The following is a 95118-nucleotide window of genomic DNA, read 5'->3' on the forward strand; positions in this document are numbered from 1 at the left end:
AGGGATTGCGGAGGCTGCGGGGGGTATCGGCAGAGCCGACCAGGAAGATCAGCTTGCGGGCCCGGCTCAGGGCCAGGCGGGCAACGGCGGCGTGGCCGTTGTGGAAGGGCTCGAATCGCCCGATGAAGACGAGATAGTCGAATTCCATGAGAATCCCTCATGTCGTTGTGGCAGCCGCGGGTCTGTCCCTTGGCTTGCTGCAGATGCTACGCCGATGGTGGAGCCGGTCAAGCCTGCAGGCCTGCCATCTGCTGAACGCCGCAGATTCCTGCCCGGACTGCGGTGGTGTTCTCAGGCCCTGAGAAGCCGCTGCGCCATACTGGCATCCACGCGGCGGACGGTAGGCTCGGGGGCAAGACGGTGGCGGACAAGTACTGCGATCTGGTCATGAAAGGCGGCATCACCAGCGGCATCGTGTACCCCAACGCGGTACTGGCGCTGGCACGCGAGTATCGGTTCAAGAGCATCGGCGGCACCTCTGCCGGCGCCATCGCTGCGGCGGTGGCGGCTGCGGCGGCATACGGTGATCGGCGCCAGCAGGCCGGCGAGCACCTGCCCGGTGATGCCGGTTATGGCGGGCTGTCGGCGGTGTCGGCGCAGTTGTCGCGGCGGGGGTTCATCTACAGCCTGTTCCAACCGGCGCGGGGCGCGCGTGCGGCCTATCGGCTGCTGGTGGTGCTGACCGGCAATGCCAGCTTGCCGCACAAACTGCTGTGCCTGGCGGTGGCGGTATTCGAGATCGCGCCGCTGGAAGTGCTGGTGTCGCTGGCGCTGCTGCTCGGTCTGGGCGGGTGGGGCGGCGGTTGGAGCGGCGTGGCCGCGACGCTGCTGCCGTCGCTGCTCTGCGCCTACGGTGCAGGCGTGGCCGGAGCCGCGCTGCGCGTGGCGCGCGTGGCCCGGCGCAACCTGCTGGGCCTGTGCAGTGGCCTCGGTCGCGATGCACGTAAACCGGCATTGACCGAGTGGCTGCATGAATGCCTGCAGCAGTTGTCCGGCAAGCCGCTGGATGCACCGCTGACCTTTGCCGACCTGCATGACGCGCCGCGCTATGCCGGCGAGCCGGACAGCCCGCATGCGATCAGCCTGCAGATGATCACCACCTGCGTATCGCACAACGAACCACGCACACTGCCGCTGGGCGGCGCGCAGTTCTGGTTCCTGCGCGAGGAGTTCGAGCAGTTGTTCCCCGCCAGCGTGGTGCAGTGGCTGGTGACGCAGGCCGGCCCGCCGCTGGAGGTGGAAGGGCGCCGGTACTACCACCTGCCGCAGGGTCCGAAGCTGCCGGTGCTGGTGGCCACGCGCATGAGCCTGAGCTTCCCGTTGCTGATCAGCGCGGTGCCGCTGCATGAGCCCTCGCGCCGCGAACGCCGCTGCGAACCCACTGCACCTGCCGCCGATCAGGAACACAACGTGGCCGACAGCATGGAAGGGCTGACCAGCGCCGGGCAGACCTGCGGCCCGGTGATTACCGCGTTCCGCATCTGCTGGTTCTCCGATGGTGGCATCAGCAGCAACTTCCCGATCCATCTGTTTGATGCCGCGCTACCGCGCTGGCCGACCTTCGCCATCAACCTGGTCTACCCGCAGCATGCCGAGGACGTGGGCCGTGGCAGTGATGGCCGACAGGCGCTGGAACGTGCCGTGTTCCTGCCCACCGAAAACCGCCACGGTTGGCAACGGCATTACCAGTCCATTGCCACGCCGCTCGCCGCAGCCGAGCTGGGGCGCTTCCTGTTCGCAGTCGTGGCGACCATGCAGAACTGGCGTGACCTGCTGCAGGCACGCGCGCCGGGTTACCGCGACCGTATCGTGCACGTCAGCCTGCAGGGCGACGAAGGCGGCATGAACCTGGACATGCCGCAGGAGGTGCTGACCCGCATCGCCGACAAGGGCAGCCTGGCGGGCGCGCGCTTCTGTTCGTTCTCGTTCGGGAACCACTACTGGATCCGCTGGCGCAACCTGGCCTCGGCCTATCAGCGCTACACGCTGGAAGTGGCGCGTACCGACGACCCGGCGCAGCAGGTGCTGGCCTATCGCGCGGCGTACTCGATGGTTGCCCGTGGCGAGCCGGCACCGCCGTCGTACAAGCTCGGCTCGGAAGACAAACGTCGCGGCTCGCAGCAGCTGTGGGCGCAGATGGTCGAGCAGGGCCGCACGTGGGAAGACCTTGGCCCGGACCTGACCGACGGCGCACCGCGCCCGCTGCCGCAGATGAAGGTCACGCCGATCTACTGACCCGGTAGTAGATCCACGCCATGCGTGGATGAACGTCCATCGAAATCGAATATTTCGAACATTCATCGAAGAGCATCCACGCATGGCGTGGATCTACCGCGTCGACCAAGGTCGACACCTACCAGAGCAATACGTCGTTCCGACAGATGGAAGGAAACTGTCGAAGGCGGGGTGGTGTCGGATTGCGGGGTGTCCGCGGCATGGATGCCGCGGCCAAGCCCCCAGGGTGAAGTGACCCCCGGGAGTTGGACATCAGATCCAACCCCGAGGGATACATGAACAGATACGACGCGCGTTTCAAACTGCAGGTCGCCAAAGAGGCCTGCAAGACCTCCACATCGGTCAAAGCCGTTGCTCGTCGCTACGGCCTGGAGTTCTCCACGGTCAGGCGCTGGGTGGCGACCTATCGGCTGCATGGTTGGCGCGGGTTTCGCCGCCAGGCCCAGTCCTATGACCTCGCATTCAAGCTGGCTGTCCTGAAGAAGATGGGCCAGGACGGCATGTCCGGGCGGGAGGCCACCACTTACTTTCAAATTGGCGATGCCGGCGCGGTGGGTCGGTGGCGTCGCCTGTATGCTCAAGGCGGTGCCCAAGCGCTGGCACCACCTCCGCCGCCGCCCCGAAAGCCGATGAAAAAGACCCGTTCGTCCAAGCCACCTGAGGAAATGAGCCGCGATGAGCTGCTCAAGGAAGTTGCCTATCTGCGTGCGGAGACCGACTACCTAAAAAAACTCGATGCCTTGATCCGGGAAGAGCAGGCGGCGCAGGACGCAAAGCGCAAGCCATCCAAGGATTGAGGCAGGTTCATACGCTGTCGCTTCTGCTCGAAGCGGCAGAGCTGTCACGCAGTACGTTCTATTACCAGAACCATGTCCTGGCCCATCCGGATCAGGATGAGGCAGCCCTGTGCGAGCGCATCCGGGCAATCTACGATCAAAGCCAAGGGCGCTATGGGTATCGCACGGTGACGCTGGAACTGGCCAATCAGGGCCATCGGTCCAATCACAAGCGGGTACAGCGCCTGATGGGGGAGATGGGCCTGAAATCACGGGTACGCGTGAAGCGCTACCGGTCCTTCAAAGGGGCCGCCAATGTTGTGGTTGGCAATGACCTCAATCGCCAGTTCCATGCCGAGCGGCCCAACCAGAAGTGGGTGACTGACGTCACCGAGTTCAAGGTGCAAGGCATGAAGCTGTACCTGTCGCCGATCATGGACCTCTACAACGGTGAAATCGTGGCTTATCAGATCAAGCGCCAGCCTGTGTTCGATCTGGTAGGTCAGATGCTGGAGGAGGCCATCAAGAAGCTTTCGCCGGATGAGCGGCCAATGATCCACTCCGACCAGGGCTGGCAGTACCAGCATGAGAACTACCGGCACATGCTGGAAAAGCACTCGTTGAAGCAAAGCATGTCCCGACGTGGCAACTGCTTGGACAATGCGGCAATGGAAAGCTTCTTCGGGACGCTGAAGTCGGAGTTCTTCTACCTGAACAGCTTTGACAGCATCGAAAGCCTGGAGGCCGGGCTGGTGGAGTACATCAAGTACTACAACCAAGAGCGAATCAGATTGAAATTGAAGGGGCTAAGCCCGGTAAAGTACCGGGAACAGGCCCAAGCAGCCGCCTGACCCCACCGTCCAAGTCTCGGGGGTCACTTCATGGACGGGTTCACGGCGTCCCCGCAATCCGACACCGCCCCGCAATCCCACGGAATGCCAGCTTTTGCTGTTGCTTCGGCTTCGGCTTCGGCTTCGGCAGGTGCAGGGCGCAGCCCTGCCGAACCAACCCTACCTCCCCGGCAACTGCGCGAACGCGCGCTGCATGCAGTCCTCGCGCGGGCACACCCGGCAACCCGGCCCGATCGATACCGAATTGCCCGGGCTCTGCACATCCAGCCCCAGTGAATACACCAGCCGCTCGGCATGCTGCAGATCGCAGCCCAGCGCCACCGCGAAGGTCTTGCGGGGCTGGCCATGGCCCACCGGGCCACTGCTGACCTGCCGCGCCAGCCAGAAATGACGGCGGCCATCGGGCATGCGCGCGGTCTGGGTAAGGATGCGGCCTGGCTGGTTGAACGCCTCGTAGACGATCCATAGCGGGCACGAGCCGCCCACCTGCGAGAAGTGGAAGTCGGTGGCCGAATGGCGCTTGGATACGTTGCCCGCGCGGTCCACGCGGATGAAGAAGAACGGCAGGCCGGGCGCACTGCGCCGTGCCAGCGTGCTCAGCCGGTGGCAGACCGCCTCGAAGCCGACGCCGAACTGGTGCGCCAGCAGTTCGATGTCGTAGCTGCTGGCCTCGGCCGCACGCAGGAAGCGCATGTAGGGCATGACCAGCGCGCCGGCGAAGTAGTTCGAAAGACCCACCCGCGCCTGCGCGATGCGCGCGTCATCGGTGAAGCCCGCACGCGCCACCACCGCGTCGATCTGCGGCAGGTAGCCGTGCAGGGCCAGTTCGGCGGCCATCTGGAACGCCTGCTGGCCTGGCTCCAGGTAGTCCGGCAGCCACAACCGGCGCGTGCCGGCATCGTAATGGCGCTTCTCGCGCCCGGCCTGCAGTGCGGCCACTTCCACCAGCACGCCGTGGCGGTCGGCCAGCAGCTGGCGCAAGCGCGGCGCCACATGCCCGGGCGATAGCCCCCACTCGGCGAACAGGCGCTCGGCCAGTTCGTCCAGCTCGGGAATATGGTTGTGCATGCGGTTGAAGAACTCGCGCACCTGGTCGCCGGCCGGCAGGGTGCTGCCGGCGCCGGGCTCGCCCAGCTGGAATTCCAGCGCGGCGGCATGCTCGCGCAGTGCCAGGTGGCGGCGGTGCAGGTCCAGCAGCGCACGGCTGACCTGCGGCAGGTTGCCCGCCAGGGTGCGCAGTTCGGTGGCGCTGACTTCGGCCAGGCCCAGGTCGCGCAGGGTCTCGCCCAGCGCTTCCTGCAGCGCGGCGGGCTCATCTTCGTCGAACAGCGCCGAAACATCCCCGAGCACCTGGCCCAGCTTCTTCTGCACGGCCGGGGTCAGTGGACGCTTGTTGCGCTCGATCTGGTTCAGGTAGCTGGCCGACAACCCCAGTGCCCGCGCCAGGTCAACCTGGCTGTAGCCGCGCTGTTCGCGCAGCCGCAGCAGGCGCAGGCCGAGTTGCCGCTGGGGAGCTGAGGGATTCACAGAATTAACAGGAATCGTGGGGCGTGTTGGCCAGATTAAGCGGATTCAGCCCGGAAATCGAGGTGGATGCTGTGAATAATGCCAAGCATCTTTCGCACCCTGTGGGATTGTCGTCATGACTGTTGCAGCGCCCCGTATCCGCATGCTGATCGATGGCCAGTTCGTTGAATCGGCCACCTCCCACTGGCAGGACGTGATCAATCCGGCCACCCAGGACGTGCTGGCCAAGGTGCCCTTCGCCACCACCGGCGAAGTGGACGCCGCCGTCGCCGCCGCCAAGGAAGCTTTCAAGACCTGGCGCAAGACCCCGATCGGCACCCGCGCGCGCATCTTCCTGAAGTACCAGCAGCTGATCCGCGAGAACATGAGCGAGCTGGCCCACATCCTCACCGCCGAACAGGGCAAGACTCTGCCCGACGCCGAAGGCGATGTGTTCCGCGGCCTGGAAGTGGTCGAGCACGCCGCCGCCATCGGCAACCTGCAGCTGGGCGAGCTGGCCAACAACGTGGCCAATGGCGTGGACACCTACACGATCATGCAGCCGCTGGGCGTGTGCGCTGGCATCACCCCGTTCAACTTCCCGGCGATGATCCCGCTGTGGATGTTCCCGATGGCGATTGCGACGGGCAACACCTTCATCCTCAAGCCGTCCGAGCAGGACCCGATGGTCACCATGCGCCTGGTCGAGCTTGCCCTGGAAGCCGGCATTCCGAAGGGCGTGCTGAACGTCGTCCACGGCGGCGAGGAAGTGGTCAACGCGATCTGCGACCACCCGGACATCAAGGCCGTGTCGTTCGTCGGTTCTACCCGCGTCGGCACCCACGTCTACAACCGCGCCTCGCTGGCCGGCAAGCGCGTGCAGTGCATGATGGGTGCCAAGAACCACGCCGTGGTGCTGCCGGACGCCAACAAGGAACAGACCCTCAACGCGATGGTCGGTGCCGCCTTTGGTGCCGCGGGCCAGCGCTGCATGGCCGCCTCCACCCTGGTGCTCGTCGGTGAGGCGCGCAACTGGGTGCAGGACCTGGTCGAAAAGGCCAAGACGTTGAAGGTCAGCGCCGGCACCGTGTCCGGCACCGACGTCGGCCCGGTCATTTCCTGCAGCGCCCGCGAGCGCGTGGAAGGCCTGATCGCCTCGGGCGTGGAGCAGGGCGCCAAGCTGGTACTCGACGGCCGCAACCCGCAGGTCGATGGCTTCGAGAAGGGCAACTTCGTCGGCCCGACCATCTTTGCCGGTGTCACCACCGACATGCGCATCTACCAGGAAGAAATCTTCGGGCCGGTGCTGGTCATCCTCGAAGCAGAAACGCTGGAAGACGCCATCGCGATGGTCAACAGCAACCCGAACGGCAACGGCACCGCACTGTTCACCCAGTCCGGCGCGGCCGCGCGCAAGTTCCAGGAAGACATCGACGTCGGCCAGGTCGGCATCAACGTGCCGATCCCGGTGCCGGTGCCGCTGTTCTCGTTCACCGGTTCGCGCGCCTCCAAGCTGGGTGACCTGGGCCCGTATGGCAAGCAGGTGGTGCTGTTCTACACCCAGACCAAGACGGTCACCGCGCGCTGGTTCGATGACGAGACGCTGAGCCACGGCGTCAACACCACGATCAGCCTGAAGTAACGGCAGGAGCAGCCATGAGCCACTCGATGACGACGGAACTGGAAGAAGCGCAGCAGGCGTACCGCGAGGCGGCGCGCGACTTCGCACAGGCCGAACTGGCGCCGCACGCCGCGCGATGGGATGCGGAGGGCATCTTTCCGCGCGAGGCGATCGCCAAGGCCGGTGAACTGGGCTTCTGCGGTCTGTACATGGACCCGGACGTGGGCGGCAGCGGCCTGAGCCGGCTGGACGCCGCCGTCGTCATCGAGGAGCTCGCCAACATCGATCCGTCGACTGCGGCCTACATCAGCATCCACAACATGGCCTCGTGGATGGTGTCCACGTGGGGCCAGCCAGCACTGCGCGATGCGTGGTGCACTGACCTGTCCTCGGGCAACAGGCTGGCCTCGTACTGCCTGACCGAACCGGGTGCCGGTTCCGATGCGGCCTCGCTGAAAACCACCGCCGTGCGCGACGGCGATCATTACGTGCTGAACGGCTCGAAGGCCTTCATCTCCGGCGCCGGTGCCACCGAACTGCTGGTGGTGATGGCACGTACCGGCGGTGCCGGTGCCGGCGGCGTCAGCGCCATTGCAGTGCCGTCGGACCTGCCGGGCATCAGCTTCGGCCGCAAGGAAGAGAAGATGGGCTGGAACAGCCAGCCCACCCGTGGCATCACCTTCGAAAACGTCCGCGTGCCGGTCAGCCACCTTCTGGGAGAGGAAGGCGGCGGCTTCAAGTTGGCGATGAAGGGGCTGGATGGTGGTCGCATCAACATTGCTGCCTGCTCGCTGGGTGCCGCGCAGGGCGCGCTGGATGCCGCGCGCCGCTACATGGGCGAGCGCCGCCAGTTCGGCAAGGCGCTGGCCGAGTTCCAGGCGCTGCAGTTCAAGCTGGCCGACATGGTCACCCAGCTGGTGGCCGCGCGGCAGATGGTGCACACCGCCGCACGCAAGCTCGATGCCGGTGCCAGCGATGCCAATGTGTGGTGCGCGATGGCAAAGCGTTTCGCCACCGATGCCGGTTTCAGCGTCTGCAACGAGGCGCTGCAGATCCACGGTGGCTACGGCTACATCCGCGAGTACCCGATCGAGCGCCTGCTGCGTGACTGCCGCGTGCACCAGATCCTGGAAGGCACCAACGAGATCATGCGGGTGATCGTTGCCCGTCACCTGCTCAACACCGAAGAGGAACTGCGATGAAGGATTGGCGTACCCAGGAGCACGTGGGCCTGAAGGTCGAGGCCGACGGCCATACCGCCGTGGTCACCCTGAACAACCCGCCGGCGCACACCTGGACCGTGCACAGCCTGTCGGCGCTGCGCGACCTGGTCGGCGCGCTCAACGCAGACCGCGACATCTACGCGCTGGTGATCACCGGTGACGGCGAGAAGTTCTTCTCCGCCGGTGCCGACCTCAACCAGTTTGCTTCCGGCGACAAGGCCGCAGCGCGCGAAGCCGCGCGCCGTTTCGGCGAAGCGTTCGAGGCGCTGTCCGGTTTCCGTGGCGTGTCGATCGCCGCGATCAACGGCTACGCGATGGGCGGAGGCCTGGAATGCGCACTGGCCTGCGACCTGCGCATCATCGAAGAGCACGCCCAGGTGGCGCTGCCGGAGGCCACCGTCGGCCTGCTGCCGTGCGCTGGTGGCACCCAGAACCTGCCGCGCCTGGTCGGCGAGGGCTGGGCCAAGCGCATGATCCTGCTGGGTGAGCGCATCAACGCCGAGACCGCGCTGCGCATCGGCCTGGCCGAAGAAAAGGTCGGCAAGGGCGAAGCCAAGGCACTGGCGCTGGAATGGGCGAAAAAGGCCGGCAAGCAGAGCCCGACCAGCATCGCCGCCTGCAAGACGCTGGTACAGGCCACCCGCACCGGCACCCACGCCTCGGCGCTGGTGGCCGAGCGCGAAGCCTTCGTCGACCTGTTCGACACCGCCGACCAGGTCGAGGGCGTGACTGCCTTCCTGGAAAAGCGCGCCGCGCAGTGGAAGAACGCATGAGCACCGACACCGCTGCCGACGACGCACCGGTGCTGTTCGAGGAGCGCGTGGCCGGTAACGGCATGCGCATCGGCATCGCCACGCTCAACGCGCCGCGCACGCTCAATGGCTTCTCGCTGCCGATGGCACACCTGCTGCTGGAGCAGTTGAACGCCTGGGCCGACGACGACGGCATCGCCATGGTGGTGCTGCAGGGTGCTGGCGAAAAGGCATTCTGCGCTGGCGGCGACCTGCACAGCCTGTACAAGGCCATGGTCGCCTTCCGTGAGGCCGGCCGCAGCGACATCCGCGAGAACGACTACGCCGCCGAGTTCTTCGACGTCGAGTACCGCGTCGATTACCTCATCCACACCTATACCAAGCCGATCCTGTGCTGGGGCCACGGCATCGTGATGGGCGGCGGTATCGGCCTGATGTCCGGCGCCAGCCACCGCGTGGTCAGCGAGCGCTCCAAGCTGGCCTTCCCGGAAATCACCGTTGGCCTGTTCCCGGATGTCGGTGGCAGCTGGCTGCTGCCGCGCGTGCCGGGCAAGGGCGGCCTGTTCCTGGCCCTGACCGGCGCGTTGCTCAATCCGGGCGATGCCATCTATGCCGGCCTGGCCGATGTGCACGTGGCTGAAGAACGCCGCAGCGCTGTGTTCGATGCGCTGCTGCAGGTGGCCTGGTCCAGTGATTCCGCACACAACCACGAACGCCTGACCCATCTGCTGCAGTCGCATGCCAGTGATGCTGCGACCGGTCCGCTGCTGGCCAACGCGGCGCAGGTCGATGCGTTGTGCGAAGGCGATGACCTGCCCGCGATCATCAAACGCATCAGCGCGCTGCAGACCGACGATGCCTGGCTGCAGGCGGCACAGAAGACGCTTGCCGCCGGCGCGCCCGGCTCGGCACGTCTGGCGTTCGAGCTGCAGCGCCGCAGCGCCGGCCAGGACCTGGCCAGCGTCTACCGGCTGGAGTACATCACCGCGCTGCACTGCGCCGCCCACGGCGATTTCGCCGAAGGCATCCGCGCACTGCTGATCGACAAGGACCGCAATCCGCAGTGGAACCCGGCCACCCTGGCCGAGGCCACCGGCGCGTGGGCCGACACCTTCTTTGCTTCCCCCTGGGCCGCTGCCGCGCATCCGCTGGCCGACCTGGGCACTCCCCTTGTTGAAAGGAGCCTTGCATGAGCCGCATTGCATTCATCGGGTTGGGCAACATGGGTGGCCCGATGGCCGCCAATCTGGTCAAGAACGGCCACACCGTGCGCGTGTTCGATCTGGTCCCGGCTGCGGTGCAGGCCGCCGTCGATGCCGGTGCCAGCGCGGCGTCGTCGGCACGCGACACCCTGGCCGATGCGGAAGTCGTGATCTCGATGCTGCCGGCCAGCCGCCACGTCGAAGGCGTGTACCTGGGCGATGACGGCATCCTCGCCGCCATCCCAGCGGGTGCACTGGTCATCGACTGCAGCACGATCGCACCGGCCAGTGCCCGCAAGGTTTCCGAAGCGGCCGCCGCGCGTGGCCTGCAGATGATCGACGCGCCGGTCTCCGGCGGTACCGCGGGCGCCCAGGCCGGTACCCTGACCTTCATCGTCGGTGGCGAAGAGGACGCGCTGGAACGCGCTCGCCCGGTGCTGCAGGCGATGGGCAAGAACATCTTCCATGTCGGCGCCAGCGGTGCCGGCCAGGTCGCCAAGCTGTGCAACAACATGGCGCTGGGCGTGATCATGGCGGTGACCGGTGAAGCCATCGCGCTGGGTGTTGCGCACGGGCTGGACCCGAAGGTGCTGTCGCAGATGATGGCGGTCAGCACCGGCCGCAGCTGGGCCACCGAAGTGTGCAACCCGTGGCCGGGCGTGCTGGAAAATGCGCCGGCCTCGCGCGGCTACAGCGGCGGTTTCGGCAGCGATCTGATGCTGAAGGACATGGGCCTGGCGGTGGAAGCGGCGATGAGTGTCGGCGCCTCGATCCCGCTGGGCGAAGTGGCCCGCAACCTGTACTCGATGAACCACCAGGCCGGCCGCGGCAAGCTGGATTTCTCCAGCGTCGTGCAGCTCATCACCAGCGACCGGTAACCGGTCGCTGGTCCGCGCATTCCACCTTATCCCCGCGCCGTTGGCGCACCCCCTTGAACAACAAGGGGGCTCTCCTCCAGAAGGATGGATGCGCGCCGTAGCGAATGCGTCCCCGGCCACGTGCCGGGGCCCACCCGAGGTGGGATGGGCGGATGCTCGGTTTCGACCGGCATCCGCCCATTTTTTTTCACCGCGCGCGGGTAGTGCCGGCCGTTGGCCGGCAGCACCGCATCAGGCAACGATCAGCGTCACGTCGATGTTGCCGCGGGTGGCATTCGAGTACGGGCACACGATGTGCGCCTTCTGCACAAGCTCTTCGACCTGCTCGCGCGGCACGCCCGGCACGTTGATGGTCAGCTCGGCCTCGATGCCGAAACCGGTCGGGATCTGACCGATGCCGACCTTGCCGGTGACGGTGGTGTCGGCCGGCAACGCGACCTTGGCCTGGCCGGCCACGAACTTCAACGCGCCCAGGAAGCAGGCCGAGTAGCCGGCGGCGAACAGTTGTTCCGGGTTGGTGCCCGGGCCGCCGGCGCCGCCCAGCTCGCGCGGGGTCGACAGCTGGATGTCCAGCACGTTGTCGGAGGAGACGGAACGGCCTTCGCGGCCGCCGGTAGAGGTGGCCTGGGCGGTGTACAGAACCTTTTCGATGGACATCGGGATGCTCCTGGTCAGTGGGTGGGTGTTGCGTTGGAGCCTACTTTGCCCGCTTTCCGCGTACGTTGGGTTGCAACGCGTACGAAAAACTTGATCGATCGTCCTGCCGGCCTAGATCGTCCACTCGCGGTCGGTGGTGAACATGATGGTCAGCCAGCGGTCCGGCGAGGCCTCGCCCAGCGCTTCGCCGATCTCGTCGCGCAGCCGGTCCCATTCGACCAGGGGCCGCGGCGGGTCGTCTTCCGGCACCACAAAGAACAGCTCGATCTGCTCGCCACGCCCCACCTGCGCGACGTAGCTGCGGTGCTCGACGAAGCCGTGCCTGGCCACGATCGCGCGTGCCACCGCATCCACATGCGCCTGCAGTTCCGGCGGGGTGACCAGCAGGATGCCGGCCAGCGCCCGGCGCACGGTGCCGAGCGGGGCGATCATCACCAGCACGCAGACGAAGGCGAGGATGGCCGGGTCGATGTACGGCCCGACCCACGCCAGCGAGGTGCCCTGCACCAGCACGCCGCCAAGGAAGGCCAGCAGATAGCAGGCCGACATGCTGGCGGCGATCACCCAGTTCTTCGCGTCCAGTGCGATGAACTCCGAACCGATGCGGCGGTTGGCGCGCAGCACGAACCAGGCCAGCGCACCTTCGCCGACGATCGACAACCCGGCGAAGGCGATGGCCGGACCGAGCGCGATGTGGCGACCGCCGGACATCAGCGCGTCGACCGCATTGACCAGCGCATACAGCGCCGCGCCGATCATCAGCGTGCCGCTCACCCCCAGCACGATCGGCTCCAGGTGCCAGAAACCCATGGTGAAGCGCTGGTTGAGCCGCGACTGCAGCGCGTCGGTGCTGGTGGACAGTGCGATCAGCCGCGCGACCAGCAGTGACAGCCAGGTCATCACCACATCGATCAGGCCGTAGATGCCGTCGAAGATGATCAGCGAGGAATTGGCCAGCAGGCCGAACACCACCGCTGCCGCGGCCAGCAGCAGTGAGGCGGCGATGGACAGGCGCAGCACGCCTTGTTCGGTGGCGGGATCGAAGAACTGTGCGTGGTCGGTGGCCATGGCGCGATTGTAGAGCGGAGCCATGCTCCGCTGCCGTTGCGGGCTGTCGACGCTGTCCCTTGGCAGCCCTGTGCCGTAGACTGCGTCCCCCCCACGTACCGATTCCCGCCTGCAGTGATCACGCCACCCTGACCCTTGCCGCACCTCGGCAGCCGGCCCGCCCGGCTCAGGAACCCGCGTCTTTCCACTGCAGCGCCATGCGGCCACGCCCGCGTGCGCGCGGAGTTTTTCCATGCAAACGTCCTACCCCCTGCGCCAGCAATGGCTCGGCAACATCCGTGGTGATCTGCTGTCCGGCATGGTCGTCGCCCTGGCCCTGATTCCCGAGGCCATCGCCTTCTCGCTCATCGCCGGCGTCGACCCCAAGGTCGGCCTGTACGCCGCGTTTTCCATCGCGGTGGTCACCGCCATCGCTGGCGGCCGCCCCGGCATGATCTCTGCCGCCACCGGCGCGATGGCCCTGGTGATGGTCGACCTGGTCAAGGACCACGGCCTGCAGTACCTGTTTGCCGCCAGCATCCTGGCCGGCCTGCTGCAGGTGCTGGCCGGTGTGTTCAAGCTTGGGTCGCTGATGCGATTCGTCTCGCGCTCGGTCATCACCGGCTTCGTCAACGCGCTGGCGATCCTGATCTTCCTGGCGCAGATGCCGGAACTGATCGGCCACGGCCCCACCGTCTACGTGCTGTGTGCCGCCGCACTGGCGATCATCTACCTGCTGCCGCGCCTCACCCGCTCTGTGCCTTCGCCGCTGGTGGCAATCGTCGTGCTCACCGCCGTAGTGATCGGCTTTGGCGTGGACGTGCGCAGTGTTGGTGACATGGGCCAGCTGCCGGACAGCCTGCCGCAGTTCCTCATCCCCGATGTACCGCTCAGCTGGGAAACGCTGCGCATCCTGCTGCCGGTGTCGGCCACGCTGGCCGTGGTCGGCTTGCTCGAATCGATGATGACCCTGCAGATCGTCGAGGACATCACCGAGACGCCCAGCGAGCGCAACCGCGAATGCGTCGGCCAGGGCGTGGCCAACACGGTCACCGGGTTCCTCGGTGGCATGGCCGGCTGCGCGATGATCGGCCAGTCGGTCATCAACGTGACGTCTGGTGGCCGCGGCCGCCTGTCCTGCCTGGTGGCCGGCGTGCTGCTGCTGGTGCTGGTGGTGTACGGCAGCGACCTGGTGCGGCAGATCCCGATGGCTGCGCTGGTGGCGGTGATGATCATGGTCAGCATCGGCACTTTCAGCTGGCGCTCGCTGCGCGACCTGCGCACGCATCCGCGCAGCTCGTCGGCAGTGATGCTGCTGACCGTGGTGGTCACCGTGGCCACCCACGACCTGGCCAAGGGTGTGCTCAGCGGCGTGCTGTTGTCTGCCCTGTTCTTCGCCCGCAAGGTGGGCCGCATGCTGGAGGTGCAGCGCGAGGATGCCGGAGACACGCAGGTCTACCGCGTACGCGGGCAGGTGTTCTTTGCGTCCGCCGGCCAGCTGGGCGCGGCGTTTGACTACCAGCACGTCGCGCCGAAGGTGCAGATCGACCTGCGTGACGCCCACCTGTGGGACCTGACCGCAGTGGCCGCGCTGGAACGTGCGTGGGAAAAGCTGGCCGCACATGGGGCGGAGGTGGTGGTGGTGGGCCTCAATGTGGCTAGCCAGACGCTGATCGAACAGGTGGGCGGGCGCGCGGGCGGGCATTGAGGCTTACGCTTCCTGCTTCTGCGACGAGGTGCACGCATTCTGAATCCGGTCAGGCACCTGAAACCGGCGCTGTCGTAGCATTGCCCGCGTGATGGGGGTCGATGGACGGCCCCTCCCTGCCGGCACCCGCTGGCGACACGCAAGGGAGAAACAGGCAATGCAGGCAATGGACGCGCTTGGGCGCAACGAACGGGTCGGCGTCGGCCGTGGGTGTTGGAAGGTGTTGGCCCTGTGCCTGGCGCTCACCGCATGCCAGGCGCCTTCTTCCCAGGCATCGACCGAAACGGCGGCCCCCGCGTCGATTGCTGCGGCATCGCCGACAGCCCCTTCCGGCCCGGCATCGGCAGAATCCCCCCACTACCCGGATGCGTCCTATACCGAGGGTCGCCTGCGCCCAGCCTATGGCTGGTGTGTGGATGGGGTGGAAGATGCAGGCAAGCTCCAGGCCTGCGGCAAGGACGAACTTGCCTACCAGGAAGCGCGTCTCGAAGCGGCGGCCAGCAAGGCGCTGGCCGGGCTCGACGCTGCTGCCCAGATGGCGTTCCAGGCCAGCCAGGCGAGCTGGCGCAGCGATACAGACCGTTATTGCCGCGATGTTCCCAACGGCAGCGTGCAGCAGCTGCAGGGCGCGCAGGAATGCCGCCTGTACCGTGTTGCCAACCGTGCCGACCAGTTGCTGGCGCAGAGCGCGCCGCCGGATACCTCGTTTACCCAGGCAACGCTGCGTCCGGAATACACCCGTTGCGTGCAGGACGCCCGCGGCATGGACGACCAGCTGGAAGCCTGCGATACGGCCGAGCTCGCCCACCACAAGGCGCTGCTGGAAGCACAGGTCGCGCGACTGATGGACGGCCCCGACGGCCCGGCCAAGGACCGCTGGATGGACGAGCAGGCCAACTGGGCTGCAGATACCGAAAAGCGCTGTGCACCTTCCAGCGACCATGTGGGGCCGATGCTGGATGCTCAGTCGTGCCGCATCAACCGGTATGCCAACCGCGCTGTCGAGCTGCACACGCGGGTGCTGACGCCCTGATCCACGGTCGCCAGCAGGCAACTGCAACCGGTCAATCCTCCACGGACAAGGAAGTAAGACATGCCAAACAATATTGACACCCGCAACCTGGACGCCACTGCCGGCGCGGTGTTCTTTGCTGTCGGACGCGGCACCGAAGGTGGTGGATCGTCGTACCACCTCAGCATTGCTGGCATCACCAAGCACCTGAACGAGCCGCAATGGGGCACGGTCAGTGCGGTAAGGGACAACAGCGGCTATTCACTGGGCACCATTCAGGTGGATTTCGGCCAACGTGGCGAGTGGCCGCTGGGCGCGACGCAGGCGCGCAAACTGAAGCCGGGCGAGACAACGTATGTCGATGGGGTCATTGACCAGGCCAGCGCCTACGCCAAGGCACACAACCTGCCCTTCACGCATGATCGCACTGACCTGCGTGCGGATCTGCTCAGCCACGGCAATGGCGAGGGAAAGCGCTCATCCATCCGCTTCATCGATGCACCAACGCGTGACAGCATCAATGCTTGGGCCGGCTCGGCGGAAGGCAAGCAGTGGATTCACACCCACATCGATTACCCGCAGGTGCGCAATGCCACGAATATCGCCATGACCATGCTGGACAAGCATGGCAGCGGCATTGCCGAAGACAAGCGCTTCGAGGCCATCGCATTGATTGCCAAGACCGCCAACCAGCTGCCGGGTCGGCTGGATGACCTGGAAGCGGTGCTTAAGCGCGGTGGTGACTACCAGGAACTGCGCGACCAGGCCGCTGCCATCCGCCAGCGCACCCCTTCCTATGCCGGGTTGGCTGCTGCCGATGTCGCTGCCAGGTATGAAGATGCCTATGCGCAGCATTCCGCCGAAATGGATCGCGCGCACCTGAAGGTGGGGCGCCGGGATTTCGCGCCCGCCACCGAAGGCAGCGACCCGGATATCCAGGTGGCGCTGCAACAGGCGCGAGCGCACGGGCACGGTGGCGGTGGTCCGCAGGTATTGAAGGAGGGCTCAAGCGGCCGCGCGGTGGAAAAGCTGGAACACAACCTGCACACACTGGGCTATGGCGGCGCAGGCGCGCAGGCCATCCATCCCGACCGACAGTTCGATGCCACTACCCGGAAGGCCGTCGAAGCGTTCCAGCGCGATCATGGCCTGACCCCGGTGGATGGCAAGGCCGGTCCGGCAACGCTGGGTGCGATCGATCGCGAGGCACGCGCGCTGCAGGCTGACATGGTGGCGTTGGGGCTGACCGATGCACAGGGCAAAGCGATTACCGCCGATGGTTACCTGGGGACAGGGAGCCAGCACGCCATCAACACGTTCCAGCAACAGCACCATCTGCCGGTCACTGGCATGGCCGACGCAGGCACACGCAGTGCGATCCAGGCCGAAGCGGCACAGCACCGCCCTGCAACGCCGACACCGTCCGCACCCGCTGCGCCTGCTGCACCGGCCGCGGCACCTGCACCCGGCGGCGAGCGCATCTCGGTGGTAGAGCCGTTCGGCAATGGCGGCAGTAACCGCATCCTGCGCCACGGCATCAGTGGCGAAGAAGCGTTCCGCGAACTGAAGATCCACCACCCAAACACCAACGCGGCTGCCGTTCGCGCGGGCGATGCCAGCCGGGTCGACCGTAGCGCGGAGATGGTCGAGGGCGAGCTGGAGGCCGTGCGCCGGCGTGGTGACGTCAACAACATTCCGCTGGTGCAGAAGGACCTGATCCTGACCGACCGGTCAGGCGGGCGCAATCTGATGGTTCCCAGTCCGGTCGCCGGCTACGTCCAGCTCAACAACGACGGTACCAACTCCATCAGCATCTACAGCCATCCGGTCGGCGACGCGCGCCGCGAACTGGTGGGCCAGGTGCTGCACGGCGCGCGCGGGTCCATTCCATACAAGACCGGGGATTTCGTCGAATACGGTGCGCCGCTGGTGCGGCAGTCGGACGTGGGCTCGCCGGGTGCAGTGCACGCGCACATCGAAGTCGAGCCGGACCAGTACCGTCGCTATCTGGGCGACATCCTCAACGACCGCATCACCCTGGGCGGCAAGGTCCACGCGCAGGGCCCCGAGGCCGCGCAGGCGGCACGCAGTGCACAGCAGGCGCCGATGGCCGATGGCGTGCTGAAGCAGGGCGAGCGCGGCGATGAGGTCAAGGCCTTGCAGAGCAAGCTGGCGGCGCTGGGCTATGCCGGGGCCGATGGCAAGCCGCTGCACGCCGATGGTGTGTATGGCAAGGACACCTTTGCGGCGGTCAAGCAGTTCCAGGCCAACAACGGCCTGGACGACGATGGCAAGGCAGGCCGCAAGACCCTGGCGCAGGTCGATGCCCCCAACGCGGTCAAGGCCGGTACCGCGCCGGCGGCACCGGCCCGGGCCGAGCCCGCAGAGCCGGCCAGCATGCGCGACGCCGGGCACGCCGACAACGCGCGCTTCGGCCAGGCGCTGGGCAAGCTGCAGGCGCTGGAGCAGCAGCGTGCCCAGGCCGGCCTGAAGCCACTGTTCGCCAACCCGCAGGAGGTTGAGCGGGCGGCCGGCCAGCTGGCGTACGAAAGCAAGGTGTCCGGGATGCGCCAGATCGACCATGTCGTGGCCCGCCCCGACGGCACCGGTCTGTTTGCGGTGCAGGGCGAGCTGGGCGACCCGGCGGCGCAGCGGACCTTCGTCGACCGCCAGCAGGCGGTATCGCACTCGGTCGAGGCCAGCAGCCGGCAAAGCGAAGCGCTGGACAGCCAGTTCAACCAGCGTGCGCAGGAGCAGCAGCAGGAACAGGTGCGCAACCGCGGGTTGTAGGCCACGCGGCGACCCCGGGGCCGGTCGAGCGGCCAGTCCCGGCGCCACCCGCCGCCGTTCAGCCGTCCGGTGTAAACTATTGATCTCACTGGCAATGCCGGTCTCCCCGATCAACACCCCGATGACGTCCGCCACCGCCCGTTACGCTGATTCCCTGCGCCTGTCCGTCGCGCCCATGATGGACTGGACCGACCGCCATTGCCGGGTGTTCCACCGCCTGCTGGCGCCGGGTGCGCGGCTGTACACCGAAATGGTGCACGCCAATGCGGTCATCCATGGCGATCGCCAGCGCCTGCTCGGTTTCGATGTCAGCGAACAGCCGCTGGCGCTGCAGCTGGGCGGCAGCGATCCGGCCCTGCTGGCGCAGGCTGCGCGCATTGCCGCCGAGTGGGGCTACGACGAGGTCAACCTCAACTGCGGTTGCCCGTCCGACCGCGTGCAGGCCGGGCGTTTTGGCGCTTGCCTGATGCGCGAGCCGGCGCTGGTGGCCGACTGCGTGGCGGCGATGGTCGACGCGGTTGATATCCCGGTGACGGTGAAGTGCCGCCTGGGCGTGGACGAGGACAACGACTACGACGTGTTCGCCGCCTTCGTCGACCGCCAGGTCGCCGCCGGTGCCGCAATGGTGGTTGTGCATGCGCGCAACGCGTGGCTGAAGGGCCTGTCGCCGAAGGAGAACCGCGAGGTTCCGCCGCTGAAGTACGATTGGGCCTACCGCCTGAAGCAGGAGCGCCCGGGGCTGCCGGTGGTGCTCAATGGCGGCCTGGCCACCATCGAGGCGGTGCAGGCGCAGGCCGCGCACGTCGATGGCGTGATGCTGGGCCGCGCGGCCTACCACGACCCCTACCTGCTGCATCAGCTGGAGGCGCTGCAGACCGGCGCCCCGCTTCAGGCCCGTGGCGACCTGCTGCGCACGCTGCGTCCCTACGTGGAAGCGCGCCTGGGCGAAGGCCTGGCGCTGAAGCACATCACCCGCCACCTGCTCGGCCTGTTCCACGGCCAGCCCGGTGGCCGCGCGTTCCGCCAGGTGCTGAGCGAGGGCGCGCACCGCCCGGGCGCCGACTGGAGCCTGGTCGAGCAGGCGCTGTCGGTCACCGAGCGCGAAGCCGATCGTGCCGCAGCGTGACCGCAGTCACATTCCTGACTTGACAAGGGACGGCGATTCGTCCCGAATGTTCACCTAGCTGAACATCGCAGGGCTGCGGCCGGAAAAGTTCAGACCGGATTCACTGCCCCAAACCAAGAATTTGCAAAGGAATTGTAAAGGCCGGGTCCCGCACCCGGCTCCCGGATTTACGACTTTTGAACGAATCGCCGTGCTCGGCTAGGATCGCATCGATGTCTTCCGCTCCCTTCCATTGCCGCATTGCCCTGGCCACCTGCGTGGTGCTGTCGGCTGCGCCGCTGTCGTCGGCGCTGGCGCAACAGCCGCCGCGCGGCGAGCAGGCACGGGCGGAAATGATGGATCGGGGAGAGCGCGGCAACCGTGGCGACGAGCGTTCGCTGTCCGATGCCGTGCGCCGCGTGCAGCGCAGCACCGGCGGCCACATCCTCGGCGCCGAGCGCGTGCCGTTCGATGGTCGTGATATCAACCGGGTGAAGTACATGGACGACCGGGGCCGGGTCCGCTACATGGACGACCCCGCCCCGTCGCGTTCACAGCCGCGCACGCCGCGGTCGGATATGTCATCACTACGCGGCGATAACCCCTGAACAGGGATAGTCGTCGCTATCAACCCGTACCCCACAGGCCTCCGGGCCACACCCAGGACACTAGGGAGAGTTCATGCGTATCCTTCTGGTCGAAGACGAAGCCCCGCTGCGTGAGACCCTGGCAGCCCGGCTCAAGCGCGAAGGCTTTGCCGTCGATGCTGCGCAGGACGGCGAGGAAGGCCTCTACATGGGGCGCGAAGTTCCGTTCGATGTCGGCATCATCGACCTCGGCCTGCCCAAGATGTCGGGCATGGAGCTGATCAAGGCCCTGCGTGACGAAGGCAAGAAGTTCCCGGTGCTGATCCTGACCGCGCGTTCGAGCTGGCAGGACAAGGTCGAGGGCCTGAAGCAGGGCGCCGACGATTACCTGGTCAAGCCGTTCCACGTCGAAGAGTTGCTGGCCCGCGTCAACGCGCTGCTGCGCCGCGCCGCCGGCTGGAGCAAGCCGACCCTGGAATGCGGCCCGGTCGCCCTGGACCTTGCTGCCCAGACGGTCAGCGTGGCCGGCAGCAATGTCGACCTGACCAGCTACGAGTACAAGGTGCTGGAGTACCTGATGATGCATGCCGGTGAACTGGTCTCCAAGGCCGACCTCACCGAACACATCTACCAGCAGGACTTCGACCGCGACTCCAACGTGCTGGAGGTCTTCATCGGCCGCCTGCGCAAGAAGCTGGACCCGGATGGCGAACTGAAGCCGATCGAGACCGTGCGCGGTCGCGGCTACCGTTTCGCGATCCCGCGCAACGAGGGCTGAGCCGGCTCACCCTGGCGATAACACGATGTCCGGCCGTCTGTGGTTCTTCCGACGCTGGCGGCCGCGCTCACTGCAGGCGCGCCAGATGCTCGCCGCGTCCGTGGGCCTGGTCGCGTTCCTGGCGCTGGCCGGTTACGCGCTCGACGCCGCCTTCGCCGATACGGCGAAGGCGAACCTGCGTGAGCGCCTGAAGAACTACGCCACCTCCTACGCGGCCGGCATCGACTTCACCCGCGACCGCTCGCTGTACATCCGCGAGCAGCCGCCGGATTCGCGCTTCGACGTACCGGGCAGTGGCCTGTACCTGCAGGTGGTGATGCCGCACGGCAAGGGCAATTCGATGTCCGCCGAAGGCCCGATGCTGCCCACCGTCGGTGGCGGCCTGCTGGCGCCGCGCCAGGAAGTGTTCGAAGGCCCGCTGCCGATGATCCAGATCGATGGCAGCCAGGGCTCGGTGTACCGCTATGGCCTGGGCCTGGTGTGGGGCGCCGACGCCGACCCCGCCACCGAATTCCCGTACACCATCTATGTGATGGAAGACTCGCGCGCGCTGGGTGCGCAGCTGCGCGTGTTCCGTGGCCGCGTCTGGTTCTACCTGGGCGGCATCGGCCTGATCCTGCTGCTGCTGCAGACCGTCATCCTGCAGTGGAGCCTGCGCCCGCTGCGCCGGGTGATCACCGAGCTGACCAAGGTGCAGCGCGGCGAGACCGAGCGCATGAGCGAGCGCCACCCGCGCGAGCTGGAACCGCTGACCGACAGCATCAACGCCTTCATCGAAAGCGAGCGCGAGAACCTCGAGCGCCAGCGCAACACCCTGGCCGATCTGGCGCACAGCCTGAAAACGCCAATCGCGGTACTGCGCACGCAGATGGACAGCGGCGCCGGCGACGGTGCGCTGCGCGAAGAACTGGACGTGCAGCTGCAGCGCATGAACAACCTGGTTTCGTACCAGCTGGCACGCGCGGCCTCGTCGGGCCACAAGCTGTTCTCCGCGCCGCTGCCGATCGAGTCCAACGCCGAGGAAATCGTGCGTGGCCTGGAAAAGGTCTACGCCGCCAAGGGCGTGCTGTGCGAATTCGATATCGACCCGGCCGCGCGTTTCCACGGCGAGCCGGGTGACCTGCAGGAACTGCTCGGCAACCTGCTGGAGAACGCCTTCAAGTGGGCCAACCGCCGCGTGCTGCTGACCGCGCAGCCGCTGCCGGCGCCGAACGCGCGCCGTGCCGGCCTGCTGCTGGCGGTGGACGACGATGGCCCGGGCATCGCCCCGGATGACATCGGCAAGGTGCTGCAGCGTGGCGTGCGTGGCGACGAGCGCGTGCAGGGCCACGGCATCGGCCTGTCGATCGTGCAGGACCTGATCAAGGACTACCGCGGCGAACTGAGCGTGGGCCGTTCGGCCGAACTGGGTGGCGCCCGCTTCGAAGTGCGCTTGCCGCCGGGGCCGTAAACCTCGTTGATCGGTAGTGCCGGCCGCTGGCCGGCAACCAAGCAATGCCATCGAAGATCATGAGGTTGCCGGCCAGCGGCCGGCACTACGGCATTTCGATCTTCGGCGGCTCGCCGTAGAACCGCCGCAGCTGCGCGGCGACCTCGGGCAACGCCTGCTGCAGCAGATCCGGTGCCGAGAAGTGGTACTCGCTGGCCACCGCGAAGAACTCCTCCGGCGCCTCGGCCGCATACGGATCGATCAGGGTCTCTTCGCCTGCGTCCACCTGCGCACAGAAGGCATCGTAGGCGCGCTGGAACGTGGCCGCCCACTCGCGCTGCCATTGCCGCGGCAGCGGCGGTGTGCCGTCCATCGCACCATCCAGCGCATCGAGCTTGTGCACCATCTCATGCACCGCCACGCAGTAGCCGTCGTGCGGCGCGGCCAGGTCGGCCTGCATGTCGGCCCAGGACAGGATCAACGGACCACTGTCCCACGACTCGCCGATCAGCTCGTCATCCCACTCGTGCAACACGCCGGCCGCATCCATGTGGCTGCGGTGCACGCGGAACGCATCCGGGTAGACGATCAGCTGCGACCAGCCTTCCAGCCCCACTTCGCCGAATTCCAGCAGCGGCAGGCAGCACAGTGCGGCCAGCAGCACGCCATCGCCAGCCTGCAGTTGCAGTTCACCGACAGGGGTAATGGTCTTCTCATGCAGGAAGCGCGTGGCCAGCACGCGCAGTCGCGCGCGGCGTTCATCGTGCAGGCCGCGCAGCCAGGCCGCACGGCGGCAGGCGTCTTCCCAAAGCGCATCGTCGATCGGCCGCGGCGAGGGCCGCAGCCACTGCAGCAACGACTTGATCAGCGGAACATTCCCGGCAGGTAGCTGTGCCACTTCGGCGCACGGATGCGCTGCAGCACGTCGTCGTCGCTGCCGCCGCCCCCGGTGCTGGTGGCACTGCTGGCCGCAGGGCGTACCGGTGCCGGCTTGGTGGTCGCAGCCGAGGCGGTCGCGGTCGGCGCGCGCTGCGAGGCGGCATCACCGTTGGAGGACACGCAGGCGCCCCGGCTGTCGTCCAGCGCTGCCGTTGCAGACGCCGCGAAGGGCATCATCAGCAGGATCAGGCAATGGGCATAACGGCGCATTGACGACATCCACGTTAAGGGAGGGTGAGTTCCCGATTCTAGCCCGAACCCGGCGCCTCGTTGGAAGCCCCTGCGGAACCCAGCGTGGCAGGCGTCGCTGGCGGCTTTCCCGCATAATTCCTGCCTGACTTCGTGGAAGCTGCCGTGGACGATCGCCAATTGCTGGCCAAACTCGCTGCCGGTCGCCTGTCCGGCGACGCCCTGGCCCGAGAGCTGGGCCAGACCCGGGCGGCTATTTGGAAGCGTATTCAAGGGCTTAGGGCCGCAGGTGTGGACATCGAGGGCCGTGCTGGCGAGGGCTATGGCCTGACCCGCCCGGTTGACCTGCTGGACCCGGCGGCGATCCGCGCCGGCCTGCCCGCCGATGCCCAGGCCCTGCTGCACGACCTGCAGGTGGCCTGGACGGTGGACTCCACCAACGCTGAATTGCTGCGGTGCAGCGCGCCCCAGCGCGGGGTCAGCGTGCTGCTGGCCGAACGCCAGACCGGTGGCCGCGGCCGTCGTGGCCGCACCTGGGCCTCGCCGCTGGCCGCGCATATCTACCTGTCGGTGATGCGCCTGTACTCCGGCGGCCTGGGCCGCCTGGCCGGGTTGAGCCTGGTGGCCGGCATCGCCGTGGCCGAAGCGCTGCACGACCTGGGCTACACCCAAGCGCAGTTGAAGTGGCCGAACGACCTGATCGTCGATGGCAAGCGCAAGCTGGTCGGCCTGCTTGCCGAGGGCGGTGGCGAATACGCCGGCCCGGCGCGCGCGGTGATCGGCATCGGCATCAACACCCACATGCCGCCGTCGTTCGGCGAGCAGATCACCCAGCCGTGGGTGGACCTGGACACGTTGGCCGGCAAGCCGGTGGACCGCAATGGGGTGGTTGCTGCCGTGCTGGCGCGCCTGCTGCCGGCGCTGGAAGAATTCGATCGCGAAGGCCTCGCTCCGTTCCTGCCGCGCTACGCTGCCTTCGACATGCTGGCCGGCCGCGAAGTGCGCGTGGAACTGGATGGGCAGTGGCAGCACGGTACTGCGCTTGGCCTGGCCGATGACGGCGCATTGCGCGTGCGCATCGATGGCCAGGAACGCCTGCTGCACGCCGGCGAAGTCAGCGTGAGGGCGGCATGAGCGATTGGTTGTTCGACCTCGGCAACTCGCGCTTCAAGTTCGCGCCGTTGCAGGGTGACCGTGCTGGTGACGTACAGGCCTGGGCGCATGGCGCCGAAGGCATGGCCGGGCAGCCGCCGCACAGCCTGCCCAGCGGCCGCACCGCGTTCGTGGCCAGCGTGGCCGCACCATCGCTGACCAGCGCCATGCTGGACCAGCTGCAGCGTCGCTTCGAGCATGTGCATGTAGTGCGCACCAGCGCCGAATGCGCCGGCGTGCGCATTGCCTATGCCAGGCCGGAAAAGTTCGGCGTCGACCGCTTCCTCGCCCTGCTGGCTGCGGCCAAGGCGCAGCGCCCGGTGCTGGTGGTCGGCGTGGGCACCGCACTGACGATTGATCTGCTCGACGCCGACGGCCAGCACCACGGTGGCCGCATCTCCGCATCGCCCACCACCATGCGCGAAGCACTGCATGCCCGTGCCGTGCAGCTGCCCGCGACCGGTGGCGGCTACAGTGAGTTCGCCAACGACACCGCCGACGCGCTGGCCTCCGGCTGCGATGGCGCTGCGGTGGCGCTGATTGAACGCAGCGCACAGCACGCGCACACGCTGCTGGGCGTGGCACCGTCGCTGCTCGTGCACGGTGGCGGCGCACCGGCGCTGATGCCGTTGCTGCCCGCTGCCGATTACCACCCCTCGCTGGTGCTGGATGGCCTCGCCCGCTGGGCGGTGCACCAGCCCGCGCGCTAGTATCCGCGCATGCTGACCCGTGCCCTGATCGTCGTACTGGCCATTCTCAATCTCGGCGTCGCCTGCTGGTGGCTGCTGCGCGATGCGCCGCAGAAGCCTGCGCCTGCGCCGCAACCGGCTGGCGTCGCCGAGCTGCGGTGGGTGCCGGGTGGCGCGGATGCCAATGCCGCAGCCGAGGCCACTGCGGCCGCCCCGACCGCACCGCTGATGGAGCGCGAACCGGCGGCGAAGACCGCGGTGGCTGCGACGCCCGCGCCCGTTGCGCCGGCAAAGCCGGAGATCGCCAGGCCGCAGGTGGCTGACGCTACGCCGGTTGCTGACGCTGCCAAGCCGGGAACACCGCCTGCACCCGTTCCGGCAGCGGAAAAGCCCGTAACCCCGCCCGCGGCCGCCGAGCCGCCGCGCTGCGTCGCGCTGGGCCCGTTCGCCGACCGCGCTGCCGCCAGCAGCGCGCAGGACAAGGCCGGCACGCTGCTCAGCCAAGCGCGCCTGCGCGAACAGCCCGCTGCCAGCGGCAGTGCCCGCTACCGGGTGATGCTGCCGGCCGCCGCCAACCGTGACGAAGCCCAGGCCACCGTGAAGCGCATCGTCGCCGCCGGCCTGAGCGACTACTACATCATCAGCCAGGGCGAGGAGGCCAACGCCGTGGCGCTGGGCCAGTACCGCAACCGCGAAGGCGCCGAACGGCGCATGGCGGCGGTGCAGGCCGCCGGCTTCCAGCCGCGCCTGGTCGCCAGCGGCGACGCCGGCCAATGGTGGCTGGAAGGGCAGCTGGCGGCGGGCACGCAGCCGGCCCAGGCCCAGCAGCGCAGCGGCGCGGCGCAGAGCCGGTCGCTGGAATGCACGCGGTTGCGCTAGAATCCCCTGACCGCGGCGCTGCCGCCGGTGCACCACCCATGCCGCTTTAGCTCAGTTGGTAGAGCAACTGTCTTGTAAACAGTAGGTCATCCGTTCGATTCGGATAAGCGGCACCATCTTCGATCCCTTGGCATCCGCACATGTCCACGGAGAACAATCAACCTGCTGCAATGGCGGGTTTTTTTGTGCGTTGCCGTTCTGGGGAAGAATGGGGGCCTGCAGACAAGCTCACCGTGGCACCGCAATGCCCCTTTTGAGTTGACTGCAACGTTGGAGCATACGTTCGCCGGATTGCTCCTTGAGTTGAATGCCGCCATTAGCGAGAAGGGGATAGGTCTCGAGACGGACGCGATAGGCCGCTTGCGAAGACAGCTGCACTGCATCGTCGTCCGTGCCGATGGCGGCTCCAGGCAGCGAATCTTCTCGAACAACGCCGTTCACCTGAAGCTGTGCGCAGATGCCGGCGTAGTAGGCGATGCGTTCATCAAGCGCCTGAGGGTGTCTTGTGGCATGACCTAGCGCATGGAATGTCTCGTGTGCGACCAGATCGACAAGGTTCGCAACAGTCCGTTCGCGGTCGTCATGTATCGAAGCCGCAAGTGCCAACGTCTTCCCACCCGAGAACGATCCAAAAGTACGCGACTGTATAGTCGCGGCGGTATCCGTTGGCGCGAGAAGGATCCTGTATCTGTTCGCCTTTGCTTCTATCCATGATTCGGAGAACCTTGCTGCTGCATCAATGCGCTTGCAGGTATCTGCAGCATCAACCTGTGATCCTGCAGCCATCATGAGCACGATTTTGTGCTGGGTATGCGTGCACTGAAACGATTCCAGAGGCGGCAAGCTTCTGTGCCCCGGAACAATGGACAGGGACCGGAAGTAGCGGAATGGCCCGAGAGGCGTGGACACCAGCTCGGTGTAGCCATCCGGCGGGATGCCTTGTGGCAATCCGATCGGTGTGGCACAGCCTGCCAGGAGGGAGGTTGCGAATGCGGCGAGTACGACTCCTTTCATCCTTTCTCCCAAAGGCGCGGGCGCTTAAGGCGCACCCGCATCTTCTGTTGTTTACTACATCTCCATGCACAAGTGCGGCGACGGGTGGTTGACGCAATCCCGTCCTTCGAACTCCAGGTAGTAGCTCGCCTTGATAATGCCCTCCTGTTTGGCCTGCCCAGCGATAACCTGCGGGCCACTACCGTATGCCGAATGGAAGGGGAGCAGGTCGTAGCTCAAGGCATCACCATTACCCACATTGGCGTAAATCCAAGCATTCACGGCGTTTGGGTCTGCAACTCGGATCACTGTGCCTGTCCTGACCCATGAAAACGTCTGGGACGCGCTGATTGCGCCCGTAGCGACGTTCTTTACCCGAAGTACCGCATTGCCCGTGGCAGGATACGGTATGGTTGATCCGGATGTATCCAGCTCAAACATCGCGGCATCTGGAAGCACGCTAAGAGACGACAGCAGGGAGTTGTAAATGCTCTTCTTCCCACCACCGTCCCCTTCCCAGATAACTTCCATACCCGCCTTGCATTCCCCTCCACCTGTTTGTTTTCCGCTGCACTCGCCATAAGCTCGAACACTCTTCAGATTGCAACCTGTGAACAGGAGTGCGCTTCCCAATGCGATAGTGGAGGCGGCCAATATGCTCTTGGAATTCATTCTCATGCTAGATCTCTCCTTGGTCTAGAAGGATGCGTGGTGCACCGTGGTTTCGAAACCACGCGGAGCAGTTGACATGAGATCGACAGGGGTGGATGTGACTTCGGTCTTGGTATTGAGTATCTGTCGGTGTCGTCGAGTATCACCCTCGGTAACGAGTCGCGCGTGTGCGAGTGCAAGGAAACATTCCACAACGAAGTAGAATCCAAGTGGTTGTGCAGATGCTCTCGCCAGCTACCTCCCACCCACCTGCAACGCCACATACTCCGCCAGCCCCCGGCAGGCCAGCATCAGCCCTTCGCGGGTGCCGTCGCCGATGTCGTCCTTCTCTTCCCCGTCCACGCGCACGCGCTCGGTGGCGTGATACAGCTCCAACAACGACACCAGGCCAACCGCGGCGCGATCCCGGCGCGCGGCGGCCACCGCTTGGCCGGGTGTGCTGGCGGGCCCCGTCCACGGCTGTCCATCGGCGGCATCACCGGCGCGGATGCGCTGCAGGCAGCTGGGCAGGTTGATGGACGCAGGCGCTTCGTTCGCAGCGGCGAAAGCGGCTTCCAATGGCTGCGCCAGTTCAGGTGGCAGGCGCAGAGCCGCCTCGCCGAGGGTGGCGGTCAGGTACGGGTGGTAGGTTCTGGACATGCGGGCATCCTCGGCAGGAACAGAGGTGCCGCCACGGCAGGGTGGCGGGCGATGCGTGGCTTCCAAGACCGGGAATCGATGAGCCGGCGGGCACGGGGCCCCCACGCACCGCCCGCCGTCGATCGGCGAACGGATTGCCAGCCGGCGCCGCTTGGGAAGACGGCGCCGGCTGGCAAGCGTATACAGCATCGATTACGCGGGCTTGGAAGACCCGGCCACCTTTGCAGGTGGCGATTCATCATGCGCACGTGAAATCACCGCCTGCCAGTCGTTTGTTTCGATGGCATCGGGAGATCTGAAAGGAAAAATGAATTATCGCGTTTGGCCCGTTTCGGGCATCGCAATGCCAGAAGCGACAGATTGCGCAGTGGCGCCATCAGCGAGAAATCTGCCCGAACCATCGCTGCCGTATGCCCTGAGCTGGCCCACGAAGTAAAGGTGACTTAACAGCCCGGGCAAGGCTCCACAGCTACCATAGCAAACACAAACGCCCGAATGCGCTGCCGGCTTTTTTGATTCTCCTCACAGACCATTTGCAGACCCCCGACACATACTGGGGATACATGCCCTTCGGAAGCCGCACATGCGTCGCCATGCCCTGTCGCTCACCTCCGCATTGTTGTCCGCCGCTTTCGTGGCCCCGGCCATGGCCGCCGTGCCGTTCTTCAACGCCAGCTGCCCGGGCGACATCGATGTTCACGCAGACGATGGCGGGTCGGTCTATGTGCAGGGCCGCGAGGCCACGCTGAAACGTTTCAACGACCGCTATTTCGAAGCCCGCGACGCCAACAGCGGCATCACCCTGTCGATCAGCCGCAGCGATGACGGTACGCCGCAGATCAGCTATACCGGCCGTGGCGGCGCCAACGGCATCTGCCAGGTCAGCGCCAGTGGAACATCTGCGCCCGCCGCAAATGGCGCACACCCGCGCGAGGTTGCTACCGGCGACGCCGCGCTACCGCGCGAAGTCACCTGCGAATCCACTGACGAGCAGCAGGTGTCGTGCGATCTGAATACCCGCGGCAATGTGGAAATCGTGCGCCAGCTCAGCCACACCCGATGCGAGGAAGGTAAGAACTGGGGCCTGTCGCGGCACTCGGTGTGGGTCAATGGCGGCTGCCGCGCGGTGTTCCGCAATGTGTCTTCGGTGACCACCCCGGCGCCGGCAGGCGATACCGCGTTGGGCGCCTGCAACATGCGCAAGGGCGCTCAGGGCGCGCTGGTCACCCAGATGCCGGTGGGCAGCGATTACCAGGAACTCATCATCGATTATCCGGATGGCCGCTTCCTGTGCATGATGCGCAACAGCGGCCAGGTGCAGAGCCTGACGCCGGTTCGCCGCCGCGGCGGTTGAGGCGCGGCGGCGGCGTGTCTAAGGGGGCAGCGCGGTGCGCGTTGCCCCCCGTCCCGCTACTGCTGGTTCACCGGGTCGTTTCCCTTCTTGTAGGTGTAGCCGGTTACGTCCCAGCCGCCGCCATGGCCGGATGAGGGTTCCACCCAGGTGAATTCCCACGTCTGGATGGAGCCGTCGGGAAGCAGGTTTTCCACCCGGTAGATCTCACCGGGAATGCCCTGGTCCGGCAGCTTGCCGGGAATCGATTCGTCCGAGCGTGCAGACGCACGGCCTACGGAGACTGCCTGTCGTTCCACCTGTACGTTGCCGTAGCCCTGCGGGGCGAACGACGGCTTCACCCGCTGCGCCACCCAGTCGAGTACCTGGCGTGCGCCTGCCGTCTGCATGGGATACGCATCGGAGGTCACCGTATGCGTGATGCGTTGCGAGGGTGCACTGGCAGCGGCGGGAAACAGTCCGCCCAGGGCAATTGCCAGTACCGCAAGTCCATTGAGTGCATGTTTCATGCGCGTGGAGCTCCATGATTGAGGAAGTGAGGCGGCACCTTCAGGGTGCCTGCGCAGCGTGGACACAACAACAGCCTTGCGTAAGAGGCGAAACCGACCGGGATGTGAGGTGGATCGCGGAAGGTCCAATTCCTGACGACCCAGCGCTGGAATGCCTGACCGGATACGGCTGGCAGGCCGCGGCGATCTGACCCATGCCCTGCTGCACCGCCGCGAGTGGTGTCACACAGCTCTGGCTAGACTGTGCTTCTTTTTCCGCACCGCAGGAGGCACCCATGGCCCATCCCATTTCCGTATCCCTGATTGGCGTTCCCACCGATGTCGGTGCGGGCCATCGCGGCGCACGGCTGGGGCCGGAGGCGCTGCGCGTGGCGGGCCTGCCGGAGGCGCTGGAAGCGCGCGGCGTGGACGTGCGCGACGTGGGCAACCTGCATGGCCCGCGCAACCCGTGGACCGCGCCGGTGGAGGGCTACCGCCACCTGGATGAGGTGGTGGCCTGGAACCGCGCACTGATGGAAGCCAGCTACGCCGAGCTGCAGGCCGGGCGCATGCCGATCATGCTCGGTGGCGACCATTGCCTGGGCATCGGTTCGATCACCGCTGTCGCGCGCTGGTGCCGCGAGCAGGGGAAGAATCTGCGCGTGCTGTGGCTGGACGCGCATTCGGACTTCAACACCAGCGATGTCACGCCGTCGGGCAACATCCACGGCATGCCGGTGGCCTGCCTGTGCGGCCTCGGCCCGGACGCGCTGACCCGTCTGGGCGGCAGCGCACCGGCGATCACCCCGGCGCAGATGCACCAGATCGGCATCCGTTCGGTGGACCCGGAAGAGAAGCGCCTGATCAAGACCCACAAGGTGGATGTCTATGACATGCGCTACATCGACGAGAACGGCATGAAACGCGCGGTGGAAGCGGCGCTGGCCGGCATCGATGAGAACACCCACCTGCATGTCAGCTTCGATGTCGACTTCCTCGACCCCAGCATCGCGCCGGGCGTCGGCACCACGGTGCCGGGTGGGGTGAACTATCGGGAGGCGCAGCTGGTGATGGAAATGATCGCCGACACCGGGCGCATGGGTTCGCTGGACATCGTCGAGCTCAACCCCTTGCTGGACAAGCAGAATGCCACCGCCGAACTGGCCGTGGACCTGGTGGAAAGCCTGTTCGGCAAGTCCACCCTGATGCGCGACTGACCGTCCCCTGCTGAACGGATCGCCGAACCGTTCACGCCCGCTCCACGCCCCTGCCGCCAGATTGCACTTCACGCGGCGGCAGTGGGCATTGGTGCCCTCCCGCCGAGCGAAAGAATCCCATCCGCGAATGAAGCGGTATAGCGGCGAACCCAAGGAGAAGCCCATGAAGCGCGTAGTTGCCCTGATGCTGTTGTCGATGTTCTCGGTGGCCCTGCTGGCCGGTTGCAACACCGTGGCCGGTGCCGGCAAGGACGTGCAGAAGGCCGGTGAAAAGGTTGAGGATGCCGCCAAGGGCCGTTGAGCCTGAAGTGGAACGGAAAGCAAAAAGGCCGGGGGGATCTCCCCGGCCTTTTTGCTTGCGCGTTTCTCTGCAGCCTACGTGTCGAAGCGTAGTGAACCATTCAAGCAGGTGAGCGTGTATTTCATTGGCGGTTGACCGGCATTCAACAGCGGCTGCGCGAAGCTGGAGCCACGGTAAGAACGCCGTTGCAATCAAGGACTCCCAGCAATGAACAAAGACATCATTTCCGGCAAGTGGTCGCAGCTGAAGGGCAAGGCGCAGGCCAAGTGGGGCGATCTGACCAACGACGATTTCGATGTGGCCGAAGGCAACGCCGAGTATCTGGCCGGCCGCCTGCAGGAACGTTATGGCTGGGCCAAGGACCGCGCGGAGAAGGAAGTGCGTGAGTTCCAGGACGCGGTGAGCAAGGACTACCCGGACTACAAGTAAGCGCTTTGGTTTCCCCCACAACACGACGCCCGCACCGTGAGGTAGCGGGCGTCGTGTTGTCTGCGCGGGACGATCAGCGGGCCGGCGGGTCCGGCACGTAGCGGTTGGGGAACGCCTGCGGTTCGCGCGGCAGGCGCGAGGGCGCATCGACCAGGATGCCGCGCGCACGCAGGTTGCGGGCGCTGTCGTAGCGCAGCTGCAGAACCTGGGCCGGGCTGCGGCTGGCCCGTTCGAAGTCGGTATCGCGCACCGAAGAGTGTTCACGTGCGCCGTGGCCGGTGCCCAGCGCTGGCGCCTGCGACTTGCTGGCATAGCCCTCGATGCGGCTGGCACTGGCGTCGGCGGCAGCCTCGGCTTGCGCGGTCGGTGCCGGCAGCGGCACGCCACGTCGCAGGATCGGCTGCGGGTACCAGCGACGCGCCTCCTCGAACACCGCCACCCCGACCACGCCGATGTTGTCCGGGCGGCCGGTGCGACTGGCATAGCTGCCGCTGGGGCTGCTGAACACGAACTGCGCCACTTCGTCCTGGCTCTTGCGCCAGCCGGTGATGTCGGCGCGCTGGCCGGGATTGAGCACGTAGCCGGTCTGCGAGGGATCGGCATCTTCGCCGGAGATGGCGTTGACGCCGTCCACCGACAGCACCACCAGCACCCGACGCGGGCTGTCGTTGTACAGGCGCACGGCGTAGCGGTGGCCGCGCTCGCCGGCCACCCAGCGCTGGCCCTCGGCGGAGTAGCTGCGCAGTTCGGTACCGCGGTCGCGGTCGACCAGGGCCATGCGTACGGGGCCGCCGTCGTACACCGGTGGCGGCATGGGCGCCGGGCGGAAGCCGGCCAGGGGCAGGATCAGCAGCAGGGGCAGCAGGCGTTTCATCGGGCGTCTCCAGCGGGGTTGGGTGAATGAACGCGCCGCGGGCCCTGACGGGGTTGGTGGCGTGCAAGGTAAACTGGCCCCGTTCATCGAAGGTTACCCCACGCAGTCATGACGACCCGAGTCCTTACCGGCATCACCCCCTCCGGCACGCCCCACCTGGGCAACTACGTTGGCGCCATCCGTCCGGCCATCGCGGCCAGCCGCGCGCCGGGCATCGAGAGCTTCTTCTTCCTGGCCGACCTGCACAGCCTGATCAAGTCGCAGGACCCGCAGCGCACCCAGCGCGCGACCCTGGAGATCGCGGCCAGCTGGCTGGCCTGTGGCCTGGACCCGGAACACGTGTGGTTCTACCGCCAGAGCGACATCCGCGAGACCACCGAGCTGATGTGGTTCCTGACCGCCATCGCCAGCAAGGGCATCCTCAACCGCGCGCACGCCTACAAGGCGGCGGTGGACAAGAACCGCGAGGAAGGCGTGGACGAGGACGCAGGCGTCAGCGCCGGCCTGTTCATGTACCCGGTGCTGATGGCGGCCGACATCCTGATCTTCAAGGCCAACCAGGTACCGGTGGGCCGTGACCAGATCCAGCACATCGAGATGGCGCGCGATTTCGCCCAGCGCTTCAACCACGTGTACGGCAAGGAGTATTTCCCGCTGCCGGACGTGGTGATCGACGAGCAGGTGGCGACGCTGGCGGGCCTGGATGGCCGCAAGATGAGCAAGAGCTACCACAACACCATTCCGCTGTTCGTGCCGCGCGAGGAGCTGAAGAAGCTGGTGTTCTCGATCCTGACCGACTCGCGCGCACCGGGCGAGCCGAAGGACACCGAGGGCTCGGCGCTGTTCCAGATGTACCAGGCGTTCGCCACGCCGGAACAGACCGCGGAATTCGCCAGGGCCTTCGCCGCCGGCATCAGTTGGGGCGACGCCAAGCAGCAGCTGTTCGAGCGTATCGACAGCGAGCTGTCGCCGCTGCGCGAGCGCTACAACGCGCTGATGGCCGAGCCGGAGAAGATCGAAGCGTTGCTCAAGCGCCGTGGCCAGCAGCTGCGCGAGCAGTTGGCGGCACCGCTGCTGGAAGAACTGCGCCACGCCGTGGGCCTGCGCGACCTGTCCACGGCGGGCGACATCGCCAGCGAAGATGCCGGCGTGGCCCGCGTGGCGCCGCCGCAGTTCAAGCAGTACCGCGAGAAGGATGGGCGTTTCTACTTCAAGCTGACCGCTGGTGACGGCACGCTGCTGATCCAGAGCGAAGGCTTCGATTCGCCACGTGATGCGGGCCAGCTGATCGCGGTGATCAAGCAGGCAGAGCAGGGCGACCAGCTGCAGAGCGAGCTGTTCAAGCTGGGCGCCGAGGTGGACGCGGTACTGGCCGCCCTGGCCGCGCTGCGCGAAGCGGCCTGATCGCCGGGCGTAGAGTCGAGCCATGCTCGACTCGGCTCCGCCTCTGTAGAGCCGAGCCCACGCTCGGCTGCTTTGCTACCCAGCCGAGCATGGGCTCGGCTCTACAGGGAAGCCCCCCGCCGGCACGACCGTGGCACAGCACCCATGGCATGATGTCCGCGCGCCTCTGGCGCGATGACATGGAGTCTGCGATGGCCTGGTTGTCGCTGCTGCTGTTCCTGCCCTGGTTCCTGCTGCTGGGCAGCCTGTACTGGCTGTTTCCGCGCCAGCCGCGCAGCGCGCGGCGGCGCCTGTTCGATGGCACCACCCTGGTCGTGGCGTTCGCGCTGAGCATCGTGTCGATGCTGTGGGGCTACCGCATTGGCGTGGTGCAGCCCGGCGCCGGCCCGATCTGGCCGCAGGTGCTGGCGGTGCTGTATGCCTATGGCGCGTTCCTGGCGGTGCTGGTGCTGGCGTTGCTGCTGCGGCCGCGGTTCGGATTGCGTTCTGGCTGATCGGTAGTGCCGGCCGCTGGCCGGCACATGCATTCTCCCGGCCATCCCGAGGTTGCCGGCCAGCGGCCGGCACTACCCGACCAAAGCCGCATCGAACCCGGGCCGCCTGCGCGCCTACCATGGGCGTCTGTTCACGAGACTGCCAGGTGCGTGCCGATGACCGCCGACCCCAGCATCCACACGATCGATACGGGCTTCCAGCGCCCGGACTTCGACGCGGCCTACCTGATCGTTGAAAACGGCCGCGCGGCCTTCGTCGACTGCGGCACCGGCCTGTCTGTGCGGGCGATGCTGCAGGCGCTGGCGGATGCCGACCTGGGTGTGGAAGCGGTGGATTGGTTGCTGCTCACGCACGTGCACCTGGACCACGCCGGTGGTGCAGGCCTGCTGATGCAGCAGTTGCCGAATGCGAAGGCGGTGCTGCATCCGCGCGGTGCGCCGCACATGATCGACCCGACCCGGCTGATTGCGGGTGCGACGGCGGTGTACGGCGCCGAAGAGATCGCGCGCAGCTACGGCCGCATCGAGCCGATTCCCGAACACCGCGTGGTGGTTGCCGAAGACGGCCACCGCATCGATCTCGCTGGCCGCGAGCTGGTGCTGTTGCACACGCCGGGCCACGCACTGCACCATTATTGCGTGTGGGATGCTCGCAGCCGCAGCTGGTTCACTGGCGATACGTTCGGCATCTCCTACCGCGAGCTGGACAGCGCGCAGGGCGCTTTCATCTTCCCGACTTCCTCGCCGGTGCAGTTCGACCCGGAGGCGATGAAGGCCTCGATCCGACGCATGCTGGGCTACGGCCCGCAGGCGATGTACCTGACCCACTATGGGCGCGTGGAGCAGGTGCAGAAACTGGCCAACGACCTGTTCGAACAGATCGATGCGATGGCCGCGATCGGCCGCCAGTGCGATGGCCGGCCGGACCGCCACCGCTGCCTGCTGGCCGCACTGCAGGCGCTGTACCTGGAACGCGCACAGCTGCATGGCTGTGCGCTGGACGATGCGGCGGTGATCACTGTTCTGGCGATGGACATCGAACTCAACGCGCAGGGCCTGGCCTGCTGGCTGGACCGCATCAGCAGGTAGAGTCACGCCCTGCGTGGATGACGTGGGCCCAGGCTGCGCCGTGATGTCACGACCACGTTACACTCTGGTGACTTCCAAGCTAGCCGTGGTACTGCCGTGAATCCGATGCGCGTGTTGCTGCTGTCGTCCTGCCTGTTCGTCGGGGGCCTGGCCCATGCGGCCAACGACCTGCCGGGTGGCGGCATCGATCCGCAGGCACTGTCGCGGCATGTGCGCGTGCTGGCGTCGGATGAGTTCGAGGGCCGCGCACCGGCCACCGAAGGCGAAGAGCGCACGGTGCAGTACCTGATCGAGCAGTTCCGCAGCTACGGCCTGCAGCCGGGGGGCGTGGACGGCAGCTGGGTGCAGCCGGTGCCGCTGGTGCGCGCGCAGCTGGAGGGTGCGGCCAAGGCCAGCCTGTCGCTGAAGCAGGGCAAGCGTGCGCTGGCCAATGGCGTGGATGTGACCCTGCAGAGCCTGCAGCCGCGCAAGCGCGTGCAGATCAAGGATGCACCGTTGGTGTTCGTCGGCTACGGCATCGACGCACCGGAACGCCACTGGAACGACTACAAGGACGTGGACCTGCACGGCAAGATCGCCGTGGTGCTGATCAACGACGCCGACTTCGAGGCCGATGCGCCGGGCGCGTTCGATGGAAAGGCGGTGACCTACTACGGCCGCTGGACGTACAAGTTCGAGGAAGCCGCACGCCGGGGTGCCGAAGGCGTGCTGATCGTGCACGAGACCGCGCCGGCCGCGTATGGCTGGGCCACGGTGAAGAGCTCGGGCACTTCGCCGCTGTTCGACATCGAGCGCGGCCAGGCCGAAGCGATGGCGCAGCACACGCCGCTGCGTGGCTGGATGCAGCGCGAGCTGGCCGAAGCGATCTTCGCCGACGCCGGCCTCGACTTCGATGCGGAGAAGCGCAAGGCGATGCGTGCCGACTTCCGCCCGGTTGCACTGGACAACGCCAAGCTGAGCGTGGATTTCGCGCTGAAGCGCGAGCAGGTGGTGACCCGCAACGTGGTCGCCAAGCTGCCCGGTGGTGAACATGCTGACGAGGCCGTGATCTTCTCCGCGCACTGGGATGCGTTCGGTATCGGCCAGCCCGACGCCAAGGGCGACCGCATCCGCCGTGGTGCGATCGACAACGCCACCGGCGTGGCCACGGTGCTGGAACTGGGCCGTGTGTTCGCCGCTGGCCCGCAGCCACAGCGCACGCTGTACTTCGTGGCACTGACCGCCGAAGAGAAAGGGTTGCTGGGCGCCAGCTACTACGCCGCCCATCCGCTGGCGCCGCTGGACAAGACCGCTGCGGTGCTGAACATCGAGATGTTCAGCCCGGATGGCCCGACCCGCGACATTGCCTCGTGGGGCAAGGGCCGGGTGTCGCTGGAAGGCGATCTGGAGCGCGTGGCCAAGGCCCGTGGCCGCAGCTACAGCCCGGACCCGAACCTGGAAGCCGGCTTCTTCTACCGCGCCGACCACTTCGCCTTTGCCCGCCTGGGCGTGCCGGCGATCACCATCGGCCCGGGCCTGGACAAGCTGGACGGTGGCGTTGAAGCCGGCCGCGCGCTGCGCGAGAAGTACTTCGCCGACTGCTATCACCAGACCTGCGATGCCTGGACGCCGAGCTGGGACCCGAGCGGCCACGCTGCCGACACCCTGCTGGTCTACGACCTGGGCGCCGAGCTGGCCAACAGCCGCCGCTGGCCGACGTGGGAAAAGGAATCGGAGTTCCGCGGCGCGCGCGACAAGAGCGAAGCGGCCCGCCGTTGAGTAATGCCGGCCGCTGGCCGGCAACTCCCTGCTCTTTCCGGAGGTTCATGAGGTTGCCGGCCAGCGGCCGGCACTACCGAAAGACGGCGGCTTTGCCGGCCAGCGGCCGGCACTACCCGCGCCGTCGCAGCAGCTTCCACGCGCCCCAGCCGCCGGCGGCGAGCGCGGCCAGATAGCACGCCGCCATCGTGCGCAGGCCGACCAGCGGCCCCGCGTTGACGCCGCGATGCAGCCGCAGGTGCAGCGAGCTGTGGCCGCTGCCCAGGTCCATCGCCAGCTGCAGCGCCAGCGCGGCGCAGAACACCAGCAGGGCGACCCCGAACCCCGTGCGCGGCCACGTGGCCTGCGCGTTGGGGCGGCGCAGCACCCAGGCCAATGCCGTGGCTGCGGCCAGCGTCACCGCGATCCACATCAGCGCGGTGGCGGGAGACGTAGCGGCCACCGGCATTGCACCAGTGGCCGCGATCAGGGCAACGCGCTTACTTGCGGGTGCCGTCGAGCCAGTTCGGGCCCTTGTTGGTAAGGAAGAACACATAGACCACCAACGATACCGCGATCGTGGCGGTCACGTAGATGGCGAACCAATCGACGTGGCCGGTCTTCAGCGCGCCCTGGTACAGCAGCGGGGCGGTGCCGCCGAACAGCGAGTTGGCCAGCGCATAGCCCAGGCCCACGCCCAGTGCACGCACGTGGGTGGGGAACAGCTCGGCCTTCACCACCGCGTTGATCGAGGTGTAGCCGGTGAGGATGACGAATGCCAGCGCCAGGGTCAGGAAGGCCAGGGTGGCGTCATGCTGGTGCGGCAGCTGGGTGATCAGGTACCAGCTGTACAGCACGCCGCCGACGCCGAAGAACACCAGCAGGGTCTTGCGGCCGATGATGTCCGACAGCCAGCCGCCGACCGGTTGCAGCACCATCAGGAAGGCCAGCACGCCCAGGTTGATCAGGGTGCCGGTCATCGGGTCGTTGCCGGCGAAGGCGCTCTGGATCATCTTCGGGCCGTTCACCGAGTAGGTGTAGAAGGCCACGGTGCCGCCAGCGGTGATCAGGAAGCACAGCAGCAGCGGCCGCCACTGGTGCACGAACAACTCGTACATCGAACCGGACTTCTTTGCCTTGCCCTCGCGCGCGGCCTCGATCGACGACTCCGACAGCGACTCGTCCATGCCCCGGCGCAGCCAGAACACCACCACCGCGGCGATGCCACCGATGCCGAAGGCGATGCGCCAGCCCCACTCGGAGATCTCCGGCTTGCCCCAGAAGGTCAGCATCAGCAGCAGGGTCAGCTGGGCCAGCACGTGGCCGCCGACCAGGGTGACGTAGTGGAACGAGGACAGGAAGCCGCGACGGCCCGGAATGGCGGCCTCGGACATGTAAGTGGCGCTGGCACCATACTCGCCGCCAGTGGCGAAGCCCTGCAGCAGGCGCGCGAACAACAGGATCACGGCGGCCCAGATGCCGATGCTGGCGGCGGTGGGGGTGATGGCGATGAGGAACGAGCACAGCGCCATCAACGTGACCGAGACGGTCAGCGCCAGGCGGCGGCCGTGGCGGTCGGCGAAGCGGCCGAAGAACCAGGCGCCGATCGGGCGCATCAGGAAGGTCGCCGCGAAGATCGCCCACACGTACAGGGTGGAGTTCTTGTCGTCCGGCGAGAAGAACTGCGATTCGAAGTACACGGCGAACACCGAGTACACGTAGACGTCATACCACTCCACCAGGTTGCCGGCGGAGCCTTTGAGGGTGTTGGAGATCGACCGCCGCAAGGCGGCGCGGTCGTTCGCGGGGACAACAGGTTGGGACGTGGTGCTCATCTGGGTGGAAATCCTCGATGCGGTGCGTCCGTGCGCAGGGAAAACGGCGTCCGGCCGTGGGGCGGCGCGGCCGGGCAGCCTTCTTGGTACTGCATCGGCCGTCAACACGGGGTAGCAGACCAGAGCAGGGTGCATGGATGGATGACAGCGTGCCACCGTATGGGGTCCCGGACCATACTCAAAACGTCCTAGAATCCGCCTTCCCCCGGCTCCCTGGTGTGTCATGTCGGCTCCCCCCTCTTCGTCTGCGGCTGCCCCCCGGGGTGGCCTTGTCGCGCTGGCACTGCTGCTGGTCTACGTGGTCTGGGGCTCGACCTATCTGGGCATCGCCAAGGCCCTGCACGGCGGCGCACTGCCGCTGACGATGGTCTCCGGCAGCCGCTTCATCATTGCCGGCGGCCTGATGTTCCTGGCCTTGCGCCTGTTCTGGAAGCTGCCGAACCCGACGCTGCGGCAGTGGCGCAACCTGGTCATCATGGGCGTGACCATGCTGGTGCTGGGCAACGGCATGGTGGTGCTGGCCGAGCGCGAGGTGTCCTCGGGCCTGGCCGCCACGGCGGTGGCCTCGGTGCCGCTGTGGATGGCGCTGTTCTCGGCGCTGCGCGGGCAACATGCCAGCCGTGGTGAGTGGCTGGGCATCGCCATCGGCTTCCTCGGCGTGGTCTGGCTCAACGCCGGCAGCAGCCTGACCGGCTCGCCGACCGGGCTGGTGCTGCTGCTGATCGCGCCGATCGGCTGGGCGTTCGGTTCTGTGTGGGCACGCGGCCTGGACCTGCCGGGCCCGTTCATGACCGCGGCCGGGCAGATGATCTGCGGCGGCGTGCTGCTGGTGCTGATCGGCCTGGCGGTGGGCGAGCGCCCGACCACGCTGCCCGATACCGGTGGCCTGCTGGCAATGGCTTATCTGTGCGTGTTCGGCTCCATCGTCGCGTTCACTGCCTACGTGTGGCTGCTGCAGAACGTGCGCCCGGCGCTCGCGGGCAGCTACGCGTATGTCAATCCGGTGATCGCGGTGCTGCTGGGCGCGCTGCTCAACGGTGAGCGCTTCGGTTGGCGCGACCTGCTGGCGATGGCGGTGATTCTTCTGGGTGTGGTGGTGCTGACAATGGCAAGGACGAGAAAGAAGTGAGCATGGACGAGAAAGAACAACGCCGGGGCCTGCTGGTCACCGCATCCACCTTCGTGATCTGGGGCCTGGTGCCGGTCTATTGGCACCTGCTCAACGAGGTGCCCTCGTTCCAGATCATCGCCCACCGCATCATCTGGAGCACGGTGCTGGTGCTGGGTTGGCTGTTGATCAGTGCGCGCCTGGGCTGGTGGCGGAAGATCGCCGCGCAGCCGCGCGCGCTGCCGATCCTGCTGGTGTCGAGCCTGACCATCGCCTTCAACTGGGGCCTGTACATCTGGGCGGTCAACGCCGGTCATGTCATCGAGACCAGCCTGGGCTACTTCATCAACCCGCTGGTGAACGTGCTGCTGGGCGTGCTGGTGCTGAAGGAACGGCTGCGCCGGCTGCAGTGGGTAGCGGTGGCAATGGCGGCGGTGGGCGTGGCCTGGCTGACCATCGATGCAGGTACGCCACCGTGGATCGCGCTGGGCCTGGCCTGTTCGTTCGGCCTGTATGGCCTGCTGCGCAAGCTGGTCTCGGTCGACCCGGTGGCCGGCCTCGGCGTGGAGAGCATGTACCTGTTCCTGCCGGCGCTGGCGTTTGCGATCTGGGCCGAGAACGGCCACGGCGGTGCGTTCTTCCATGGTTGGGGCTGGCGCAACGACCTGCTGCTGATCTTCGGCGGCGCGGTCACCGCCGTACCGCTGATCGGCTTTGCCTACGGCGTGAAGCGCATTCCGCTGTCGCTGGTCGGCATCCTGCAGTACATCGCGCCGAGCCTGCAGCTGCTGCTGGGTGTGTTCTTCTTCCATGAGGCATTCGACACTGCCAAGGCGATCGGGTTTGCAGCGATCTGGGCTGGCCTGGTGCTGTTCGTCGGCGACAACATCCGCACGATGCGCGCCAAGCGCTAGCGCCGGCGGGGATCCGGCCCCGCTTCCACGAAAAAAAGAACGGCGCCCCGAGGGGCGCCGTTCTGCTTCCATCCACGGCCAGGAGAGAGGGATGGCCGTGGCGGGAACGCGGTTGCAGGCTTAGAAGCGCTGCTGGTACTTCATGTACATGAAGCGGCCGATGTCGAAGCCACCGTAGTAGGTGAAGCTGCTGTTCGGCTGGCTGTACATGATCGGGCCCTGGTGGTTGAACACGTTGTTCACGCCCAGCGACACGGTGCCATCCCACGGCAGGCTGTAGCGCACCTGCAGGTCGTGGAAGGTGTTGGAGCCCACCTTGTTGGTCGGCGAGGCGCTGGTGTACGACGAGTTGAAGCCCGGCATGTTGCACTCGTCCATGTACGAGCACTTCTCCTTCATGCTGGAGTAGTAGCGCGCGGTCCAGCCGATGCCGAGGTCGCCATACTGCCAATCCAGGTTGAAGGTGGAGCGCACGCGGAAGTCGCCCGCCCAACCGGTACGCTGTTCCACCGGGGTGGTGGCGGCGCTGTCGTTGCGCTGCTCCAGGTAATCGGTGTAGGTGGTGTTCCAGTTGACGGCGAACTTGCCGAACGCGGTTTCCGGCAGGCGGTAACGCACGTTGATGTCATAGCCGGCAGTTTCGCGGTAGCCCGCGTTGACCAGCGAGCGGTCCAGCGAGTTGACCTGGCCGTTGCTGCCACGGGTGAAGCGGCCACAGGCAGCATCCGAACCCTGCACGTAGCACTGTTCCAGGATGTTGGTGGCCGACTCACCGACGATGGCGTTGTCGATGCGGATCTTCCACCAGTCCAGGCTGACGTCCAGGCCCTGCACGAAGTCCGGGCTGTAGACCAGGCCCACGGTCCAGGTCTTGGCGGTTTCCGGCTTCAGGTCCGGGTTGGAACCCGAGCTGAAATCGGTGGTGGCCTGCTGGCCGGGCTTGGTGGCCACGCTGCCATCGCTGTTGAGCTGGCGGAAGTTGGCCGGCACCTTCAGCGCCTGGCAACGGGCAGCGACGGCCGGGCTGCTGGCGGCGGTGCCGAAGGAGGTATCGCACGGGTCGGTGAACGAGTCGCGACTGCTGACGGTGCCGCCATACAGGTCATCCACGGTCGGCGCACGGAAGCCGGTGCCGTAGGTGGCGCGCACCAGCAGGCTGTCGATCGGCTTCCACTTCAGGCCGAACTTGCTGTTGGTGGTGGAACCGAAGTTGTTGTAGTCCGAGTAGCGACCGGCCACGTCCAGCGACAGTTCGCGGGCGAACGGCAGGTCGGCCAGCAACGGCACCTGCAGTTCCAGGTAGGCCTCGTTGAGCGAGTAGTTGCCGCGGGTCGGCTGGCCGCTGGTGCCGGCGATCTCGCCCTTCTGCACCTTCATGTCCGGCGTGTAGCTGGCCTCCTCGCTGCGGTGCTCGAAGCCCATCGCGGCCAGGATGTCGCCGGCCGGCAGGGTGAACAGCGAACCGGAGATGTTGCCGCTGGCGACCTTGGTGGTGCTCTGCATCTTGTCGACGAAGCGGGTGAACAGGTAGTCCTGCACGTCCTGGTTGCTCAGCGAGCCCGGGCCGGTGTAACCCATCGGGGCAGCCGGGTTCCACGGCACGCAGCCGGCGATCACCGCGCCCGGCGCACCGCAACGGGCCACGTTGCCGTCCATGAAGGACGGGCCGACGGCCAGGTTGACGTGCGGCTGGTACATGCTGCCGGTACCGATGCGCTCGCCTTCGTTGCGGTTGTACATGTAGTTGATGTTCCAGTCCCAGTACCGCGAACCGGTTTCGAAGCTGCCTTCCAGGCCGATGCTGGCGCGCTTGGTTTCCAGGTTGTTCTCGGTGCCGCGCGGCAGTTCCTCGGTGCGGTGCGCGAACAGCGCATCCTGGCCCCACAGGTTGAACGCGCTGTCCTTGGACAGGGCGGCACGGCTGCCATTGCGGGCCTGCGCGGCGCTGACCGAGTACGGGTAGCCGGCCAGGTGCTTGGTCGACTCGCGCTTGCTGTACAGCGCGTCGGCGACGATGCGCAGGTTGTCGGTGATCGAGAAGCCACCGTTGGCGAACACCGAGGTGCGCTCCAGGCCGGTCAGCAGGCTCATGTTCGACTTGGTGTTGGCACCATCGGCCGGGTCCGGCGCATGGAAGTTGCCGGCCTTGCTCGGGTCGCCGCCCGGACCCACGGTCAGGTTCTTGCCACCGACGGTGACGTAGCCCCACGGCGTGTTGCCGTTGAGGCCATCGTTCGGGTGGCGCGGGCCGTTGGTGTAACGGCTGAACTCGCGGTCCTTGCCCAGCACCTCGTCTTCCTTGGTGCGCTCGGCGCCCACGCTGAACCAGCCGCGCTCGAAGGTCTTGCCGAAAGTTGCACTGTATGCGCGCTTCTGGCCGTCACCCTGGCCGTACTGGCCGACATAGACGCTGGCTTCGCCACCATCGAAATTCTTGCGGGTGATGATGTTGACCACACCGGCGATGGCATCGGAGCCGTACAGCGCGGAGGCGCCGTCGGTCAGCACTTCCACGCGCTCGACGATGGACGACGGGATCGAGGCCAGGTCGGAGTAGCCGCCGGCGCTGACGCCCATGCGGCGGCCGTCGATCAGCACCAGGCTGCGTTCCGGGCCAAGGTTGCGCAGGCTGACGTACATGCCGCCGAAATCGCGCGAAGAAGTCAGCGACGAGGCGCGGCTCATGCTCGGCGCCCCGGCGGCAGGAATGTCCTGCAGGATGTCGGCGACGTTGACGTAACCCTTCTTCTCGATCTCGGCGCGGTTGAGCGCGACCACCGGCTGTGCGGTTTCGACACTGGCCTGGCGGATGCGCGAGCCGGTGATTTCGATGCGGTCGAGGTTGGTCGGGGTATCGCCGGCGCTCTGTGCGAAGGCGGGGGTGGTGCAGCTGGCGGCCAGCGCGATGACGATCGCGTTGCGCAGCGGATTGGTTTTCAGGGACATCCGTGAAATCTCGTGTTTCAGTAAAAACATGCGCCCGTTCTATGGGCGCGTGGGGTGCTGCAAACCAACGTGGGGGGCGCGATTCTAGAATGTTTCCATTCGTACCTGTTTGTCTCGACGCCGCTGGAAGTGCGCGAAGATGAATCGCAACCAACAATCCACAGATGCACTGTGCGCAGCGTCACGCGCACTGCGTTTGCGATGAGTAGAGGCATCGATAGCGGCACAGAACCGCCACGCTTGAGCGGTTGCGGCAACACGCCGCAGTGCGCACTTGTACGCAGGTGCCTATCCGTTGCGATGCATCCACCCGCATGAAATGCTCTTCGCGCTGTCATCGAAAACAAGAGGCGAAGGAATGATCCAGCTCGACGAAGCACGCCGTCGCGTGCAGGCTGCACTTGCCAGCGACGATGAGCCGGTTGCCATCACGCACGAGCATGAGATGGTCGAAGGCTGGCTGTTCTGCTTCCAGTCGCTGCGCTACCTGCAATCTGGTGAGATCTCGGACGCGCTGGCCGGCAATGGCCCGATCTTCGTCGACAGGCATACGGGTGAGCAGCACGCGCTGGGCACGGCGTACGCGCCGGAGGAGGCTGTTCGCCGGCATTTGGCCCTGCGGCACCCACCATCCGATGTTGCGGCGATGGATGCCTGAGTTCAGCAACGGAAAAGGGACGGAGCCTTCGCTCCGTCCCCCTGCGTGATGCGCAGTCCACCGCTGCATGATGCTCAGGTTTCGCGCAGCGCCGTAGTGATCGGCAAACGCGCCGCGCGCAGCGCCGGGAACAGGCCGCCGACCAGGCCGATGCCCAGTGCCCATTTCAGGCCGGTCCACAGCAGTTCCGGTGATACGTGGAACTTGAACACCACCGCGCTGAAGTTGCTGCCGATGGTGGACACGCTGTAGCCATTGAACAGCAGCCATGCAACCGCACAGCCGAGCAGGCCACCGAGCAGCGCCAACAGCATCGTTTCCAGCATCACCGCCGTCACCACCGGCAGGCCGCGGAAGCCGATCGCACGCATGGTGGCGATTTCGCGGGCGCGCGTGGCCACGGCCGCATACATGGTGTTGAGCGCGCCGAACACCGCACCGACCGCCATGATCGTGCCGATCACCTTGCCCAGGATGTCGATCAGCTTGGTCAGCCCGCCGCCCTGCTTGCTGTAGTAGACGCGGGTGGTTTCCACGTCCAGCTTCAGGCGTGGGTCGGCAGCGACGGCCGCCTTGAACTGATCGAAGCCGGCCTTGCCATCGGTACGCACGCTGATCGACTGCCAGGCACTGCGCTGGTAGGTGGTGGCCAGCGTATCGGCGTCGGTCCACAGTTCCGAATCATGCGCATCGCCAGTGGCGAACACGCCGACCACGGTCCAGGTCTGGTTGCCCAGCGACAGCGTCCTGCCGACCTCCATGTCGCGGAACTGGCCCTTGGCGCCCTGGCCGACCACGATCTCGCGCAGCCCGGTGGCGAACTTGCGGCCCTCGACGATCCTGACCTTGTCATGCACCGCCCACGCCTGCGGGCCGACGCCGCGGAACTGCGCGTTGACGTCGGTGCCGTCGGACTTCGATACCAGGTTGACCACCTGCGACAGTTCCGGTGACAGCAACGGCCGGCCCTGCGCATCGCGGCTGATGCCGGGCAGGGTGGACAGCATCGGTACCTGCTCGCGGGTGATCACCGAGTTGGTCTCGGCCTGCGAGCCACCGCGCAGCACGATGGCAGTGGTGTCATCACCGGTGTTGTTGAGCGTGGCCTGGAAGCCTTCGCCCATCGCCAGCATCGCCACCAGCACGCCGACCACGCCGGCAATGCCGACCACGATCACCGAGGACGCGCCCCAGCGTTGCGGCAGGCTGGCCACGCCGATGCGGGTGGCGGCCAACGCCAGCCGTCCACCGCGGGTCAGCAGCAGCCACAGCGTTACCAGCACGGCCACGGCCAGCACGCCAAACCACGGCAGCCCGATCCACAACACCAGGCCGATCGCAAGCAGCAGCACGGTTACGCCGTTGCCCAGCCACTTCTTGAGCTTGTTCATCTGCAATCCTCCTCAGCGGCCGGCCAGTGCATCGACGATCTTCAGGCGCTTGGCACGCAGCGCGGGCAGCAGCCCGACGATGATGCCGATCACTACGATCAGGCCCAACCCCATCAGCCAGGTTGGCGTCGGCACGTGCGGCGGCAGCATGCCCATGCTCTTCGGGCCGATCGCCGGCAGGATCAGGGCGGCCAGGCCCATGCCGATCAGGCCGCCCAGGCCGATCAGCAGCACCGACTCCACCATCACCAGGGTCAGCACGGTGCTGTCCTTGAAGCCCAGCGTTTTCAGCGTGGCCAGCTCCGGCACGCGCTCTCGCACGGCCTGCGCCATGGTGTTGCCGGTCAACAGCAGCAGGGTGAAGAACACCGCGCCCATGATCGAGGTGACGATCATGCCGATATCCGCGAACTGCTTGACGAAGGCCTGCTGGAACGCCGATTCGGTCTGGGTCTTGGTCTCGTGGTCGGAGTTCGCCGAGATCGCATCGATCGCCTGTGCGACCCGCGAAGAGTGGTCCGGGTTGTCCAGCGTCACCGTGTACCAGCTCACCTGGTTCTTGATGTAGTCGTTGGATTCGTCGAAGTACTTCCAGTTCATCATCAACTGGCGTTCTTCGTTGGCGGCCAGCGCGCGGTCCTTGGAGCGGTAGATGCCCTTGAGCACCAGTGGCCAGTCATTGCTGCCGCCACGCGGGAAGATCGTCGCCTGCAGCGGGATGGTATCGCCGATCTTCCAGCCGAACTGCTTGGCCAGGGTTTCGCCGACGATGGCGCCAGTGCGGGTCTGCTTCCAGTCCTCCAGTTGTGCCGGATCGATCTGCAGCTCGCGGTAGACATCGAAGTAGTTGGGTGACACCGAGAAGTTCGGGAAGAAGTTCTTCGGGTCCTGGTAGATGCCACCAAACCACATGCCATAAGCCACGTCACGGACACCGGCTACCTGGCGCACCTGTGCTTCCAGCCGGATCGGCAGCGACTGGGTGATCGACAGCCGCGAGGCCACGATCAGCCGGTTGGCACCTTCCACGCTGCCACCCGACGAGAACGCCACCCGCACCGAATCGAGCATGCCGAACAGCAGGAACGCGGCCACCACCGACAGCAGGGTCAGCAGGGTGCGGGTACGGCTGCGGAACAGCTGTGCCCACACCAACGAGAAGTATTTCATCGCTGTGGCCTCCGTCAGTGGGCCAGCGGCGCGTCGGCCAGCTCGCCCTTGTCCAGGTGCACCGTGTGCGTGGCGTACTCGGCGGCCTTCGGGTCATGGGTGACCATGATGATGGTCTTGCCGTGCTCGCGGTTGAGCTGCTGCAGCAGGCCGAGGATCTCCTCGGCCGATTGGCGGTCGAGGTCGCCGGTCGGTTCGTCGCAGATCAGGAAGGTCGGGTCGGAGACGATCGCGCGGGCGATCGCCACGCGCTGCTGCTGGCCGCCTGACAGTTCATTCGGGCGGTGGCTGCGGCGGTCGGCCAGGCCGACCAGGGTGAGCGCGATCTCGGCATTGCGGCGGCGCTGCGCCGCGCTGAGGTGGGTCAGCAGCAGCGGCAGTTCCACGTTCTTCTGCGCGGTCAGCATCGGCATCAGGTTGTAGAACTGGAACACGAAGCCGACATGGTGGCTGCGCCAGGTCGACAGCTGGCCGCCACTCATCTGGTCGATGCGCTCGCCCTCGATGCTGATCTCGCCGCCAGTGGGGCTGTCCAGGCCGCCGATCAGGTTGAGCAGGGTGGTCTTGCCCGAACCGGACGGGCCCATCAGCGCAACGAAGTCGCCGCTGGCGATGTCCAGGTCGATGCCGTGCAGCACCTGCACTTGCTCGGGGCCACGCTGGTAGGTCTTGGTGATGTTGCGCAGTGAAACCAGGGTCGACATGGGTGGTTCTCCACGGGAAGCGGGAAACGGGGAAGCGCACCTGCGGTGGCCGCAGGCGTGCGTCGAGCGATGCTGCCGGCCGCGCCCACGGGCGCCAGGCCGTTACTGCGCTTGTTTCTGTTGCACCTTGGCGCCATCGCGCAGGGTGTCGGGTGGGTTCACCACCACCGGCTCACCTGCGCTCACGCCCTTGAGGATCTGGCGGTCCTTGCCCATCGCCTGGCCGGCCTCGACCGTGCGCTGCTGAACGCGGTTCCCGTCACCCAGCACGAAGGCCACCGAGGCACCGTCGCGCTGGACCACGGCGCCGCCCGGCACGCGCACGCCCTGCGGCTTGGCGGCCGCCTGCGGCTGCGCCTGTTCCAGGAAGCTGACCCGCACGCCCATCTCCGGCACGATGCGCGGGTCTTTCACCTTCAGCGCCACGCGCACCTTCACCGTGGCCTTGCCGCGGTCGGCGGTGGGGATGATGGCGATCACCTCGCCGGGAATCTTCCATTCCGGGTAGGCGTTGAGCGTGGCTTCCACCGGCATCTTCGGCTGCACGCGGCCGATGAAGGCCTCGCCGACCTCCACTTCGATCTCCAGCGAGTCCATATCCACGATGGTGCCGATGCCGGTACGGGTGAACCCACCACCCGCCGACAGCGGCGAAACGATCTCGCCGGGCTGCGCCGCCTTGGCGGTGACCACGCCGGAGAACGGCGCGCGCACGATGTTGTTGTCCACGCCCAGATCGGCGATGGCCAGCTGGTCGTTGGCAACCTTGACGTTGCGCTGCGCGGTATCCAGCTGCGCACGCAGGCTGTCGCGCTGGGCCACGGCCTGGTCGTACTGCGAGCGCGAGACCAGCTGCTGGCCAACCAGCGCCTGCAGGCGGCTGGCTTCAGCGGCGGCCTGCCTCTGCTGCGCCTCCAGCCCGGCGACCTGGCTGCGTGCGGCCTGCAGCTGCGAGGTGTACAGGCTGCGCTGCGCGTCGGCATCGATCGGGTCGAGCGTGGCCATCACCTGGCCAGCCTCGACCCGCATGCCTTCTTCGATCATCACCTCGCGCACCTTGCCGGTGATCTTGGCCGATACCGTGGCCATGCGCCGGGCGACCACGTAGCCACTGGCGTCGAGCACCGAGCTGCTGGCGCTGCCCTGCTGGATGGCCACGGCGGGAGCGGTTTCCACCTCTACGGCCGGTGCGCGACCGAACAGGTAGGCCACGGCCGCGGCGACCAGCAGCACGACCACGATGATCGCGATCCACAACCCGCGGCGGCCACCGCCATTGCCTCCGGAGGCCGGCGGGGGAGATTTGCGGTCGATACGGAGTTCCTTCAACAGCTCGGCAGAAGCGTTCATTCGTTCCATCACATGCGTTCGGGCGGGTGTGGCCGGAAGCGCGGACGACGGCGGTTCCGGCGGTGGAGCGTGCGGCACAGCATGAAGGCAGGCACAGCGAAGACGGCAGTGACAGCTGTCATCCGATGACACTGACGGCGGCAACTGCGAAATGTGACCACGGCGGCACAGGATGGCAACGTCCCCGCTACCGGTACTGCCCATGGATCCGATCGCCCCATTGCCGGCCCGCCGCAGCGGCGCCGCCAAGCGTACCGTGATCTGCGCCCGGTTGCGCCGGTGCCGCCCAGCCGACGGTGGCGCCTGCGCGCAGGCGGCTGAACTGGCATGATCGGCGGCGATCGTCCCCGCCTGGAACCGCCCGTGCCGTCCATCTGGCTTGCCTCGCTGCTGCGCCCCGCGCCGGACTCGGCGGTGGCCGAGACGCTGCGCCGGGGAAAGTCCCCCTGGGGCGAGGCAATCCACCTGCTGTGGTCAGTGTGGATCTTCCTGACGCCCTTGCTTGGCCATGGCTTCACCCTGCGCTGGCTGCTGCTGACGCTGGCCAGCTATCCGGTGTTCCTGCTGCTGTACGCCAAGGTGATGGTGGCGCCGCGCCATCACGCCCCGCGCTATGCCCTGGGCCTGATCGCGATGTCGCTGGTGCTGCTGCCCTGGTACCCGTCCGGGCTGACCTACTTCGTGTTCGGCTGCGTGCTGCTGCGGGTGAGCGGTCGCGGCGGCTGGTGGCAGTATCTGCTGCAGCTCACTGGTCTGAACCTCCTGTTCTGCAGCCTCGCCCTGCTGTTCCAGTACCCGTGGCAGAGCCTGGTCTGGATCCCCGCCGTGTCCTATATCGTCGGCCTGGTCGTGAACGTGGAGGCACTCAACCAGCAGAAGGATGCGGCACTGCAGCTTTCACAGGACGAGGTGCGGCGGCTAGCAGCCACCGCTGAGCGCGAACGCATCGGCCGCGACCTGCACGACCTGCTCGGCCACACCCTGTCGCTGATCACGTTGAAGCTGGAACTGGCGCGCAAGCTGCAGGACCGCGGTGATGCACGCGCGCGGCAGGAGATCGGCGAGGCCGAGGCCATCGCCCGCGAGGCGCTGGCGCAGGTCCGAAGTGCGGTCACCGGTATCCGCGCCAGCGACCTGGCCGGCGAGCTGGCATCGGCGCGGCTGCTGCTGGAGTGCCAGCAGGTCCACCTTCAGTACGCACCACCACCGGCGATGCCGGTGGATGTCGAACGCGGGCTGGCGCTGGTGCTGCGCGAGGCCGCGACCAATATCGTGCGCCATGCACAGGCGACGCAGGCACGGGTGGAGTTCATGCTGGAGGGACGCATGCTGGCGATGCAGATCCGCGACGATGGTCGTGGCGACGTGCAGGCCGAGGGCAATGGGTTGTGCGGCATGCGCGAACGCGTGGCCGCCCTGGGTGGAAGCCTGCAGGTGCAGTCCGCAAAGGGCGAGGGCACGGTGTTGATCGTGCGCGTGCCACTGGCCGCTGCGACCACACCGCTGCCGCCAGGCGTGCCGCCGTCGCTGGTGCAGGACGGTGCCGCATGATCCGCATCCTGCTGGCCGAAGACCAGGCGATGGTACGCGGCGCACTGTCGGCGCTGCTGGGCCTGGAAGCGGATATCGAAGTGCTGGGCAGCGCCGCCGACGGCGAAACCGCGTGGCGCATGCTGCAGCAGCTGCAGCCGGACATCCTGGTGACCGACATCGAGATGCCGGGCCTGTCCGGGTTGGAGCTTGCACAGCGCATCGCGCGTCACGAGCTGCCGATCAAGGTGGTGATCGTGACCACCTTCGCCCGCGCAGGTTTCCTGCGCCGCGCGCTGGAAGCCGGCGTGCTGGGCTACCTGCTGAAGGACGCACCGGCTGAGAACCTGGCCGAGGCACTGCGCAAGGTCAAGCAGGGCATCCGTGCGATCGACCCGCAGCTGGCACTGGATGCGTGGTCGCAGGCCGACCCGCTGACCGACCGCGAGCGCCGCGTGCTGCGGCTGGCGGGCGAGGGCCGTACCGCCAGCGAGATCGCCGAGCAGTTGGGGCTGTCGCACGGCACGGTGCGCAACTATCTGTCCGAGTGCATCGGCAAGCTGGGCGTAGCCAATCGCATTGAGGCGTACCGGCTGGCGCGGCAGAAAGGGTGGCTGTAGGGGCGGCCTGCCTTTCCTGGTGATGTCGTTTCCGCGACCGCGGGTGGGTGTCACTTTCTTTGCTCGTGCACCACGCTGCAGGAGCAGCGTGGAACGGCGTAGCCGGCCCGTAGGGTGGCGCACATGGATGTGGGCCATCAAGAAAGTAACCAAAGAAACGCTCCGCCGGCCGCGAGCCGGCGTGCGTCGCACGCCGGTGCCCTGCGCTCCTCGGTCCGTCGAGGGACGACGCGGGAACTCGCTGCGCTCAGACACCCGCACCTCTTCGCCCTCGCCGGACCTGCGGTGCTCGGCTCGCTCAAGGCGGACTGGAAGGTCAAGATCAACGGCAACAGCAACCACGCATGGCGTGGATCTACTGGGTGCAGCTGTCGCTCTTGATGTTGGGTCCGCCTTGAGCGAGCCGAGCATCGCGGGGGAATCAGGGGCGAAGAGGCGCCGGTGTTTGAGCGTAGCGAGTTCGGCGCCGTCCCCTGATTCACCGAGAAGCACAGGGCACCGGTGCGCAGCACCGGCTCGCGCTCTGGCGGCGCGTTTCTTTTGGTTACTTTTCTTTTCGCGCGAAAAGAAAAGTGACACCCCCCCCGCGGTCGCGGAAACAATCCGCCGGGAACGCCCGGCGAATCCTTTCAATCCTTCCCGCGCGCCATCGCCTGGAACACCCCGTCCCGCCGCACCCACAGGTGGAACAACGCCGCACCCACATGCATCAGCACCGTGGCGAACAACACATAGGCCAGCAGGCTGTGCGCATTGCGCAGCGCGGCATACAGCGCCGGGGTGTGCGGAACGATCGATGGCAGGTGGAATCCACCCCACAGCACGATCGGGTATCCGCCGGCCGACAGCATCGCCCAGCCGATCAACGGCATCGCCAGCATCAGCGCGTACAGCACCCAGTGCGAGGCCTTGGCCGCTACCCCCTGCCAGACCGGCAGGTCGGCAGGCAGCGCCGGTGGGCGATGGCGCAGCCGGTTGTACAGGCGCAGCAGCGCCAGCAACAGGATCGCGATGCCCAGCGGGCGGTGCAGGTCGATCAGCGCGGGACGCAGGTGCAGCGAGGCGACCATGGTCACGCCGATGAACAGCATGGCGACGATCATCAGCGCCATGGACCAGTGCAGCACCCGCGCCAGCAGGTTGAAGTGGCCGTTGCCGGTGCTCATCGTGCGGCCTCCTTCGGTTGTTCGACATTGCCGGCGGCGCGCTCGCGTTCACGGCGGTTGAAGGACTGCGAGTACACCGCCGAGCGGGCCGCCAGGATCGGATCATTACTGCCGCGCACCCCACTGGGCAGGATCAGCGGATCGAAGTTGATCTGGCCGCAGGCGCCTTCTTCCTGCGACTGCATGCGGTCCAGGCTGAGTACGCCCGCCACTACCTGGTCACGCGACTCGGGCCACGGTACCGACGGATCATCGATGGCATCGCCGGGCTCGGCGGTGGTCACGACCAGGTTCCAGCGTACCGGGCCGCGGGCCAGGCGCTGCTGCAGTTCCTGGCTGAGGAAATCGACGCTGGCCTGCTTGCGCGCTTCCGCATCCATCTCCACCACCGGCGCCAGCGGCTGCCAGCGCCAGCGCACCGCACGCTTCTGGCCCTGCGCATTGGTGAACCAGAAACTGTTGACGCTGTTGAAAGTGGTGTCGGCCCAGCTGCTGGTCCATGGCGCTGTCTTCGCCCACTGCTGGAACGCCTGCGCACTGGGGTATTTCGCCAGCACTGCCGCCATCTTCTGCGGGTCCGGCTTGCCGGTGGCCGGGTCGGGAATCGAGGCGCGCGTCTGCTCGTAGAACGCCTCGGCCGTGGGTACCGCGAAGAACGGGAAGCTGTTCATCGCCATGCGCCATTCCTGGCCATCATCGCTGACCATCTGCACCGCCAGGCTGCGCACGCGTGCGGTGTTGTCGGCGCCGTAGGGGTCGCCGCCACCGATTGACAGGCGGCCCATCACCGGCACACGTGTCTGCGAGAACACCCGGGCACTGGACAGGGTAGGGGCCTGCGCGCTGGGTTCGAACCAGCCGCTTACGCAGATGCCCTTGCTGTGTGCACGGCGGAAGCCCGGATGGGCCGGGCCGGTGGCCTCGATGGTGTCGGTGAAGCGCTGCGCGGTGAGGCGGTCGCCCATCCAGCCGGCCAGCCAGGCGAAGGCCAGCGCCACGGTACCCAGGATGAGCGCGATCAGCGCGATCCAGAGCAGGGGGGAATGCTTGCGCGGTGCGCCCGGCGTCTGGCCGGCACGGGTGTAGCCGAAGAGCGACATGGTCGGAGTCCTGCCTTCACGGAGCGTGTGGGTGGTCGACCCACACATCCTCGCAGAACCCGGCCGAGGCCGAAATTCAATTTTTCGTCAGATTTGCCGGGGACAGCGTGCCGACCAAGGTCGGCACCCACCCGATCAGCTGTAACGCGCCTTCAGCATCGCCCAGGCCGAGCGCAGCGCCAGCGCTTCGCCACCGGCCGGACGGCCCGGGCGTTCGCCGTCGTTCCAGGCGTACACGTCCAGGTGCGCCCAGCGCTGGCCGTCTTCCAGGAAGCGCTCCAGGTACAGCGCGGCGGTCACCGAGCCGGCCATGCGCGAACCGGCATTGGCCAGGTCGGCAATGCCGCTGCTCAGATAGCGCAGGTAGGGGCGCCACAGCGGCATGCGCCAGACCGGGTCACGGGTTGCGTCGCCGGCCTGCAGCCACTGCTGCGCCACCGTGTCGTCGTTGCTGAAGAGCGCCGGCAGATCCGGACCCAGCGCGATGCGTGCGGCACCGGTAAGAGTGGCGAAATCCAGCACAAGGTCCGGCTTCTGCTCACCGGCGAAGGTCAGCGCGTCGCACAGGATCACGCGGCCTTCGGCATCGGTGTTGTCGATCTCCACGCTCAACCCCTTGCGGGTGGCGATCACTTCGCCGGGGCGGAACGCATCCGGACCGATCGCATTTTCCACCGCCGGCACCAGCAGCGTCAGCCGCACCGGCAGTCCGCGCGCCATCACCAGGCCGGCCAGGGCCAGCGCGTGCGCGGCGCCGCCCATGTCCTTCTTCATGTTGCGCATGCCGTCGGCCGGCTTGATGTCCAGGCCGCCGGTATCGAAGCACACGCCCTTGCCGACCAGCACCAGTGCCGGGTCGGTTTCCTTGCCCCAGCGCAGCACCACCAGGCGCGGCGCGCGGTGCGACGCGCGGCCCACGGCGTGGATGGCCGGGAAGTTCTGCTTCAGCAGTTCATCGCCGGTGATCGCCTCGACCTGCGCACCATGTGCATCGGCCAGTGCACGCGCGGCGTCTTCCAGCTGCTGCGGCCCCATGTCTTCGGTCGGGGTGTTGACCCAGTCGCGCACGCGCAGGCTGGCGGCGATCAGGTCGGCCACTTCGCCGGACGGTGCGGCCACCAGCTGCGCCGGGGCGCGGTTGCGCTTGCGGTAACGGTCGAAGCGGTAGCTGCCCAAGCCCCAGCCCAGCTGCAGCAGCGCCTGTTCGGCGGCAGGCAGTTCATTGGCCAGCTGCCAGACACTGCCTTCCGGCAGGGCGTGCGGCGCATGCGCATAGCTGTAGGCATCGGCGCGATCACCGACACCGATCACCGCGCCGGCCAGGCCCTCACTGCCGGGCAGCAGGGCCACGCTGTGCGCACCGGCAGTGAAACCCTGCGAGGCCAGCCAGGCCTGGGTCGCGGCCGGTTGGCCGTCCTTCCAAGCGGCGAACTGCTCGCGGTCCAGCACGTACAGCGGCAGCGCCGCGGTGGTGTCGGCGGTGAAACCAGTGATCTCGCTCATGCGTCAGGTACTCCGGGATGCGGCGGCGTCGAGGTTGGCGTCCAACCAGTCGGCCAGGCCGGTGAGGGTGTCAAACTGCAGGTCCGGCTGCAGTTTCGGATGGGTCCAGGTGGCTGCTTCGCGGTTGATCCAGCACCCGCGCAGGCCGGCGGCGATCGCCCCGGCCACGTCCATTTCGGCGTGGTCGCCGACATGTAGCACCTGTGCCGGCGCCACACCCAGGCGGGTGCAGGCGGCGTGGAAGATGCTTGCCTCCGGCTTGGCCGCGCCGTGTTCGCGCGCGCCCAGCTGGAAGGCGAAATGATGGGCCAGGCCGATCCGCTCCAGATCGGCGTTGCCGTTGCTCAGTGCTGCCACCGGCACCCGCGCGGCAATCCTCGCCAGCGCATCGATCGCATCGGGATAGCACTCGACCTGATTGCGCGCGGCGTAGAACGCTTCGTACGCCGGCTCCAGCAGATCGAGGCTGGCGCCACTGGCGTGCAGCGCTTCGTGCAGGGTCAACCGACGCAGCGCGCTCAGGTCGTGGTGGAGGTGCGGATGGGCGTGGTACAGGCGCTCGCGCAGTTCGCGCATCGCCGCCACCGGATACATCGCGGCGGTGGCGGGGCTGTGTTCACGCATCCACTCGTGCAGGACCAGGTCGATGCGGGCGCCAATCGGAGCGAACGGCCACAGCGTGTCGTCAAGGTCGAGAGTGATGGCTTGGACGGGGAAATTCACCCCTCCATTCTACGCCTGCCCGCGCGGGCTTTCATTCCAGCAGCCGTGCCCAGCCCTGCATGCCTTCCAGCCGTGCCAGCACCAGCTTGATGCAGACCAGCAGCGGCACCGCCAGCAGCAGGCCGATCATGCCCCAGGCCCAGCCGAACACCATCAGCGCCAGGATCAGCACCAGCGGCGACAGCTTCATGCGCCGGCCCAGCACGATCGGGGTCACCATCTGCCCTTCCAGAGTGTGCAGGGCCAGGTACGCGGCCGCCGGCAGCAGCGCCTGCAGCGGGTCGCGGAGTTCCACGAAGCCCATCAGCAGCATCAGTGCCACGCCGATCAGCGGACCGACGTACGGGGCAAAGTTCAGCAGCGCGGCCACCGTGCCCCACAGCAGCGCCTCCTGCAGGCCGATGCCGAGCAGCATCAGCACGCCGGCGAACACCAGCCCGACCAGGGTGTTGATCACGCTGATGGTCAGCACATAGCGCGAGACTTCGCGCTCGATCGACCGCAGGATGTCGGCGGTGAAGCGCTGCTGCTGGCGGCTCGGGAACAGCGCGATTGCCGCGCGCTGCAGGCTCTGCCCATAGATCATGAAGAACAGGGTCAGCAGCACCACGGCCAGCACCGAGGCGGCAAGCCGTGGCGCGCGGGTCAGCATGCGGTACGGGTCGTCGAGCTGGGTGCGGATCACCTGCACCTTGTGGTTGCTGTCACCACCGGCCACGCGGGCGAAGTTCTCCGCCGCCTGGTTGGCCTGCTGCACCGGCTTGGTCAGGTCCTGCACCTGGCGGGCGACCTTGCGCAGCTGCTGCGGGGCTTCCTGCGCCCATTCCATCGCCGGGCCGATCAATTGCACCGCCAGTGAACCGGTCACGCCCAGGCCGGCGCCGAGAATCAGCAGCGCGCCCAGCGCGCGCGGAATCCACAGTTTCTGCAGCAGGCGCAGGATCGGGTTGCCGACCAGTGCGAAGAACATCGCCAGCAGCACCGGCAGGATGATGTCCTGCGCCGCCCACAGCGTGTAGCCCACCGCCAGGGTCGCCAGCACCACCAGCGACATCGGCCCGCGTGGGCGAGACGGAGGCGGCAGCGGTGCCTCCGGGTCCTGTGGATCGGCTGGTGACGGGGACAGGGAGGACTCGCTCATCGACGCATCAGCCGGAAAGGGGAGCGCATTATCCGCCGGCCGCCATCGGCGCGGCGGATTCCATGGATCAACGTTCGGACAGTTCGGTGGCCGCCTCGGCCGGGCGCGGTTCGCGCAGGTCCGGTTCCGCCTCCGGCACAGCTCGCGCCGCCGCTGCGGGCCGCGCTTCAGCGGCGGAGGCCGCTGCGTGTGCCTGTTCGCTGGCATCGCCGGCTTCTTCGGCCGCATCGTCGGCGGTGGCCGCCGCCTGCGCCGCCATCGCCGTGGCGAACGCTGCCTGCGCACTGGCGAACAGGTTCGAGACCGAACCCACCATCTGCAGCCAGCGCGCACCGTTGACCTTGCCCGGCATTTCCAGCTTGCCGGCAATGAAGCCACCGGCCAGGCCCACTACCACGATGCGTAGTGGCGACCAGCCCTGGCGCCAGACCTGGCTGAGCGTGGACCAGTGGTCCTGGGTCTCGACCAGGCGTACGGTCACCACCTGTTCGCAGCGCTTCACCCGCCGCTGCAGCGCACCGAACTTCATGGCTTGCCCTCTGGCAGCTGCACATCGGCATCGGGGTCGTCTTCGCTGGGCTCGTCGAACAGGCCCAGGCGGGACAGCTGGCGCCGGGTGGCGTGCATGCCGGTGTGGTGGAAGAAGTAGGACACCCGCCAGATCGCATAACCGGTGACGGCCAGGCTCAGCAGCGAGGTGATCAGCAGGGCCTGCAGCCAGCTCAGGCCCCAGCTCTGCAGCAGGGCGATGAGGGTGGCGGCCATCAGCAGCCAGGCCGACGCTCCGAATACGATCGCTACGCCGGCCCAGGCCAGCGCGCGGCCGAAGGCACTGCGTGCCAGCGCGAAGTCGGCCGAGGCCAACCGGCGCAGCGAACGCAGCGAGTGCTTGGCCGAGTCGGCAGCGGCACGACCGGCCGCGCCGACCTGGCGGATGCTCTCATCCAGCGGCGGGGTAGCCGCCGGATCAGGGGCTTGCGCGTTGTCTTCGCTCACGCCGCGGCTTACTTGTCGCTGCTGCCGCGGGCCAGCTTGGCGATGATCCAGCCGGCAGCGAAGGCCACGCCGAACGAGGCCAGCGGACGTTCGCGGATCAGCTCGGCGGCGCTGTCGATCAGGTCCTTGCCCTTGTCCATCAGCGCATCGACCTGCTCCTTGGCGGCGGCACCACCAAACTCGGCAGCGGCCAGGCCGGACAGCGCGCTGTCGGACAGTTCAGCCTTGACGTTGGCCTTGCCGATCCGCAGTTCGTCGGTGGCCGCACCGGTGGCGCCCTTGATCGCACCGCCGGCGGCGCTGGCGGCCTGCTTCAGGTGGGAACCGGCTTCACCCAGGTGTTCCTTCAGGTTCTCGGTATTGGTGGGGCTCATCGAATCACTCCTGTTGCGATGGGGGAACGGGCGTCGGCGGTGCCGACCTGGACTGACAGCAATAGCATTGCCGGGGTATAGGGGGTGTTACGGCAGGGCGATCAGCGCATCACGAGCTGGCCCTGCTGCTGGCCATTGTTGCGCAGCACGCGCACCACCAGGGTCGGCGGGCGCTGCTGGAAATTGGCACGCCAGCTGGCCAGGTCGGCGAATTCGCCCACGGTGGCGTCGGTGATGATGTCGCCCTGCTGCAGGCCGTTGCTGGCGGCGCGGCTGCCGCGCTTGACCTCGCTGACCAGCACGCCGCCGACGCCAGACTGCCGCAGTGACTCGGGCAGGTCGACGAAGGTCGCACCGGTCAGGCGCGGGTCCAGGCTCTCACCGGTGACCGCGCGCGCCTGTTCCTTCAGCGTCGCCTTGATCTGCAGTGGCTTGCCTTCACGGCGTACGTCCAGCGTCATCGCGCTGCCGACGGCCGCCAGGCCTTCCACGTTGTGCAGGGCCTCGGCGCTGTCCACGCGCTGGCCGTTGGCCGACACCACCACGTCGCCCGGCTTCAGCCCGGCTGCGGCAGCGGCCGAACCGGCCAGCACGCGGGTGATCAGCGCACCGCGGGTTTCGCCCAGGCCCAGGCCCTGCGCGATCTGCGCGGTCAGGTTCTGGCTTTCCACGCCCAGCGTGCCGCGCACCACAACGCCGTGCTTGACCAGCTGGTCGACCACGCTGCGCGCCAGGTTGGAAGGAATCGCCAGGCCCAGGCCGATGTTGCCGGCCATGCTGCCCTGCGGGTTGAAGCTGGCGGTATTGATGCCGACCAGCTGGCCCTGCAGGTCGACCAGCGCGCCACCGGAGTTGCCCGGATTGATCGACGCATCGGTCTGGATGAAGTTCTGGTAGCCCAGCCCGCGGATGCCGCTGCGGCCCACCGCCGAGACGATGCCGGACGTGACCGTCTGGCTGAAGCCGAACGGGTTGCCGATGGCCACCACGAAGTCGCCTACGCGCAGCTGGTCGCTGTTGCCGAGCTTGATGTCGGTCAGGTTCTGCGCCGGAATGCGGATCAGCGCGATGTCGGTATCGCGGTCCGAACCGAGGAACTCGGCCTTGACCGTGCGCCCGTCCGCCAGTGTCACCTGGACGTCATCGGCGTTGTCGATGACATGGTGGTTGGTCAGCACCAGCCCCTCCTTGGCGTCGATGATCACGCCCGAGCCCAGCGATTCGTTGATGCGTTCCTGTGGGATATCCGGGAACAGGCGGCGGAAGAACGGGTCGTTGAAGAAGGGATTGCGTACGCGAATCACCTGCTTGGTGTTGACGCTGACCACCGCCGGCATCGCCTTCTCCAGCATCGGTGCCAGCGACGGTACCGCCTGTCCGGCCACCGAGGCCGGCAACGCTGCAGTGGTCGGCAGGACCGCCGGCAGCGGCGCGGCGTCGGCACGGTTGTCCATGTGGGCGTTGATGCCGGTGGCAACGAAGCCACCGAAGGCGGCGGCGATTGCGAGCGTGAGCAGGGTAGGAAGCGGTCGCATGGGAGTCGGTTCGCTGGCGTGGGTGGGGGCGGTACGGCCCTACGGTAGAACAAGCTGAATGAGTGTGTCGCGATCTGGATAAATGCGCCATGAAAACGGGTGCCTCGAAGGGGCGAGCGCGGGGGCCAGAACGCGCTTGTGGCGACACCCGGGCAGGTGATGGGTGCGCCATTCAAGGCCAACGCGCGCCGCACTGGCGCAGGCGGATACGTGCGCAGTTCCGCGCAGGCGGGTGCCGCAATGCGCCACGACGGATGCCGGACGCTGCCTCCGTGCACGTGCGCGCGGCGACGGCCAGACAATGCTGGGTTTGCGTAGCGCAGCACTGAAAAAAAGGGGTTTGCTGCGAACCGCAGGTGGCAACAGGGGCTGCTGCGTACACCATCGGCGTCGCAACAGATGCGATTGCCGGCACATGCCCCGTTCCACGATCGTCAATGTCGGTATAGCATCGCCCCGTTTTGATACTTAAGGCCCGCAGGAGGGCAACATGAGCAACGGTAATGGTGTGTCGGTCGTGACCGACGCTGTCGAGAACGTGAAAGAAGCCGCCACCAACGTCGGCGAGACCATCGCCCACGCCGCCGAAGACGCAGTGAAGTCGGTCAAGAAGACCGTCAAGCGCGCCAGCAAGGCTGCCGGTACCCGCGTTGCCAAGGCCAAGAAGGCCGTGGCCAAGGTCGAGAAGACCGTTGCCAAGAAGGCCGAGAAGGCTGCCAAGTCGGTCGGCAAGACGGTTGCCAACGCCAGGAAGAAGCTGGAAGCGGCCAAGAAGAACGCCAAGGCCGAAGCTGCTGCCCTGAAGAAGGAAGTGGCAAAGAAGAAGGCGGCTGCGGGCAAGGCCGTGACCAAGAAGGCCGCCGCTGCCAAGAAGACCACCAAGGCCACCACCAAGGCTGCCGGCAAGAAGGTCGCCACCGTGAAGAAGGCCGCCACCAAGAAGGCTGCTGTCGCGAAGAAGACCGTTGCCAAGAAGACTGCGGCCGCCAAGAAGGTGGTTGGCAAGAAGGTCGCCACCGCCAAGAAGGCTGTGGCCAAGAAGACCGTCGCCGCCAAGAAGGCCGTGGCTGCGAAGAAGGTTGTCGGCAAGAAGGTTGCCGCCACCAGGAAGGTCGCCACCAAGAAGACTGCCGCCGCCAAGAAGGTTGTCGGCAAGAAGGCTGCTGTCGCCAAGAAGGCCGTTGCCAGGAAGACCACTGCTGCCAAGAAGACTGTCGGCAAGAAGGTCGCTGCGACCAAGAAGGTCGTCGCCAAGAAGGCTGCACCGCTGAAGAAGGTCGCCGCCAAGAAGGCTCCGGCCAAGAAGGCTGTTGCCAGGAAGGCCCCGGCCAAGGCCGTGCGCAAGGTCGCCAAGCGCAAGTAATCGCGCCGTGACCGAAGGCCCTGCCGCCCACCGGGTGGTGGGGCCTTTCGCGTTTTCGGGGCGCGGTCTGGGGCAAGATGCAGATTCTTCCCGCCGGAGCCCCAGCATGCGCGGTATCGATTTCAGTTCCTGGCAGGGTGTGCTGTCCACGTTGGCCGGCCTGGTCCTGATCACCCTGCTGGGCGTAGGCATCCGCCTGCTTGTGATGCAGACCCTGCAGCAGCGTCGCGAGCGCGAGAACCGGCAGATCAACGAGCGGCTGCGCACACTGATGGCGGCCTACAAGACCCTGGGCGGTTCATTCACTGGTGAACTGGGCGTGGATCCCAGCCATCGCCGCGATCTGCGCCAGCGCGAAGCGGCCGAAGGCATCGCCGAACCGCGTTCGGATCGAACGCGCCGCATCCGCGATGCGGTCGAGGCCGCGCTCTCGGACATCCTGTTGCTGGGCACCGACGAACAGGTGCGGCTGGCCGCCCGCGCTGCCAACGATCTTGCACAGGGGCGACCGGTGCATACCCACGAACTGGTGGTCTCGCTGCGCGACTTCGTGCGCGAAGCGCTGGATCTGGCGCCGATTCCTCCCGACCTGCGGATTCCGCCGCAGGGGCCGACCCGCCCCGCTGCCAGCGGTGGCGGCAAGGGGCGCAACGATGGCGATGCCAAGGGCGGCCGTGCGGGTGGTGGCGGAGGTGGGGGCGGCGGAATGGGCGCTGGCATGGGCGGCATGGGCCTCGGTGCCGGCGCCGCACTGGGCGCCGGCCATGCCACTGCCAGCGATGAAACGGACGCGCGCTGAGCACGTCCGCCGGGTTCAGCGGGTCAGATCGTAGATCGGCACGAAGCCGCCGTAGATCATCCGCGCACCGTCAAACGGCATCGGATTCTTCGTTGGATCAAACCGCGGGTCTTCCATCATCTTCTTCATGCCGGCGTCGCGGGTCGGTTTGTCGGGCCATTCGATCCAGGAAAACACCACCGTCTCGTCCGGCGTGGCTTTCACCGCGCCGAAGAAATCGGTGGTCTTGCCGTGCGGCACGTCATCGCCCCAGCACTCGACCACGCGCAGTGCCCCGTACTCGATGAAGACCGGATCTCCTGTGCGTGCATGGGCGAGGAACTTCTCCTTGTTGGCGGTGGGCACCGCCAGGACGAAACCATCGATGTAGCTCATTGCCAGCCTCCGGATGGACCGTGCCACATGCACGGCCTTCAAGTACACGACGAACCAGGGGATCGGGGATCGACAGCGCTGGATCGTGAAGAAACCTGAAAATGCACGCGCGCCGCGCGCGTATGCCAGATACAGCCTGAATCAAGCCAGAAAATTCAGCAATGCGAAGACTGCTGTTTTCAGGGAGCGTTGTGGCGAATAACGGAGAATTTACATTCCCGATGCGATGGCGCCCTGGCGCTGCTGCACACCATAAGAAAGTAAAGGTGTACCCCCATGAAGAATTCGCTGATTGCTCTGGCCCTGGCCGCTGCCCTGCCGTTCACCGCCTCGGCTGCTGAAAACCTGTCCTACAACTACGCCGAAGCCAACTACGCCAAGACCGACAACGACGCGTTCAAGTCCGACGGTTGGGGCGTGAAGGGTTCGTACGGCTTCCTGCCGAACTTCCACGCTTTCGGTGAGTACAGCCGTCAGGAATTCGACCACACCAACGTCAAGCTGGACCAGTGGAAGATCGGTGCAGGCTACAACGTTGAAATCGCTCCGAGCACCGACTTCGTTGCCCGCGTTGCCTACCAGAAGCTCGACCCGAAGCACGGCCTGGACTTCAACGGCTACAGCGCTGAAGCCGGTATCCGCACCGCCTTCGGTGCCCACGCCGAGGTCTATGGCATGGTCGGCTACGAAGATTTCTCGAAGAAGCACGGCGTCAACCCGGAAGGCCAGTGGTACGGCCGCCTGGGTGGTCAGGTCAAGCTGAACCAGAACTGGGGCCTGAACGGCGAACTGAAGATGAACCGCGACGGCGACAAGGAATACACCGTCGGCCCGCGCTTCAGCTGGTAATTGCAGTTCCGGCGCGCCTGCGCGCTGGAGAAGTCTCGACAGGCCCGGCTCTTGCCGGGCCTGTTGCGTTTGTGGCGGCGCGAAACAAAATGCCGTCTGACTGGTGGTGCACGCGGGCCGAGCATTGCAAGGAATTGGATTCCGCCGCTGCGGGCACCGGCCTACGGTGGATGTTCCATGTTGCCTGGACAGGCCGCGATGCCACCGACACTCCCGCCCCTGCGGCCTGATCGGCCACGACGCCTGGCGCTGCTGGATCCGCACCCGGTACTGCGGTTGGGCGTGGAAGTTCTGCTCCGCCAACACAGTGGTGTGCAGGTGCGCGTGAGCCTGTCCAACGAGGCGCGCCTGCTGCAGTTGCTGGAGCGCAGCCCGAGGTGTGTCGACCTGCTGCTGATCGATGCGCTGCCGATGGGCGACCTGGGCGATGGGTTGGCCCTGCTGCGCGTGCTGTCGCAGCGTTGGCCGGCGCTGCCGGTGCTGGTGCTCTCGGCGCACTGCAACGCCAGTACGGTGACCACCGCGATGCGAGCCGGCGCGCGCGGCTTCCTGTCCAAGTCGATGCCACCGGAGACGTTGCTGCGCGCCATTGACGTGGTCGCCCGTGGCGGCCGCTTCGTGCCACCGGAACTGCGTGAGGAGCTGAAGCTGCCACGCACACGCCGGGTATCTGCACCGGTGCTGACGCCGCTGAGCCAGCGCGAGCGTGAAGTGCTCGGGTTGGTGCTGAAGGGCGTCAGCACCAGTGAAATGGCCCTGCGCTCAGGGCGCTCGGCCAGCACCATCAGCTCGCAGAAAACGTCGGCCTACCGCAAGCTCGGCATCCGCGGGGATGGTGACCTGTTCCGCTTCCGCCACCTGCTCGAATGTGGCTGAGCGGCCTTACTCGCCCTGGTACTGCTTCTCTTCCACCAGCGCCGAACCGGCCACGCGGTTGATCTCGTTCTTCACCTGCACGCGCTCGCCATTGGTGCCATAGACACCGCGTGCCAGCTGGATGAACGCATCGTCGAACACCTGGGCCGCTTCCTTGTCGCGCAGCTGGTCCTGTATGTCCCACATGCGTTCGTTGATCGCCTTCAGCTGCTGCTTCAGCGCGTCCAATGCCGGCTGCGCCTGCAGCTGCTGCTGCAGCAAGGGCAACAGGCCATCCAGTTCGGTGCGCACGTTGGCCAGCTTGGCAGCATCATCGATGCGCTCGGCCTTGATCTCGAGAATGGTGATCTTGTCGATCAGCTCGCCGATCGATACCGGGGTCAGGATGGCGTCCACGTGGTTGGTTCCTGGAAACAAGGCGCCATGATACCGCGCGGCTGGCACGTAGCCTTCATCCACGGGATTTACGCCGAATTTGCGCCGCAGGCCGGGCAGCGCCCTCGATCCGTTACGGCGGCGCACCCGACACTGCCGTCCCGGCGGCGCGACCGCCTTCGACGAGGAACACAGTGCAGTGAACAGCAAGGGGATGATGGCGGCGCTGGTGGCCGCCCTGGCAGGGCTGCTCGGGATCGGCAGCGCGCAGGCACAGGTGCAGGCCAGTGGCAGTGCTGCATTGACCAGCGACTACGTGTGGCGTGGCAGCTCGCAGAGCGATGGCGACCCGGCGGTGCAGGCCGGCGCGAAGGTCTCGATCCCGTCGGGATGGTACGCCAGCGTGTGGGGTTCGAACGTTTCGTTCAAACCGGACAATGGCGCGCGCAGCGAGTTCGACCTGGTGGCGGGCTGGTCCGGCGCACTGGCACCGGACTGGAGCCTGGATGCCAACCTGACCCGTTACGTGTACCCGGGCACCGGCCGCGCGCTGGACTGGACCGAGCTCAACACCACGTTGACCTGGAAGCAGCGCGCCTGGCTGCAGGTCGCCCATTCCAACGATGCGTTGGCCGGTGGCCATCGCGGTACCTATGCCCAGCTGGGTGTGCGTGTGCCGTTGCACGAACGCCTCCGCCTGGAAGCAGCGGTGGGCCAGTACTGGCTGGCCACCGCGCAGGGCCCGGACTACCTGCATGGGCAGCTCAGTGCCATCGCCTCGCTTACCCCGGCATGGGAACTGCGCGCCACCGTGCATGGCACGGACAACGCAGCCAAGCGCCTGTTCCCCGGCAACGCCGGTGGGCGATGGGAGCTGGCGCTGCAGGGCAGCTTCTAGTCGGCCAGCGACGCCTGGCGCGCACGCAGCGCGCCGGGCAGCCACAGCAGCAGGGCCAGCACGGCCACGGCGGCACCGGCCACGCAGACGCCGGTCCAGCCGAAGCGCTGGTAGACCTGTGCAGACAGCAGCGAGCCCAGCGAGCCGCCGATGAAATAGCCGGTCATGTAGCCGGCATTGAGGCGGTTGCGTGCTGCCGGTTGCAGCGCGTAGATCAGGTTCTGGTTGCTGACGTGCAACAGCTGCGCGGCCAGATCCAGCACCACCACGCCCAGCAGCAATGCCAGCAGCGAGTGTGCGGACAGCCCCAGCGGCAGCCACGACAGCAGCAACAGCGCCAGTGCAATGGCGGTGGCACGCCCGGTCTGGCCACGGTCGGACATGCGACCAGCCAGACCCGCCGCCAGCGTGCCGGCCGCACCGACCAGCCCGAACAGGCCGATGGTGGCGTCGCTGTAGGCGTACGGCGGTTGTGCCAGCAGGAATGCGAGCGGGGTCCAGAAGATCGCGAACATGGCGAAGCTGCAGGCGCCCAGCAGCGTACGCTGGCGCAGCACCGGTTCCTGCACGAACAGCACGCCGATCGAGCGCAGCAATGCGAAATAGCCAAGGCCGGCGCTGTGGTGGAATCGCGGCAGGCCGCGCTGCAATGCCAGTGCGGTCAGCACCAGAGTGGCAGCGGCGATCGCATACACCAGGCGCCAGTCGCCCAGGCTGGAAAGCAGGCCGGCCACGGTACGCGCCAGCAGGATGCCCAGCAGCAGGCCACTCATCAATGTTCCGACCACGCGGCCGCGGTGTTCCGGCGCGGCCAGCGTGGCGGCGAACGGCACCAGTACCTGGGCCACCACCGAAAACAGGCCGGTGATCGCAGTGCCCACCAGCAACCAGGTCAGCGACGGTGCGCAGGCACTGATCACCAGTCCGCCCGCCGACAGCAGGCTCATCACCACGATCAGGCGGCGGCGTTCGAACAGGTCACCCAGCGGCACCAGCAGAATCAAGCCGGCGGCATAGCTCAGCTGCGCGGCGGTAACCACCATGCCGACCTGGCCGAACGGCACGCCGAAGGCGTCGGCGATGGTGTGCAGCAGCGGTTGCGCGTAGTAGTTGCTGGCCACGGCCACACCGGTGGCGACCGACATCAGCAGCACCTGCCAACGGTGCAGAGGGGGAAGGGACGGGCTCACGCGATGTTCCAGGAAGCGGGGGCACAGTGTCCGCCTGCTGCGAGCATGATGGAAATGAATCATCATCATCCATGCCATCTGAAAACAAGATAGTTGTATGAACCTCAAGCAGCTCGAGTTCGCCGTGGCGCTGTCCGAAGAGGGCAATTTCACCCGTGCCGCCGAGCGCTGCCACGTGGTGCAGTCCGCGCTCAGCCACCAGATCGCCCACCTGGAACAGGAACTGGGTGCCACGCTGTTCGAGCGCCTGCCGCGCCAGGTGCGGGCCACCGCCGCCGGCGAGGCGTTGCTGGTGCACGCACGCCAGGTGCTGGCCAGCCTGCGCCACCTGCGCGCCGACGTGGCCGCCGTCAGTGGCGAAGTGCGTGGGTTGCTGGCCATCGGGCAGATTTCCTCGCTGACCGGAATCGACGTTGTGGCGATGCTGGCGGCGTTCCAGCGCGTGCACCCGCAGGTGGAGTTCCAGTTGCGCGTGGACAAGAGCGAGGACCTGATCGCGCAGGTACATTCGCGCGCGCTGGATGTGGCACTGGTCGGCCTGGCGCCTTCGGCAGCGCTGGACGGTGTCTGCCATCAGGTGCTGCAGGAGGAGGATCTGGTAGCGGTACTGGCGCCATCGCACCGGCTGGCCGGGCGCAAGCGGCTGCCATTGGCCGCACTGCAGGATGAAGCATTGGTCGACTTCCCGCGCGGCACCGGCGCACGCCGTCAGACCGATGATGCTTTTGCCGCAGCCGGACTGCCGCACACGGTCCGTTTCGAGGTCAACCTGATGGAACTGGTCGAGCGCTTCGTCCGCCATGGGTTGGCGGTCGGCATCGTGCCGGCATTGATCGCCGATGGGTTCCAGGGCGTGGTGCAGATTCCGCTGCAGCCGACCCCGACCCGGCGCGTGCACCTGGTCTGGCAGCGCCTGCCGACACCAGCGGCGCGGGCGTTCGTCGACGCCGTGCTCAGCCGCGCAGGCGCAGGCTCAGGCCCTTGAGGAAGTTGCGCAGCATCTGGTCCAGGCAACGCCGGTAGTTGGCGTGCCCGGGTTGACGGAACAGCGCGCCCACTTCCGACTTGGAGACATTGAAACCTGCGCTGGCAAAGATCTCCATCAGGTCCACGTCGCGCAGCTGGAACGCCACGCGCAGCTTCTTCAGCACCAGGTTGTTGTCGATGCGGGTTTCCACTGCGCGCTGCGGCTGGCTCTCGTCGCGGCCACGCAGGTGCACGATCAGGCCGTCGAGGAAGTGCGCCAGCGCGCTGTCGTTCATCGCCTCGAAACCGGCTTCGTCCTCGCGGCGCAGCCAGGCCTTCACCTGCCCGGTATCCACGGCAAAGGCCGGGTCGGCCATCTGGCACAGGGCGACCACGTGCTGGTCACCCAGGTCCAGGGAATAGCGCACGCTGCGCAGGACATCATTGTTGATCATGGCCCATTGTACCGGCCCCTGGCGTGTCACCGGACTGTCATCGAACTGCAGCATCGTGAGCACTCGTTCGCTGGGACCCTTGCATGCGCCGGTATCTGTTTTCCGCACTACTGCTCGCCGGCAGCTTCGCTGCCTTTGCCCAGGACCGCTTCGTACCCGTCGAGCGGCGCCTCAGTGCATCCCAACTGGCCGAGGTCGGGCTCAGTCCAGCGCAGTTGCAGGCGTTGAACCGGGTACTGCGCGAGGCAGAGAGCACGGCCGCCGCGTCGACGGCAGCGGTGGCCCCGGTCGCTGCGCCGCTGCCTGCCAATGTGCCGGCACCGCCAGCAATGCATCTGGGCCTGGATGACGAACCGGTCAGTGCCCGTGTGGTCGGAGAGGTCGCAGGCTGGCAGCCCGGCACGCTGTTCACCCTTGATAACGGCCAGCAATGGCAGGTGATGAAGGGACAGATGAAGCTGCGCAAGGTGTTGCAGTCGCCGCAGATCGCCGTTGTTCCAGGAATTGCCGGGCGCTGGTTCCTGCAGGTCGACGAAGACCTGCCCAAGGCCAGAGTGTTTCGCGTGCGTTGAGCCGGGGGGACGACTGGACGGCGGGCACCTCAGGACGGGCCGGGAATGCCAGAATGGGCGTCCGGTTTTTCCCCCTGGAGTTGCCTGATGACCCGCACTGTCCTGATTACCGGCGCCACGTCCGGCTTCGGCGCCGCCGCCGTCCACCGCTTCGCCCAGGCCGGCTGGAAAGTGATCGCCACGGGCCGCCGCAGCGAACGCCTGCAGCCGCTGGTCGAGCGCTACGGCAAGGACGTGGTGCACGCCGCCGCCTTCGACATCCGCGATGCGGTGGCGATGGAGGCGGCCCTGCTGGCGCTGCCGCCGGCCTTTGGCGAGATCGACCTGCTGGTCAACAACGCCGGCCTGGCGCAGGGCACCGCGCCGGCACAGAGCGCCACGCTGTCGGACTGGACCACGATGATCGACACCAACATCACCGCGCTGGTGACCCTGACCCATCGCCTGCTGCCGCAGCTGGTGGAGCGCAAGGGCGCGATCATCAACATCTCGTCGGTGGCCGGCGTCTACCCGTACCCGGGGGGCAACGCCTACGGTGGCACCAAGGCCTTCGTCAGCCAGTTCTCGCTGGGCCTGCGTTCGGACCTGCACGGCACCGGCGTGCGCGTGACCACGATCGAGCCGGGCATGGCCGAAACCGAATTCACCGTGGTACGTACCCATGGCGATCAGAACGCCTCGGACAAGCTGTACAGCGGCGCCAACCCGATGACCGCCGAAGACATCGCCGAGCAGATCTTCTGGGTGGCCAGCCTGCCGCCGCACCTGAACATCAACCGGCTGGAGCTGATGCCGGTCAGCCAGTCGTTCGCCGGATTCCAGGTCGCCCGCGAGGGCTGACCGGAGTCGTAATCGCTTTTTGTAGAGTCGAGCCATGCTCGACTCTACAGAAACAAGAAAGCCGGGCACTGCCCGGCTTTTTCATTCACATCGGCAGGCTTACTGCGCCTTGATCGCCATCGCCTGCAGGCCGGTGCCATCCAGCTTCTGCTTGGCTTCGGACAACTCGCCGGCACTGCCGTACGGGCCCATGCGCACGCGGTACACGGTCTTGCCGTTGATCTGCGCCGACTCCACGCGTGCCGCCAGGCCCATCATGGCGAGCTTGGCCTTGGTGGCTTCGGCGTCACCGGAAGCACCGAAGGCTCCTGCCTGCAGGATGTAGCGGGCGTTGTCGGCGGCCGCCGGTGCAGCAGCGGATGCCGGCGGTGCCGACGCGGCGGGCGCGCTTTCCGCGCGCGGCGCTGGAGTGGCGGCCGCCGTGCTGGCCGACGGGGTTGCCGCGGTCGGGCGCTCGTTCAGCGGTGCCGGCAGCGGACGGTTGGTCGCGGTTACCGGCGCAGTGCTTGCGACGCTGGCCGTTGCGGTCGGTGCCGGCGTGGCCGTACTGGCCGGCGGTACCGGCTTGCCCTCCAGCGCGGCCTGCGCGCGCGACGCTTCGGCCTTGGCCCGGCGCTGATCCTCGGCGCGCGCGCTGGCGGCCAGTTCGGCGTCGGACATTTCCACTTCCTTGCCCGGCAGCAGGGTGTAGAAGTCGTACTGCGTCGCGGCGGGCTTCTCCGGTTCGGCCGGCTTCGGCGTGGCCGGCTGCGCGGCCGGCTGGCTGCCGACATCGCTGTCGGCATCAGCGACCGGGGCCGGCTGCGCGTTCGGGTTCGGCTGCGGACCGGCACGCAGGAAGCCATCGCCTTCGCCCTTGAACAGGTTCGGCGCCGCCAGGAACACCACGGCGGCGATCGCCACACCGGCCACCAGCCACACCCATCCGGGGGTGCCCTGGCTGCTGCTGTTGCGTCGTGCCTGGGTTTTGCCGCGTCGTGCTGCCATGTGTACTGCGTCTCCTGATGCTTACATTTTTTCCGGGGCACTCACGCCCAGGAGTTCGAGGCCGTTGGCCAGCACCTGGCGCGCCGCGCAGGCCAGGGTCAGCTTGGCGTTGCGATCGGTGGCGTCGTCCACCAGCACCGGCGTCCCGTGATACCACGTGTGGAAGGCATGCGCCAATTCACGCAGGTACTGCGCCACCAGGTGCGGCTCCAGCGCCACGCCGGCCGCTTCCACCACTTCCGGATACCGCGAGATCTCGTTCATCAGCCCCAGCGAGGCATCGTCGGCCAGGCGGCCCAGATTGGCCAGGCCATTGCCCTGCTCGTACACAAGACCCTTTTCCTGGGCCTGGCGCAGCAGGCTGCAGACGCGGGCGTGCGCGTACTGCACGTAGAACACCGGATTGTCGTTGCTCTGCTGGCGGGCCAGGTCGATGTCGAAGGTCAGCTGCGAATCGGGCTTGCGCGCGATCAGGAACCAGCGGGTCGCATCGCGGCCGGCCTCCTCGATCAGGTCGCGCAGGGTGAAATAGCTGCCGGCACGCTTGGACAGCTTCACTTCCTCGCCGCCGCGCATGACGGTGACCATCTGGTGCAGCACGTATTCCGGCCAGCCCTGCGGGATGCCCACTTCCAGCGCCTGCAGGCCGGCGCGTACGCGCGCCAGCGAGCCGTGGTGATCGGCACCCAGTTCGGTGATCGCGCGCTCGTAGCCGCGCTGCCACTTGGACAGGTGGTAGGCCACGTCCGGTACGAAGTAGGTGAAGGTGCCGTCGGACTTGCGCATCACGCGGTCCTTGTCGTCACCGAAATCGGTGCTGCGCAGCCACAGCGCGCCGCCTTCCTCGTAGGTGTGCCCGGAGGCCTGCAGCTTGGCCACGGCCTCGGCGACCTTGCCATCGGTGTACAGCGAGCTTTCCAGGAAGTAGATGTCGAAGTCGACGCCGAAGGCGGCCAGGTCCAGGTTCTGCTCGTTGCGCAGGTAGGCCACGGCGAAGCGACGGATCGACTGCATGTCGTCCGGGTCCTTGGCGCCGACCACCAGCGTGCCTTCCAGGTCAACGCTGGCGCCGGCCATGTAGGCGCGGGCAACATCGGCGATGTACTCACCGCGGTAGCCGCCTTCCGGCCAGCCTTCCTGGTCCGGCGCAATGCCCTTCACGCGGGCCTGCACCGACAGCGCCAGGTTCTCGATCTGCACGCCGGCGTCGTTGTAGTAGAACTCGCGCTTGGCGTTCCAGCCGTTGGCATCGAGCACGCGGGCCACGCAGTCGCCGATCGCCGCCGCGCGGCCATGGCCGACATGCAGCGGGCCGGTCGGGTTGGCCGACACGTACTCCACGCCCACCGTGCGGCCGTTGCCGGACAGGTTGCGGCCGTAGTCGTGGGCTTCCTTGATGACCGACGCGGCTTCGCGCTGGTACGCAGCCGGAGCCAGGTGGAAGTTGATGAAGCCGGGGCCGGCGATCTCGACCTTGCTGACGTCCTCGCTGCGCGGCAGCGCCTCGACCAGCGCCTGAGCCAGTGCGCGCGGATTGCTGCGCGCGGCCTTGGCCAGCAGCATCGCGGCGTTGGTGGCGAAGTCGCCATGGTCACGGGTCTTCGGGCGCTCGACCACGAAGTCCGGCGGCAGGGAGTCGGCGGGCAGGGTGCCATTGGCGCGCAAGGCTTCGATGCCTTGGCTGATCAGGGCGCGGAGGAGATTTTTCACGAGGCCTGCTGTGAGAATGAGCGGCGGAATCGCCCATTTTAGCGCAGATACCCGCGCCCACGCTGACCAGAACATGCCTGCGGGGGTACCTGCCCGGCCCTGGTCAGGCCCGCTCAGCCGAACAGGCGTGGCTGGGGCGGGGACAGCAGGCCCCGTTCAGCAAACGAAACGGGGCGGCCTTCGCCGACCACGAAGTGGTCCAGCAGGCGTACGTCCACCAGTGCCAGCGCCTGCTGCAGTTCATCGGTGATCCGGGTATCGGCGCCGGAGGGTTCCGGGTCGCCGGAGGGGTGGTTGTGGCTGAGGATCACCGCTGCCGCATTGTGCAGCAGGGCTCGCCGCACCACCTCGCGGGGGTAGACCGGGGCGGCATTGATGGTGCCCTGGAACAGTTCCTCGCAGGCGATCAGCCGGTGGCGGTTGTCCAGGAACAGCGCCATGAAGATCTCGCGGGCCTGGCCGCGCAGGCGGTGCTGCAGGTAGCGGCCGACCGCTGCCGGGTTGTTGCCGACCGCCTCGCCCTGCTGAAGCTCGGCGGCCAGGTAGCGATGGGCCAGTTCCAGGCCGGCGGCCAGTGCACAGCTTCGTGCCGGCCCCAGCCCCGGCAACCGGGCCAGCTCGCGGGCCGGACGGTCCAGCAGCACGCGCAGCGGGCCATGCGCCTGCAGCAGGTCGCGGGCGGTCTGCACCGCGTCGCGTCCACCGAAGCCGGAGCCGAGAAACAGCGCCAGCAGCTCTGCGTCGGACAACGTGGCGGGGCCGCGGGCGATCAGCTTCTCGCGGGGACGTTCCTGCTCGGGCCAGTCATGGATGGGCATGCCTGCATCATCGCCAGCGCGGGTGATGCGTCCCATCAGGGCAGGGCGCACGCCCGGGTAGGCTGTTGCCTCAGTCGCGTCGCGACTGCAGATAGGCGAACAGCTCCTGGTTGTTCTGCAGCCCCAGCTTGCGCTTGGCTTCGGCCTTCTGCCGGCTGATCGTTTTCGGGCTGCGGCCGCAGTGGACGGCGATGGCGTTCACTTTCAGCCCGGCGGCCAACAGGTCCAGCACTTCCTGTTCGCGGGCCGACAGCGCCGCCGGCTCACGCGCGAACATCAGGTCGCGCGCCTGCAGGTGGTCGCGCAGCTGCTGCGAGACGAACACCTGCCCAGCCATGGCCGCGTTCAGGGCCTGCGGCAACTCGCCGAAATCGGCGCACTTGTCGACCAGGCCACTGACACCTTCACGCAGCAGGCCATCGAGCAGGCCGGGGTGACGGGCGCCGGTAAGCACCACCACGGGCATGCCCGGGTGGCGTTCGCGCAGCTCAGCGATCAGTTCCGGGCCATCCGGGCCGGTGCCCGGCATGGAGAGGTCGGTCAGCACCGCGTCGCAGCCGTGGTGCTCGACCAGCTGCAGCAGCTGGGCGCCGTCACGCGCGCTGCCGACGACCTCCATCAGATGGGTCTGCAGCACGATGCGGATGCCGTGCAGGACGACGGGATGGTCGTCGGCGATGATGATGCGCGGGTGCACGCGGAATCCTCGAAAAGCGAAGCGGCACACCTGCGGTGGCCACTGATGATTCTGCAAACGTGGCCGGCCAACAGGTATAGGAAAGTTCCGAATCGCAGTGTCTTGAACCCCGGAAGCGTTGTGGCGCAAGTCCCATCTGCTGATAGCCGCCCGCTATGTGTGCCGTGTACCGGGACATTGCCGACCATCGGGTAAGCTAATGCCCTCGTTTGCACAGGAATTCCAGGTGGCTGACTCCCCCAACGCTTCCCCCGCGCCGGCCCGCGCGCTGGAAGGCCAGAAACTGCTGTTGTGCGTCGGAGGCGGGATCGCGGCCTACAAGGCCCTGGAGCTGGTGCGGCGCCTGCGCGATGCCGGTGCCCAGGTGCAGGTGGCGATGACCGCCGGTGCCCAGCAGTTCGTCACTCCGCTCAGCTTCCAGGCCCTGTCCGGGCAGCCGACCCGCACCACGCTGTGGGACAGCGCCGCCGAGCAGGCCATGGGCCACATCGAGCTGGCCCGCTGGGCCGACCGCATCGTGGTCGCGCCGGGTACCGCCGATCTGCTGGCGCGGCTGGCCCAGGGCCATGCCGATGACCTGGTCAGCACCCTGTGCCTGGCCAGCACCGCACCGCTGACGATCTGCCCGGCAATGAACCACCGGATGTGGCTGCATCCGGCTACCCAGGCCAACATCGCCCTGCTGCGCCAGCGCGGTGCGCAGGTGATCGGCCCGGTCGATGGCCCGCTGGCCGAAGGTGAATCCGGTCCCGGCCGGCTGGCTGAACCGGGCGACATCGTGGCCGCGCTGGTGGCCAATGGCGGTACCGCTGCGACGGTTGCCGCGCCGGAAACCCGTGCCCTGCAGGGCTTGCGCCTGCTGATCAGTGCCGGCCCGACCTACGAAGACATCGATCCGGTGCGCTACGTCGGCAACCGCAGCAGCGGCAAGATGGGCTTTGCCCTGGCCGCTGCCGCCGCCGCGCTGGGTGCGCACGTGGTGCTGGTCAGCGGCCCGGTCCAGCTGCCGACGCCACCGGGCGTGCAGCGCATCGACGTGCGCTCGGCCGCGCAGATGCGCGATGCCGTACTGAAGTCGCTGCCCGCCGACATCTATATCGGTGCCGCCGCAGTGTCCGACTACACCCCGCGCCAGGTCGCCGCGCAGAAGCTGAAGAAGACCGCCGACAGCCAGTCGCTGGTGATCGAGCTGGTGCGCACGCCGGACATCCTGGCCGAAGTCGCCGCGCAGACGCAGTCGCTGAAGCTGGTGGTCGGCTTTGCCGCCGAGACCCACGACGTGGAGAAATATGCACGCGGCAAGCTGATCGACAAGCGCCTGGACCTGGTGATCGCCAACCAGGTCGGCATCAGTGGCGGTGGTTTCGAGAGCGACAACAATGCCGCCACGGCCTTCTGGCAGGACGGTGAACAGGTATTCCCGGCCACGTCCAAGCGCGAACTGGCCGAACAACTGCTGGCGCTGATCGCGCGGAGACTCCAGGCATGACCCAGGCATCCCTTTCCCGGCCGCTGCAGGTCAAGCTGCTCGATCCGCGCTTTGGCGACAGCTGGCCGCTGCCGGCCTACGCCACCGAAGCCAGCGCCGGCATGGACCTGCGCGCGGCGCTGGATACCGCACTGACCCTGCAGCCGGGCGACACCGCGCTGGTGCCCAGCGGCCTGGCCATCCACATTGCCGACCCGAACCTGTGCGCGGTGATCCTGCCGCGTTCGGGGCTGGGCCATCGGCACGGCATCGTGCTGGGCAATGGCACCGGCCTGATCGATGCCGACTACCAGGGGCCGCTGCTGATCAGCGTCTGGAACCGTGGCCGCGAGGCCTTCACCATCGAGCCCGGCGATCGCATCGCGCAGCTGGTGGTGGTTCCGATTGCCCGCGTCAGCCTGCAGGTGGTGGATACTTTCACCGACAGCGTGCGGGGCACGGGTGGATTCGGCCATACCGGGGTGCGTTGACAGGGGACATCGATGAGCGGCATCGGGGAAGGACAGCGGGGACGGTCGTTGGGTCGCAGTGCACCACTACTGGGGGTGCTGCTGATCCTGCTGGCCGGCTGGTTCGGATGGAGCGCGGTGCAGCAATGGCGGCAGGAGGCCAACGGCCAGGCGCTGGAAGAAGCGCGCGACCAGGCCGTGCAGGGCCTGCAGCAGGCCGCTGCTGGCCAGTTGCAGCAGCTGCAGCAGCAGTTGAAGAACGATCGCGTGCAGCAGGCGCTGCAGGCCGGCGATGCCGCTGCAGCGGCGCTGGCCGTGCGCGAGAGCTGGACCGGGGTTGAGCAGGTCGAGGTGCTGACGGCCGATCTGGCCAACGCCTATGCCGATCCGGCCACCTTCGGGTATGCACGCCTGGCCCTGCTGGAAGCGGCGGTGGCTGAGGGCAAACCCAGCCTGCGCGTCGTCCGCGATGGTGGCAGCAATCGCCTGGGCCTGGCTGCGCCAGTGCAGCTGGGCAGCCTGGGGCCGGCCGTGATCTATGTCCGCCAACCGCTGCTGCGGCTGACCTCGCCGCTGGACCAGGTGCGTGCGCCGTCCGCAGGCTTCCTTGGCCTGCGCCAGGGTGGCTTCGATCTGGTCACCCAGGGCGACGCGGGCCTGTCCGAAAGCGCCGAAGCGCTGGCGCGCCCGGTTGCAGGCACGCCGCTGCGACTGGTCGCGTCGGTACCGAATGTCGACGCCGGTCCGCTGGGCCTGGGCGCGCTGGCCAGCGCCATTGTGGCGTTGCTGCTGGCGTTCATTGCCGTGTTGCTGGTGGTGGGACGTGACCGACTGCCGAAGTCGCTGCCCTTGCCACGCCGCGCCGCAGCGTCCGAGGCCGACCATGGCCCGACCCTGAGCGAGAGCCTGCAGCAGGCGCCGCCACCCGTGGCCGCTGTGACCGGCAGTGGCGATGCCGCGCCACCGCCGCCACCGCCGGTGCCGGCCGAGGAGCTGGCCGCCGGCATCTTCCGCGCTTATGACATCCGCGGCGTGGTGGGCAGTGAACTGACACCGAAGACCGCGGCGCAGATCGGCCAGGCCATCGGCACCGTGGCACTGGAGCAGGGCCTGCGCGAGGTGGTGATCGGTCGCGATGGCCGCCTGTCCGGTCCCGAGCTGACGGCCGGGCTGGCCGAGGGCCTGCGCCGTGCCGGCTGCGCGGTGATCGACATCGGCCTGGCGCCGACCCCGCTGGTGTACTACGCCGCCTTCCATCTGCGTACCGGCACCTGCGTGGCAGTCACCGGCAGCCACAATCCGCCCGAGTACAACGGCTTCAAGGTGGTCATTGGCGGCGAGACGCTGTCCGGCGATGCCATCACCGATCTCTACCAGCGCATCGTCGAGGGCCGCCTGGTGCAGGCCGCCGAGCCCGGTGACTACCAGCAGCGCGATGTCAGTGCCGACTACATCCAGCGCATCGCCGATGACGTGCAGCTGGACCGCCCACTGAAGGTCGTGGCCGATGCCGGCAATGGCGTGGCCGGCGCACTGGCGCCGCAGCTGCTGGAAGCGATCGGCGCCGACGTCATTCCGCTGTACTGCGATGTCGACGGCACCTTCCCCAACCATCATCCCGACCCGAGCGAACCGGCCAACCTGGAAGACCTGGTGCAGACGGTCAAGCGCTTTGGCGCCGATCTCGGCGTGGCCTTCGATGGCGACGGCGACCGGCTGGGCGTGGTGACCGGCGAAGGCCGGATCATCTACGCCGATCGCCTGCTGATGCTGTTCGCTGCCGATGTGTTGATGCGCAATCCGGGCGCGATGGTGATCTACGACGTGAAGTGCACCGGCAAGCTGTCCGACCATGTGCTGCGCAACGGTGGCAGCCCGCTGATGTGGAAGACCGGGCATTCGCTGATGAAGGCGAAGATGCGCGAGACCGATGCCGAGCTGGCCGGCGAGATGAGCGGCCACTTCTTCTTCAAGGAACGCTGGTTCGGTTTCGACGACGGTCTGTACGCCGCTGCGCGATTGCTGGAGATCCTGGCCCAGCGCGAGGAAACCCCGGACGAGGTGCTGGGCGAACTGCCGGAAATGGTCGCCACGCCGGAGCTGAAGGTACCGGTGGCCGACGGGACGCCGCATGCCCTGGTGGCGATGCTGGTGGCGGCGGCGCAGTCGCCGGACAACCCGTATGTGGGTGGCCGCCTGTCGACCATCGATGGGCTGCGCGTGGACTTCGCCGATGGCTGGGGCCTGGTGCGTGCCTCCAATACCACGCCGGTGCTGGTGCTGCGGTTCGAAGGCAACGACGAGGCCGCACTGGAACGCATCCAGGCCCTGTTCCGCAGCCAGCTGCAACCAGTGCTGGGCGACACCCCGCTGGGGTTCTGACCCCTTTGGAAGCTGCAGCAGAATGGGTAGTGCCGGCCGCAGGCCGGCAAGCCCATGAACCTCACACACCCTGCAGTTGCCGGCCAGCGGCCGGCACTACCCCTTGAACCGCAACCCCACGCCCGGCTCGGTGAACAGGTAGCGCGAATCCAGCGCCGAATCGCCCAGCTTGTGCCGCAGCTTGCCGACCAGGATGCGCAGGTAGTGGGTGTCGTGCTGGTGGGTCGGCCCCCAGATCTCCTGCAGGATCTGCGGCTGGGTCACCACCCGCCCGGCATTGCGCAGCAGCAGCGACAGCAGCGCGTATTCCTTGCGGGTCAACGCCACCGGTTCACCCTGCAGGGCGACTTCGCGACGCACCAGGTCCACGTGCAGGTGGCCATCGTCGAACACCGGCGGCGTGCCATCGGTCGGCACGCTGCGCGTGCGCAGCAGCGCCCGCACGCGCGCCATCAGCTCCTGCGTGCCGAACGGCTTGGTCACGTAGTCGTTGGCGCCGGTATCCAGTGCGCGCACCTTCTCGGCTTCGCCGGCGCGCACGGTCAGCATGATCACCGGCACCTGGCTCCACTGGCGCAGCTGTTCCAGGACCTCGTGGCCTTCCATGTCCGGCAGGCCGATATCGAGGATCACCAGGTCCATGTCTTCGCTGGCGGCCAGCTGCAGGCCTTCCTGGCCGGTGGCGGCCTGCCGCACCTGATAGCCCTGCGCGCGCAGGCTGATGTCCAGGAACCGGCGGATCTGGGTTTCATCATCGATCACCAGCACGCGTGCGGCCGGCACGCTGGCATCAATCGGGGTCGGGCTCATCGTGGGAGGCTGGCTTGAGCAGGGGCAGGGTGATGCGGATCAGGGTACCGCGACCGTCGCGTCCGGGCAGCGCCTGCACGCTGCCGCCATGTGCGCCGATCATGCCCTGGCAGATGGTCAGGCCCAGGCCGGTGCCGTGGCGGCCCCGGTCACCGCGCTCGACGCTGTAGAACATGTCGAAGATGCGCGCGCGCTCGTCATCGGGAATGCCGGGGCCGGCGTCGATCACGTCGATGCGCAGCTGGCCGTCCAGCTCGCGCGCCTGTACCTGCACGGCGGCGTCGGGCGGCGAGAACTTGGCCGCGTTCTCCATCACGTTGAACACGGCCTGTTCGACCAGCGCCGGGTGCACCCAGATCGGTGCCAGCGTGGCTGGGATGTCCAGCTCCAGCCGCACCTTTGGCTGGTAGCGCTGCAGGCGCCGTGCCGCCGAGCCGATCAGCTCGTCCACGCCGATCCAGTCGCGGTTGATCTTCAGCCCTTCATGACCCAGCCGGGTCATGTCCAGCAGATTCTGGATGTAGCGGTCCAGCCGTTCGCCCTCGACCAGGATGGTGTCCAGCAAAGCACGGCGATCGGCTGTATCCATGGCCGCACCGTAGCTGGCCAGGCTGTCGGCCGACCCGATCATCGCCGCCAATGGCGAGCGCAGGTCGTGCGACACCGAGGAGAGCAGCGCCGAGCGCAGCCGCTCGGTCTCGTTGCTGACGTGTGCCTGCTCCAGTTCCGCCACCAGCCGGGTACGCAGCGCGGCCTGTGCGATGTCATCGACCATCGCTTCGGCCAGCTGCCGCTGTTCGGGCAGCAGGCGCGCCTGTGCGCCGGGCAGGTACAGGCCGGCCACGCCGATCGCACGGTCTTCGCCGTCCAGCAACGGCAGGAACCACCATTGCGCACCGGCCAGGGTATCGGTGAAGCGCCCACTGGGCTGGCCGTGGCGCAGTGCCCAGTCGGCGGCAGCCAGGTCGGTATCGCCAGGCTGGTTGCGGCCACCGGCGGCGGTATCGGTGCCGATCCGCAGCCACGCCGGCACGTCCAGGGCCTGCTCCAGCGCATGCCGGCCCGCCTGTGCCACCTCGCCGTTGCCGGCCGCGCTGGCCAGCTGACGGCCCAGCTGCTGGCGCGCACGCGCATGGCGGTTGGCCGCACGCAGCGCAATCACCTGCATGCGCAGGCGCGAGGCCAGGCGCCCGGCCACCAGTGCCGCGGCCAGGAACAGGAACACGGTGATCACGCCCTGGCGTGCACCGATGGCGAAGGTGAAGCGCGGCGCGATGAACAGGAAGTTGTAGGCCAGGAAGCACAGGATCGCGGCCATCACCGCCACGCTGGCGCGCGTGCGTGCAGCCACCAGCACCACCGCGACGATGAACACCATCGACAGGTCGGCCATGCCCACCCAGTGTTCGGCCAGCCACGCCACCGCACAGGCCAGCGCGGTAGCGATCAGGGCTTGTGCCGGTTCATGACTGATACCGCGCATTGGCGGCAGCAGGCTCTCGCGGCGCGAGCGTGCGCGTGCCTGTGGCGTGCTGATGATGGTGATCTCGTAATGCGCGCCACGCTGGATCAGCTGCTGGGTCAGGGTGCGGTTGAACATCCGTGCCAGTGGACGTTCGCGGGTCCGGCCCAGCACCAGGGTCGACACGCCGTTGTGTGCGGCATGGTCGAGCAGGGCATCGGCGATGCTCGATCCATGCAGCAGTTCGGCGTCGCCGCCCAGCCGCCGTGCCAGCGCGAAGGCCGCATCGATCTCGCGCCGGGTCGCCTCGTCCTGGCGCCGGCCCTGCACGGTCACTACCGTCCACGGTGCGTCGCGGCGCTCTGCGATGCGCCGCGCCACGCGCACCAGGTATTCGCTCTGGCCGCCCCCGTCGATGGCCACCAGAACGCCGCGACGCAGGGGCAGATTGCCTTCGCCACGCGCGGCGCGGGTTTCGCGCAGGCTGCTGTCGACGCGGTCGGCGGCTTCCTGCATCGCCAGTTCGCGCAGCGCGGTCAGGTTGGCTGGTGAGAAGAACGCCTGCAGTGCCTGCGCGGCCTGTTCGGGCACATAGACCTTGCCCTGCTGCAGGCGAGCGATCAGTTCGCGCGGCGGCAGATCGACCAGCACGATGTCGTGCAGGCGGTCGAGCACGCCGTCGGGCACGGTCTCGCTGACGCGCACGCCGGTGATCCGCATCACCACGTCGTTGAGGCTTTCCAGATGCTGGATGTTGACCGTGGTCCAGACGTCGATGCCGGCGTCCAGCAGCTCCATCACATCCTGCCAGCGCCGCTCATGGCGGCTGCCGGGCGCATTGCGATGGGCCAGTTCATCCACCAGCACCAACGCCGGATGCCGTGCCAGCACGGCATCCAGGTCCATCTCCTGCAGGGCATGGCCGTGATAGGCCACGTCCTTCAGCGGCAGCTGCGGCAGGCCCTCCAGCAGGGCCTGGGTATCGGTGCGTCCATGGGTTTCCACCAGGCCCACCACCAGGTCGACGCCGCGGCGCAGCTGTTCCTGCGCGCGGGTCAGCATGGTGTAGGTCTTGCCCACGCCCGGCGCCGCACCGAGGAACACGGTCAGCTTGCCGCCGGCTTCGCGTTGCAGGCCTTCAACCAGGGCATCGGCCTGGCGGGTACGTGCATCAGTCATGGGGGCCGCTGTCATGGCTGCCATTGTGCGCGCAGCCGGTGCCGACCGGCATCACGGTGCCTTGGCTGCATGGTCCAGCGCGAAGTTCAGCGTCACCACGTTCACCCGTGGCTGGCCGAACAGGCCCCACTGGCGCCCTTCGGTATGCGCCTGCACCAGTGCCTGCACGCGCTCCACCGACAGGCCACGGGCACGCGCTACGCGCGCCACCTGCAGCTGCGCCGCCGCCGGCGACAGCTGCGGGTCCAGGCCACCGGCGGACTGGGTGACCAGGTCCGCAGGCACCTGCGCCGGGGCAACGCCTTCGCGTGCGGCCACCGCAGCGGTGCTGGCGGCGACGCGCTCGGCCAGCGTGGGGTTGCTGCGCGCCATGTTGGAACCGGCCGCAGCCATCGGGTCGTAGTTGGCCGCCGACGGACGCGCCTGGAAGTAGCCATCACCGGTGAACGGCTGCGCCAGCCACGCCGAGCCGCGCACCTGGCCGTTGCCGTCGCGCAGCAGGCTGCCCTCGGCCTGGGTCGGGTAGGCCAGGCCGGCGAAGCCGGTGGCGATGCCGGCGTAGACCGCGCCGGCCAGCAGCAGGGTGGCCAGGCCCAGGCCGATCGCCGGGCGCCAGCTTGCGCCATCCTGCAGGCTCGCCACGCGGGCCTCGGCTTTCTGTTCGCGGGGAAGGGAAGACGAAGTGGAAACAGTACGGTTCATGCGCCGAATACCAGGACAAGAAGGAGGTCGATCGCCTTGATCGCTGCGAACGGCAGCAGCACGCCGCCGAGGCCGTACACCAGCATGTTCCGGCGCAGCAGCGCGGTGGCGGTGGCCGGGCGGAAGCGCACGCCACGCAGGGCGAGCGGAATCAGGGCGGGAATCACCAGGGCGTTGAAGATCAGCGCTGCCAGCACCGCATTGCGCGGGCTCGACAGCTGCATCACGTTCAGTGCAGCCATGGCCGGAACCGCAGCGGCAAACAGCGCCGGCAGGATCGCGAAGTACTTGGAGACGTCGTTGGCCAGCGAGAAGGTGGTCAGCGCGCCACGGGTGATCAGCTGCTGCTTGCCCACCTCCACCACCGCCAGCAGCTTGGCCGGGTCCGAATCGAGGTCGACCATGTTGCCGGCCTCCTTCGCCGCCTGCGTGCCGGAGTTCATCGCCAGGCCGATGTCCGCCTGGGCCAGCGCGGGAGCGTCGTTGGTGCCGTCGCCGACCATCGCCACCAGCCGGCCGCCGGCCTGCTCCTGGCGGATGCGCGCCAGTTTGTCCTCCGGGCGGGCCTCGGCGATGTAGTCATCGACGCCGGCTTCGGCAGCGATGGCAGCGGCGGTCAGCGGGTTGTCGCCGGTGATCATCACCGTGCGGATGCCCATCGCGCGCAGCTGCGCGAACTTCTCGCGCATGCCGTGCTTGACCACGTCCGACAGCTCGATCACGCCCAGCACGTGGCGACCCTCGGCCACCACCAGCGGGGTGGCGCCATTGCGCGCCACCTGCTCGACGCGACCGGCCAGTTCCGCCGGCACGTTGCCGCCCAGCGCCTGTACGTGGGCGCGGATCGCATCGGCGGCACCCTTGCGGATCTGCCGGCCATGTTCCAGGTCCACGCCGGACATGCGGGTCTGTGCACTGAACGCCAGGTACTCGGCATGGTCCGGCTCGGCGGTGGCGCAACCCTGCTCGCGCGCCAGGCGTACGATCGACTTGCCTTCCGGGGTCGGGTCGGCCAGCGAGGACAGCAGCGCCGCTTCACGCAGCTGGCTGGCGTCGATGCCGGCCAACGGATGGAAGTGGCTGGCCTGGCGGTCGCCGTAGGTGATGGTGCCGGTCTTGTCCAGCAGCAGCACGTCGACGTCGCCGGCCACTTCCACCGCCTTGCCCGACTTGGCCAGCACGTTGGCAGCCAGCGCACGGTTCATGCCGGCGATGCCGATGGCCGGCAGCAGCCCGCCGATGGTGGTCGGGATCAGGCATACCAGCAGCGCGATCAGCAGCAGCGGATCGACCTGCACGCCTACCGCCGCACCGATCGCCGGCAGCGTCGCCACCACCACCAGGAAGGTCAGCGTCATCGCTGCGAGCAACAGGGTCAGCGCGATCTCGTTCGGCGTCTTCTGACGGTTGGCACCTTCCACCAGCGCGATCATCCGGTCCAGGAAGCTGTGCCCCGGCTCGGCGGTCACCCGCACGATGATCTGGTCGGACAGTACTTTGGTGCCGCCGATCACGCCGGAACGGTCGGTACCGGCCTCGCGCAGCACCGGGGCGGATTCGCCGGTCACCGCCGCCTCGTTGATGGTGGCCAGGCCCTGCACGATCTCGCCATCGGCCGGCACCAGCTCACCGGCACTGACGATCACATGGTCGCCCGGGCGCAGCTCGGCGGCAGGTACCTGGGTTTCCGCAGCCCCCGGCTGCGGCGCGGCCAGACGGCGCGCCACCAGATCCTGGCGAGCGCGGCGCAGCGATGCGGCCTGGCCACGGCCACGCGCCTCGGCCACTGCTTCGGCGAAATTGCCGAACAACACGGTCACCAGCAGGATCGCGGTCACCGCCAGGCCGAAGCCCAGCGGCGCATTGCCGGTCAGTGTGACGATGGCGGCGACGATCGTGCCGGCCATCACCACCGCCATCACCGGGCTGCGCACCAGGTGCATCGGCGAGAGCTTGCGTACTGCTTCGACCAGCGCACGGCGCAGGCCGGCGCCATCAAGCAGCGCAGGGCGCGGGGCAAGGGAACTACGGGTGGAACTTGCGTGGGTACTCATCGGGGTGTCCTTAGTGCAGTCCCAGGCTGAGGTGGTCGGCGATCGGGCCGAGTACCAGCGCCGGCATGAACTGCAGCACGGTCAGGATGACGATCACCGAGACCAGGGTCAGGGCGAAGGTCGGGGTTTCGATCTGCAGGCTGCCGGCAGACTCCGGCGCCTGGCGCTTGGCGGCCAGCTGCGCGGCCACCACCAGCGGGATGATCAGCAGCGGGAAGCGGCCCAGCAGCAGCACCAGCGAGCAGCTCAGGTTCCACCACAGCGTGGCGTCGCCCAGCCCCTCGAAGCCCGAGCCGTTGTTGGCGTAGGCCGAGACGTACTCGTAGAACACCTGGCTGATGCCATGGAAGCCCGGGTTGGAGGTAGCGGCCAGCCCGGGCACGGCCAGGGTGATCGCGGTGAACACCAGCAGGGTGATCGGCTGCAGCAGCACCAGCAGGGCCAGCAGGCGTACCTGTGGCGTCTCCAGCTTGCGGCCGAACAGTTCCGGCGTACGTCCAGTCATCAACCCGGCCAGGAACACGCCCAGCAGCAGGTACACGATGAACTGCTGCAGGCCACAGCCGATGCCGCCCCAGATCGCGCTGACCAGCATGTTGACCATCGCGATGCCGCCACTCAGCGGCGCCAGCGAGTCATGCATGCCGTTGACCGACCCGTTGGAGACCTGGGTGGTCACCGCCGCCCACAGCGCCGTGCCGTCGGCGCCGAAGCGCACCTCCTTGCCTTCCATCAGCAGCGGCGTGGCGGCGCTGGCACTGTGCCCTTCGCTCCACACCATCGCGCCGGTGGACAGCAGCGACATGCCCAGCATGCAGCTGAACACCAGGGCGCCGAACCGGCGCCGGCCGGTGAATGCACCGATCATGAAGATCACCGCCATCGGCACCAGCAGGATGCCGACGATTTCCAGCGCGTTCGACAGCGGGGTCGGGTTTTCCAGCGGGAAGCTGCTGTTCGGGCCGTACCAGCCGCCACCGTTGGCGCCCAGCTGCTTGGCCGCGACCATCGCCGCCACCGGGCCCAGCGGCAGCTTCTGTCCGGCCATGCCGGCGCTGGCATCGATCGGCGTGGCCTGCGGGCCACCGGCCATCGTCGACGGCACGCCCTGGCTGGTCAGCAGCAGGGTCCACACCAGGCACAGCGGCAACAGGAAGCGCACGCACAGGCGCACCACGTCCACGTAGTAGTTGCCCACCGCCACCTGGCGGTCATCGCCGGTACTGGTGGCCGCCGCAGCCTGCGGCGCACGCGAGAACAACGCGCGCAGCGTGGCCACCGCCAGCGCCAGGCCCATCATCGGTGTCACCACCTGCAGGCCGGTGATGCCGGTCATCTGCGAGAGGTAGGACAGCTGCGCCTGGCCCGAATAGTGCTGCTGGTTGGTGTTGGTCAGGAACGAGATCATCGTGTGCAGCGCGGTGTCCCAGCGCATGTTCGGGATCTGGTCCGGGTTCAACGGCAACCAGGCCTGGGTCATGAACACCGCCTGGGTCAGTACGGCGACCACCGCGTTGCTCAGCACGAAGGCCAGCACGTAGCCGCGCCAGGACATCGCGCGCGAGGGATCGACGCCGAACACCTTGTACAGCGGCTTCTCGATCCAGTTGAACAGCACGTCGGCCCTCATCGGCGTGCCGCGCATCACCCGCGCCAGGTACAGGCCCAGCGGCCACGCCAGCAACAGGCTGGCGGCAATAATCACAAGCATCTCGGTCATGGCAGGCTCCGCTCAGAACGACTCGGGCCGCAGCACGACATAAAGGAGATAGGCGGCGGCGACCAGCACCAGCACGCCACACAACAACGACAGCCAGGGGGACATTGCAATAGCGTCCTGGTGGAACCCCTCCACCTCAGGCCGTCATCGTCGTCCTGCCGCCCATAAACGCACTACGCGCCGGACCGTGCCGACGCGTAAAGAGTGCATAAATTCCGTGGGCCAAGCCGTAACCAGGCGCCGCCTACTGTAGAGCCGGGCCCATGCTGGGCTGCTCTTTCCCAAGGTCACGCGGAGCCGAGCATGGGCTCGACTCTACAAGCGAATCACGGTGCCTGGCTTGCTGGCGCCACGCCCTTCAGCTCGCGATAACGCTGCAGGGTGCTTTCAATTTCCGCCTTCAGCGCCTGCTGCTGCTGCAGGAACCCGGCCTGCAGGCGCTGCTGCGCCTGCAACTGCACGTGCCGCTGACGGATCGCCTCGGCCTGCTTGTCGGCGACCTTGCCACCGGCCAGTTCTCGGTCACCGGCGGCCGACAGCAGCGCCACCAGTGATTCGCGCAGGCTGGTGACGTTGTACTCGGCGGTCTTGAGGTTGTTGTCCAGCACTTCCTGGCGCTCGGCAAACACCCGGCGCAGGTCCTCCTCGCTGCCATAGGTGGACAGCATCGCCTGCTCGGTACGCTGGCGGGTCTGCTCGGCCATCAGGTCCAGCTGCTGCTGCTGCGCCTGGGTGCTGGCCGCGGCGCGCTCTTCGTCGGTCAACGCGCGCTGGACCTGCGCATTGCGCAGGCCGCTCTTCGCGTTGAACTCCTCGCGGGCGTGATTGACCGCATCGGCTGGCAGCGAATCGCTGCAGATCCGCTCCTTGCCCTCGTTCCAGCAGTACAGCTTCTTTTCCACTTTGCCGCCGTCGCGCGACTGCGCCGGCACGGTGGACGGCACGGCCAGCAGCAGGCCGGCAAAGAGAACGGCAGGAACTCGGGACATGACCTTTCCCCTGGGTCGGTCAGCGGATCGAACGGACGCCGTACTGGGCCCGGTAGGCTTCCAGCGGCTGGCGGTAACCCACAAGTTCCGGGTTGCCGGAGGCGAAATCAAGCAGATCGGCCAGCGACGCCACGGCGATCACCGGAATCCCGGCCTCTTCGGCCACCGACTGCGCCGCCGAGCGGCGGTCGGTTTCCGAGGCGATCTCCTGGCGGTCCAGGGCTACCACGATGCCGGCCGGGGTGCCGCCGGCAGCGCGGATGATGCCCAGCGCTTCGCGGATCGCGGTACCGGCGGTGATCACGTCGTCGACGATCAGCACGCGCTTGGCATTCATGTCAGCGCCGATCAGCTGGCCACCTTCGCCGTGGTCCTTGGCTTCCTTGCGGTTGAATGACAGCGGCAGGTCGCGGCCGCGCTGGGCCAGCTCGCAGGCCATCGCGGTGGCCAGCGGGATGCCCTTGTAGGCCGGGCCGAACACCACGTCGTACTTGATCCCGCTGGCATCGATGGCATCGGCATAGCAGGCGCCGAGCTGGGACAGCAGCGAACCGGAGTCGAAACGGCCGGCGTTGAAGAAATAGGGGCTCAGCCGGCCGGACTTGAGGGTGAACTGGCCGAAGCGCAGGGCGTCGGCGGTCAGGGCCAGCTGCAGGAAACGGTGGCGGTGGTCGCTCATCAAAACTCGATTCATCTTCATTTGGAGCACAAATCCTAATCCAGCTGGGCGTTTCGCGCTCGTCCGGCCCCGCGTGAAGCCTGTCGCGGCGTTGCCTGGCGGACTGCGCAGCCCCACGGGCAACCGGTATGCTTGCCCGGTTTCCCGCCGCAGGTCCCCGCATGCGCATCATCAGTTTCAACGCCAATGGCATCCGTTCCGCCGCGACCAAGGGCTTCCTGGACTGGTTCCGGGCCCAGGACGCCGACGTCCTGTGCATCCAGGAAACCAAGGCCCAGGAAGACCAGCTGACCGACCCGATGTTCCGTCCGGATGGCCATCACTGCTTCTACCGCGACGCCATCACCAAGAAGGGCTACAGCGGCGTGGCGATCTACAGCAGGCGCGAGCCGGACCAGGTCATCACCTCGCTGGGCTGGGCCCCGTTCGACGACGAAGGCCGCTACATCGAGGCGCGCTACGGCAATCTCAGCGTGGTCTCCTTCTATATTCCCTCCGGCAGCTCGGGTGACCTGCGCCAGGGCTTCAAGTTCGAAGTGATGGAATGGCTGCGCCCGATCCTGGAGGAGTGGGCGCGCAGCGGCCGCGACTACGTGCTGTGCGGCGACTGGAACATCGTGCGTTCGGCGCTGGACATCAAGAACTGGAAGTCCAACCAGAAGAATTCCGGCTGCCTGCCGGAGGAACGCGACTGGCTCAACGCCCTCTGCGCCGACCACGGCCAGGCCACCGATGTCGCCGCCGGCCGCGGTTGGGCCGATGCCTACCGCCTGCTCAATCCCACCGGCGAGGACTACACCTGGTGGAGCAACCGCGGCGCCGCCCGCGCCAACAACGTCGGTTGGCGCATCGACTACCAGTTCATCACGCCGGGCCTGCGCGACAAACTGCGTAGCTGTTCGATCTACCGCGACGAGCGCTTCTCCGACCACGCCCCGTTCACCGTGGACTACGACCTGTGACCGAGGCCGCCACACCGGTCAGCTACAAGGGCTGGGCAGGCATCAAGCGCGCCTTCGGTACCCCGTCGGCGCTGACCATGGCCATGCTTGGCTTCGGCAGTGGCCTGCCGTTCCTGCTGATCGCTTCGCAGACGCTGTCCACGCGCCTGCGCGACGTCGGCCTGGACCTGGGCAGCATCGGCCTGATCAGCCTGGCCAGCTTCTTCTACCTGCTCAAGTTCCTGTGGGCGCCGCTGCTGGACCGCTATGCATTTCCGCTGCTGGGCGCGCTCGGCCGCCGCCGTTCGTGGCTGCTGGTATCGCAGGTGCTGGTGCTGGTCGGCCTGGTCGCACTGGCCTTCGTGCGGCCGGAAGAGGGCGTCTGGCCACTGGTGATGTGGGTGCTGGTGGCGTCGTTCGCTGGCGCCACCCAGGACTCGGCGGTCGATGCCTACCGTATCGAGATCGCTCCGCAGACCGCGCAGGCCGCGCTGGCGGCCACCTATACGCTGGGCTACCGGATCGGCCTGATCCTGGCCGGTGCCGGCGCGCTGTACCTGGCGCAGTTCGAAGGCTGGATCGTCGCCTACCTGGCGATGGCCGCGCTGATGCTGCTGCCGATCGTCACTACCCTGCTGTGCGCCGAGCCGGAGCGCCCGGCCACGGCGGTGCAGCGTCGCATCGATATCGCCGAAGCCTTCGTCCAGCCCATTTCCAGCTTCTTCAGCCGTAATGGCGTGGCGTTGGCATTGGTGCTGCTGGCCTTCGTCGGCCTGTTCAAGTTCCCCGATCAGGTGATCGGCGTGATGGCCGGGCCGTTCTATCTCGATTCGGGGTTCGACAAGGCCGACATCGCCACCGTGTCCAAGCTGTTCGGTGTATGGATGGGGATCGGCGGTGCGTTCCTGGGGGGTATTGCGGTGGCCGCATTCGGCTTCCGGCGCATGCTGCTGGTGGCCGCACTGGGCGTGGCGATGTCCAACCTCGCCTTCCTGCTGATGGCGCACAACCCAGGCAAGCTGTGGGCGTTCTATGCCGCGCTCAGTGCCGACAACCTGTTCCAGGGGTTCGCCGGCACCGTGCTGGTGGCCTTCATGTCGTCGCTGACCGACCGCAACTTCACCGCCACGCAGTACGCATTGCTGGTATCGCTGGCCAACCTGCCGGGCAAGTTCATCGGCGGTGTCTCCGGATACATCGTTGAGGCGACGTCCTACAGCACGTTCTTCATCCTCAGCTCGGTCACTGTGGTGCCGACCCTGCTGCTGCTGGCCTGGCTGTGGCCGCGGATCGCCGACCGCGGGCCGCCACCGGTCGCCTGATTGCCTGCCCGCCCGGACTGCGGGATCATCGCCCCCGACGCGCCGAGGGGGCGGTGCCTTGCGAACGGGGAAGTGAGCATGGCCGACGTTGTGCTGCGGGACCTGGACCCGCTGCTGCTGGAACGTATCAGACGTGTCGCGGTCGCCCGCGGCTGGACCCATGAACAGACCTGCGCCGCCTTGTTGGAGCAGGGCCTGTTCAGCAGTGAACTGGAGGTCCGCTCCGGTTTCGGCGATCCCGAAGTGGACGCCCTCTCCGATGCGATCGCCGCCTTGCAGGCCTTGCCCGCAGGGCAGGGCTTCGATTAGCGGCTTTGTAGAGGTAGAGCCGAGCCCACGCTCGGCTGCCCGGTGAATCCACGCCCTGCGTGGATGGCGCCACCTCACGCCAGGTGGATTGCCCCCAGGATCCGCGGCCCCGTCGCCCCGGTCACGCTCGGCAGGTTGCCGGCCAGCCCGTCCATCGTCCGCTGCGCCAGCCAGGCAAAGCCCATCGCCTCCACGTACTCCGGGTCCAGCCCGTGCAGCGCGCTGGACTCCACCTGCACCTCCGGCAGCCGCGCCGCCAGCCGCTTCATCAGCTGCCGGTTGCGCACGCCGCCGCCACAGACCAGCAGGCGCCGGGTCTGCGGCTGCTGCGCCAGCAGCGCGTCGGTCACGGTCGTCGCGGTCAGCTCCAGCAGGGTGGCCTGCACATCGGCAGCGGCATATTCGCCTTCCCCCATGTGCGCCTCGGCCCAGGCCAGGTGGAACTGCTCGCGCCCGGTGCTCTTCGGCGGCGGCAGCGCGAACCACGGGTCCGAACGCCAGCCGGCCAGCAGGCCCTCGTCCACCGCGCCACTGGCGGCATACGCGCCATCGGCATCGAAGGTACGGCCGGTGTGGCGCTGGCACCAGGCATCCATCAGCGCGTTGGCCGGGCCGGTATCGAAGCCGCGCACCGCGCCTTCGCGCGGGATCAGGGTCAGGTTGGCGATACCGCCCAGGTTGAGCACGGCACGGTCCTCGTCGGCGGCGCCCAGCATGCCGAGGTGGAAGGCCGGCATCAGCGGCGCGCCATGTCCCCCGGCCGCCACGTCGCGGCGACGGAAGTCGGACACCGTGGTGATTCCGGTCAGCTCGGCGATGCGGTTGCCGTCGCCCAGCTGCACGGTGAACGCCGGATCGGCCAGCGGGCGGTGGCGCACGGTCTGGCCGTGCGAGCCGATCGCGCGCACCTGGCTGCGATCCACGCCGGCTTCGGCCAGCAGCTGGTTGGCAGCCTCGGCGAAGTTGATCGCAATCCGCGCGTCCAGTTCGCCCAGCTCCTCCAGCGAATCCAACGGGCCACCTTCGCCCAGCGCCACCAGCCGCGCGCGCAGCACCGGTTCCCAGCGGGCGGTCAGGCCGTGCACGAAGCGGCAGCCACCGCCCGCGGGAAACTGCACCAGCGCAGCGTCGATGCCGTCGGCGCTGGTGCCCGACATCAGGCCAAGGTACAGGGGGGCGTCAGCGTCGGCAGTGGTGTTCATGGCGGGCATAAAAAAGGACGCGGCAAGCTTGGGCTGCCGCGTCCTTGTTCGTCAACGCAGCGCGCTCAGCCGCGCTTGCGGCCGGTCGACTGCTTGTCCTTGGCGCTGGCCACCTCGGCGGCGGCCTCGTCGCGGCTGGTCGGTGCCGGGCTGGCATCGGCGTAGATCAGCTTCTCCATGCCCTGGATGCGGGCCATCGCCGGCGCGGTCTGCGCGCGGAAGGCGACCAGCTCGGCGCCCTTCAGCGGCTCCGGCGGCGGCATGGTCACGGTCAGCGGGTTGCGGTGCTCGCCGTTGACGCGGAATTCGTAGTGCAGGTGCGGGCCGGTGGCCAGGCCGGTCGAGCCGACGTAGCCGATCACCGTGCCCTGGGCCACGCGCTGGCCGGTCTTGATGTTCGCAAAGCGCGACATGTGGCCGTACAGGGTGGTGTGGCCGCGACCGTGGTCGAGGATCACCACGTTGCCGTAGCCGCGCTGCACGCCGGCGAACTGCACGCGGGCGTCGCCGGCGGCCATGATCGGGGTGCCGGTGCGCGCGGCGTAGTCCACGCCCTTGTGCATGCGCATCTTGCCCAGCACCGGGTGCTTGCGTGCGCCGAAGGTCGAGCTCAGCCGCGCGAACGGGATCGGCATGCGGATGAAGCTCTTCTTCAACGAACGGCCGTTGATGTCGTAGTACTCGGACTTGCCGTTGCGGTCGAAGCGGAAGCCGGAATAGGTCTTGCCCCCGGTGGTGAAGGTCGCCGCCAGGATCTTGCTGGTGTCCACCTTCTCGCCTTCGCGCCAGGTCTCGTCCATCACCACGCTGAAGCGGTCGCCCGGCTGCAGGTCCTTGGAGAAGTCGATGTCGTACTTGAAGATGTCGTCGGTCATCGTCGCGATCGCCGACGGCGACAGCCCGGCCCGGCGGGCCGCGGCATACAGCGAACTGGTGATCTCGCCGCTGGTGACCACGGTACGCGTGGAGGTCTCGCGCCGCGTCACCTTCTCCTTGATGTCATCGCCGGTCAGGCTCAGTTCCACCCGGTTGTCGGCGTCGCGATCGAAGCGGATGCTGCGCAGGTCGCCGGACAGCGGCATGTCGAAGGCGATCTCGGCGCCCGGGCGCAGCTTGGTCAGCGCCTCGCGCGCACCGGGGTGCTCCAGCACCCGGTGCAGGGTGCTGGCCGGAATGCCGGCTTTGTCGAACAGGTCGCTCAGGGTCTGGCCGCGCTGGATGCGCAGCACCTGCCAGCTGTCGCCCGGCACCTGCTGCTGGCGGGCCATGGTCAACGGCGGCAGCGGCAGCGCCAGGCTGGTGTGGCTGTCCGCGTAAGGCGCATCAATGGTGTGCGAGAAACCGGGGACGATCGTCGCCACCAGGGCGCCGATGGTCGCAAACAGGCTGGCGTGCATCCAATGGCGGCGGGTCCAGCGCTCATTGAAGGCGGCGGGAAGGTGTTGCCTGAGCTTCCGATGCAGGGCGTTGTCGTGCAGGACGTGAAGGCGTTCCTGGAAGCGCTGCTTGCGTGCGCGCCCTTGTTCGGAATTGTGCATCGGCGGTCTTTTCCTGGCGGCCCGGGAGCGCGGGCCTGATCGGCGGTTACCATAGACACCTGAGAAAACCGCGTCAAACCCTTGTGCCCATTGGCTTTTGTGAAGCCAATCGGGTTAACTTTGCTTTAACACCCCACACAAGAATCGGCGTTGCCGGGAGTAGTCACGTGTCCTCGATTGAAGAAGCCCTTGCCCTGATCGGCCGCGGTGCCGACGAGATCCTCAAGCTCGAGGATCTGCGCGCGCGCCTGCAGGAAGGCCGCCCGCTGCGGATCAAGGCCGGCTTCGACCCCACTGCGCCCGACCTGCACCTGGGCCACACAGTGCTGCTGAACAAGATGCGCCAGTTCCAGGACCTTGGCCACCAGGTCATTTTCCTGATCGGCGACTTCACCGGCATGATCGGCGATCCCTCGGGCAAGAGCCTCACCCGCAAGCCGCTCAGCCGCGATGACGTGCTGGCCAACGCCCGTACCTATGAGGAACAGGTGTTCAAGGTGCTGGACCGCAGCCGTACCGAAGTCCGCTTCAACTCGGAGTGGTTCGGCAAGATGGGCGCGGCCGACATGATCCGCCTGGCCGGGCAGCACACCGTGGCACGCATGCTCGAGCGCGACGACTTCGCCAAGCGCTATGCCGCCCAGCAGTCCATCGCCATCCATGAGTTCCTGTACCCGCTGGTGCAGGGCTACGACTCGGTGGCCCTGGAGGCCGACGTCGAGCTGGGCGGTACCGACCAGAAGTTCAACCTGCTGATGGGCCGTGGCCTGCAGGAACACCATGGCCAGAAGCCGCAGGTGGTGCTGACCATGCCGCTGCTGGAGGGCCTGGACGGCGTCAACAAGATGTCCAAGTCGCTGGGCAACTACATTGGTATCAGCGAGCCGGCCATCGACATCGTCACCAAGACCATGAAGGTGGACGACACCCTGATGTGGCGCTGGATCGAGCTGCTGTCCTTCGACATCAGCCAGGCGGAGGCCGTGCAGCTGCGCGAGCAGGTGACCAATGGCGACCTGAACCCGCGCGTGGTCAAGCTGCGCCTGGCGCGTGAGCTGGCGACCCGTTTCCACGACGCCGTGGCGGCAGAGCAGGCGATTGCCGGCTGGGAAGCGGCGGTGACCGGGCAGGGCGACATCACCCAGTTGCCGCTGCAGGATGTGGCGATCCCGGCCGAAGGCCTGCGTATTGCCGCGTTGCTGACGGCGGCCGGCCTGACCCCGAGCAACTCCGAAGCCAACCGCAAGCTCAAGGAGCGCGCGGTGAAGGTGGACGGTGAAGTGGTTGAAGACGGCCAGCAGGTGCTGCAGCCGGGCTTCGAAGGCCTGCTGCAGGTCGGCAAGCGCACCTTCGCCCGCGTGCGCCTGGTTGCTGGCTGAGAAGAAGGAAGGGCCGGCGCCAGCCGGCCCTTCCTTCTGCTCTTGTAGAGCCAAGCCCACGCTCGGCTGCTCTTCACGGGTTCCTGCCGCAGCGCGGCGCATGAACAGATGCAACATCCGGTGAAAAAAATCGCCACACCCCCTTCACAAATGATGGGAATGGGGACATACTTCTCCTCCCCCGTCGCAGGGGTCGCCACCAAGGGGCTTCAGCGACACCAGGGCGCCCACCACCGTCGAACGAAATAATCGAACGAAGGTGTTGACGGACTGAAAAAGTCTGGC

91 protein-coding genes and 1 tRNA gene (1 of these 92 running past the window's edge) are annotated in these 95118 nt (G+C 67.3%); 47 read left to right on the plus strand and 45 right to left on the minus strand.

Annotated features, from left to right (window positions below; translation table 11 throughout):
• A protein-coding gene (locus ACSDHM_RS20005) for a bifunctional nicotinamide-nucleotide adenylyltransferase/Nudix hydroxylase (RefSeq protein ID WP_065178416.1) crosses the window boundary here: on the minus strand, positions 1-148 show its beginning. The gene continues 902 nt to the left of window position 1, outside the view; the window shows 148 of its 1050 coding nt (coding positions 1-148); its start codon is at positions 146-148; the stop codon falls past the left edge of the window.
• A gap of 239 nt (positions 149-387) precedes the next feature.
• Between ACSDHM_RS20005 and ACSDHM_RS20010 the strand changes: the two genes are divergently transcribed.
• Positions 388-2235 carry a patatin-like phospholipase family protein gene (locus ACSDHM_RS20010; protein WP_065178417.1) on the plus strand — a complete coding sequence of 616 codons (1848 nt, stop codon included), beginning with the start codon at positions 388-390 and terminating at the stop codon, positions 2233-2235.
• Positions 2236-2510: 275 nt separating this feature from the next.
• Positions 2511-3862 (plus strand): IS3 family transposase gene (locus tag ACSDHM_RS20015; RefSeq protein WP_439426307.1). Its coding sequence is split into 2 segments (ribosomal slippage): positions 2511-2958 and positions 2958-3862, totalling 1353 coding nucleotides; the frame shifts between segments, so codons are not numbered across the junction.
• A 159-nt stretch (positions 3863-4021) separates the two neighbouring features.
• Here ACSDHM_RS20015 and ACSDHM_RS20020 read toward each other — a convergent pair.
• A complete protein-coding gene (locus ACSDHM_RS20020) occupies positions 4022-5389 on the minus strand; it encodes a helix-turn-helix domain-containing protein (RefSeq protein ID WP_111201887.1) in 1368 nt (455 codons plus the stop codon).
• A gap of 115 nt (positions 5390-5504) precedes the next feature.
• On the opposite strand from ACSDHM_RS20020, the gene ACSDHM_RS20025 reads away from it, so the two are divergent.
• Genes ACSDHM_RS20025 through mmsB form a run of 5 tightly spaced genes read left to right on the plus strand, consistent with a single transcriptional unit; the run spans position 5505 to position 11044 of the window.
• Positions 5505-7010 carry a CoA-acylating methylmalonate-semialdehyde dehydrogenase gene (locus tag ACSDHM_RS20025; protein ID WP_005420657.1) on the plus strand — a complete coding sequence of 502 codons (1506 nt, stop codon included), beginning with the start codon at positions 5505-5507 and terminating at the stop codon, positions 7008-7010.
• 14 nt (positions 7011-7024) lie between these two features.
• Complete coding sequence (locus ACSDHM_RS20030) at positions 7025-8191, plus strand: acyl-CoA dehydrogenase family protein (protein WP_088497263.1); 1167 nt, start codon at positions 7025-7027, stop codon at positions 8189-8191.
• Positions 8188-8985, plus strand: a complete 798-nt coding sequence (locus tag ACSDHM_RS20035) for an enoyl-CoA hydratase (protein WP_072168738.1) — start codon at positions 8188-8190, stop codon at positions 8983-8985. Before ACSDHM_RS20030 ends, ACSDHM_RS20035 begins: the two co-directional genes overlap by 4 nt.
• Entirely contained in the window at positions 8982-10157 is a 1176-nt protein-coding gene (locus tag ACSDHM_RS20040) for an enoyl-CoA hydratase/isomerase family protein (protein WP_072168737.1), read from the plus strand. The genes ACSDHM_RS20035 and ACSDHM_RS20040 overlap by 4 nt, the downstream gene beginning before the upstream one ends.
• On the plus strand, positions 10154-11044 hold the full coding sequence (gene mmsB, locus ACSDHM_RS20045) for a 3-hydroxyisobutyrate dehydrogenase (RefSeq protein ID WP_005420650.1): 891 nt from the start codon (positions 10154-10156) through the stop codon (positions 11042-11044). Before ACSDHM_RS20040 ends, mmsB begins: the two co-directional genes overlap by 4 nt.
• 231 nt (positions 11045-11275) lie before the next feature.
• Here the strand turns inward: mmsB and ACSDHM_RS20050 are convergent, their stop codons facing one another.
• Entirely contained in the window at positions 11276-11701 is a 426-nt protein-coding gene (locus ACSDHM_RS20050; RefSeq protein WP_004153735.1) for an organic hydroperoxide resistance protein, read from the minus strand.
• 111 nt (positions 11702-11812) lie between these two features.
• The gene (locus ACSDHM_RS20055) at positions 11813-12793 is read right to left on the minus strand and encodes a cation diffusion facilitator family transporter (RefSeq protein ID WP_072168736.1); all 981 of its coding nucleotides are present in this window, start codon (positions 12791-12793) and stop codon (positions 11813-11815) included.
• 208 nt (positions 12794-13001) lie between these two features.
• Here ACSDHM_RS20055 and ACSDHM_RS20060 point away from each other — a divergent pair, with 208 nt between their 5' ends.
• The 7 genes from ACSDHM_RS20060 to ACSDHM_RS20090 all read left to right on the plus strand — a co-directional run bounded on the left by ACSDHM_RS20060 (position 13002) and on the right by ACSDHM_RS20090 (position 22178).
• Complete coding sequence (locus ACSDHM_RS20060; RefSeq protein WP_439426527.1) at positions 13002-14456, plus strand: SulP family inorganic anion transporter; 1455 nt, start codon at positions 13002-13004, stop codon at positions 14454-14456.
• 421 nt (positions 14457-14877) lie between these two features.
• Positions 14878-15489, plus strand: coding sequence for a lysozyme inhibitor LprI family protein (locus tag ACSDHM_RS20065; protein ID WP_088497261.1), 612 nt, complete (start codon positions 14878-14880; stop codon positions 15487-15489).
• Between the two features lie 60 nt (positions 15490-15549).
• Positions 15550-18258 carry a peptidoglycan-binding domain-containing protein gene (locus ACSDHM_RS20070; protein ID WP_227836897.1) on the plus strand — a complete coding sequence of 903 codons (2709 nt, stop codon included), beginning with the start codon at positions 15550-15552 and terminating at the stop codon, positions 18256-18258.
• A gap of 94 nt (positions 18259-18352) precedes the next feature.
• A complete protein-coding gene (gene dusA / locus ACSDHM_RS20075) occupies positions 18353-19384 on the plus strand; it encodes a tRNA dihydrouridine(20/20a) synthase DusA (protein WP_072168733.1) in 1032 nt (343 codons plus the stop codon).
• A 212-nt stretch (positions 19385-19596) separates the two neighbouring features.
• Entirely contained in the window at positions 19597-19971 is a 375-nt protein-coding gene (locus ACSDHM_RS20080) for a hypothetical protein (RefSeq protein ID WP_005420623.1), read from the plus strand.
• A gap of 73 nt (positions 19972-20044) precedes the next feature.
• A complete protein-coding gene (locus ACSDHM_RS20085) occupies positions 20045-20728 on the plus strand; it encodes a response regulator transcription factor (protein WP_004136763.1) in 684 nt (227 codons plus the stop codon).
• Between the two features lie 25 nt (positions 20729-20753).
• Positions 20754-22178, plus strand: coding sequence for an ATP-binding protein (locus ACSDHM_RS20090; protein ID WP_065185596.1), 1425 nt, complete (start codon positions 20754-20756; stop codon positions 22176-22178).
• 85 nt (positions 22179-22263) lie between these two features.
• On the opposite strand, the gene ACSDHM_RS20095 is transcribed toward ACSDHM_RS20090, so the two are convergent.
• Entirely contained in the window at positions 22264-23055 is a 792-nt protein-coding gene (locus ACSDHM_RS20095; RefSeq protein WP_439426528.1) for a zinc-dependent peptidase, read from the minus strand.
• A complete protein-coding gene (locus ACSDHM_RS20100) occupies positions 23022-23306 on the minus strand; it encodes a hypothetical protein (protein ID WP_014645622.1) in 285 nt (94 codons plus the stop codon). Before ACSDHM_RS20100 ends, ACSDHM_RS20095 begins: the two co-directional genes overlap by 34 nt.
• Positions 23307-23450: 144 nt before the next feature.
• Here ACSDHM_RS20100 and birA point away from each other — a divergent pair, with 144 nt between their 5' ends.
• From birA to ACSDHM_RS20120, 4 genes are all read left to right on the plus strand, one after another.
• Positions 23451-24419 (plus strand): bifunctional biotin--[acetyl-CoA-carboxylase] ligase/biotin operon repressor BirA, encoded by a 969-nt coding sequence (gene birA, locus ACSDHM_RS20105; protein ID WP_053498755.1) that lies wholly within the window; start codon positions 23451-23453, stop codon positions 24417-24419.
• Positions 24416-25147 (plus strand): type III pantothenate kinase, encoded by a 732-nt coding sequence (locus ACSDHM_RS20110; protein WP_053498757.1) that lies wholly within the window; start codon positions 24416-24418, stop codon positions 25145-25147. The genes birA and ACSDHM_RS20110 overlap by 4 nt, the downstream gene beginning before the upstream one ends.
• 9 nt (positions 25148-25156) lie before the next feature.
• Positions 25157-26005, plus strand: coding sequence for an SPOR domain-containing protein (locus ACSDHM_RS20115; RefSeq protein WP_188241605.1), 849 nt, complete (start codon positions 25157-25159; stop codon positions 26003-26005).
• 40 nt (positions 26006-26045) lie between these two features.
• Positions 26046-26121: transfer RNA gene (locus tag ACSDHM_RS20120), tRNA-Thr, on the plus strand.
• 112 nt (positions 26122-26233) lie between these two features.
• Here the strand turns inward: ACSDHM_RS20120 and ACSDHM_RS20125 are convergent.
• The 3 genes from ACSDHM_RS20125 to ACSDHM_RS20135 all read right to left on the minus strand — a co-directional run bounded on the left by ACSDHM_RS20125 (position 26234) and on the right by ACSDHM_RS20135 (position 28309).
• The gene (locus ACSDHM_RS20125; RefSeq protein ID WP_439426529.1) at positions 26234-27019 is read right to left on the minus strand and encodes a hypothetical protein; all 786 of its coding nucleotides are present in this window, start codon (positions 27017-27019) and stop codon (positions 26234-26236) included.
• A 54-nt stretch (positions 27020-27073) separates the two neighbouring features.
• Positions 27074-27676, minus strand: coding sequence for a hypothetical protein (locus ACSDHM_RS20130; RefSeq protein ID WP_143592544.1), 603 nt, complete (start codon positions 27674-27676; stop codon positions 27074-27076).
• Positions 27677-27904: 228 nt separating this feature from the next.
• Positions 27905-28309: a hypothetical protein gene (locus tag ACSDHM_RS20135; protein ID WP_088497255.1), complete on the minus strand. Its 405-nt coding sequence runs from the start codon at positions 28307-28309 to the stop codon at positions 27905-27907.
• Between the two features lie 583 nt (positions 28310-28892).
• Between ACSDHM_RS20135 and ACSDHM_RS20140 the strand changes: the two genes are divergently transcribed.
• The gene (locus ACSDHM_RS20140) at positions 28893-29663 is read left to right on the plus strand and encodes a DUF3011 domain-containing protein (RefSeq protein WP_111007553.1); all 771 of its coding nucleotides are present in this window, start codon (positions 28893-28895) and stop codon (positions 29661-29663) included.
• Between the two features lie 56 nt (positions 29664-29719).
• Here ACSDHM_RS20140 and ACSDHM_RS20145 read toward each other — a convergent pair whose 3' ends face one another.
• A complete protein-coding gene (locus ACSDHM_RS20145) occupies positions 29720-30169 on the minus strand; it encodes a hypothetical protein (protein ID WP_053498765.1) in 450 nt (149 codons plus the stop codon).
• A gap of 275 nt (positions 30170-30444) precedes the next feature.
• On the opposite strand from ACSDHM_RS20145, the gene rocF reads away from it, so the two are divergent.
• The 3 genes from rocF to ACSDHM_RS20160 all read left to right on the plus strand — a co-directional run bounded on the left by rocF (position 30445) and on the right by ACSDHM_RS20160 (position 32095).
• The gene (gene rocF / locus ACSDHM_RS20150; RefSeq protein ID WP_439426530.1) at positions 30445-31365 is read left to right on the plus strand and encodes an arginase; all 921 of its coding nucleotides are present in this window, start codon (positions 30445-30447) and stop codon (positions 31363-31365) included.
• Positions 31366-31528: 163 nt separating this feature from the next.
• A complete protein-coding gene (locus ACSDHM_RS20155; RefSeq protein WP_005407710.1) occupies positions 31529-31666 on the plus strand; it encodes an entericidin A/B family lipoprotein in 138 nt (45 codons plus the stop codon).
• Positions 31667-31873: 207 nt separating this feature from the next.
• A complete protein-coding gene (locus ACSDHM_RS20160; protein ID WP_004153772.1) occupies positions 31874-32095 on the plus strand; it encodes a CsbD family protein in 222 nt (73 codons plus the stop codon).
• A gap of 73 nt (positions 32096-32168) precedes the next feature.
• On the opposite strand, the gene ACSDHM_RS20165 is transcribed toward ACSDHM_RS20160, so the two are convergent.
• Positions 32169-32969, minus strand: a complete 801-nt coding sequence (locus tag ACSDHM_RS20165; protein WP_061478774.1) for a hypothetical protein — start codon at positions 32967-32969, stop codon at positions 32169-32171.
• 108 nt (positions 32970-33077) lie between these two features.
• On the opposite strand from ACSDHM_RS20165, the gene ACSDHM_RS20170 reads away from it, so the two are divergent.
• From ACSDHM_RS20170 to ACSDHM_RS20185, 4 genes are all read left to right on the plus strand, one after another.
• On the plus strand, positions 33078-34373 hold the full coding sequence (locus ACSDHM_RS20170) for a tryptophan--tRNA ligase (protein ID WP_088497253.1): 1296 nt from the start codon (positions 33078-33080) through the stop codon (positions 34371-34373).
• Between the two features lie 191 nt (positions 34374-34564).
• A complete protein-coding gene (locus ACSDHM_RS20175; RefSeq protein ID WP_032954673.1) occupies positions 34565-34867 on the plus strand; it encodes a hypothetical protein in 303 nt (100 codons plus the stop codon).
• A gap of 156 nt (positions 34868-35023) precedes the next feature.
• Positions 35024-35956, plus strand: a complete 933-nt coding sequence (locus ACSDHM_RS20180) for an MBL fold metallo-hydrolase (protein ID WP_088497252.1) — start codon at positions 35024-35026, stop codon at positions 35954-35956.
• 105 nt (positions 35957-36061) lie between these two features.
• Positions 36062-37714 (plus strand): M28 family metallopeptidase, encoded by a 1653-nt coding sequence (locus ACSDHM_RS20185; protein ID WP_151355163.1) that lies wholly within the window; start codon positions 36062-36064, stop codon positions 37712-37714.
• Positions 37715-37826: 112 nt separating this feature from the next.
• Here ACSDHM_RS20185 and ACSDHM_RS20190 read toward each other — a convergent pair whose 3' ends face one another.
• Both ACSDHM_RS20190 and ACSDHM_RS20195 read right to left on the minus strand, forming a co-directional pair.
• Positions 37827-38162 (minus strand): hypothetical protein, encoded by a 336-nt coding sequence (locus ACSDHM_RS20190; RefSeq protein WP_227836902.1) that lies wholly within the window; start codon positions 38160-38162, stop codon positions 37827-37829.
• Positions 38163-38193: 31 nt separating this feature from the next.
• Positions 38194-39528, minus strand: coding sequence for an MFS transporter (locus ACSDHM_RS20195; RefSeq protein WP_005420583.1), 1335 nt, complete (start codon positions 39526-39528; stop codon positions 38194-38196).
• Between the two features lie 223 nt (positions 39529-39751).
• On the opposite strand from ACSDHM_RS20195, the gene yedA reads away from it, so the two are divergent.
• Together yedA and rarD are read left to right on the plus strand one after the other, a co-directional pair.
• Positions 39752-40657 carry a drug/metabolite exporter YedA gene (gene yedA / locus ACSDHM_RS20200; protein ID WP_005420582.1) on the plus strand — a complete coding sequence of 302 codons (906 nt, stop codon included), beginning with the start codon at positions 39752-39754 and terminating at the stop codon, positions 40655-40657.
• Positions 40654-41550, plus strand: coding sequence for an EamA family transporter RarD (gene rarD, locus ACSDHM_RS20205; protein ID WP_065178981.1), 897 nt, complete (start codon positions 40654-40656; stop codon positions 41548-41550). The genes yedA and rarD overlap by 4 nt, the downstream gene beginning before the upstream one ends.
• A 120-nt stretch (positions 41551-41670) precedes the next feature.
• Here the strand turns inward: rarD and ACSDHM_RS20210 are convergent, their stop codons facing one another.
• Positions 41671-44496 (minus strand): TonB-dependent receptor, encoded by a 2826-nt coding sequence (locus ACSDHM_RS20210; RefSeq protein WP_119706161.1) that lies wholly within the window; start codon positions 44494-44496, stop codon positions 41671-41673.
• A gap of 358 nt (positions 44497-44854) precedes the next feature.
• On the opposite strand from ACSDHM_RS20210, the gene ACSDHM_RS20215 reads away from it, so the two are divergent.
• Positions 44855-45154: a YrhB domain-containing protein gene (locus tag ACSDHM_RS20215; protein WP_005420578.1), complete on the plus strand. Its 300-nt coding sequence runs from the start codon at positions 44855-44857 to the stop codon at positions 45152-45154.
• Between the two features lie 74 nt (positions 45155-45228).
• Here ACSDHM_RS20215 and ACSDHM_RS20220 read toward each other — a convergent pair whose 3' ends face one another.
• The 4 genes from ACSDHM_RS20220 to ACSDHM_RS20235 all read right to left on the minus strand — a co-directional run bounded on the left by ACSDHM_RS20220 (position 45229) and on the right by ACSDHM_RS20235 (position 49769).
• A complete protein-coding gene (locus tag ACSDHM_RS20220; protein ID WP_088497250.1) occupies positions 45229-46545 on the minus strand; it encodes an ABC transporter permease in 1317 nt (438 codons plus the stop codon).
• A gap of 12 nt (positions 46546-46557) precedes the next feature.
• Positions 46558-47715: an ABC transporter permease gene (locus ACSDHM_RS20225; RefSeq protein WP_072168722.1), complete on the minus strand. Its 1158-nt coding sequence runs from the start codon at positions 47713-47715 to the stop codon at positions 46558-46560.
• Positions 47716-47729: 14 nt separating this feature from the next.
• Positions 47730-48419: an ABC transporter ATP-binding protein gene (locus ACSDHM_RS20230; RefSeq protein ID WP_005420572.1), complete on the minus strand. Its 690-nt coding sequence runs from the start codon at positions 48417-48419 to the stop codon at positions 47730-47732.
• A 102-nt stretch (positions 48420-48521) separates the two neighbouring features.
• A complete protein-coding gene (locus tag ACSDHM_RS20235) occupies positions 48522-49769 on the minus strand; it encodes an efflux RND transporter periplasmic adaptor subunit (protein WP_439426531.1) in 1248 nt (415 codons plus the stop codon).
• A 202-nt stretch (positions 49770-49971) separates the two neighbouring features.
• Here ACSDHM_RS20235 and ACSDHM_RS20240 point away from each other — a divergent pair, with 202 nt between their 5' ends.
• From ACSDHM_RS20240 to ACSDHM_RS20250, 3 genes are read left to right on the plus strand one after another with little or no spacing between them, the layout of a single operon-like run.
• Positions 49972-50100 carry a hypothetical protein gene (locus ACSDHM_RS20240; RefSeq protein WP_258012601.1) on the plus strand — a complete coding sequence of 43 codons (129 nt, stop codon included), beginning with the start codon at positions 49972-49974 and terminating at the stop codon, positions 50098-50100.
• Positions 50097-51320 carry a sensor histidine kinase gene (locus ACSDHM_RS20245; RefSeq protein WP_151355189.1) on the plus strand — a complete coding sequence of 408 codons (1224 nt, stop codon included), beginning with the start codon at positions 50097-50099 and terminating at the stop codon, positions 51318-51320. The genes ACSDHM_RS20240 and ACSDHM_RS20245 overlap by 4 nt, the downstream gene beginning before the upstream one ends.
• Positions 51317-51919: a response regulator transcription factor gene (locus tag ACSDHM_RS20250; protein ID WP_005420563.1), complete on the plus strand. Its 603-nt coding sequence runs from the start codon at positions 51317-51319 to the stop codon at positions 51917-51919. Before ACSDHM_RS20245 ends, ACSDHM_RS20250 begins: the two co-directional genes overlap by 4 nt.
• Before the next feature lie 629 nt (positions 51920-52548).
• On the opposite strand, the gene ACSDHM_RS20255 is transcribed toward ACSDHM_RS20250, so the two are convergent.
• From ACSDHM_RS20255 to ACSDHM_RS20295, 9 genes are all read right to left on the minus strand, one after another.
• Positions 52549-53085, minus strand: coding sequence for a cytochrome b (locus ACSDHM_RS20255; protein ID WP_072168719.1), 537 nt, complete (start codon positions 53083-53085; stop codon positions 52549-52551).
• Complete coding sequence (locus ACSDHM_RS20260) at positions 53082-54185, minus strand: catalase family peroxidase (protein ID WP_065178988.1); 1104 nt, start codon at positions 54183-54185, stop codon at positions 53082-53084. The genes ACSDHM_RS20255 and ACSDHM_RS20260 overlap by 4 nt, the downstream gene beginning before the upstream one ends.
• Before the next feature lie 135 nt (positions 54186-54320).
• A complete protein-coding gene (locus tag ACSDHM_RS20265) occupies positions 54321-55688 on the minus strand; it encodes a leucyl aminopeptidase family protein (RefSeq protein WP_053499499.1) in 1368 nt (455 codons plus the stop codon).
• 3 nt (positions 55689-55691) lie between these two features.
• On the minus strand, positions 55692-56411 hold the full coding sequence (locus ACSDHM_RS20270) for an HAD family hydrolase (protein ID WP_053499497.1): 720 nt from the start codon (positions 56409-56411) through the stop codon (positions 55692-55694).
• 31 nt (positions 56412-56442) lie between these two features.
• Positions 56443-57552: an AI-2E family transporter gene (locus ACSDHM_RS20275; protein ID WP_111007548.1), complete on the minus strand. Its 1110-nt coding sequence runs from the start codon at positions 57550-57552 to the stop codon at positions 56443-56445.
• Between the two features lie 67 nt (positions 57553-57619).
• Positions 57620-58081 carry a protein sip-5 gene (locus ACSDHM_RS20280; protein WP_069138037.1) on the minus strand — a complete coding sequence of 154 codons (462 nt, stop codon included), beginning with the start codon at positions 58079-58081 and terminating at the stop codon, positions 57620-57622.
• Positions 58078-58548 (minus strand): phage holin family protein, encoded by a 471-nt coding sequence (locus ACSDHM_RS20285; RefSeq protein ID WP_004153834.1) that lies wholly within the window; start codon positions 58546-58548, stop codon positions 58078-58080. Before ACSDHM_RS20285 ends, ACSDHM_RS20280 begins: the two co-directional genes overlap by 4 nt.
• 8 nt (positions 58549-58556) lie before the next feature.
• Positions 58557-58922, minus strand: coding sequence for a hypothetical protein (locus tag ACSDHM_RS20290; protein WP_010486932.1), 366 nt, complete (start codon positions 58920-58922; stop codon positions 58557-58559).
• Positions 58923-59023: 101 nt separating this feature from the next.
• On the minus strand, positions 59024-60457 hold the full coding sequence (locus tag ACSDHM_RS20295; protein WP_252745521.1) for a Do family serine endopeptidase: 1434 nt from the start codon (positions 60455-60457) through the stop codon (positions 59024-59026).
• Between the two features lie 490 nt (positions 60458-60947).
• Between ACSDHM_RS20295 and ACSDHM_RS20300 the strand changes: the two genes are divergently transcribed.
• Together ACSDHM_RS20300 and ACSDHM_RS20305 are read left to right on the plus strand one after the other, a co-directional pair.
• Positions 60948-61820: a histone gene (locus tag ACSDHM_RS20300; RefSeq protein WP_227836905.1), complete on the plus strand. Its 873-nt coding sequence runs from the start codon at positions 60948-60950 to the stop codon at positions 61818-61820.
• A gap of 106 nt (positions 61821-61926) precedes the next feature.
• On the plus strand, positions 61927-62619 hold the full coding sequence (locus ACSDHM_RS20305) for a hypothetical protein (RefSeq protein ID WP_072168713.1): 693 nt from the start codon (positions 61927-61929) through the stop codon (positions 62617-62619).
• 15 nt (positions 62620-62634) lie between these two features.
• Here ACSDHM_RS20305 and ACSDHM_RS20310 read toward each other — a convergent pair whose 3' ends face one another.
• The gene (locus ACSDHM_RS20310) at positions 62635-62994 is read right to left on the minus strand and encodes a DUF1428 domain-containing protein (protein ID WP_188241601.1); all 360 of its coding nucleotides are present in this window, start codon (positions 62992-62994) and stop codon (positions 62635-62637) included.
• Between the two features lie 276 nt (positions 62995-63270).
• Between ACSDHM_RS20310 and ACSDHM_RS20315 the strand changes: the two genes are divergently transcribed.
• Both ACSDHM_RS20315 and ACSDHM_RS20320 read left to right on the plus strand, forming a co-directional pair.
• A complete protein-coding gene (locus tag ACSDHM_RS20315) occupies positions 63271-63843 on the plus strand; it encodes an OmpO family porin (protein WP_072168711.1) in 573 nt (190 codons plus the stop codon).
• Between the two features lie 177 nt (positions 63844-64020).
• On the plus strand, positions 64021-64719 hold the full coding sequence (locus ACSDHM_RS20320; protein WP_111007699.1) for a response regulator transcription factor: 699 nt from the start codon (positions 64021-64023) through the stop codon (positions 64717-64719).
• Between the two features lie 6 nt (positions 64720-64725).
• Here ACSDHM_RS20320 and ACSDHM_RS20325 read toward each other — a convergent pair whose 3' ends face one another.
• Positions 64726-65115 carry a DUF6165 family protein gene (locus ACSDHM_RS20325; RefSeq protein WP_049414316.1) on the minus strand — a complete coding sequence of 130 codons (390 nt, stop codon included), beginning with the start codon at positions 65113-65115 and terminating at the stop codon, positions 64726-64728.
• A gap of 178 nt (positions 65116-65293) precedes the next feature.
• Here ACSDHM_RS20325 and ACSDHM_RS20330 point away from each other — a divergent pair, with 178 nt between their 5' ends.
• Complete coding sequence (locus tag ACSDHM_RS20330) at positions 65294-65992, plus strand: TorF family putative porin (RefSeq protein ID WP_111007697.1); 699 nt, start codon at positions 65294-65296, stop codon at positions 65990-65992.
• Here the strand turns inward: ACSDHM_RS20330 and ACSDHM_RS20335 are convergent.
• Positions 65989-67137 carry an MFS transporter gene (locus tag ACSDHM_RS20335; RefSeq protein WP_194434067.1) on the minus strand — a complete coding sequence of 383 codons (1149 nt, stop codon included), beginning with the start codon at positions 67135-67137 and terminating at the stop codon, positions 65989-65991. The genes ACSDHM_RS20330 and ACSDHM_RS20335 overlap by 4 nt on opposite strands.
• A gap of 142 nt (positions 67138-67279) precedes the next feature.
• On the opposite strand from ACSDHM_RS20335, the gene ACSDHM_RS20340 reads away from it, so the two are divergent.
• A complete protein-coding gene (locus tag ACSDHM_RS20340) occupies positions 67280-68167 on the plus strand; it encodes a LysR family transcriptional regulator (protein WP_439426532.1) in 888 nt (295 codons plus the stop codon).
• Here ACSDHM_RS20340 and ACSDHM_RS20345 read toward each other — a convergent pair.
• On the minus strand, positions 68136-68603 hold the full coding sequence (locus tag ACSDHM_RS20345) for a DUF1456 family protein (protein WP_005420526.1): 468 nt from the start codon (positions 68601-68603) through the stop codon (positions 68136-68138). The genes ACSDHM_RS20340 and ACSDHM_RS20345 overlap by 32 nt on opposite strands.
• An 83-nt stretch (positions 68604-68686) precedes the next feature.
• On the opposite strand from ACSDHM_RS20345, the gene ACSDHM_RS20350 reads away from it, so the two are divergent.
• Positions 68687-69175 (plus strand): hypothetical protein, encoded by a 489-nt coding sequence (locus ACSDHM_RS20350; protein WP_072168706.1) that lies wholly within the window; start codon positions 68687-68689, stop codon positions 69173-69175.
• Between the two features lie 87 nt (positions 69176-69262).
• The gene (locus tag ACSDHM_RS20355; RefSeq protein WP_005420523.1) at positions 69263-70015 is read left to right on the plus strand and encodes an SDR family NAD(P)-dependent oxidoreductase; all 753 of its coding nucleotides are present in this window, start codon (positions 69263-69265) and stop codon (positions 70013-70015) included.
• Between the two features lie 99 nt (positions 70016-70114).
• Here ACSDHM_RS20355 and ACSDHM_RS20360 read toward each other — a convergent pair whose 3' ends face one another.
• The 4 genes from ACSDHM_RS20360 to ACSDHM_RS20375 form a co-directional block, all read right to left on the minus strand.
• Complete coding sequence (locus ACSDHM_RS20360; RefSeq protein WP_088497606.1) at positions 70115-71002, minus strand: SPOR domain-containing protein; 888 nt, start codon at positions 71000-71002, stop codon at positions 70115-70117.
• Positions 71003-71023: 21 nt separating this feature from the next.
• On the minus strand, positions 71024-72712 hold the full coding sequence (gene argS / locus ACSDHM_RS20365; protein ID WP_072168704.1) for an arginine--tRNA ligase: 1689 nt from the start codon (positions 72710-72712) through the stop codon (positions 71024-71026).
• Between the two features lie 113 nt (positions 72713-72825).
• Positions 72826-73530: a RadC family protein gene (radC, locus tag ACSDHM_RS20370; RefSeq protein WP_014035697.1), complete on the minus strand. Its 705-nt coding sequence runs from the start codon at positions 73528-73530 to the stop codon at positions 72826-72828.
• A 70-nt stretch (positions 73531-73600) separates the two neighbouring features.
• Positions 73601-74227, minus strand: a complete 627-nt coding sequence (locus ACSDHM_RS20375; protein WP_072168702.1) for a response regulator transcription factor — start codon at positions 74225-74227, stop codon at positions 73601-73603.
• A 199-nt stretch (positions 74228-74426) separates the two neighbouring features.
• On the opposite strand from ACSDHM_RS20375, the gene coaBC reads away from it, so the two are divergent.
• From coaBC to ACSDHM_RS20390, 3 genes are read left to right on the plus strand one after another with little or no spacing between them, the layout of a single operon-like run.
• Positions 74427-75716 carry a bifunctional phosphopantothenoylcysteine decarboxylase/phosphopantothenate--cysteine ligase CoaBC gene (coaBC, locus tag ACSDHM_RS20380; protein ID WP_061478746.1) on the plus strand — a complete coding sequence of 430 codons (1290 nt, stop codon included), beginning with the start codon at positions 74427-74429 and terminating at the stop codon, positions 75714-75716.
• The gene (gene dut, locus ACSDHM_RS20385; protein WP_061478745.1) at positions 75713-76186 is read left to right on the plus strand and encodes a dUTP diphosphatase; all 474 of its coding nucleotides are present in this window, start codon (positions 75713-75715) and stop codon (positions 76184-76186) included. The genes coaBC and dut overlap by 4 nt, the downstream gene beginning before the upstream one ends.
• A 12-nt stretch (positions 76187-76198) precedes the next feature.
• Positions 76199-78547, plus strand: a complete 2349-nt coding sequence (locus ACSDHM_RS20390) for a phosphomannomutase/phosphoglucomutase (protein ID WP_088497604.1) — start codon at positions 76199-76201, stop codon at positions 78545-78547.
• 96 nt (positions 78548-78643) lie between these two features.
• On the opposite strand, the gene ACSDHM_RS20395 is transcribed toward ACSDHM_RS20390, so the two are convergent.
• From ACSDHM_RS20395 to pyrE, 8 genes are all read right to left on the minus strand, one after another.
• On the minus strand, positions 78644-79357 hold the full coding sequence (locus ACSDHM_RS20395) for a response regulator transcription factor (RefSeq protein WP_005420506.1): 714 nt from the start codon (positions 79355-79357) through the stop codon (positions 78644-78646).
• A complete protein-coding gene (locus ACSDHM_RS20400) occupies positions 79338-81998 on the minus strand; it encodes a sensor histidine kinase (RefSeq protein ID WP_072168700.1) in 2661 nt (886 codons plus the stop codon). Before ACSDHM_RS20400 ends, ACSDHM_RS20395 begins: the two co-directional genes overlap by 20 nt.
• Before the next feature lie 51 nt (positions 81999-82049).
• The gene (kdpC, locus tag ACSDHM_RS20405) at positions 82050-82700 is read right to left on the minus strand and encodes a potassium-transporting ATPase subunit KdpC (protein ID WP_353080348.1); all 651 of its coding nucleotides are present in this window, start codon (positions 82698-82700) and stop codon (positions 82050-82052) included.
• A complete protein-coding gene (kdpB, locus tag ACSDHM_RS20410; RefSeq protein ID WP_088497602.1) occupies positions 82697-84754 on the minus strand; it encodes a potassium-transporting ATPase subunit KdpB in 2058 nt (685 codons plus the stop codon). Before kdpB ends, kdpC begins: the two co-directional genes overlap by 4 nt.
• 10 nt (positions 84755-84764) lie before the next feature.
• Positions 84765-86474 carry a potassium-transporting ATPase subunit KdpA gene (kdpA, locus tag ACSDHM_RS20415; RefSeq protein ID WP_334271707.1) on the minus strand — a complete coding sequence of 570 codons (1710 nt, stop codon included), beginning with the start codon at positions 86472-86474 and terminating at the stop codon, positions 84765-84767.
• Positions 86475-86486: 12 nt separating this feature from the next.
• Positions 86487-86579 carry a potassium-transporting ATPase subunit F gene (locus ACSDHM_RS20420; RefSeq protein ID WP_005407770.1) on the minus strand — a complete coding sequence of 31 codons (93 nt, stop codon included), beginning with the start codon at positions 86577-86579 and terminating at the stop codon, positions 86487-86489.
• 221 nt (positions 86580-86800) lie between these two features.
• On the minus strand, positions 86801-87463 hold the full coding sequence (locus ACSDHM_RS20425) for a hypothetical protein (RefSeq protein WP_134972362.1): 663 nt from the start codon (positions 87461-87463) through the stop codon (positions 86801-86803).
• A 19-nt stretch (positions 87464-87482) separates the two neighbouring features.
• Complete coding sequence (gene pyrE / locus ACSDHM_RS20430) at positions 87483-88142, minus strand: orotate phosphoribosyltransferase (protein WP_439426533.1); 660 nt, start codon at positions 88140-88142, stop codon at positions 87483-87485.
• Positions 88143-88303: 161 nt separating this feature from the next.
• On the opposite strand from pyrE, the gene ACSDHM_RS20435 reads away from it, so the two are divergent.
• The 3 genes from ACSDHM_RS20435 to ACSDHM_RS20445 all read left to right on the plus strand — a co-directional run bounded on the left by ACSDHM_RS20435 (position 88304) and on the right by ACSDHM_RS20445 (position 90714).
• Positions 88304-89104 (plus strand): exodeoxyribonuclease III, encoded by an 801-nt coding sequence (locus ACSDHM_RS20435; protein ID WP_069140053.1) that lies wholly within the window; start codon positions 88304-88306, stop codon positions 89102-89104.
• Positions 89101-90405: an AmpG family muropeptide MFS transporter gene (locus ACSDHM_RS20440; protein ID WP_049413991.1), complete on the plus strand. Its 1305-nt coding sequence runs from the start codon at positions 89101-89103 to the stop codon at positions 90403-90405. Before ACSDHM_RS20435 ends, ACSDHM_RS20440 begins: the two co-directional genes overlap by 4 nt.
• A gap of 78 nt (positions 90406-90483) precedes the next feature.
• The gene (locus ACSDHM_RS20445) at positions 90484-90714 is read left to right on the plus strand and encodes a hypothetical protein (RefSeq protein ID WP_005420465.1); all 231 of its coding nucleotides are present in this window, start codon (positions 90484-90486) and stop codon (positions 90712-90714) included.
• Between the two features lie 74 nt (positions 90715-90788).
• On the opposite strand, the gene ACSDHM_RS20450 is transcribed toward ACSDHM_RS20445, so the two are convergent.
• Together ACSDHM_RS20450 and ACSDHM_RS20455 are read right to left on the minus strand one after the other, a co-directional pair.
• On the minus strand, positions 90789-91916 hold the full coding sequence (locus ACSDHM_RS20450) for an anhydro-N-acetylmuramic acid kinase (protein WP_334271705.1): 1128 nt from the start codon (positions 91914-91916) through the stop codon (positions 90789-90791).
• 65 nt (positions 91917-91981) lie between these two features.
• Complete coding sequence (locus ACSDHM_RS20455; RefSeq protein WP_180868022.1) at positions 91982-93454, minus strand: M23 family metallopeptidase; 1473 nt, start codon at positions 93452-93454, stop codon at positions 91982-91984.
• 167 nt (positions 93455-93621) lie between these two features.
• On the opposite strand from ACSDHM_RS20455, the gene tyrS reads away from it, so the two are divergent.
• Positions 93622-94833 (plus strand): tyrosine--tRNA ligase, encoded by a 1212-nt coding sequence (gene tyrS, locus ACSDHM_RS20460; RefSeq protein WP_088497597.1) that lies wholly within the window; start codon positions 93622-93624, stop codon positions 94831-94833.
• Positions 94834-95118 lie beyond the last annotated feature (285 nt).

Source organism: Stenotrophomonas sp. T8 (assembly GCF_051853085.1).
Taxonomy (GTDB): Bacteria; Pseudomonadota; Gammaproteobacteria; order Xanthomonadales; family Xanthomonadaceae; genus Stenotrophomonas; species Stenotrophomonas sepilia.

Bases quoted from the DNA above. Each gene is read 5' to 3' on its own strand.
- ACSDHM_RS20100 (WP_014645622.1), bottom strand. From the start codon at position 23,306: ATGCGCCGTTATGCCCATTGCCTGATCCTGCTGATGATGCCCTTCGCG.
- ACSDHM_RS20455 (WP_180868022.1), bottom strand. From the start codon at position 93,454: ATGCACAATTCCGAACAAGGGCGCGCACGCAAGCAGCGCTTCCAGGAA.
- ACSDHM_RS20035 (WP_072168738.1), top strand. From the start codon at position 8,188: ATGAAGGATTGGCGTACCCAGGAGCACGTGGGCCTGAAGGTCGAGGCC.
- ACSDHM_RS20235 (WP_439426531.1), bottom strand. From the start codon at position 49,769: ATGAACGCTTCTGCCGAGCTGTTGAAGGAACTCCGTATCGACCGCAAA.
- ACSDHM_RS20230 (WP_005420572.1), bottom strand. From the start codon at position 48,419: ATGTCGACCCTGGTTTCACTGCGCAACATCACCAAGACCTACCAGCGT.
- ACSDHM_RS20160 (WP_004153772.1), top strand. From the start codon at position 31,874: ATGAACAAAGACATCATTTCCGGCAAGTGGTCGCAGCTGAAGGGCAAG.
- ACSDHM_RS20115 (WP_188241605.1), top strand. From the start codon at position 25,157: ATGCTGACCCGTGCCCTGATCGTCGTACTGGCCATTCTCAATCTCGGC.
- ACSDHM_RS20450 (WP_334271705.1), bottom strand. From the start codon at position 91,916: ATGAACACCACTGCCGACGCTGACGCCCCCCTGTACCTTGGCCTGATG.
- ACSDHM_RS20275 (WP_111007548.1), bottom strand. From the start codon at position 57,552: ATGAGCGAGTCCTCCCTGTCCCCGTCACCAGCCGATCCACAGGACCCG.
- ACSDHM_RS20360 (WP_088497606.1), bottom strand. From the start codon at position 71,002: ATGGCAGCACGACGCGGCAAAACCCAGGCACGACGCAACAGCAGCAGC.
- rocF (WP_439426530.1), top strand. From the start codon at position 30,445: ATGGCCCATCCCATTTCCGTATCCCTGATTGGCGTTCCCACCGATGTC.
- ACSDHM_RS20350 (WP_072168706.1), top strand. From the start codon at position 68,687: ATGCGCCGGTATCTGTTTTCCGCACTACTGCTCGCCGGCAGCTTCGCT.
- pyrE (WP_439426533.1), bottom strand. From the start codon at position 88,142: ATGAGCGACCACCGCCACCGTTTCCTGCAGCTGGCCCTGACCGCCGAC.
- ACSDHM_RS20070 (WP_227836897.1), top strand. From the start codon at position 15,550: ATGCCAAACAATATTGACACCCGCAACCTGGACGCCACTGCCGGCGCG.
- ACSDHM_RS20175 (WP_032954673.1), top strand. From the start codon at position 34,565: ATGGCCTGGTTGTCGCTGCTGCTGTTCCTGCCCTGGTTCCTGCTGCTG.
- ACSDHM_RS20170 (WP_088497253.1), top strand. From the start codon at position 33,078: ATGACGACCCGAGTCCTTACCGGCATCACCCCCTCCGGCACGCCCCAC.
- yedA (WP_005420582.1), top strand. From the start codon at position 39,752: ATGTCGGCTCCCCCCTCTTCGTCTGCGGCTGCCCCCCGGGGTGGCCTT.
- ACSDHM_RS20355 (WP_005420523.1), top strand. From the start codon at position 69,263: ATGACCCGCACTGTCCTGATTACCGGCGCCACGTCCGGCTTCGGCGCC.
- ACSDHM_RS20260 (WP_065178988.1), bottom strand. From the start codon at position 54,185: ATGTCGCTCTTCGGCTACACCCGTGCCGGCCAGACGCCGGGCGCACCG.
- ACSDHM_RS20250 (WP_005420563.1), top strand. From the start codon at position 51,317: ATGATCCGCATCCTGCTGGCCGAAGACCAGGCGATGGTACGCGGCGCA.
- ACSDHM_RS20310 (WP_188241601.1), bottom strand. From the start codon at position 62,994: ATGAGCTACATCGATGGTTTCGTCCTGGCGGTGCCCACCGCCAACAAG.
- radC (WP_014035697.1), bottom strand. From the start codon at position 73,530: ATGCCCATCCATGACTGGCCCGAGCAGGAACGTCCCCGCGAGAAGCTG.
- kdpC (WP_353080348.1), bottom strand. From the start codon at position 82,700: ATGAACCGTACTGTTTCCACTTCGTCTTCCCTTCCCCGCGAACAGAAA.
- ACSDHM_RS20395 (WP_005420506.1), bottom strand. From the start codon at position 79,357: ATGAGCCCGACCCCGATTGATGCCAGCGTGCCGGCCGCACGCGTGCTG.
- ACSDHM_RS20025 (WP_005420657.1), top strand. From the start codon at position 5,505: ATGACTGTTGCAGCGCCCCGTATCCGCATGCTGATCGATGGCCAGTTC.
- ACSDHM_RS20090 (WP_065185596.1), top strand. From the start codon at position 20,754: ATGTCCGGCCGTCTGTGGTTCTTCCGACGCTGGCGGCCGCGCTCACTG.
- ACSDHM_RS20155 (WP_005407710.1), top strand. From the start codon at position 31,529: ATGAAGCGCGTAGTTGCCCTGATGCTGTTGTCGATGTTCTCGGTGGCC.
- ACSDHM_RS20185 (WP_151355163.1), top strand. From the start codon at position 36,062: ATGCGCGTGTTGCTGCTGTCGTCCTGCCTGTTCGTCGGGGGCCTGGCC.
- ACSDHM_RS20190 (WP_227836902.1), bottom strand. From the start codon at position 38,162: ATGCCGGTGGCCGCTACGTCTCCCGCCACCGCGCTGATGTGGATCGCG.
- ACSDHM_RS20165 (WP_061478774.1), bottom strand. From the start codon at position 32,969: ATGAAACGCCTGCTGCCCCTGCTGCTGATCCTGCCCCTGGCCGGCTTC.
- ACSDHM_RS20180 (WP_088497252.1), top strand. From the start codon at position 35,024: ATGACCGCCGACCCCAGCATCCACACGATCGATACGGGCTTCCAGCGC.
- ACSDHM_RS20295 (WP_252745521.1), bottom strand. From the start codon at position 60,457: ATGCGACCGCTTCCTACCCTGCTCACGCTCGCAATCGCCGCCGCCTTC.
- ACSDHM_RS20215 (WP_005420578.1), top strand. From the start codon at position 44,855: ATGATCCAGCTCGACGAAGCACGCCGTCGCGTGCAGGCTGCACTTGCC.
- ACSDHM_RS20225 (WP_072168722.1), bottom strand. From the start codon at position 47,715: ATGAAATACTTCTCGTTGGTGTGGGCACAGCTGTTCCGCAGCCGTACC.
- ACSDHM_RS20050 (WP_004153735.1), bottom strand. From the start codon at position 11,701: ATGTCCATCGAAAAGGTTCTGTACACCGCCCAGGCCACCTCTACCGGC.
- ACSDHM_RS20400 (WP_072168700.1), bottom strand. From the start codon at position 81,998: ATGACTGATGCACGTACCCGCCAGGCCGATGCCCTGGTTGAAGGCCTG.
- kdpA (WP_334271707.1), bottom strand. From the start codon at position 86,474: ATGACCGAGATGCTTGTGATTATTGCCGCCAGCCTGTTGCTGGCGTGG.
- ACSDHM_RS20445 (WP_005420465.1), top strand. From the start codon at position 90,484: ATGGCCGACGTTGTGCTGCGGGACCTGGACCCGCTGCTGCTGGAACGT.
- ACSDHM_RS20010 (WP_065178417.1), top strand. From the start codon at position 388: ATGAAAGGCGGCATCACCAGCGGCATCGTGTACCCCAACGCGGTACTG.
- ACSDHM_RS20340 (WP_439426532.1), top strand. From the start codon at position 67,280: ATGAACCTCAAGCAGCTCGAGTTCGCCGTGGCGCTGTCCGAAGAGGGC.
- ACSDHM_RS20305 (WP_072168713.1), top strand. From the start codon at position 61,927: ATGCGCGGTATCGATTTCAGTTCCTGGCAGGGTGTGCTGTCCACGTTG.
- ACSDHM_RS20125 (WP_439426529.1), bottom strand. From the start codon at position 27,019: ATGAAAGGAGTCGTACTCGCCGCATTCGCAACCTCCCTCCTGGCAGGC.
- ACSDHM_RS20195 (WP_005420583.1), bottom strand. From the start codon at position 39,528: ATGAGCACCACGTCCCAACCTGTTGTCCCCGCGAACGACCGCGCCGCC.
- ACSDHM_RS20345 (WP_005420526.1), bottom strand. From the start codon at position 68,603: ATGATCAACAATGATGTCCTGCGCAGCGTGCGCTATTCCCTGGACCTG.
- ACSDHM_RS20425 (WP_134972362.1), bottom strand. From the start codon at position 87,463: ATGTCCCGAGTTCCTGCCGTTCTCTTTGCCGGCCTGCTGCTGGCCGTG.
- ACSDHM_RS20245 (WP_151355189.1), top strand. From the start codon at position 50,097: ATGATCGGCGGCGATCGTCCCCGCCTGGAACCGCCCGTGCCGTCCATC.
- kdpB (WP_088497602.1), bottom strand. From the start codon at position 84,754: ATGAGTACCCACGCAAGTTCCACCCGTAGTTCCCTTGCCCCGCGCCCT.
- ACSDHM_RS20290 (WP_010486932.1), bottom strand. From the start codon at position 58,922: ATGAGCCCCACCAATACCGAGAACCTGAAGGAACACCTGGGTGAAGCC.
- ACSDHM_RS20390 (WP_088497604.1), top strand. From the start codon at position 76,199: ATGAGCGGCATCGGGGAAGGACAGCGGGGACGGTCGTTGGGTCGCAGT.
- ACSDHM_RS20030 (WP_088497263.1), top strand. From the start codon at position 7,025: ATGAGCCACTCGATGACGACGGAACTGGAAGAAGCGCAGCAGGCGTAC.
- ACSDHM_RS20300 (WP_227836905.1), top strand. From the start codon at position 60,948: ATGAGCAACGGTAATGGTGTGTCGGTCGTGACCGACGCTGTCGAGAAC.
- ACSDHM_RS20220 (WP_088497250.1), bottom strand. From the start codon at position 46,545: ATGAACAAGCTCAAGAAGTGGCTGGGCAACGGCGTAACCGTGCTGCTG.
- coaBC (WP_061478746.1), top strand. From the start codon at position 74,427: ATGCCCTCGTTTGCACAGGAATTCCAGGTGGCTGACTCCCCCAACGCT.
- mmsB (WP_005420650.1), top strand. From the start codon at position 10,154: ATGAGCCGCATTGCATTCATCGGGTTGGGCAACATGGGTGGCCCGATG.
- ACSDHM_RS20280 (WP_069138037.1), bottom strand. From the start codon at position 58,081: ATGAAGTTCGGTGCGCTGCAGCGGCGGGTGAAGCGCTGCGAACAGGTG.
- ACSDHM_RS20255 (WP_072168719.1), bottom strand. From the start codon at position 53,085: ATGAGCACCGGCAACGGCCACTTCAACCTGCTGGCGCGGGTGCTGCAC.
- ACSDHM_RS20420 (WP_005407770.1), bottom strand. From the start codon at position 86,579: ATGTCCCCCTGGCTGTCGTTGTTGTGTGGCGTGCTGGTGCTGGTCGCC.
- ACSDHM_RS20040 (WP_072168737.1), top strand. From the start codon at position 8,982: ATGAGCACCGACACCGCTGCCGACGACGCACCGGTGCTGTTCGAGGAG.
- ACSDHM_RS20435 (WP_069140053.1), top strand. From the start codon at position 88,304: ATGCGCATCATCAGTTTCAACGCCAATGGCATCCGTTCCGCCGCGACC.
- ACSDHM_RS20110 (WP_053498757.1), top strand. From the start codon at position 24,416: ATGAGCGATTGGTTGTTCGACCTCGGCAACTCGCGCTTCAAGTTCGCG.
- ACSDHM_RS20210 (WP_119706161.1), bottom strand. From the start codon at position 44,496: ATGTCCCTGAAAACCAATCCGCTGCGCAACGCGATCGTCATCGCGCTG.
- ACSDHM_RS20335 (WP_194434067.1), bottom strand. From the start codon at position 67,137: ATGTCGGTCGCCACCGGTGTGGCCGTGGCCAGCAACTACTACGCGCAA.
- dut (WP_061478745.1), top strand. From the start codon at position 75,713: ATGACCCAGGCATCCCTTTCCCGGCCGCTGCAGGTCAAGCTGCTCGAT.
- dusA (WP_072168733.1), top strand. From the start codon at position 18,353: ATGCCGGTCTCCCCGATCAACACCCCGATGACGTCCGCCACCGCCCGT.
- ACSDHM_RS20315 (WP_072168711.1), top strand. From the start codon at position 63,271: ATGAAGAATTCGCTGATTGCTCTGGCCCTGGCCGCTGCCCTGCCGTTC.
- ACSDHM_RS20240 (WP_258012601.1), top strand. From the start codon at position 49,972: ATGGATCCGATCGCCCCATTGCCGGCCCGCCGCAGCGGCGCCGCCAAG.
- ACSDHM_RS20320 (WP_111007699.1), top strand. From the start codon at position 64,021: ATGTTGCCTGGACAGGCCGCGATGCCACCGACACTCCCGCCCCTGCGG.
- ACSDHM_RS20060 (WP_439426527.1), top strand. From the start codon at position 13,002: ATGCAAACGTCCTACCCCCTGCGCCAGCAATGGCTCGGCAACATCCGT.
- ACSDHM_RS20265 (WP_053499499.1), bottom strand. From the start codon at position 55,688: ATGAGCGAGATCACTGGTTTCACCGCCGACACCACCGCGGCGCTGCCG.
- ACSDHM_RS20055 (WP_072168736.1), bottom strand. From the start codon at position 12,793: ATGGCTCCGCTCTACAATCGCGCCATGGCCACCGACCACGCACAGTTC.
- ACSDHM_RS20080 (WP_005420623.1), top strand. From the start codon at position 19,597: ATGTCTTCCGCTCCCTTCCATTGCCGCATTGCCCTGGCCACCTGCGTG.
- ACSDHM_RS20135 (WP_088497255.1), bottom strand. From the start codon at position 28,309: ATGTCCAGAACCTACCACCCGTACCTGACCGCCACCCTCGGCGAGGCG.
- ACSDHM_RS20145 (WP_053498765.1), bottom strand. From the start codon at position 30,169: ATGAAACATGCACTCAATGGACTTGCGGTACTGGCAATTGCCCTGGGC.
- ACSDHM_RS20140 (WP_111007553.1), top strand. From the start codon at position 28,893: ATGCGTCGCCATGCCCTGTCGCTCACCTCCGCATTGTTGTCCGCCGCT.
- ACSDHM_RS20085 (WP_004136763.1), top strand. From the start codon at position 20,045: ATGCGTATCCTTCTGGTCGAAGACGAAGCCCCGCTGCGTGAGACCCTG.
- ACSDHM_RS20130 (WP_143592544.1), bottom strand. From the start codon at position 27,676: ATGAGAATGAATTCCAAGAGCATATTGGCCGCCTCCACTATCGCATTG.